This window comes from Loktanella fryxellensis, from assembly GCF_900110065.1.
Taxonomy (GTDB): domain Bacteria; phylum Pseudomonadota; class Alphaproteobacteria; order Rhodobacterales; family Rhodobacteraceae; genus Loktanella; species Loktanella fryxellensis.
In genome coordinates this window covers 1-110,505 of the sequence record NZ_FOCI01000012.1, presented here as the reverse complement: position 1 = coordinate 110,505, position 110,505 = coordinate 1, and the positions used below count along the sequence as shown (strand labels likewise).

Annotated in this window: 116 protein-coding genes, 3 tRNA genes, 1 other RNA gene and 2 pseudogenes (1 of these 122 only partly in view); 62 read left to right on the top strand and 60 right to left on the bottom strand. The window is 66.6% G+C overall.

Features of this window, described 5'->3' with window-relative positions:
* Positions 1–325 carry the 5' portion of a phosphotransferase family protein gene (locus BMX16_RS10825; RefSeq protein WP_089903056.1) on the bottom strand. The gene continues 698 nt to the left of window position 1, outside the view, so the window shows 325 of its 1,023 coding nt (coding positions 1–325); it begins with the start codon at positions 323–325; its stop codon lies beyond the left edge, outside the window.
* 150 nt (positions 326–475) lie between these two features.
* On the opposite strand from BMX16_RS10825, the gene gndA reads away from it, so the two are divergent.
* Positions 476–1,873: an NADP-dependent phosphogluconate dehydrogenase gene (gndA, locus tag BMX16_RS10820; protein WP_089903076.1), complete on the top strand. Its 1,398-nt coding sequence runs from the start codon at positions 476–478 to the stop codon at positions 1,871–1,873.
* Between the two features lie 6 nt (positions 1,874–1,879).
* On the opposite strand, the gene phoU is transcribed toward gndA, so the two are convergent.
* Positions 1,880–2,590: a phosphate signaling complex protein PhoU gene (gene phoU / locus BMX16_RS10815; protein WP_089903054.1), complete on the bottom strand. Its 711-nt coding sequence runs from the start codon at positions 2,588–2,590 to the stop codon at positions 1,880–1,882.
* Between the two features lie 154 nt (positions 2,591–2,744).
* Here phoU and BMX16_RS10810 point away from each other — a divergent pair, with 154 nt between their 5' ends.
* On the top strand, positions 2,745–3,224 hold the full coding sequence (locus BMX16_RS10810) for a DUF4188 domain-containing protein (RefSeq protein WP_089903049.1): 480 nt from the start codon (positions 2,745–2,747) through the stop codon (positions 3,222–3,224).
* Here the strand turns inward: BMX16_RS10810 and BMX16_RS10805 are convergent.
* Genes BMX16_RS10805 through BMX16_RS10785 form a run of 5 tightly spaced genes read right to left on the bottom strand, consistent with a single transcriptional unit; the run spans position 3,221 to position 7,510 of the window.
* Positions 3,221–4,255, bottom strand: coding sequence for a sensor histidine kinase (locus BMX16_RS10805; RefSeq protein ID WP_089903046.1), 1,035 nt, complete (start codon positions 4,253–4,255; stop codon positions 3,221–3,223). The two genes, BMX16_RS10810 and BMX16_RS10805, sit on opposite strands and share 4 nt — an antisense overlap.
* Before the next feature lie 13 nt (positions 4,256–4,268).
* Entirely contained in the window at positions 4,269–5,459 is a 1,191-nt protein-coding gene (locus BMX16_RS10800) for a trans-sulfuration enzyme family protein (protein WP_089903043.1), read from the bottom strand.
* Entirely contained in the window at positions 5,456–5,980 is a 525-nt protein-coding gene (locus BMX16_RS10795; protein ID WP_089903040.1) for a gamma carbonic anhydrase family protein, read from the bottom strand. Before BMX16_RS10795 ends, BMX16_RS10800 begins: the two co-directional genes overlap by 4 nt.
* Positions 5,977–6,618, bottom strand: a complete 642-nt coding sequence (gene gmk, locus BMX16_RS10790) for a guanylate kinase (RefSeq protein ID WP_089903037.1) — start codon at positions 6,616–6,618, stop codon at positions 5,977–5,979. Before gmk ends, BMX16_RS10795 begins: the two co-directional genes overlap by 4 nt.
* A gap of 4 nt (positions 6,619–6,622) precedes the next feature.
* Positions 6,623–7,510 carry a YicC/YloC family endoribonuclease gene (locus BMX16_RS10785; protein WP_089903034.1) on the bottom strand — a complete coding sequence of 296 codons (888 nt, stop codon included), beginning with the start codon at positions 7,508–7,510 and terminating at the stop codon, positions 6,623–6,625.
* A 220-nt stretch (positions 7,511–7,730) separates the two neighbouring features.
* On the opposite strand from BMX16_RS10785, the gene BMX16_RS10780 reads away from it, so the two are divergent.
* The gene (locus BMX16_RS10780; protein WP_089903031.1) at positions 7,731–8,375 is read left to right on the top strand and encodes a PAS domain-containing protein; all 645 of its coding nucleotides are present in this window, start codon (positions 7,731–7,733) and stop codon (positions 8,373–8,375) included.
* Between the two features lie 52 nt (positions 8,376–8,427).
* On the opposite strand, the gene BMX16_RS10775 is transcribed toward BMX16_RS10780, so the two are convergent.
* Positions 8,428–9,798 (bottom strand): class II 3-deoxy-7-phosphoheptulonate synthase, encoded by a 1,371-nt coding sequence (locus tag BMX16_RS10775; protein ID WP_089903028.1) that lies wholly within the window; start codon positions 9,796–9,798, stop codon positions 8,428–8,430.
* Positions 9,799–9,981: 183 nt separating this feature from the next.
* On the opposite strand from BMX16_RS10775, the gene BMX16_RS10770 reads away from it, so the two are divergent.
* The 12 genes from BMX16_RS10770 to BMX16_RS10715 all read left to right on the top strand — a co-directional run bounded on the left by BMX16_RS10770 (position 9,982) and on the right by BMX16_RS10715 (position 19,705).
* Positions 9,982–11,178 (top strand): ABC transporter substrate-binding protein, encoded by a 1,197-nt coding sequence (locus tag BMX16_RS10770; protein ID WP_089903025.1) that lies wholly within the window; start codon positions 9,982–9,984, stop codon positions 11,176–11,178.
* Positions 11,179–11,268: 90 nt separating this feature from the next.
* Positions 11,269–12,054, top strand: a complete 786-nt coding sequence (locus BMX16_RS10765; RefSeq protein WP_089903021.1) for an ABC transporter ATP-binding protein — start codon at positions 11,269–11,271, stop codon at positions 12,052–12,054.
* 117 nt (positions 12,055–12,171) lie between these two features.
* The gene (locus BMX16_RS10760; RefSeq protein ID WP_089903017.1) at positions 12,172–12,999 is read left to right on the top strand and encodes an ABC transporter ATP-binding protein; all 828 of its coding nucleotides are present in this window, start codon (positions 12,172–12,174) and stop codon (positions 12,997–12,999) included.
* Between the two features lie 31 nt (positions 13,000–13,030).
* A complete protein-coding gene (locus BMX16_RS10755; RefSeq protein ID WP_089903015.1) occupies positions 13,031–14,041 on the top strand; it encodes a branched-chain amino acid ABC transporter permease in 1,011 nt (336 codons plus the stop codon).
* Entirely contained in the window at positions 14,038–15,372 is a 1,335-nt protein-coding gene (locus BMX16_RS10750; RefSeq protein ID WP_089903012.1) for a branched-chain amino acid ABC transporter permease, read from the top strand. Before BMX16_RS10755 ends, BMX16_RS10750 begins: the two co-directional genes overlap by 4 nt.
* A gap of 88 nt (positions 15,373–15,460) precedes the next feature.
* A complete protein-coding gene (locus BMX16_RS10745) occupies positions 15,461–16,126 on the top strand; it encodes a phosphatidylserine decarboxylase (protein WP_089903009.1) in 666 nt (221 codons plus the stop codon).
* A gap of 4 nt (positions 16,127–16,130) precedes the next feature.
* On the top strand, positions 16,131–16,865 hold the full coding sequence (locus BMX16_RS10740; protein WP_089903005.1) for a CDP-alcohol phosphatidyltransferase family protein: 735 nt from the start codon (positions 16,131–16,133) through the stop codon (positions 16,863–16,865).
* Between the two features lie 28 nt (positions 16,866–16,893).
* Positions 16,894–17,244: a transfer-messenger RNA gene (gene ssrA, locus BMX16_RS10735) on the top strand.
* A gap of 128 nt (positions 17,245–17,372) precedes the next feature.
* Positions 17,373–17,846: an SspB family protein gene (locus tag BMX16_RS10730; protein WP_089903002.1), complete on the top strand. Its 474-nt coding sequence runs from the start codon at positions 17,373–17,375 to the stop codon at positions 17,844–17,846.
* A 37-nt stretch (positions 17,847–17,883) separates the two neighbouring features.
* Positions 17,884–19,275, top strand: coding sequence for a class II fumarate hydratase (gene fumC / locus BMX16_RS10725; RefSeq protein ID WP_089902998.1), 1,392 nt, complete (start codon positions 17,884–17,886; stop codon positions 19,273–19,275).
* A gap of 10 nt (positions 19,276–19,285) precedes the next feature.
* Positions 19,286–19,468 (top strand): DUF4169 family protein, encoded by a 183-nt coding sequence (locus BMX16_RS10720; protein WP_089902995.1) that lies wholly within the window; start codon positions 19,286–19,288, stop codon positions 19,466–19,468.
* A 6-nt stretch (positions 19,469–19,474) separates the two neighbouring features.
* Positions 19,475–19,705 (top strand): ribbon-helix-helix domain-containing protein, encoded by a 231-nt coding sequence (locus BMX16_RS10715; RefSeq protein ID WP_089902992.1) that lies wholly within the window; start codon positions 19,475–19,477, stop codon positions 19,703–19,705.
* A gap of 247 nt (positions 19,706–19,952) precedes the next feature.
* Here BMX16_RS10715 and BMX16_RS10710 read toward each other — a convergent pair whose 3' ends face one another.
* The 3 genes from BMX16_RS10710 to BMX16_RS10705 are packed head-to-tail and all read right to left on the bottom strand — an operon-like array spanning position 19,953 to position 23,350.
* Complete coding sequence (locus BMX16_RS10710; protein ID WP_245731483.1) at positions 19,953–21,320, bottom strand: cytochrome P450; 1,368 nt, start codon at positions 21,318–21,320, stop codon at positions 19,953–19,955.
* Entirely contained in the window at positions 21,317–22,555 is a 1,239-nt protein-coding gene (locus BMX16_RS17970) for a hypothetical protein (RefSeq protein WP_245731482.1), read from the bottom strand. Before BMX16_RS17970 ends, BMX16_RS10710 begins: the two co-directional genes overlap by 4 nt.
* Before the next feature lie 39 nt (positions 22,556–22,594).
* Positions 22,595–23,350: a cytochrome c biogenesis CcdA family protein gene (locus tag BMX16_RS10705; protein WP_089902984.1), complete on the bottom strand. Its 756-nt coding sequence runs from the start codon at positions 23,348–23,350 to the stop codon at positions 22,595–22,597.
* Between the two features lie 109 nt (positions 23,351–23,459).
* On the opposite strand from BMX16_RS10705, the gene BMX16_RS10700 reads away from it, so the two are divergent.
* The gene (locus BMX16_RS10700) at positions 23,460–23,687 is read left to right on the top strand and encodes a sulfurtransferase TusA family protein (protein ID WP_089902981.1); all 228 of its coding nucleotides are present in this window, start codon (positions 23,460–23,462) and stop codon (positions 23,685–23,687) included.
* Between the two features lie 69 nt (positions 23,688–23,756).
* Here BMX16_RS10700 and BMX16_RS10695 read toward each other — a convergent pair whose 3' ends face one another.
* From BMX16_RS10695 to purC, 6 genes are all read right to left on the bottom strand, one after another.
* Positions 23,757–26,528: an Rne/Rng family ribonuclease gene (locus tag BMX16_RS10695; protein WP_089902978.1), complete on the bottom strand. Its 2,772-nt coding sequence runs from the start codon at positions 26,526–26,528 to the stop codon at positions 23,757–23,759.
* A 415-nt stretch (positions 26,529–26,943) separates the two neighbouring features.
* On the bottom strand, positions 26,944–28,275 hold the full coding sequence (locus BMX16_RS10690; protein WP_089902975.1) for a sigma-54-dependent transcriptional regulator: 1,332 nt from the start codon (positions 28,273–28,275) through the stop codon (positions 26,944–26,946).
* 41 nt (positions 28,276–28,316) lie between these two features.
* On the bottom strand, positions 28,317–30,068 hold the full coding sequence (locus BMX16_RS10685; RefSeq protein WP_089902972.1) for a sensor histidine kinase: 1,752 nt from the start codon (positions 30,066–30,068) through the stop codon (positions 28,317–28,319).
* Between the two features lie 43 nt (positions 30,069–30,111).
* Positions 30,112–30,777 (bottom strand): phosphoribosylformylglycinamidine synthase subunit PurQ, encoded by a 666-nt coding sequence (gene purQ / locus BMX16_RS10680; protein ID WP_089902969.1) that lies wholly within the window; start codon positions 30,775–30,777, stop codon positions 30,112–30,114.
* Entirely contained in the window at positions 30,777–31,007 is a 231-nt protein-coding gene (purS, locus tag BMX16_RS10675) for a phosphoribosylformylglycinamidine synthase subunit PurS (protein ID WP_089902966.1), read from the bottom strand. The genes purQ and purS overlap by 1 nt, the downstream gene beginning before the upstream one ends.
* 13 nt (positions 31,008–31,020) lie before the next feature.
* The gene (gene purC, locus BMX16_RS10670; protein ID WP_089902963.1) at positions 31,021–31,782 is read right to left on the bottom strand and encodes a phosphoribosylaminoimidazolesuccinocarboxamide synthase; all 762 of its coding nucleotides are present in this window, start codon (positions 31,780–31,782) and stop codon (positions 31,021–31,023) included.
* 428 nt (positions 31,783–32,210) lie between these two features.
* Here purC and BMX16_RS18295 point away from each other — a divergent pair.
* Positions 32,211–33,755, top strand: a pseudogene (locus BMX16_RS18295) (phosphatidylglycerol lysyltransferase domain-containing protein); the annotation flags it as partial.
* A gap of 222 nt (positions 33,756–33,977) precedes the next feature.
* Here BMX16_RS18295 and BMX16_RS10660 read toward each other — a convergent pair.
* A complete protein-coding gene (locus BMX16_RS10660) occupies positions 33,978–35,069 on the bottom strand; it encodes a PA0069 family radical SAM protein (RefSeq protein WP_089902957.1) in 1,092 nt (363 codons plus the stop codon).
* Between the two features lie 156 nt (positions 35,070–35,225).
* On the opposite strand from BMX16_RS10660, the gene BMX16_RS17620 reads away from it, so the two are divergent.
* The gene (locus BMX16_RS17620; RefSeq protein WP_177174634.1) at positions 35,226–35,381 is read left to right on the top strand and encodes a hypothetical protein; all 156 of its coding nucleotides are present in this window, start codon (positions 35,226–35,228) and stop codon (positions 35,379–35,381) included.
* A gap of 54 nt (positions 35,382–35,435) precedes the next feature.
* On the opposite strand, the gene BMX16_RS10655 is transcribed toward BMX16_RS17620, so the two are convergent.
* From BMX16_RS10655 to purM, 4 genes are all read right to left on the bottom strand, one after another.
* Positions 35,436–35,846, bottom strand: coding sequence for a SufE family protein (locus tag BMX16_RS10655; RefSeq protein WP_089902954.1), 411 nt, complete (start codon positions 35,844–35,846; stop codon positions 35,436–35,438).
* A gap of 83 nt (positions 35,847–35,929) precedes the next feature.
* Positions 35,930–37,087: a ribonuclease D gene (gene rnd, locus BMX16_RS10650; RefSeq protein ID WP_089902952.1), complete on the bottom strand. Its 1,158-nt coding sequence runs from the start codon at positions 37,085–37,087 to the stop codon at positions 35,930–35,932.
* Positions 37,088–37,113: 26 nt separating this feature from the next.
* Positions 37,114–37,782, bottom strand: a complete 669-nt coding sequence (purN, locus tag BMX16_RS10645; protein WP_089902950.1) for a phosphoribosylglycinamide formyltransferase — start codon at positions 37,780–37,782, stop codon at positions 37,114–37,116.
* Positions 37,779–38,819: a phosphoribosylformylglycinamidine cyclo-ligase gene (gene purM, locus BMX16_RS10640; protein WP_089902947.1), complete on the bottom strand. Its 1,041-nt coding sequence runs from the start codon at positions 38,817–38,819 to the stop codon at positions 37,779–37,781. The genes purN and purM overlap by 4 nt, the downstream gene beginning before the upstream one ends.
* Before the next feature lie 158 nt (positions 38,820–38,977).
* Here purM and BMX16_RS10635 point away from each other — a divergent pair, with 158 nt between their 5' ends.
* The 5 genes from BMX16_RS10635 to BMX16_RS10615 all read left to right on the top strand — a co-directional run bounded on the left by BMX16_RS10635 (position 38,978) and on the right by BMX16_RS10615 (position 41,059).
* Positions 38,978–39,256, top strand: a complete 279-nt coding sequence (locus BMX16_RS10635) for a hypothetical protein (RefSeq protein WP_143058015.1) — start codon at positions 38,978–38,980, stop codon at positions 39,254–39,256.
* 55 nt (positions 39,257–39,311) lie between these two features.
* Positions 39,312–39,387, top strand: a tRNA-Ile gene (locus tag BMX16_RS10630).
* 78 nt (positions 39,388–39,465) lie between these two features.
* Positions 39,466–39,542: transfer RNA gene (locus BMX16_RS10625), tRNA-Arg, on the top strand.
* 381 nt (positions 39,543–39,923) lie between these two features.
* The gene (locus BMX16_RS10620) at positions 39,924–40,481 is read left to right on the top strand and encodes a methyltransferase family protein (protein ID WP_089902941.1); all 558 of its coding nucleotides are present in this window, start codon (positions 39,924–39,926) and stop codon (positions 40,479–40,481) included.
* Complete coding sequence (locus BMX16_RS10615; protein WP_089902939.1) at positions 40,481–41,059, top strand: N-acyl amino acid synthase FeeM domain-containing protein; 579 nt, start codon at positions 40,481–40,483, stop codon at positions 41,057–41,059. Before BMX16_RS10620 ends, BMX16_RS10615 begins: the two co-directional genes overlap by 1 nt.
* Positions 41,060–41,079: 20 nt before the next feature.
* Here the strand turns inward: BMX16_RS10615 and BMX16_RS10610 are convergent, their stop codons facing one another.
* From BMX16_RS10610 to iscR, 10 genes are all read right to left on the bottom strand, one after another.
* Positions 41,080–42,300, bottom strand: a complete 1,221-nt coding sequence (locus tag BMX16_RS10610) for a cysteine desulfurase (protein ID WP_089902936.1) — start codon at positions 42,298–42,300, stop codon at positions 41,080–41,082.
* Positions 42,300–42,866 carry a YIP1 family protein gene (locus BMX16_RS10605; protein ID WP_089902934.1) on the bottom strand — a complete coding sequence of 189 codons (567 nt, stop codon included), beginning with the start codon at positions 42,864–42,866 and terminating at the stop codon, positions 42,300–42,302. The genes BMX16_RS10610 and BMX16_RS10605 overlap by 1 nt, the downstream gene beginning before the upstream one ends.
* Positions 42,863–43,384 carry a YIP1 family protein gene (locus BMX16_RS10600; RefSeq protein WP_342707817.1) on the bottom strand — a complete coding sequence of 174 codons (522 nt, stop codon included), beginning with the start codon at positions 43,382–43,384 and terminating at the stop codon, positions 42,863–42,865. The genes BMX16_RS10605 and BMX16_RS10600 overlap by 4 nt, the downstream gene beginning before the upstream one ends.
* Complete coding sequence (locus tag BMX16_RS10595; RefSeq protein ID WP_089902928.1) at positions 43,360–44,640, bottom strand: SufB/SufD family protein; 1,281 nt, start codon at positions 44,638–44,640, stop codon at positions 43,360–43,362. The genes BMX16_RS10600 and BMX16_RS10595 overlap by 25 nt, the downstream gene beginning before the upstream one ends.
* Positions 44,640–45,395, bottom strand: a complete 756-nt coding sequence (gene sufC / locus BMX16_RS10590; protein WP_089902925.1) for a Fe-S cluster assembly ATPase SufC — start codon at positions 45,393–45,395, stop codon at positions 44,640–44,642. Before sufC ends, BMX16_RS10595 begins: the two co-directional genes overlap by 1 nt.
* A 12-nt stretch (positions 45,396–45,407) precedes the next feature.
* A complete protein-coding gene (locus tag BMX16_RS10585) occupies positions 45,408–45,746 on the bottom strand; it encodes a DMT family protein (RefSeq protein ID WP_281242595.1) in 339 nt (112 codons plus the stop codon).
* Between the two features lie 24 nt (positions 45,747–45,770).
* Positions 45,771–46,040: a bactofilin family protein gene (locus BMX16_RS10580; RefSeq protein ID WP_089902922.1), complete on the bottom strand. Its 270-nt coding sequence runs from the start codon at positions 46,038–46,040 to the stop codon at positions 45,771–45,773.
* The gene (gene sufB, locus BMX16_RS10575; protein WP_089902919.1) at positions 46,037–47,554 is read right to left on the bottom strand and encodes a Fe-S cluster assembly protein SufB; all 1,518 of its coding nucleotides are present in this window, start codon (positions 47,552–47,554) and stop codon (positions 46,037–46,039) included. Before sufB ends, BMX16_RS10580 begins: the two co-directional genes overlap by 4 nt.
* A gap of 23 nt (positions 47,555–47,577) precedes the next feature.
* A complete protein-coding gene (locus BMX16_RS10570; protein ID WP_089902916.1) occupies positions 47,578–48,612 on the bottom strand; it encodes a cysteine desulfurase family protein in 1,035 nt (344 codons plus the stop codon).
* Between the two features lie 90 nt (positions 48,613–48,702).
* Positions 48,703–49,161: a Fe-S cluster assembly transcriptional regulator IscR gene (gene iscR / locus BMX16_RS10565; RefSeq protein ID WP_089902914.1), complete on the bottom strand. Its 459-nt coding sequence runs from the start codon at positions 49,159–49,161 to the stop codon at positions 48,703–48,705.
* A gap of 177 nt (positions 49,162–49,338) precedes the next feature.
* Here iscR and BMX16_RS10560 point away from each other — a divergent pair, with 177 nt between their 5' ends.
* From BMX16_RS10560 to BMX16_RS10520, 9 genes are all read left to right on the top strand, one after another.
* Entirely contained in the window at positions 49,339–49,992 is a 654-nt protein-coding gene (locus BMX16_RS10560) for an alpha/beta hydrolase (RefSeq protein WP_089902911.1), read from the top strand.
* Positions 49,993–49,997: 5 nt separating this feature from the next.
* Positions 49,998–50,213: a hypothetical protein gene (locus BMX16_RS10555; protein WP_089902908.1), complete on the top strand. Its 216-nt coding sequence runs from the start codon at positions 49,998–50,000 to the stop codon at positions 50,211–50,213.
* Positions 50,210–51,364, top strand: coding sequence for an HD domain-containing protein (locus BMX16_RS10550; RefSeq protein ID WP_245731480.1), 1,155 nt, complete (start codon positions 50,210–50,212; stop codon positions 51,362–51,364). The genes BMX16_RS10555 and BMX16_RS10550 overlap by 4 nt, the downstream gene beginning before the upstream one ends.
* A gap of 58 nt (positions 51,365–51,422) precedes the next feature.
* Positions 51,423–52,262, top strand: coding sequence for a CPBP family intramembrane glutamic endopeptidase (locus BMX16_RS10545; RefSeq protein WP_089902905.1), 840 nt, complete (start codon positions 51,423–51,425; stop codon positions 52,260–52,262).
* A gap of 66 nt (positions 52,263–52,328) precedes the next feature.
* Complete coding sequence (locus BMX16_RS10540) at positions 52,329–54,680, top strand: DEAD/DEAH box helicase (protein ID WP_089902903.1); 2,352 nt, start codon at positions 52,329–52,331, stop codon at positions 54,678–54,680.
* Positions 54,681–54,833: 153 nt separating this feature from the next.
* The gene (locus BMX16_RS10535) at positions 54,834–55,013 is read left to right on the top strand and encodes a hypothetical protein (protein WP_089902900.1); all 180 of its coding nucleotides are present in this window, start codon (positions 54,834–54,836) and stop codon (positions 55,011–55,013) included.
* 79 nt (positions 55,014–55,092) lie between these two features.
* Positions 55,093–55,428 (top strand): TfoX/Sxy family protein, encoded by a 336-nt coding sequence (locus BMX16_RS10530; protein WP_089902897.1) that lies wholly within the window; start codon positions 55,093–55,095, stop codon positions 55,426–55,428.
* Between the two features lie 68 nt (positions 55,429–55,496).
* Entirely contained in the window at positions 55,497–55,670 is a 174-nt protein-coding gene (locus tag BMX16_RS10525; RefSeq protein WP_089903067.1) for a YqaE/Pmp3 family membrane protein, read from the top strand.
* Positions 55,670–56,041 carry a DUF4112 domain-containing protein gene (locus tag BMX16_RS10520; protein WP_089902894.1) on the top strand — a complete coding sequence of 124 codons (372 nt, stop codon included), beginning with the start codon at positions 55,670–55,672 and terminating at the stop codon, positions 56,039–56,041. The genes BMX16_RS10525 and BMX16_RS10520 overlap by 1 nt, the downstream gene beginning before the upstream one ends.
* Positions 56,042–56,079: 38 nt before the next feature.
* On the opposite strand, the gene ndk is transcribed toward BMX16_RS10520, so the two are convergent.
* Positions 56,080–56,502, bottom strand: coding sequence for a nucleoside-diphosphate kinase (gene ndk / locus BMX16_RS10515; protein WP_089902890.1), 423 nt, complete (start codon positions 56,500–56,502; stop codon positions 56,080–56,082).
* 159 nt (positions 56,503–56,661) lie between these two features.
* On the opposite strand from ndk, the gene BMX16_RS10510 reads away from it, so the two are divergent.
* From BMX16_RS10510 to BMX16_RS10485, 6 genes are all read left to right on the top strand, one after another.
* Positions 56,662–57,297, top strand: coding sequence for a YceI family protein (locus tag BMX16_RS10510; protein WP_089902888.1), 636 nt, complete (start codon positions 56,662–56,664; stop codon positions 57,295–57,297).
* Between the two features lie 99 nt (positions 57,298–57,396).
* Positions 57,397–58,836: an alanine/glycine:cation symporter family protein gene (locus tag BMX16_RS10505; RefSeq protein WP_089902884.1), complete on the top strand. Its 1,440-nt coding sequence runs from the start codon at positions 57,397–57,399 to the stop codon at positions 58,834–58,836.
* 42 nt (positions 58,837–58,878) lie between these two features.
* Positions 58,879–60,732 (top strand): ABC-F family ATP-binding cassette domain-containing protein, encoded by a 1,854-nt coding sequence (locus BMX16_RS10500; RefSeq protein ID WP_089902881.1) that lies wholly within the window; start codon positions 58,879–58,881, stop codon positions 60,730–60,732.
* Between the two features lie 157 nt (positions 60,733–60,889).
* Complete coding sequence (locus BMX16_RS10495) at positions 60,890–61,519, top strand: MarC family protein (RefSeq protein ID WP_089902878.1); 630 nt, start codon at positions 60,890–60,892, stop codon at positions 61,517–61,519.
* A 34-nt stretch (positions 61,520–61,553) separates the two neighbouring features.
* Positions 61,554–62,114, top strand: a complete 561-nt coding sequence (locus BMX16_RS10490; RefSeq protein WP_245731479.1) for a retropepsin-like aspartic protease family protein — start codon at positions 61,554–61,556, stop codon at positions 62,112–62,114.
* A 5-nt stretch (positions 62,115–62,119) separates the two neighbouring features.
* On the top strand, positions 62,120–62,218 hold the full coding sequence (locus BMX16_RS10485; RefSeq protein ID WP_245731478.1) for a DNA polymerase III subunit chi: 99 nt from the start codon (positions 62,120–62,122) through the stop codon (positions 62,216–62,218).
* Here BMX16_RS10485 and BMX16_RS10480 read toward each other — a convergent pair.
* Both BMX16_RS10480 and BMX16_RS10475 read right to left on the bottom strand, forming a co-directional pair.
* Positions 62,215–62,679 carry a DNA polymerase III subunit chi gene (locus tag BMX16_RS10480; RefSeq protein WP_089902870.1) on the bottom strand — a complete coding sequence of 155 codons (465 nt, stop codon included), beginning with the start codon at positions 62,677–62,679 and terminating at the stop codon, positions 62,215–62,217. The genes BMX16_RS10485 and BMX16_RS10480 overlap by 4 nt on opposite strands.
* Before the next feature lie 6 nt (positions 62,680–62,685).
* Complete coding sequence (locus BMX16_RS10475; protein WP_089902867.1) at positions 62,686–64,152, bottom strand: leucyl aminopeptidase; 1,467 nt, start codon at positions 64,150–64,152, stop codon at positions 62,686–62,688.
* Positions 64,153–64,281: 129 nt separating this feature from the next.
* Here BMX16_RS10475 and lptF point away from each other — a divergent pair, with 129 nt between their 5' ends.
* The 6 genes from lptF to rsmA all read left to right on the top strand — a co-directional run bounded on the left by lptF (position 64,282) and on the right by rsmA (position 71,806).
* On the top strand, positions 64,282–65,412 hold the full coding sequence (lptF, locus tag BMX16_RS10470; protein WP_245731477.1) for an LPS export ABC transporter permease LptF: 1,131 nt from the start codon (positions 64,282–64,284) through the stop codon (positions 65,410–65,412).
* Positions 65,409–66,503 (top strand): LPS export ABC transporter permease LptG, encoded by a 1,095-nt coding sequence (lptG, locus tag BMX16_RS10465; protein ID WP_089902864.1) that lies wholly within the window; start codon positions 65,409–65,411, stop codon positions 66,501–66,503. Before lptF ends, lptG begins: the two co-directional genes overlap by 4 nt.
* On the top strand, positions 66,503–68,620 hold the full coding sequence (locus BMX16_RS10460; RefSeq protein WP_089902860.1) for an LPS-assembly protein LptD: 2,118 nt from the start codon (positions 66,503–66,505) through the stop codon (positions 68,618–68,620). The genes lptG and BMX16_RS10460 overlap by 1 nt, the downstream gene beginning before the upstream one ends.
* Before the next feature lie 63 nt (positions 68,621–68,683).
* The gene (locus BMX16_RS10455) at positions 68,684–69,874 is read left to right on the top strand and encodes a peptidylprolyl isomerase (protein ID WP_089902857.1); all 1,191 of its coding nucleotides are present in this window, start codon (positions 68,684–68,686) and stop codon (positions 69,872–69,874) included.
* Positions 69,875–69,926: 52 nt separating this feature from the next.
* Entirely contained in the window at positions 69,927–70,964 is a 1,038-nt protein-coding gene (gene pdxA / locus BMX16_RS10450; RefSeq protein ID WP_089902853.1) for a 4-hydroxythreonine-4-phosphate dehydrogenase PdxA, read from the top strand.
* The gene (rsmA, locus tag BMX16_RS10445; protein WP_089902850.1) at positions 70,961–71,806 is read left to right on the top strand and encodes a 16S rRNA (adenine(1518)-N(6)/adenine(1519)-N(6))-dimethyltransferase RsmA; all 846 of its coding nucleotides are present in this window, start codon (positions 70,961–70,963) and stop codon (positions 71,804–71,806) included. Before pdxA ends, rsmA begins: the two co-directional genes overlap by 4 nt.
* A 69-nt stretch (positions 71,807–71,875) precedes the next feature.
* Here rsmA and BMX16_RS10440 read toward each other — a convergent pair whose 3' ends face one another.
* The 5 genes from BMX16_RS10440 to BMX16_RS10420 all read right to left on the bottom strand — a co-directional run bounded on the left by BMX16_RS10440 (position 71,876) and on the right by BMX16_RS10420 (position 76,512).
* Positions 71,876–72,688 (bottom strand): DUF4167 domain-containing protein, encoded by an 813-nt coding sequence (locus BMX16_RS10440; RefSeq protein ID WP_089902848.1) that lies wholly within the window; start codon positions 72,686–72,688, stop codon positions 71,876–71,878.
* Between the two features lie 181 nt (positions 72,689–72,869).
* On the bottom strand, positions 72,870–73,733 hold the full coding sequence (gene prmC / locus BMX16_RS10435) for a peptide chain release factor N(5)-glutamine methyltransferase (RefSeq protein WP_089902845.1): 864 nt from the start codon (positions 73,731–73,733) through the stop codon (positions 72,870–72,872).
* A complete protein-coding gene (prfA, locus tag BMX16_RS10430; protein ID WP_089902842.1) occupies positions 73,730–74,785 on the bottom strand; it encodes a peptide chain release factor 1 in 1,056 nt (351 codons plus the stop codon). The genes prmC and prfA overlap by 4 nt, the downstream gene beginning before the upstream one ends.
* A 53-nt stretch (positions 74,786–74,838) precedes the next feature.
* Positions 74,839–75,291: a DUF1499 domain-containing protein gene (locus tag BMX16_RS10425; protein WP_089902839.1), complete on the bottom strand. Its 453-nt coding sequence runs from the start codon at positions 75,289–75,291 to the stop codon at positions 74,839–74,841.
* A gap of 63 nt (positions 75,292–75,354) precedes the next feature.
* Entirely contained in the window at positions 75,355–76,512 is a 1,158-nt protein-coding gene (locus tag BMX16_RS10420; RefSeq protein WP_089902836.1) for a M20 aminoacylase family protein, read from the bottom strand.
* Between the two features lie 71 nt (positions 76,513–76,583).
* Between BMX16_RS10420 and mazG the strand changes: the two genes are divergently transcribed.
* Complete coding sequence (gene mazG, locus BMX16_RS10415; protein WP_089902833.1) at positions 76,584–77,420, top strand: nucleoside triphosphate pyrophosphohydrolase; 837 nt, start codon at positions 76,584–76,586, stop codon at positions 77,418–77,420.
* 66 nt (positions 77,421–77,486) lie between these two features.
* Entirely contained in the window at positions 77,487–78,491 is a 1,005-nt protein-coding gene (locus BMX16_RS10410; RefSeq protein WP_089902830.1) for a Fe(3+) ABC transporter substrate-binding protein, read from the top strand.
* 75 nt (positions 78,492–78,566) lie between these two features.
* Here BMX16_RS10410 and BMX16_RS10405 read toward each other — a convergent pair whose 3' ends face one another.
* The 3 genes from BMX16_RS10405 to BMX16_RS10395 form a co-directional block, all read right to left on the bottom strand.
* Positions 78,567–78,959: a hypothetical protein gene (locus BMX16_RS10405; protein ID WP_089902827.1), complete on the bottom strand. Its 393-nt coding sequence runs from the start codon at positions 78,957–78,959 to the stop codon at positions 78,567–78,569.
* A 78-nt stretch (positions 78,960–79,037) separates the two neighbouring features.
* Positions 79,038–80,849 (bottom strand): ABC-F family ATP-binding cassette domain-containing protein, encoded by a 1,812-nt coding sequence (locus BMX16_RS10400; protein WP_089902823.1) that lies wholly within the window; start codon positions 80,847–80,849, stop codon positions 79,038–79,040.
* 126 nt (positions 80,850–80,975) lie between these two features.
* Entirely contained in the window at positions 80,976–81,713 is a 738-nt protein-coding gene (locus BMX16_RS10395; RefSeq protein WP_089902821.1) for an RNA methyltransferase, read from the bottom strand.
* Positions 81,714–81,837: 124 nt separating this feature from the next.
* Here BMX16_RS10395 and BMX16_RS10390 point away from each other — a divergent pair, with 124 nt between their 5' ends.
* The gene (locus BMX16_RS10390; protein WP_089902819.1) at positions 81,838–82,473 is read left to right on the top strand and encodes a thiamine phosphate synthase; all 636 of its coding nucleotides are present in this window, start codon (positions 81,838–81,840) and stop codon (positions 82,471–82,473) included.
* Between the two features lie 12 nt (positions 82,474–82,485).
* Here the strand turns inward: BMX16_RS10390 and olsA are convergent, their stop codons facing one another.
* The 3 genes from olsA to BMX16_RS10375 form a co-directional block, all read right to left on the bottom strand.
* Positions 82,486–83,301, bottom strand: a complete 816-nt coding sequence (olsA, locus tag BMX16_RS10385; protein WP_089903061.1) for a lyso-ornithine lipid O-acyltransferase — start codon at positions 83,299–83,301, stop codon at positions 82,486–82,488.
* A complete protein-coding gene (locus tag BMX16_RS10380; RefSeq protein ID WP_089902816.1) occupies positions 83,301–84,080 on the bottom strand; it encodes a GNAT family N-acetyltransferase in 780 nt (259 codons plus the stop codon). Before BMX16_RS10380 ends, olsA begins: the two co-directional genes overlap by 1 nt.
* Positions 84,081–84,203: 123 nt before the next feature.
* Positions 84,204–84,389 carry a DUF3553 domain-containing protein gene (locus BMX16_RS10375; RefSeq protein WP_089902813.1) on the bottom strand — a complete coding sequence of 62 codons (186 nt, stop codon included), beginning with the start codon at positions 84,387–84,389 and terminating at the stop codon, positions 84,204–84,206.
* A 33-nt stretch (positions 84,390–84,422) separates the two neighbouring features.
* Between BMX16_RS10375 and BMX16_RS10370 the strand changes: the two genes are divergently transcribed.
* Positions 84,423–85,040 (top strand): histidine phosphotransferase family protein, encoded by a 618-nt coding sequence (locus tag BMX16_RS10370; protein WP_089902811.1) that lies wholly within the window; start codon positions 84,423–84,425, stop codon positions 85,038–85,040.
* Between the two features lie 27 nt (positions 85,041–85,067).
* Here the strand turns inward: BMX16_RS10370 and proB are convergent, their stop codons facing one another.
* From proB to BMX16_RS10335, 7 genes are all read right to left on the bottom strand, one after another.
* On the bottom strand, positions 85,068–86,192 hold the full coding sequence (gene proB, locus BMX16_RS10365; protein ID WP_089902808.1) for a glutamate 5-kinase: 1,125 nt from the start codon (positions 86,190–86,192) through the stop codon (positions 85,068–85,070).
* Positions 86,180–87,226 carry a GTPase ObgE gene (gene obgE, locus BMX16_RS10360; RefSeq protein WP_089902805.1) on the bottom strand — a complete coding sequence of 349 codons (1,047 nt, stop codon included), beginning with the start codon at positions 87,224–87,226 and terminating at the stop codon, positions 86,180–86,182. The genes proB and obgE overlap by 13 nt, the downstream gene beginning before the upstream one ends.
* Positions 87,227–87,247: 21 nt before the next feature.
* The gene (locus BMX16_RS10355; protein ID WP_089902801.1) at positions 87,248–87,778 is read right to left on the bottom strand and encodes a GNAT family N-acetyltransferase; all 531 of its coding nucleotides are present in this window, start codon (positions 87,776–87,778) and stop codon (positions 87,248–87,250) included.
* On the bottom strand, positions 87,771–88,310 hold the full coding sequence (locus BMX16_RS10350) for a GNAT family N-acetyltransferase (RefSeq protein ID WP_143058014.1): 540 nt from the start codon (positions 88,308–88,310) through the stop codon (positions 87,771–87,773). Before BMX16_RS10350 ends, BMX16_RS10355 begins: the two co-directional genes overlap by 8 nt.
* Positions 88,280–88,822: a GNAT family N-acetyltransferase gene (locus tag BMX16_RS10345; protein ID WP_089902795.1), complete on the bottom strand. Its 543-nt coding sequence runs from the start codon at positions 88,820–88,822 to the stop codon at positions 88,280–88,282. Before BMX16_RS10345 ends, BMX16_RS10350 begins: the two co-directional genes overlap by 31 nt.
* 115 nt (positions 88,823–88,937) lie before the next feature.
* A complete protein-coding gene (rpmA, locus tag BMX16_RS10340) occupies positions 88,938–89,207 on the bottom strand; it encodes a 50S ribosomal protein L27 (protein ID WP_089902792.1) in 270 nt (89 codons plus the stop codon).
* Between the two features lie 12 nt (positions 89,208–89,219).
* A complete protein-coding gene (locus BMX16_RS10335) occupies positions 89,220–89,933 on the bottom strand; it encodes a 50S ribosomal protein L21 (RefSeq protein ID WP_089902789.1) in 714 nt (237 codons plus the stop codon).
* Positions 89,934–90,127: 194 nt separating this feature from the next.
* On the opposite strand from BMX16_RS10335, the gene BMX16_RS10330 reads away from it, so the two are divergent.
* Positions 90,128–90,478, top strand: coding sequence for a hypothetical protein (locus BMX16_RS10330; protein WP_089902786.1), 351 nt, complete (start codon positions 90,128–90,130; stop codon positions 90,476–90,478).
* On the opposite strand, the gene BMX16_RS10325 is transcribed toward BMX16_RS10330, so the two are convergent.
* On the bottom strand, positions 90,466–91,353 hold the full coding sequence (locus tag BMX16_RS10325; RefSeq protein WP_245731475.1) for a DUF2059 domain-containing protein: 888 nt from the start codon (positions 91,351–91,353) through the stop codon (positions 90,466–90,468). The two genes, BMX16_RS10330 and BMX16_RS10325, sit on opposite strands and share 13 nt — an antisense overlap.
* Positions 91,354–91,524: 171 nt before the next feature.
* Here BMX16_RS10325 and BMX16_RS10320 point away from each other — a divergent pair.
* Positions 91,525–91,614: transfer RNA gene (locus tag BMX16_RS10320), tRNA-Ser, on the top strand.
* A 95-nt stretch (positions 91,615–91,709) separates the two neighbouring features.
* Here BMX16_RS10320 and rhaI read toward each other — a convergent pair.
* Together rhaI and BMX16_RS10310 are read right to left on the bottom strand one after the other, a co-directional pair.
* A complete protein-coding gene (rhaI, locus tag BMX16_RS10315) occupies positions 91,710–92,984 on the bottom strand; it encodes an L-rhamnose catabolism isomerase (protein WP_089902783.1) in 1,275 nt (424 codons plus the stop codon).
* Positions 92,985–92,996: 12 nt separating this feature from the next.
* Positions 92,997–95,099 (bottom strand): bifunctional rhamnulose-1-phosphate aldolase/short-chain dehydrogenase, encoded by a 2,103-nt coding sequence (locus BMX16_RS10310; protein ID WP_089902780.1) that lies wholly within the window; start codon positions 95,097–95,099, stop codon positions 92,997–92,999.
* Positions 95,100–95,288: 189 nt separating this feature from the next.
* Between BMX16_RS10310 and BMX16_RS10305 the strand changes: the two genes are divergently transcribed.
* From BMX16_RS10305 to BMX16_RS10250, 12 genes are all read left to right on the top strand, one after another.
* Positions 95,289–96,092 (top strand): DeoR/GlpR family DNA-binding transcription regulator, encoded by an 804-nt coding sequence (locus BMX16_RS10305; protein WP_089902777.1) that lies wholly within the window; start codon positions 95,289–95,291, stop codon positions 96,090–96,092.
* 48 nt (positions 96,093–96,140) lie between these two features.
* Entirely contained in the window at positions 96,141–97,136 is a 996-nt protein-coding gene (rhaS, locus tag BMX16_RS10300; RefSeq protein ID WP_089902774.1) for a rhamnose ABC transporter substrate-binding protein, read from the top strand.
* A 64-nt stretch (positions 97,137–97,200) separates the two neighbouring features.
* Positions 97,201–98,718, top strand: coding sequence for a sugar ABC transporter ATP-binding protein (locus BMX16_RS10295; protein ID WP_089902771.1), 1,518 nt, complete (start codon positions 97,201–97,203; stop codon positions 98,716–98,718).
* Entirely contained in the window at positions 98,715–99,692 is a 978-nt protein-coding gene (locus BMX16_RS10290; RefSeq protein ID WP_089902768.1) for an ABC transporter permease, read from the top strand. The genes BMX16_RS10295 and BMX16_RS10290 overlap by 4 nt, the downstream gene beginning before the upstream one ends.
* On the top strand, positions 99,689–100,678 hold the full coding sequence (locus BMX16_RS10285; RefSeq protein ID WP_089902766.1) for an ABC transporter permease: 990 nt from the start codon (positions 99,689–99,691) through the stop codon (positions 100,676–100,678). The genes BMX16_RS10290 and BMX16_RS10285 overlap by 4 nt, the downstream gene beginning before the upstream one ends.
* On the top strand, positions 100,675–100,992 hold the full coding sequence (gene rhaM / locus BMX16_RS10280; RefSeq protein ID WP_089902763.1) for an L-rhamnose mutarotase: 318 nt from the start codon (positions 100,675–100,677) through the stop codon (positions 100,990–100,992). The genes BMX16_RS10285 and rhaM overlap by 4 nt, the downstream gene beginning before the upstream one ends.
* Positions 100,989–102,350, top strand: coding sequence for an FGGY-family carbohydrate kinase (locus tag BMX16_RS10275; RefSeq protein WP_089902761.1), 1,362 nt, complete (start codon positions 100,989–100,991; stop codon positions 102,348–102,350). The genes rhaM and BMX16_RS10275 overlap by 4 nt, the downstream gene beginning before the upstream one ends.
* A gap of 83 nt (positions 102,351–102,433) precedes the next feature.
* Positions 102,434–104,305 carry a sensor histidine kinase gene (locus BMX16_RS10270; RefSeq protein ID WP_089902758.1) on the top strand — a complete coding sequence of 624 codons (1,872 nt, stop codon included), beginning with the start codon at positions 102,434–102,436 and terminating at the stop codon, positions 104,303–104,305.
* Complete coding sequence (locus BMX16_RS10265) at positions 104,302–105,651, top strand: sigma-54-dependent transcriptional regulator (RefSeq protein WP_089902755.1); 1,350 nt, start codon at positions 104,302–104,304, stop codon at positions 105,649–105,651. Before BMX16_RS10270 ends, BMX16_RS10265 begins: the two co-directional genes overlap by 4 nt.
* Positions 105,652–105,864: 213 nt before the next feature.
* Positions 105,865–106,842, top strand: a complete 978-nt coding sequence (locus BMX16_RS10260) for a tripartite tricarboxylate transporter substrate-binding protein (protein WP_089902752.1) — start codon at positions 105,865–105,867, stop codon at positions 106,840–106,842.
* 74 nt (positions 106,843–106,916) lie between these two features.
* Entirely contained in the window at positions 106,917–107,375 is a 459-nt protein-coding gene (locus BMX16_RS10255) for a tripartite tricarboxylate transporter TctB family protein (protein ID WP_089902749.1), read from the top strand.
* 10 nt (positions 107,376–107,385) lie between these two features.
* A complete protein-coding gene (locus BMX16_RS10250; protein ID WP_089902745.1) occupies positions 107,386–108,891 on the top strand; it encodes a tripartite tricarboxylate transporter permease in 1,506 nt (501 codons plus the stop codon).
* A gap of 290 nt (positions 108,892–109,181) precedes the next feature.
* On the opposite strand, the gene BMX16_RS10245 is transcribed toward BMX16_RS10250, so the two are convergent.
* The 4 genes and pseudogenes from BMX16_RS10245 to BMX16_RS10230 form a co-directional block, all read right to left on the bottom strand.
* Positions 109,182–109,499: a type II toxin-antitoxin system RelE/ParE family toxin gene (locus BMX16_RS10245; RefSeq protein WP_089902742.1), complete on the bottom strand. Its 318-nt coding sequence runs from the start codon at positions 109,497–109,499 to the stop codon at positions 109,182–109,184.
* Between the two features lie 4 nt (positions 109,500–109,503).
* Complete coding sequence (locus BMX16_RS10240) at positions 109,504–109,758, bottom strand: ribbon-helix-helix domain-containing protein (RefSeq protein WP_089902739.1); 255 nt, start codon at positions 109,756–109,758, stop codon at positions 109,504–109,506.
* A gap of 99 nt (positions 109,759–109,857) precedes the next feature.
* The gene (locus tag BMX16_RS10235; RefSeq protein WP_177174633.1) at positions 109,858–110,163 is read right to left on the bottom strand and encodes an XRE family transcriptional regulator; all 306 of its coding nucleotides are present in this window, start codon (positions 110,161–110,163) and stop codon (positions 109,858–109,860) included.
* A gap of 70 nt (positions 110,164–110,233) precedes the next feature.
* Positions 110,234–110,505: pseudogene (locus tag BMX16_RS10230) on the bottom strand (IS5/IS1182 family transposase); the annotation flags it as partial.

The window sequence follows — 110,505 nt, the reverse complement described above, 5'->3', positions numbered from 1 at the left end:
TGCGCCCCGCCACGTGATCCATCAGATAGAACGGCGCACCGATGACGCCCGCATCCTCGCACAGCAGATGCATGCGCGGCACGGGCACAACGGTGCCCTGCAGCGCGCGTTGCACGGCGTATTCCCGTTCCACCGCATGCGCGGATTTCAGCAACGTGCCCAACGGCTTGCGCCGCAGAACGTAGTCGCCAGCCTCGGTCTGGATGCGATACGTCGGATTGCTCTGGCCGACCTGAAATCGGTGCAGCCGCACGGGCCCGTCCAGGCCCGGCAGCCGTCCATCCACCCAGGTCGCAATGGCAGCCATGTCGGGGTCGTCGGTCATCGGCCAGCCTCCCTCGCCTACCCGTCATGATGATCGCGTCGGCGCAGGGTCGCAATGACGAAACGCCCGCACACCCCATGTGCGGGCCGACGCACCTGTCGGCCCGCACCATCCGACCTATTTCAGATCAAGATCAACACGGAGCGCATGATGACCACGTCACAGATCGGCCTGCTGGGCCTTGGCACCATGGGGGCGGCACTCGCCCTCAACATCGCCAACAAGGGGTTCCGAATCGCGGTCTTCAACCGCACGACACAAGTCACGCGCGACTTTGCAGTTCAGGCGGGCGATCTGGCCGCGCGCATCACGCCCACCGAGGGTTTGCAGGACTTTGTCGCCGCCCTGTCGCGGCCCCGCGCGATCATCCTGATGGTGCCGGCAGGTCAGGCCGTGGACGACCAGATTGCGGCGCTGACCCCGCTGCTGGATGCTGGCGATCTGATTATCGACGCGGGCAACGCCGATTTCCACGACACCAACCGCCGCGCGGCGGCGGCAGGTGACGTGCGCTTCATGGGCATCGGGGTGTCGGGCGGCGAGGATGGCGCGCGACACGGCCCGTCGATCATGGCCGGTGGCGACCGCGCCGACTGGGACCGGGTCGCGCCGATCCTGACCGCCATCGCGGCCAGCCACGACGGCGTCCCGTGTGCCACATGGATGGGCCCGGCGGGCGCCGGTCATTTCGTCAAGGCCGTGCACAACGGCATCGAATATGCCGACATGCAGATGATCGCCGAGGTCTACGGCATCCTGCGTGACGGCATGGGTCTGGACAACGCGGCGATCGCCAAGACGTTCCGGACATGGAACGACGGCGCGCTTGCGTCATATCTGATCGAGATCTCTGGCCACGTCGCGGCCGCGACCGATACGCTGACCGGGCAACCCCTGCTCGACATCATCACCGATGCGGCGGGCCAGAAGGGCACCGGGCGCTGGACGGCGATCGAGGCGCAGCATCTGGGCGCGCCGGTTCCGGTGATCGAGGCTGCCGTCGCCGCCCGCAACCTGTCGTCGCGGCGCGACGAACGGGCACAGGGTCAGGCGGCGTTCGGTGCAGCCCCGCAAGCCATGGGCGATGCGCTGACCGCCACCGATCTGGAACGCGCGCTGATCGCCGGCAAGATCATCTGCTATGCGCAGGGCTTTGCCATGATCGACGCCGCGGCACGGGCGTTCGACTGGCCCCTGCCCCTGCCCGACATCGCTAAGGTCTGGCGCGCGGGATGCATCATCCGCTCCGTGATGCTGGACGACATGGCGACGGCGCTGGCGCGGTCGGACGCGAACCTGATGCTGTCGGCGCCGTTCACCGACCTGTTGCGCGACACCCATGTCACCTTGCGCAAGGTGGTGGCACAGGCGGCGCTGCACGGCCTGCCGGTACCCGCGCTGTCGTCGGCGCTTGCATATTTCGACACGATGCGCACCCATCGGGGCACCGCCAACCTGTTGCAGGGACAGCGGGATTTCTTCGGTCGGCACGGATTCGAACGGCTCGACCGGGACGGCACCGATTTCCACGGTCCCTGGGCCGACTGATCCCGCTCAATTCAATGTCGTCAGGGTCGATGTCGTGTCGCTCTTGGGGCGCGGATCGTCGGGCATCGTGCCGGTGGACAGATAGATCACCTGTTCGGCCATGTTGGTGGTCAGATCGCCCATCCGCTCGATGTTCTTGGCCATGAAATGCAGGTGCATGCAGGCGGTAATGTTGCGCGGGTCCTCCATCATGTGGGTCAGGAATTCGCGGAACAGCGCGTTGTACATCTGGTCCACGTCCTGATCGTGCTGGCGCACGTCCTCGGCCAGCGCCACGTCGCTGCGGGTATAGGCATCCAGCGTGTCGCGCAGCATGCCCTGCACCTCGCGTGCCATGCGCCGCAGGGACGCCTCGGCGCCCTGGATCGGCGGCATGTCCACCAGCACGGAGGTGCGCTTGGCCATGTTCTTGGCATAGTCGCCGATCCGTTCCAGCGACGCGGCCAACCGCAGCACCGTCAACAGCACCCGCAGGTCGCGACCCACGGGGGCGCGCAGCGCGATGGTGCGGGCCGCCTCTTCGTTGATCTGGAACTCGAGCGCGTCGATGGCCTTGTCGCCTGCGCGGACACGCTCGGCCAGTTCCACGTCGCGCGTCACAAGCCCCTGCGTGGCATGCAGGATCGCCTCTTCGACCAGACCGCCCATTTTCATGATGAGGGTGGTGATCCCGTCCAGATCGCGGTCGTAGGCAGACGAGATGTGCTGATTCGGCATGGGTGTCATCCTTTCGAGACGGGCCTGTCATCATGTTCGATCGTAGGCACCTTGGCTGCAAAGTCCAACAGGACCATGACATGACTAAGGTTGATGCAGACGCGGTGCAGGGCCACCGCTATGATGACGGCGTGCAGTTGCCGAAAGATGCGCCATGGCCCCCATCGACCCGCGCCGCATGACCGCCCGGATCAGCGGCGATTTCGTGGTGTTCCTGCTGGGGATGCGGATCAATGCGTGGTGGCGTCCGGACCTGTGGGTGCCGTCGCTGGCCGCCATGCCGCGGATGCTGCAGGAGCTTGACCGCGCGCCCCGCACACAGACCGGGTTTCTGGGCCACAACGGGATCAGCATGCGCTGCACCGTGCAATACTGGCGCAGCTTCGACGCGTTGGAAGCCTATGCCCGCGCCCCGGACCGGGCGCATTTCCCCGCCTGGGCCGCCTTCAACCGCCGCTTGCGCGACAGCCGCGGCGCGGTCGGCATCTGGCACGAAACCTACCTCATTCCGGCAGGCGGGTTCGAGGCGATCTATTCCGGGATGCCGCCCTACGGTCTGGCGCGCGCGGGCGACGCGGTGCCCATAACCACGCGCGATGCGGCCCGCGACAGGCTGACGCCGGACCGCGGCTAGGGCTGCGCCACCGGTAGAACGACGCTGAAGGTGGTGCCCTGCCCCAGCGTGCTGTGGATCGTCATGCGGCCCCGGTGCCGGTTCACGATATGCTTGACGATGGCCAACCCCAGACCCGTGCCACCCAGCTCGCGGCTGCGGTGGGTGTCGACGCGGTAGAAGCGTTCGGTCAGGCGCGGGATGTGGTGTGCCGCAATCCCCGGTCCGCGGTCGCGCACATGGACGGCCACGCCCAAAGCCCGCAGCGATTGCTGATAGGCTGGCGCGTCAAGATCGACGATCAGGACACCACCGCTGCCGCCGTATTTCACCGCGTTCTCGATCAGGTTGCCGATCACCTGCCGCAGCTGGTTGGCATCGGCCAGCACATGCGCACCCGCACTGTGGTCGGTCAGCGTCACCGCCACGCCGGAGGCGGCGATGACAGGCTCCAGATCCGCGAGGGTGCCCATGACGAGGCTGTTCAGCGCCACGGCACCGGCGGGCCGCATCCGTTCGTTTTCCTCGACCCGGCTCAGCGACAGCAGGTCGTCGACCAGCGTGGTCATGCGCAGGCTTTCACGTTCCATGATGCCCAGAAACCGGTCGCGCGCCACGGGATCGTTGCGGGCCGCGCCGCGCAGCGTCTCGATGAACCCCAGCAGCGCGGTCAGTGGCGTGCGCAACTCGTGGCTGACGTTGGCGACGAAATCGCGGCGCAACTGCCCCACCTCCTCCGCCGCGGTCCGGTCCTCGAAGGTCAGCACGATGGCATCGCGGTCGGGGCTGACGTGGACCAGCCACGTCGTGTCGCGCCCGCCGTCGCGGCCCAGCCAGCGGGTCTGGCACGGGGTGCCCGTGCGCATGGCGCTCTCGATCGCCTCCAGCGTGATGGGCTGGCGCAGGGCGTTGATGTAGTGCCGCCCCACGACGTGATCGCCCAGCACAGCGGCCAGTGACGGGCTGATCGCCGCGACCGTCTGGCCTGCATCGATCAGCATGACCGGAAACGGCAGCGCCGCGACGGCGATGGTGGCACTGTCGCGGTCCATGGGCTGCCCCCTTTCAGTCGCTGGCGGCGGCGACGGCGGCGCCGAATTCCGCGATCAGCAGATCGGCATCCTCGACCCCGACCGAGACGCGGAAGAAGCCTTCGGTGATACCCAGCGCCGCGCGCCCCTCTGGTGTCAGGCCGCGGTGCGACGACGACGGCGGATGCGACAGGGTCGTGCCGATATCGCCCAGCGTGGGGGCAAAGGCGATCTCTGGCGCGGCCCGCGTCAGGCGGTTGGCCGCATCGCGTCCGCCGTGCAGCGCAAACGACAGCATGTTGCCGCCCTGCCCGCCCAGCAGCGCCACGGCGCGGTTGTGGTCGGGGTGATCGCTGCGGGTGGGATAAAGGACCTGCTTTACCCCCGCCATGCCCGCCAGCGCATCGGCCAGACGGCGGGCATTGTCCTGCGCCGCGCGGTGGCGCAGGTGGAACGAATGCAGCCCGCGTTCCGCCAGCCAGCAGTCGAAGGGGCTGGGTGTCAGGCCCCATGTGACGTTGGCGTCGTTGATCTTGCGGCGCAGGTCCGCATCTTGCGTTGCGACATAGCCCAGCGTGGCGTCCGAATGACCCGCCAGCAATTTGGTGACCGAATGGATCACGATGTCCGCACCGGAAAGAAGCGGCTTGTAAGCCACGGGAGTCGTGAAGGTATTATCCACCATCAACAGGATGCCGCGGTCGCGGGCTAGTGCCACGATCCCTTCCATGTCGGCCACGCGGATCGTTGGGTTCGACACCACCTCGACGAGGATCATGCGGGTATTGGGGCGGATCGCGGCGGCCATCGCGGCGGCGTCGGTGGGATCGGCCAGCGACGTCTCGATCCCCAGACGCGGCAGATCCTGCGCCATGAGCCGCAAGCTGCGGCCATAGAGCTGGTCGCCGCCCAGCACATGATCGCCTGCTTTCAGCAGGCCGAGGAACACCGCACCGATGGCCGACATGCCCGACCCGGTGACGATGCCGCCGCCGGAAGCGGGATCAACCCCTTCCAGCATGTCGATCTTTTCGGCCAGCACCTGCGCGTTCGGATGTCCTTCGCGGGCATAGGTGTAGCCGGAGGCATCCGCATACTGCGCATCGAGGGCGTCCGGGTCCGGGCTGGAATACACGACCGAAGGTTGCAGCGGCGTCACAACCGGGCGCGAGACGGAGGTGGGCCAGTCGGTGCGGCGCACGATGCTGGTCAGCGGTTTCTTCATCGGATCACCTTCAGTTCCCGCGCGAACCGCGCGGCGTTTTGCATGTAATGTTCTGCCGACCGGCGCAGGCCAGCGATGGCGGCGTCATCCAGCTGGCGGACCACCTTGCCGGGTGCGCCCATGACGAGCGATCCGGCGGGGATCACCTTGCCTTCGGTCACCAGTGCGCCGGCGCCGATCAGGCAATTTTCGCCGATCACGGCGCCGTTCAGCACCGTGGCACCCATGCCGATCAGGCTGTCAGCACCGATGGTGCAGCCATGCAGGATCGCGGCATGGCCGATGGTGCAGCCCGCCCCGATGCTCAGCGGAAAGCCCATATCCGTGTGCAGCACGCAGTTTTCCTGCACGTTGCTGCCCTCACCCACGCTGATCCAATCGTTGTCACCGCGCAGGGTGGCCCCGAACCACACGCTGGACCCCGCGCCCATCCGCACGCGGCCCATCACATGCGCACCGGGTGCGATCCACGCATCTGCCGCAATCTCGGGGGCTTGGCCGTCGAAGCTGTAGATGCTCATGCGCCCCGGTCCTCGAACTCGCGCTGCAGGGTGCGGACGTGGTCCAACAGGTCGGGTTGCTGGGCGCGGCGCAGCCGTTCGGCACTGATGATGGTGCGCAGACGTTCTTCGGTCTGGTCCAGATCGTCGTTCACCAGCACGTAGTCGTAGCCGTCCCAGTGACTGATCTCGTCCCAGCTCTTGCGCATCCGGCCCGCGATGGTGTCGGCGTCGTCCTGACCGCGTTCCACGAGGCGGCGGTGCAGTTCGGTGATCGAGGGCGGCAGGATGAAGATCGACAGCACCGCGTCGCGCAGGTCGGAATTGGCGATCTGCTGCGCGCCCTGCCAGTCCACGTCGAAGAGCACGTCGCGGCCTGCGTCGATGGCCTGCTGCACCGGCGCCTTGGGGCTGCCGTAGTAGTTGCCGAAGACGCGGGCGTGTTCCAGCATGTCGCGGTCATCCACCAGCTTGCGGAAGTGCGCCTCGTCCACGAAGTGATAGTCGGTCCCGTCCACCTCGCCCGCGCGCGGGCTGCGCGTGGTGGCCGAGACGGAGAACCGCAGCGACGCATCCCACACCATCAGACGCTTCGCCAAGGTCGATTTGCCCGCGCCCGAGGGCGACGACAGGATGATGAGAAGTCCGCGACGGGCCAAGGGCTTACTCCACGTTCTGGATCTGTTCGCGCAGCTGGTCGATGACCAGCTTCAGCGCCAGCCCCACCTGCGTCAGGTCGCTGTCCTGCGATTTCGCGCACAGGGTATTAGCCTCGCGCATGAATTCCTGGCTCAGGAAATCGAGGCGGCGTCCGGCGGGGGCGTCGTCCTCGATGATGTCCCAGGCGGCGGCGACATGGGCGTCGAGGCGGTCGAGCTCCTCGGTCACGTCCTGCCGGGTGGTCAGGATTGCGAGTTCCTGCACGAGGCGTGCATCGTCGGCTGCGGTGACTTCCATGATCCGGGCATAGGCGTCGCGCAGGGATTGGCGCAGGCGTGGCTGGCGGGCCGTAGCGGCGGCGCGGGCGTCGGCGGTCAGTACCTTGATCCGGTCCAGCTGGTCGGCGACGATGTGCTGCAACGCGGCCCCTTCGTGCGCCCGCATGGCGGTGAAATCCGACAGCAGCGGCCCGATGTCGGTGCACAGTGCGGCGAACAGGCCCGTGTCGTCGTCCTGATCGCCCGCCCCGCCGATCACGCCACGGGTCGCCAGCACGTCGGCGGCGGTGGGCTGCGCCAGCGTGACCCCGGCGGCATAGGCGCGTTCCTGCACCCGGTCGAGGGCACGCAGCACCCGGTCCAGCTGTGCCTCGTCCAGGGCCAGATCGGCATCCTGCGCCGACCGTGTCAGGCGCAGAGTCACCGTCACGCTGCCCCGGTGCAGCGCCTTGCCCAATGCGGTGCGCAGCGTCTGGTCCAGCCGGTCCATGCCGTCCGGCAGCCGCGTGCGGATATCGAGGCCGCGCCCGTTCAGACCACGCAAGTCCCAGTGCCAGCTGGCACCGTCCATCTGTCCGGTCCGGCTGGCAAAGGCCGTCATCGCATGGGTCATCGCCGCTTCCTTCCGCATCGCCCCCGCACCTAAGGGATTTCCCGCCGCAGGGGCAAGGGGGGGCATGGGCTGCGACCGCATCCCGCCGTTAACCCGTTAGGACTTTCGCAGGGGATTTCGCCGGTGGTGCGGGTTAATATTCCCTTAACGGCCGCGACGACGGCGGCCCGGACACCTCATCGTCATCAAAGACCCTGTTGGCAGTTGAAAGCGTATCATCATGTTCGAGACGACCGATCCAACCCGCGCGCCGGCCATGCCGGGCACAGCCTCTTGCCTGTCGCCCGATGAACAGGCGATCCTTCACCTGCTGGAAACCGATTGGCGTCAGATGTGCAGCGGGCAGGTCGTGCCGGATCATGCGCAACTCGACCCCCATGCGCTGCATGACGCCCTGCCCCACGCGTTCCTGTTGCACCGCACCGCGCCCGGTGCGGTCCGTGTGCGGGTGGCGGGGCAGCGGCTGCACGACATGCTGCGGATGGACCCGCGCGGCATGAGTTTTGGCGCGTTCTTTGCCGCAGGCAGCCGCGACGCCGCCCTGCGCATCGTCGAGAGCGCCTTCGACGGCCCTGCCGTGGTGAACCTGCCGCTGACGGCGGCGCGCGGGCTGGGGCGACGTGCTCTACGGGCGGAGTTGCTGCTGCTGCCGATGCAGGATGCGCTGGGTCAGGTCACGCGCATGATGGGCGCGCTGGTCGCGGCCGGCCCGCCGGGCCAGCGCGGCTACCGCTTTGACATCGCCAACGACGGACCGTTGCGCCACGATACGCTGGGCCTGCCGTTCCCGGATCGGCGCACGGTGCGCAGCCAGCCGGTCGCACGGGCGCGAACGCCGTTGCGACTGGTGGTGAACAACGGCTGAGACGAAGAAGGCGCCCTGCGGAGCGCCTTCTTCACGGTCTGTGCGGATGGTGTCAGCTGGCCTTGGCCTGTTCCATCTTGGTGCGCCGGGCCCCCAGCGCCTCGGCCACCAGAAACGCCAGTTCCAGCGACTGGCTGGCGTTCAGGCGCGGATCGCAGGCGGTGTGATACCGGCTCGACAGATCCTCGTCGGTGACGGCGCGGACGCCGCCGGTGCATTCGGTCACGTCCTTGCCGGTCATCTCGACATGCACGCCGCCGGGGATGGTGCCTTCGGCGTTGTGGATGTAGAAGAACTCGCGCACCTCGCGCAGCACGGAATCGAAGGGTCGCGTCTTGTAGCCGGACGACGACTTGATCGTGTTGCCGTGCATCGGATCACAGGACCAGACGACGTTCGCGCCTTCCTCTTGCACGGCGCGGATCAGGCGCGGCAGGTTGTCACCCACCTGCCCCGCCCCGAACCGCGCGATCAGCGTCAGACGGCCCGGCACGTTGTCCGGGTTCAGCGCCGCCATCAGCGCCTTCAGGTGGCCGCTCGTCATGGAGGGGCCACATTTCAGACCGATCGGGTTCAGCACGCCCTTGCAGTATTCCACATGCGCGCCGTCGGGCTGACGGGTGCGGTCGCCGATCCAGATCATGTGACCGGAGCCTGCCAGCCACTTGCCGGAGGTCGAATCGACGCGGGTCAGCGCCTCTTCATACTCCAGCAAGAGCGCCTCGTGAGAGGTGTAGAACTCCACCGTCTGCAGCTCGTGGTTGGTCTCGGTGCTCAGCCCCGCGGCTTCCATAAAGTCGAGGGTGTCGCTGATCCGGTTCGCCAGATCGCGGTATTTCTCGGCCTCGGGCTTGTCGGTGAACCCCAGCGTCCAGGCGTGAACCTTGTGCACGTCGGCGTAACCGCCCGTGGAAAAGGCGCGCAGCAGGTTCAGAGACGCCGCCGCCTGCAGATAGGCCTGTTCCATCCGCGCAGGATCTGGAATCCGGCTCTCTGGCGTGAAGTCGAAGCCATTGATGATGTCGCCGCGATAGCTGGGCAGTTCCACGCCGCCGACGACCTCGGTCGGGGTGGAGCGCGGCTTGGCCATCTGGCCCGCCATGCGGCCCAATTTCACCACGGGCACCTTGGCACCATAGGTCAGGACCATCGCCATTTGCAGCATCACCTTGAAGGTGTCGCGGATCGTGTCGGCACTGAATTCTGCAAAGCTTTCGGCGCAGTCGCCGCCCTGCAGCAGGAACGCCTCGCCACGGCTGACCTTGCCCAGATGCTGGGTCAGGCGGCGCGCCTCGCCGGCGAAGACCAGCGGCGGATAGCTTGACAGCTTGGCCTCGACGGTCTGCAACGCCGCCGCATCGGTATAGTCGGGCATCTGCACGCGCGGCTTTGCGCGCCAGTCCGATTTCTTCCATTCGCCCATCTGAACTCTCCCGCTGTCCGGTCCGTATCATTCGAGGGGCGCTTATATCGCCAAGGCCGGGCCGGGCCAATGGTCAATCGGCCCGAAAGACTGTCCTGAAACAGGGTGCACAAGACCGCTTCACAATCCGGACTTCGCTGTTAGTCTCTCCGACAGAATAAAAAACCAACCGGGAGTTTCGACATGAACAAACTGATGCTGGCCACGGCCACCACCGCCCTGATGACGGGCGCCGCCTGGGCGCAGGACCCGATCACCGAAGTGAAGATCGGGATCGAACTAGGCTTTACCGGCCCGCTGGAATCCATCGTGCCCGCCATGGCCGCAGGGGCCGAACTGGCCATCGCCGAGGTGAACACCGCCGGCACGCTGCTGGGCGGGGCCACCGTGACCACCGCGCGCGCCGATTCGACCTGCACCGATGCGGGTGCCGCCAGTGCGGCTGCCGAAGGCCTTGTGACCGGCGAGATGGTCGACGCGATCATGGGGGCCGACTGTTCCGGCGTGACCAGCGCCATCCTGCAGAACGTCGCCCGTCCAAACGGCATCGTCATGATCTCGCCCTCCGCGACCTCTCCGGCGCTGTCGGACGCCGAGGATGACGGCCTGTTCTTTCGCACCGCACCGTCGGATGCCCGTCAGGGCGTCGTGATGACCGATGTCCTGATGGACCGCGAGATCACCAATGTTGCGCTGACCTATACCAACAACGACTATGGCAAGGGTCTGGCCGATGCGTTCCAGGCCGCGTTCGAGGCCGCTGGCGGCACCGTGACGATCTCTGCCGCGCACGAGGACGGCAAGGGCGACTATTCGTCCGAAGTGGCCGCACTGGCGGCGGCTGGTGGCGACGTGCTGGTCGTGGCGGGCTACACCGATCAGGGCGGCAAGGGCATCATCCAGAACGCGCTGGACACCGGTGCGTTCGACACCTTTGTGCTGCCCGACGGCATGGTCGGCCAGCAGCTGGTCGACGACATCGGCGAAGGCCTGACCGGGTCGTTCGGCCAGTTCCCCGGCACCGACAGCGCCGGCGCAGAAACGTTCCAGGCGATGGCGACCGAGGCGGGCTTCGACGGCACGGGTGCCTTCGCTGGCGAATCCTACGATGCAGCGGCCCTCATCATGCTGGCGATGGAAGCGGCGGGATCGAACGAGTCCGCCGTGTTCAAGGATCACGTCATGGACGTGGCCAACGCACCGGGCACCGAGATCTTTCCGGGCGAGCTGGCGAAGGCGATCGAGCTGCTGAAGGCCGGCGAGGACATCGACTATGTCGGTGCGACCGCGGTCGAGCTGATCGGCAACGGCGAATCCGCCGGCAACTATCGCGAGATCGAAATCCGCGACGGCGCGATCGAAACGGTCGGCTACCGTTAAGTCAGCCTGACGCAGACCGGCGCGGGGGCTTGCCCTCGCGCCGGTTTCATTGCAAAGGCCCGCGCCAGACGGGCCGACCGGGGATGCAACATGATTGTGGTTGAGAACATGGTGAAGGCCTTTGGTGGCTTTCACGCCGTGGATGGCGCGAGCCTGACCATCACCGAAGGGTCGATCACCGGCCTGATCGGTCCCAATGGTGCAGGAAAGACCACGCTGTTCAACGTGATCGCCGGAGTCCTTCAACCGACCAGCGGCACCGTGACGATGCAGGGACAGGACATCACAGGCCTGCCGCCGCATGCGTTGTTCCACCGCGGCCTGCTGCGCACATTCCAGATCGCGCACGAGTTTCCGTCGATGACCTGCCGCGAGAACCTGATGATGGTGCCAGGCAGCCAATCGGGCGAGAGCCTGTGGAACACGTGGTTCGGCCGCAAGCGCATCGCCGACGAGGAACGCGCCCTGCGCGCCCGCGCCGATGAGGTGCTGGATTTCCTGACCGTGAGCCATCTGGCCGACCACAAGGCGGGCCAGATCAGCGGCGGGCAGAAGAAGCTGCTGGAACTGGGGCGCACCATGATGGTGGACGCCAAGATCGTGTTTCTGGACGAGGTGGGCGCAGGGGTGAACCGCACGCTGCTCAACACCATCGGCGACGCGATCATCCGGCTGAACAAGGAACGCGGCTATACCTTCGTCGTGATCGAGCACGACATGGATTTCATCGGCCGTTTGTGCGACCCGGTCATCTGCATGGCCGAGGGGCGCGTGCTGGCGCAAGGCACGCTGGCCGAGATCAAGGCCAACGAGCAGGTGATCGAGGCCTATCTCGGCACCGGTTTGAAGAACAAGGATCAGGTGGCGGGCGCATGACCGCGGCATTGTGTTGGGGTGAGGCGTGGTCAGGGGGCTGTCTGCCCCCTCTGCGCTGGCGCGCATTCACCCCCGAGGATATTTTCGACCAGAAGAAGCCCAAGGAGGGCCGCGGCCATGTCTGACAGCCCCTATCAGGACGACCGCGGCAACAAGGACCGGTCCATCACCCGGGCGGGTGGCGGCGGCACGTCGCAGCACAAGCCGAGCGGCGGCACCGCGCGCCCTGCACCCGGCACGCCGTTCCTGATCGGCGAGGCGATGACGGGCGGCTACGGCAAGGGTCCGGACATCCTGCATGCCTGCACCATCGCGGTGGAACCGGGTGAGATCGCCGTAATCGTCGGCCCCAACGGGGCGGGCAAGTCGACCGCGATGAAGGCGATGTTCGGCATGCTGGACGTGAGGTCCGGTCGCGTCATGCTGGACGGCGAGGACATCACAGCGCTTTCGCCGCAGGACCGTGTCGTGAAGGGCATGGGCTTCGTGCCACAGACGCACAACATCTTTGCCACCATGACGGTGGAGGAAAATCTGGAGATGGGCGCGTTCATCCGGCGCGACGATTTCCACGATACGATGACGCAGGTCTATGACCTGTTCCCGATCCTGAAGGAAAAGCGCCTGCAGCCCGCAGGGCAGTTGTCCGGTGGCCAGCGCCAGCAGGTCGCCGTAGGCCGTGCGCTGATGACGAAACCCAAGGTGCTGATGCTGGACGAACCCACGGCGGGCGTCAGCCCCATCGTCATGGACGAGCTGTTCGACCGCATCATCGAGGTTGCACGCACCGGCATCCCGATCCTCATGGTCGAACAGAACGCCCGCCAAGCCCTTGAGATCGCTGACAAGGCCTATGTCCTGGTGCAGGGCGCCAATGCGCATACGGGCACCGGCCGCGAACTGCTGGCGGACCCGGATGTGCGCCGCAGTTTCCTGGGGGGATGATGATGACACACGCCGACGCAGGGGCACGCCCATGGAATTTCTGAACGGCCTCGTCTTTCTGACGAACTTTGTTGTGGTGCCCGCACTCGCCTATGGCGCGCAGCTGGCGATCGGTGCGCTGGGGGTCACGCTGGTCTATGCGATCCTGCGGTTCTCGAACTTTGCGCATGGCGACACCATGGCCTTCGGCACCGCCGTTACGATCAAGGTGACGGCGCTGCTGGTCGCCCTCGGCATCACGCTGGGGCCGCTGCCGACCGCGCTTCTTGCGCTGCCTGTGGGCATCGCCGCGACGATGCTGCTGGTGCTGGGCACCGACTGGCTGGTCTACAAGTTCTACCGCGTGCAGCGGGCGAAGCCCGTGATCCTCGTCATCGTCAGCCTTGGCGTGATGTTCGTGCTGAACGGTGTGACGCGCGTGTTCATCGGCGTGGGCGACATCCAGTTCGCGGACGGCGCACGCTTCGTGCTGACCGTGCAGCAGTTCAAGGACGCGACCGGTCTGGACGAGGGTCTGGCGATCCGTACCACGCAGGCAATCACGCTGGTGACCGCGGCGGTCACCGTGGCGGCGCTGTTCTGGTTCCTGAACCGGACCCGCACCGGCAAGTCGATGCGGGCGTTTTCCGACAACGAGGATCTGGCGCTGTTGTCAGGCATCGACCCCAACCGGGTCGTCCGGGTGACGTGGCTGATCGTGGCGGCGTTGGCGACCATCGCTGGCGTGCTCTACGGCCTTGACAAGTCGTTCAAGGCATTCACGTATTTCCAGCTGCTGCTGCCGATCTTTGCCGCCGCCATCGTCGGTGGGATCGGCAACCCGGTGGGTGCGATCGCAGGCGGCTTCCTGATCGCCTTCGCCGAAGTCACCGTGACCTATCCGCTGAAGAAAGTGCTGACCTACTGGCTACCCGACAGCATGGCGCCCGACGGCCTCGTGCAGCTGTTGTCGGGTGACTACAAGTTCGCCGTCAGCTTCATGATCCTGCTGATCGTGCTGCTGTTCCGACCCACAGGCCTGTTCAAGGGGCAATCCATATGACCGACAGTCTGCGCACCGGCCTGTTCGCCGCCTTCGTGGCAGGGCTCATCATCGCGACGGGTGCCCTCGACAACTGGAACCTCGCGCTGGTGATCCTGAACTACGGCCTGATCAGTGCGATCATGGCGCTGGGGGTGAACCTGCAATGGGGCCTCGCGGGTCTGTTCAACGTCGGCATCATGGGCTTCGTGGCGCTGGGCGGGCTGGCGTCTGTCCTGATCTCGATGCCGCCGGTCGCCGCCGCTTGGACCGCTGGCGGGTTGCGCACGCTGGCAGGGCTGGCCATCGGGGCAGTCGCCATCGTGGCGTTGACGGCGGTCTATCGGCGCATGGCTGCGGGCAAGGCCCGCACCATTGTCATGCTGGCGCTGACGGTGGCGGGGTTCTTTGCCTTCCGTACCGTGTTCGACGGCGGCGTGGCGGCGATCGAGGCGGTGAACCCGTCGCTGACGGGCTACCTTGGCGGTGCGAACTTTGGCGGCGACGCGGGCCGCGACTGGTGGTGGATGCCGATCATCGCATGGCCCGTGGGTGGCCTGCTGGCCGCCGGGGCCGCATGGGCCATCGGCAAGGTGGCACTGGGCCTGCGGTCGGATTACCTCGCCATCGCGACACTGGGCATCGCCGAGATCATCATCGCGGTCATCAAGAACGAGAACTGGCTGTCGCGCGGCGTGCTGAACGTGACCGGCCTGCCCCGCCCTGTGCCGTACGAGACGGACCTGCAAGCCGACCCCGCCTTCGTCGCGCGGGCGGCGGATCTGGGGTTCGACGCCACGCTCGCATCCACCCTGTGGGTCAAGCTGCTGTATGCGGGTCTGTTCGCCACCTTCCTGATCGTGCTGCTTTTTTTGGCGCAACGTGCGCTGCACAGCCCGTGGGGCCGGATGATGCGCGCGATCCGCGACAACGAGGTGGCCGCCGAGGCGATGGGCAAGGACGTGACCCGCCGCCATCTGCAGGTCTTCGTCATCGGATCGGCGATCTGCGGGCTGGCTGGCGCGATGATGACCACGCTGGACGGGCAGATGACGCCTGCGGGCTATCAGCCGCTGCGGTTCACCTTCCTCGTCTGGGTCATGGTCATCGTGGGCGGGTCCGGCAACAACTTCGGCGCGGTGCTGGGTGGGTTGCTGATCTGGTGGCTTTGGGTCGCGGTGGGCGAATACGGTCCCGACCTGATGATCTGGGTCACCTCTGCGCTCAGCGAGGACAGCACCCTGCGTGCAGGTCTGGTCGATAGCGCGCCGCAGATGCGCTATATCGTGATGGGCACGGTGCTGCTGATGATCCTGCGGTTCAGTCCGCGCGGGATATTGCCAGAGCGTTGATCGAAAGATTGCCCGCGCTGGCCCGGAACCGCTTGCGTTCCGGGCCAGCGGCGCACAGATGCGGGGTCACATCAGCGGAGCCGATCACATGAACATGGCCAGCACCTTCATCAAGCCGATGCACCCCGAGGGGCGCCGGTTCGTCGCGATCTTTGCGGCGGTGACAGTGGTGCTGTTCGTGATCTGGGACCCGCTCGGGTGGCTCGGCGTGGGTGCAACCGTCTGGTGCTATTACTTCTTCCGCGATCCGGAACGGGTCACACCGCAGCGTACCAGCCTGATCGTCAGCCCCGCCGACGGGATCGTGTCGCTGATCGAACCTGCCGTGCCGCCGGTCGAGCTCGGGATGGCAGATGTGCCCCTGACGCGGGTCAGCGTGTTCATGAACGTGTTCAACTGCCATGTGAACCGCGCGCCCGTCGCGGGCACTGTGACCGCCATCGCCTATCGCCCCGGCAAGTTCCTGAACGCCTCGCTGGACAAGGCGAGCGTGGACAACGAGCGCAATTCGCTGCGCCTGACCATGGCGGACGGGCGCGACATCGCCGTGGTGCAGATCGCGGGGCTGGTCGCGCGCCGCATCGTGTGCTTCGTCGCACCGCAGGCGCGGCTGGCGGTGGGCGAGCGGTTCGGCCTGATCCGCTTCGGCTCGCGGCTTGACGTGTATCTGCCGGAGGGCGTCGTGCCGGACGTGGCCATCGGTCAGACCATGGTGGCCGGCGAGACGATCATCGCCCGTCTGACGGACGCCTGAGCCGGTGGCACGCCTGCCCCGCCGCGACGTGCCGTTGCTGCACCTGCTGCCCAACGTGCTGACCATTGCCGCGATCGCCGCGGGGCTGTCGGCGATCCGTGAAGCGGTGGATCGGGATTTCAGCACTGCCGTCTTGCTGCTGATGGCGGCTGCCGTGCTCGACGGTGTGGACGGTCGGCTTGCGCGCCTGCTGGGCAGTCATTCGCCCATCGGGGCGGAGCTGGACAGCCTTGCGGATTTCGTGAACTTCGGCGTGGCGGCACCGCTATTGGTGTATTTCTGGGCGCTGCACGACCTGCCGAAGCTGGGCTGGACCGCGGTCCTGATCTTTGCCGTGTGCTGCGTGTTGCGGCTGGCGCGGTTCAACGTGGCGGCCAAGACGGCGGTGCCGGACGCGGCTGGCGACCATTTCGTGGGCATCCCCTCGCCCGCGGGCGCGATGCTGCTGCTGCTGCCGCTGTTCCTGAGCTTTGCGACGGACGATGCGGTGCGGGTGCCGGATGCGGCGATCGCCGGGTGGACGGCCGCCGTGGGAATAGCGATGATCAGCACCCTGCGCGTGGCGGCGTTCAAAGAGCCGAAGATCGCGACGGGCCACGTCCGCTATGCTTTGCTGGCCGTTGCGGTGGTGATGGCGGCCCTGCTGTCCTATCCGTGGGCCACGCTGGTCGCGGCCTGCGTGGCGTATATCGCCTTCGTCGCCCTGACCTGCAGGCAGGCCGCGCCGGAACGGCCCTGACGGGCCGCGCGGACATCCGCCGCACTGATCCCTTGCAACGCGCGCACAGCGCGCCTATGTCTGGCATGTCTTTCGGGACTATGGACATAAACGCGCTCGTAATAAGCGGATCGGACCCGGGGGCGGTACCCGGCGTCTCCACCAATACTCTGGTCATTTGCCAGCGATGGGGACGAAACAGGATCGACGAACGTCTAAAGGGGTATTGCTTTGTCCCGGTGAGTTACCACCGTTATCGGTACGCAAAAGCTAGTTGCAAATGACAACAAAGCACCGATGGCCCTCGCAGCGTAAGCTGTGCGGAAAATCGAAACCTAAGCCCTAGCGTTTTGCGACGTTAGGCGGGGTCCGCAGGTACCTGGCAACAGAAACCTGCACCTTCCCCCTCATGCGTTCGGACCCGCCGATCCCTTCCCGGTCATTTCCTGTGGACGCGGGACCCGACCTCTCTTTCATCCGCCTGCGATTTGGCTATTGTGACGCCCAACGCAGCCGAGGAAGAGCCACATGTCGCGCACCATCGACTATGGAAACCTGATGCACCGTGCCATGCGCGGCGTGATCCAGAACGTGTTGTCCGACATCCAGAAGGCCGGACAACTGCCCGGCACGCATCACTTCTTCATCGCATTCGACACCCAGCATCCGGACGTCGAGATTGCCGACTGGCTGTCGGACCGGTATCCGGGCGAAATGACCATCGTGATCCAGCATTGGTTCGCCGACCTCGAAGTCACCGATGACGGTTTTTCCATCACGCTGAACTTCGGCAATGCGCCAGAGCCCCTCTATATTCCCTACGACGCGATCAAGACCTTCGTGGACCCATCGGTCGAGTTCGGCCTGCGGTTCGAGACGCAGCCCCACGCCGATGATGATGGCGACGAGGCCGAGGCGCCGATGGACGAGATGGTCGAACCAGTCGAGGATGCACCGCGCAAGCCCGCCGAGGTCGTGAGCCTCGACAAGTTCCGCAAGTAGGCGGACCCTTTTCCAGACCCAACACCGGGACAGCTCCATGACCGACCACCGCTCCGAATCCGACAGCTTCGGCCCCATCGACGTGCCTGCGGACCGCCTGTGGGGCGCGCAGACGCAGCGCAGCCTGCTGAATTTTCCCATCGGCTGGGAAAAGCAGCCCGTCGCCATCGTCCGCGCCCTGGGCGTCATCAAGCAGGCCTGTGCGTCCGCCAACATGGCGCGCGGCAAGCTCGACACGACGATGGGCGATGCCATCGTGGCCGCCGCCGGTGAGGTGGTCGCCGGACAGTGGGACGACCATTTCCCGTTGGTCGTGTGGCAAACCGGGTCCGGCACCCAGTCCAACATGAACGCCAACGAGGTGATTTCCAATCGGGCGATCCAGATGCTGGGCGGCACCATCGGGTCCAAGGACCCGGTGCACCCCAACGACCACGTCAACATGGGGCAGTCGTCCAACGACACCTTTCCGACCGCGATGCACATCGCGGTGGCACGCACCGCCCATGACGTGACCCTGCCGGGGTTGGAGCATCTGCACGCGGCACTGCAGGCCAAGGTCGACGACTTTGCCGACATCATCAAGATCGGCCGCACGCACACGATGGACGCCACGCCGCTGACGTTGGGGCAAGAGTTTTCGGGCTATACCCATCAGGTCGCCATGGGCCTGCGCCGCATCCGCGCCGCCCTGCCCGCGATCTACGAACTGGCGCAGGGCGGCACCGCCGTGGGCACGGGATTGAGCACGCCGAAAGGCTGGGGCGAGACGGTCGCCGCCGAGATCGCGCAGATCACCGGCCTGCCGTTCGTCACAGCACCCAACAAGTTCGAGGCGCTGGCGGCGCATGACGCGCTGGTCGAGATCTCGGGCGCACTGCGGGTCGTGGCGGGATCGCTCTACAAGATCGCCTGCGACATCCGCATGCTGGGCTCTGGCCCCCGCTGCGGGCTGGGCGAGTTGATCCTGCCCGAGAACGAGCCGGGATCGTCGATCATGCCGGGCAAGGTGAACCCCACGCAGGTCGAGGCGCTGACGCAGGTCTGCGCACACATCATGGGCAACGACGCCGCCGTGGGGTTCGCAGGCAGTCAGGGTCATTTCGAGCTGAACGTGATGAAGCCGATGATGGCCTACAACGTGCTGCAGTCGCTGCAACTGCTAGGCGACGCGGCGGTGGCGTTCACCGACAACTGTGTGGTGGGCATCAAGGCCGACCGCGTGCGGATCGAAAAGCTGATGCGCGAATCGCTGATGCTGGTGACGGCGCTGGCGCCGACCATCGGTTACGACAATGCCACGACCGTCGCCAAGACCGCGCACAAGAACGGCACGACGCTGAAGGACGAGGCGATCGCGCTGGGGTTCGTGGATGCGGAAACGTTCGACCGCGTGGTGCGCCCCGAAGACATGATCGGTCCGAAGTGAGGCCCGCCGCATGACCGACGACGCGCCGATCAACCTGAACCGCGCGCGCAAGGCCCGCGACCGCGCCGCCGAGAAGTCGCAAGCAGATGCGAATGCGGTCAAGTTCGGCCGTACCAAGGCCGAACGCCTGCTGGATGCGGCCCGCGTCGACAAGGCGCGCCGCGCCCTCGACCAGTCGCGGTTCGAGGAATAGCCAGCCATGTCCGCGCGGCCCGTCAAGCATTCGCTGACCCTGCGCGGACACCGCACATCCGTCAGTCTGGAGGATGCGTTCTGGCAAGCGTTCCGCGCGATGGCCGCCCGTGACGGTCGGACGATCAATGCCCTCGCGGCCGAAATCGACGCGGCCCGTGGCGATGTGGGCCTCGCCTCTGCGATCCGCGTGCAGGTGCTGAGCGATCTGCAGCAGCGCTGTCAGGACACCGGATAACGCAGGCGATTCGCCGCACTGGTCGGACGGCGCCGCCCCGCGCGCTGCACGTTTGACCGGGGCGCCGTGACGACCGCCCCGCGATACAGCGGCTCCGGATCGTAGGGGTCCATCGCTCGCGGCCTCACCCGCTCCGACAACCACAGACCAGCGCGGCGGACCGCTGTGCGCAAAATTCCGATCTGCATCTGTCGACCCTCGTCATGTTTCACTGCATGACGTTGAACCGATTCTCCTGAACACCTGGTTAAGGCGTCTGCGGTGGATGCCGCGGCGTGATCCGCAACCACATGCCGTGGGCGGTGCGCACCGTCAGATGCGCCACGGGCACGGGGGGCCGGTCGGGCACCAGTTCGAAACGGTAGGCGGCCATCATCTGCGCCAGCAGCACCACGCCTTCGATCATCGCGAACCCGGCGCCGGTACAGACCCGTGGCCCCGCCGAGAACGGGATATAGGCGGTGCGCTGGCCGGTCTTGCCATTGTCGGTCTGCCAGCGGCCGGGATCGAAGGCATCGGGGTTGTCCCAGATCCGCTCCTGCCGGTGCAGATGCCAAGGCGACAGAACGACTTGCGCGCCGACCTTCACACTGCGCTTGCGAAAAATCTCAGGCTTTTGCGTCTCGCGCACCATCATCGGCACGGGGGGATAGAGGCGCAGGCTTTCGCGGAACACGTCGCGGGTGGCGCGCAAGGTGGACAGGCCGGCAAACTGCCCGTCCCATGCCGCAGCCTCGGTCGCCAGCCGGTCCTGCCAGTCGGGATGCAGCGCCAGCAGATACAGCGTCCACGCCAGCGCCGCCGCACTCGTCTCGTGCCCCGCAAGGAAGAAGATTGCGACCTGATCGACCATCTCCTCGACCCCGAAGGTCTGGCCGGTGACGGGATCGGCGGTGGTCATGATCTTGGTCGCCAGATCGTCGGGCGCGGTGCCGCCGGCGATCTGTGCCAGCCGTGCTGTGGTCAGTTGCGTGATCAGGCGCCGGATCAGCCGCGCCGTCGCCCGCGTGTCGCGGCGAAAGAAACGCGGCATCCAGGATGGGCCGGGGATTAAGGCCGCGAGGTTCAGGATCGGCTGCGTGCGCTGATAGGTGCGGAAGGCGTCGAAGACGTCTGCGGCCAACCGGTCCTCGATCGGCAGGGAAAACAGCGTGCGAAAGATCACATCGGCGGCGGCGTGGCTCGTCTCCGGCTCGATGTCGCGGGGGGTGCCGTCGGCCAGTGGCGCCATGCGCGCGACCGCCGCCACCCCTGCCGCGTGGATCGCAGGATAGGTGTCGCGCAGGCGGCCACCGGCGAAGGCGGGGTCGATGATGCGGCGCTGCCGCTTCCAGACCTCTCCGTTGGTGAGGAATACGGAATTGCCCAACAGCGGGCGGAGCCCTGCACCGATCCGGTCGGATTTGGGGAAATCGTCTGGGCGGTCTTGCAGCACCAGCCGTACCAGTTCGGGGTCGTTGATCATGTAACTGCGAAAGAACGGCGTGCGGAATTCGGCCATCCACGCGCGGTAGAGGCGCGCGGGCTGCGCCGACAGGATATCCGCACGGAACAGCCGCAGATACTGCAGCAGCGACACCTTGTCGGGCCGCGCAGGCGGTTTCGCAGGGATCACGCGCCCATGTCCACATGACCCGAGGTGGGTGTTGCGATGCGCGAGGCGGAAGGCGCGCGGTCGCGGTAGCGATAGCCCAAGGTCAGCGGCCCGGCGGTGACGCGGAAATAGTCGTAGTCGCGGGGGCGGTCGAAGGCGCAGAGATACTGGAAATGCAAACGGAGGAACTTCCATCGCAGCGCCGTCCACCGTTCGGGCGAGAGGGTCTGCGTGAAGGCCGCGGAAATCACCAGCGGCCAGCGGGCGTCGGGGGGTGCGACACCGGATACCGCGACGGGATCGCAGAGCGCGAAGGCGCAGCCGTCGCCAGGGGCGGTGATGTCGACCCACGCCATGTCGGTGGTGGAAAGCGCATGAAGATCGCGGCGCAACCGCTTGGCGTCGGGCAGAAAAGACATCATCGGCACCACCTGTCCCAGTGACAGGAAGGACAGCTGCGGCCCCTGTTGCGGCACGCGTCCCGCCCTGTGCAGATCGGCCAGGATCGAAACGCCCAGATGCGCGCCGGACGAATGGCCGACCACCAGCACCTCGTCCACGTCGCTGGCAAGGGCGGCGGCGATGCGGTCGCCGAACGCGGTCATCCGCGCCTCCAGCGCCGGGGGATTGGCGCCGTTCCAGCGGGCGGAAAAGGCGTAGTCGTGCATCAGGTAATGGGCGTAGAGCTTGCCGTCGCGGCGCTTGAACCAGCGCAGGACGGCCACCGCCACAGCGACACCCGCGCCCCAGCCCGCCGCGGCGACGGCCGATGCCAGCGCGCCAGCGACAGGGATCAGCCCGGCAAGCGTCACCACCAGCAGGCCCAGCAGGACCGCCGCCACAAGCTGTGCCAGCAGCATCCCCACAGGATAAAGCGCCGCGATCACCGGCCCCTTGCGCAGTCGCATCAGCCGCAGCAGCGCACCGCTGCCGATATAGGTCCATGCGGTGCGCAGCAGTTGCGCATAGGTGGCGGGGATCGACCGGGACATGCTGTCGCGCACGATGTCGGACCAGACCAGCACGTCGACATCCGCCTGCACCGCCTGCCCTTCGATCACCGCGTCCACCAGCCAGCCATAGGTCTTGCCGCGCGGCTTGGGTTTCAGCGCGAGGCTGAAACCGCTGATCGCGGCCTGTGCGGTACCTTCGGTGCGATAGAGTTCGCGGTAGCGGCGCGGATGGAACGGGTCGTAGCCGGGGATGTAGAACACCCGTCTGCGCCGCACCACCACCGTGTCATCGCCTGCATCCATGCGCCAACCCTGTCACGGCATGGCGGCGAAATTAAGCCCCTAGCCGATCGCGCCGAAGGCAGGGAAGCGTTCCAGCAACCAAAAGCTGAAACTGGTGAACTGCCCGGTCACCATCATCAGCCCCACCGTCCACAGCAGCAGGCCGGAGGTCCGCTCGATCCGGGCCATGTGCCGTTTCATCCACGCCATGGGCCCCTTGAGCCGGGGAAAGAAGGCCGCGACGGCAAGGAACGGCAGCCCCAGCCCCAGCGCATAGACGGCAAGCAGCAGGGTGCCGCGTCCCACGTCGCCTTCGGTCGCTGCAAGGCCGAGAATGGTACCGAGGATGGGGCCGAGGCAGGGGGTCCAGCCAAACGCGAAGGCGAGGCCCAGCACATAGGCGCCGAACGCCCCGCCGCCGGTGTCGCCCGCGTCCAGACGCGCCTCGCGGTCGAGGAACCCCAACCGGAACACGCCGACGAAATGCGCACCGAAGATCATCACGACGACCCCCGCGATGGGCACGAACCAACCCTGCCATTGCAGCAGCGCCCGGCCCAGCGTCGAAAAGGCGAGCCCGAGCAGCAGGAACACCGTGGACAGACCCAGCACGAACATCAGCGCGGCCAGCATGACGCGGCGGCGCGCGGCGGCGGTCGTGTCCATGTCGCTGACGCTGACGCCGCCCATGTAGGCCAGATAGGGCGGCACGATGGGCAGCACGCAGGGCGACAGGAACGACAGCAGCCCCGCCAGAAGGGCGATGGCCATGGCGGGCAGCAGGCTGGCATCCAGCAGGGACATGGTTTCGAACATGGGCGCTCCGGTCTGGTCGCATACCACTAGGCCATCGGGGGGGCCGGGTCACGGGGGCATGCGTCACGAGGGCGTTTACAAAGCGTCGCAGCCTGCCTAGCCATGCCGCATGGATCATGATGCCGAGATCGACGTGACGGGCCTGCTGTGCCCCCTGCCCGTGCTGAAGGCGCGCAAGCGGCTGCAGGCGTTGCAGAGCGGTCAGGTGCTGCGGGTCCGGGCGGACGATCCCGCCGCGATCGTCGATCTGCCGCATTTCTGCGCGCAGGCGGGTCATGCCCTGCTGGCGATGGACGTCGATGGTCCGGCGCAGGTCTATGTCATCCGCAAGGGCTGACGAACCCCGCATCGGAAACGCAAAAGGGCGGACCCGAAAGTCCGCCCTTTGTGACGTGAGTTGCGGCTCTTAGCGACCGAGCGACCACCAACCACGCTTCTTGGGCTTGTCACCCGTGTCGTCCGCAACCGCCACATCGGCCGCCGTGGCCGACTTGACCTCCGGTGCGGCTGCAACGCGCGCGGCCGCTGTCGGTGCCGCGATCGGGTCAGCGGTCGGCGCGTCGGCCTTGGCATCCACCGTTTCTGTCGCGGACGGCAGGATCGCTGCCACCGCACCACTCACGGCCTCCACGGCACTTTCAACCGCGTCCGTCACGACTTCGGTCGCTGGTTTGCGGGTGCGGGTCCGGCGGGCCTTGGGGGCCGGCGCATCGACGGCCGCGGTGTCTGCGTCGTCCGTCAGCGCCTCCGCTGCGGCAGGCTTGCGCCGGGTCCGGGTGCGCGGCTTGGGTGCAGCATCTGGGTCGGCGGTTTCGGCAGCGACATCCGCCGGTGCGGCATCGGCCGTCACCGCCGTTGCATCGCCTTTGGGCGTGCGGCTGCGCGACCGGGTCCGGCGGGGCTTTTCGACCGGGGCCGCATCGTCCACGATCGGCGCGGCAACGACCGCGTCATCCACGGGCGCGTCGGCATCGTCTGCCTGATCATCGGAATGATCGTCATCCTGATCGTCGCCCTGCGCTTCGGTCTGGTCCAGCTGATCGCCGCCCTGACCGCCTTTCCGCCGCCGCCGGCGACGCCGCTTCTTGCGCGGCTGGTCGTCGGCTTCTGCACCTTCGGCTGCCACGCGGGCCCGCGGTGCGGCCGCGGGCGCTGCCTCCTCCGCCACATCGTCTTCCGGCGCATCCTCGACGTCGATCTCGATCTCGTCGAACACGTCCTCGTCGGCCAGATCGCGCGGGTCCATCGGCGGGGCCAAGAACGGCTGCGCATCGGGCACCACGCGGGTCGCGGTCTTGAACTTGTCGATGGCAAAGTCCGGCGACACCAGCGTCACGTCGCATTCGACGCGCACGGACATGCCGTAGCGCACTTCGATCCCGGCGATGTGCTCACGCTTGCCGTTCATCAGGACGTTGGCGATGCCCACGGGGGCGCGGACCAGCACCTCCTTGGACCGGGCACGGACGCCCTCTTCCTCGATCTGGCGCAGGATGTTGAGCACCACGTTGTCGTCAGACCGCAACAGGCCCGTGCCATGGCAATGCGGGCAAGGCTGCGTCGTCGCCTCGAGCATGCCGGGGCGCAGACGCTGGCGCGACATCTCGAGCAGGCCGAAGCCGCTGATCCGGCCCACCTGGATGCGGGCACGGTCAAAGCGCAGCGCGTCCTTGAACCGCTTTTCCACCGCCACGTTGTTGCGGCGTTCGTCCATGTCGATGAAGTCGATCACGATCAACCCTGCCAGGTCACGCAGACGCGCCTGACGCGCCACCTCGTCGGCGGCCTCCAGGTTGGTCTTGAGCGCGGTCTGTTCGATCGAGCCTTCCTTGGTGGCCCGACCGGAGTTCACGTCGATGGCGACAAGCGCCTCGGTCACGTTGATGACGATGTACCCGCCGGACGGCAGCTGCACCGTCGGGTTGAACATGCCCGCAAGATAGCTTTCGACCTGATAGCGCGCAAAGAGCGGCATCTGTTCGGCGTACTGCTTTACCAGTTTGGCATGCGACGGCATGATCATCCGCATGAAGTCCTTGGCGTTGCGGAACCCGTCCGCACCGGCCACGATCACTTCGTCAATCTCCTTGGAATAGAGGTCGCGGATCGTCCGTTTGATCAGGTCGCCTTCCTCGTAGATCTTGGCGGGGGCGATGGATTTCAGCGTTGTCTCACGGATCGTCTCCCACATGCGCTGCAGGTATTCGTAGTCGCGCTTGATCTCGCCCTTCGTGCGCTGAGAACCTGCGGTGCGCACGATCAGACCGGCACCTTCGGGCACCAGCATCTCGTTCGCGATCTCCTTCAGCTTCTTGCGGTCGGCGGCGTTGGTGATCTTGCGGCTGATGCCGCCACCACGGGCCGTGTTCGGCATCAGCACGCAATAGCGGCCCGCCAGCGACAGGTAGGTGGTCAGAGCGGCACCCTTGTTGCCACGCTCTTCCTTGACGACCTGCACCAGCATGATCTGGCGGACCTTCACGACCTCCTGGATCTTGTAGCGCTTGGGACGCGGCTTGCGCGCGGGGCGCACGTCGTCGCTGTCGTCGGCGCTGTCCACGCGCTCGATCTCGTCGTCGCGGTCGGCGGCGTCGCGGTCGCCCGCATCGGCGGCCTCGTCCTGCACCGTATCAGCGTCGCGGTCGTGCAGGATCGGCGTGTGATCCAGAACCTCCGGTGCGTCTGCATCGTCGTCCGCGTCCTCGTCGTCGAGGTCGATGGTCTCCATCCCCGCCACGTCGCGGGCGGTGACCGGATCGGCGCTGCGGGCTTCGGCGGCGGTGCGGCTGCTGCGCCGGGTGCGGCGCACGCGCGGCTTGCCGTCGCGGCCAGAGGCACCGTCCTCCGCGTCACCGTCTTCGTCCTCGTCATCGGCGCGCTGGCTGGCCGCATAGGCCTTTTCCTCGGCGATCAGGGCCTGACGGTCGGCGATGGGGATCTGGTAATAATCGGGGTGGATTTCGGCAAACGCGAGGAACCCGTGGCGGTTGCCACCGTAGTCCACGAACGCCGCCTGCAGCGACGGCTCGACCCGCGTCACCTTCGCGAGATAGATGTTCCCGGCCAGCTGGCGCTTGAACTGGCTCTCGAAGTCGAAGTCTTCAACCTTGTTTCCGTCCACCACGACGACGCGGGTTTCTTCCGCATGGGTGGCGTCGATCAGCATTTTCTTTGTCATTGTATCCATTCGCATGACGCGGGCGACAGTCCCCGGGGGGTGCTGTCGTGCGGCTGTCATGTCTGATCAGGGCAAGCGGCGCGCGGGCCACGACGACACCCCTGGGGGCGTCCATCGTCAGGCCATGTGGTTGCGCGCGCTGCATCGCGGTCCTTGTCTGACCCGTGCGGACACGGGCCTGTTCATGTGCCCGGTCACGATGTTGCACGTATCGACCAAGGGCGTCCTCAGGATCGTTGCCGATCCACTCAGCCGCGTGGCACCGACGGCGGTTGGCCGCGGGTGGTCCGACGCAGAGAATCTCACCGGGCCTTTGCGCATATCGTCATACCAACCGCCCGTACCCCCTACATAGGGTGTAACGTCGTGCGGTGACAATCACAAACTGTGCAAGGTCCACCCCCTGTGGGGTCCGTTACAGATAGTCGGACCGGCTGAGGGTGTATTTCGCCATCTTTTCGTTCAGCGTCCGGCGCGGCAGGCACAACTCCTCCATCACGGCGGTGATGCTGCCCTTGTGGCGCCGCATGGTGTTGTCGATCAACATGCGCTCGAACGCCTCGACAAACTCCTTCAGCGGCTTGCCTTCGGTGGTCATCGCAGGGCGGCTGTCGTCGTTGTCGGCCATCAGCAGCGATGCGATGGACCCGGTGCCGCGCCGGTTCTGCAGCACGGCGCGTTCGGCCACGTTGATCAGTTGCCGCACATTGCCGGGCCACGGTGCCTGCAGCAGTTGCGCGGCCTCTTGTGCGCTGACCTGCGGCGCGTCGCAGCCGTATTCGTCGGCGAACTGATCGGACAGGCGGGTAAACAGGGTCAGGATGTCTTCGCCGCGTTGACGCAGTGGTGGAACGACGATCCGCAAGGCACTGATCCGGTAATACAAATCCGGTCTCAGCACGCTTTCGCAGGTCTTGTCCTGTTCCTGCAGGTTGCAGATGGCCACGATCCGTGTTTCCGCCGGTGTGCCCTGATCGTTGATCGCCGTCAGCAGACGGGCCTGCAGGGTCTGTGACAGGCTTTCGATATCCTCCAGCACCAGCGTGCCGCCGCGCGCCTCCTCCATCGCGGGGATCGGCTCGTCCTCGTCGGCGGGGCCGAACAGGCGGCGGGTCAGCGTCGCCTCGTCATAGGCGGAACACGAGATCAGGACGAACTTCTTGGTCGCGCGCGCCCCCACCGCATGCAGTGCATGGGCCACCAGCGTCTTGCCGGTGCCCGTCTCACCCTCGATCAGCACGTGACCATCGGCCTGCCCCAGATCGAGGATATCCTCCTTCAGCCGCTCCATCGGGACGCTCTGCCCCATCAGCTTCTGGATCAGCGCCGATCCGTCCGACAGCTCGCGGCGCAGCGCGCGGTTATCGAGCGTCAGCCTGCGGGCGTGGCAGGCCTTCTTCGCCAATTCCGTCATGCGGTCAGGATTGAATGGCTTTTCCAGAAAGTCGAACGCCCCGATCCGCATCGCCTCGACGGCCATCGGCACGTCGCCATGGCCGGTGATCATGATGACGGGCAGCGCCGAATCGACGCCGCGCAGCTTTTTCAGGAACTGCATCCCGTCCATGCCGGGCATCCTGATGTCGCTGACGACGATGCCCGCGAAATCCGGTCCCACGATCCGCAGCGCTTCTTCGGCGCTGGCAAAGGCCTCGGTCTCGAACCCGGAGAGCGCCAGCCACTGGCTGATCGACTGCCGCATGTCCTTCTCGTCGTCGACGATCGCGATCTTCATGGCTTTTGTCATCGTGGTCTGTCCTTCTTCTGCAGCTTTCGCTGCGCAATGCCTTATTCCGCGGCCTGTGCCGCGGATCTGAGATGCGGAAGCTGCACCTCGAAGACGGCGCCACCCTCGGCGCCATTGCGGGCGGTCATGCGGCCCCCCAGATCATTCACGATTCCAGAGGAGATCGCCAGACCCAGGCCCACGCCATCACCGGGTTGTTTGGTGGTGTAGAACGGCTCGAACAACTGGTCGAGGTCGTCGATCCCGTCGCCGTTGTCGCGCACGGTCAGGGTCACCGTGTCGCCCACGGCGAGGATGATGTCGATCCGGGGTTCCGTCACGGTCTTGGTCGCGTCGATGGCGTTGCGCAGCAGGTTGATGATGACCTGCTCCAGCCGCAGCCGGTCGCCATAGATCAGCGCAGGCTCGCCCGGCAGCGTGCGGCTGATCTCGACGTGACGCGTCTTGAGCTGCGGTTCCATCATGGCCAGCGCCGACGACACGGCCGCACGGGTATCGACCGTCTCGAAGGCCTCGGTCCCCTTGCGGGCATAACTCTTGAGCTGGCGCGTGATCGCACCCATCCGGTCGATCAGGTCATCGATGCGCTGGAACGACGACAGGGTCTCTTCCGGCCGCTTGCGCTGCAGCAACAGGCGCGCGCCGGCCAGATAGGTCTTCATCGCCGCCAGCGGCTGGTTGAGCTCGTGGCTGACAGCCGCCGACATCTCTCCCAGCGCCGCCAGCTTGGAGGTTTGCGCCATGGTCTGTTCCGCGACCTGGAGGTTGCGCTCCACCTGCTTGCGCGCCGCAATCTCGCGTTGCAGGGCGGCGTTCAGGGCGCGCAGTTCGACCGACTCGCGTGTCAGGACGGCCATGCGCGTGGTTGCGGTGCGCGATGCGACCCAGAACATCAACGCCAGGAGAATGGCGAATCCCATCACCTCGAGCGCCAGCACGCCGTTCACCTGTTCGCGCACCGACGAATAGGCGGTGAAACTGACCATCTTCCAGCCCTGGAACGGGACGCGGGCCTCGCGGCGCAGGACCGCCTCGCCGCGCAGATAGGCGTCGATGGGCAGGGCGGCCCAGTCCTGCGTCGCCCGCAACGCCATCTCGATCGCGGTCGGCGGTGTCTGCACGCGCAGCGCCTCCGCCTCCGGCAGACCCCGCCACCGGGGCTCGGTGCTCAGGATGATGGTGCCTTCGCTGTTGGTGACATAGACCGCGTCCGACACCCCGGCCCAGCCGCGCTCCAGCTTGGCCAGATCCACGGCGACATAGATGACGCCCTGCGGCGTGCCGTTGATGTCGATCCGCCGGGAATAGACGAATCCCGATCCGCCCTGTTCGGTCAGGCTTTGGGTAAACACGGTCCTGTTGCTGCGCAGCGCCTCGACAAAGGCCGCATCGGCGCGGTGCGCTTCGCCCAGACGGGTCCGGTCGGTCGCGCCGACGACGCGCCCGTCGCGGTCCAGCAACATCAGCGAGGCCGCACCGATTTCGTCGACGAAGGACAGCAGACGCTGCGTGGACAATGCGAAGTTGTCGGTGGCGAGCGCGTCGGCCAGTTCCGGATCGCGCGCCAGCAGTTGCGGCACGATGGAATTGCGCTGCAATTCGCTCATCAGGTTGGCGACGTAAAGGGTCAGGCGCACTTCGGCGCGGTTGCGCGTCGTCTCGGTGAACCGCTCTGTCAGCAGCAGGTTCGTCACATAGATCGTGGCGGCAGCCAGCAGCAGCACGACGATGACGCCAAACCGCAGCCACCACCGTCCCTGTCCGCGCCGTGCCCTGATCCGTGCCGCCTTCATTCCCACCAGATAAGGCGGCCGTCCCGTTCCGGCAAGCAATGGCTCAAGCGTCGGCGAGTTGCCGCACGAGGCCCTGGAACAGCGCGACACCCGCCGTGCTGCCGGTCGCCGCATCGACGGCCCGTTCCGGGTGGGGCATCATGCCAAGGACGCGGCGGTTCTCCGACAGGACACCGGCGATATCGGCGCGGCTGCCGTTGAAGTTGCTGCCATAGGTAAAGGCGATCAGGTCGGTGTCGCGCAGATGCGCCAGCGTGGCATCGTCGGCGGTATAGGCCCCGTCGTGATGGGCCACAGGCAGGGCGATGCTCTCGCCCGCGGCATAGCCCCGGGTAAAGGCGCTGTCCGCCGTGGCCACCGTCAGGGCTACGCTGCGACACACGAACTTTAGCCCCGCGTTGCGCATCAAGGCACCGGGCAGCAGGCCGGTTTCGGTCAGCACCTGAAAGCCGTTGCAGACACCCAGCGCATAGCCGCCCCGGTCCACATGCCGTCGCAAGGCACCGCAGACCGGCGACTGCGCGGCGATCGCCCCGCAGCGCAGGTAGTCGCCAAAGGAAAAGCCACCGGGCACCGCCACCAGATCGACATTCCCGATCTCGGCGTCCTTGTGCCAGACCATCGTGACATCGGCGCCAGCGGCGCGCAGCGCCACGGCCATGTCGCGGTCGCAGTTCGATCCCGGAAAGACGATGACCGCCGCGCGCATCAGAGCACCTCGATCCGGTAGCTTTCGATCACGGTGTTGGCCAACAGGCCTTCGCACATGGCGCGGATCTGGTCCTCGCTGGTGCCGTCCGCCAGATCGAGGGCGATGACCTTGCCCTGACGCACGCCGTTGACGCCCGTGTGCCCCATCGACCCCAAGGCGTGGCGGATCGCCTCGCCCTGCGGATCAAGCACGCCATCCTTCAGCATCACATGAACATTGGCCTTCATGGCGGGATACCTCTCAGTTGATCAGCGTGGGCTTGGGCCGGTGGGTGACGTTGCTCGGCAGGACGCCCAGGCGGCGCGCGACCTCTGTATAGGCATCCGACAGGCTGCCCAGATCCTGACGGAACACGTCCTTGTCCAGCTTCTGGCCCGTCTCGACGTCCCACAGGCGGCAGCAGTCGGGGCTGATCTCGTCGGCGACGACGAGGCGCGGGAACTCGTTGTCCCAGATGCGGCCGATCTCGATCTTGAAATCCACCAGCTTGATGCCGACGCCGTACATGGTGCCTGACAGGAAATCGTTCACCCGCAGCGCCATGCTGACGATATCGTCCATGTCCTGCTGGCTCGCCCAGCCGAAGGCGATGATGTATTCCTCGGGCACCAACGGGTCGCCCAGCTTGTCGTCCTTGTAGGAGAACTCGACGATCGGACGCGGCAGGGTCGCGCCCTCCTCCATGCCCAGGCGCTTGGCCATGGACCCGGCGGCAAAGTTGCGCACGATCACTTCCAGCGGGATGATCTCGACCTGGCGGATCAGCTGTTCGCGCATGTTGAGGCGACGGATGAAATGCGTGGGGATGCCGATGTTGCCGAGGCCCACCATGAAGAACTCGGACATGCGGTTGTTCAGCACGCCCTTGCCTTCGATCACGTCCTTCTTGGCGCCGTTGCCAGCGGTGGCGTCATCCTTGAAATACTGGACATACGTTCCCGGCTCAGGCCCTTCGTACAGGATCTTCGCCTTGCCTTCGTAGATCAGTTTCCGGCGTGCCATCGGTTGCCTCGCGTCTGGGGGGCGGCCCGTGGGCAGGCCGCCGCGTGCTGCCTCTTACGCCAAGCCCCACGGGCGGGCAAGCGGTGGAGTCCGGCAGGCGCGCCCTACGCGTCGCCTGTGGCAGGGCGTCCGGCCCGCGTCGCGCGTACGGTCATGGCGCGGAGCGTCATTGGGACCGCACCGCCGCTTACGTCCCTTTCATGCGACATGCCATAGGCATGGCCGCGATGACCCCCGAGGGAGCCGCCATGTCGCAGCGTGCGAAAGCCGGCTCTGACGCCGCCTAGCGATCCAGTGTGGCACGGGCGACCTTGGGATTGACATGGCCGCACGCGGCGCGTCCCGCGCGGCGGCGCATCCGACCGTTTGCGCCGCCGCGCGGGCCTGGTGGCGGTCTGTGCGGGAACGGGGGTACTGATCTGGGGCGCATGGTCGCTGCCGCCCGACGCAGGCCTCACCGCCCCGCGCGGCCAGAGCGGGATCGCTGTCTGTCGCTGGATTTGTGCCACCCTGCTGCTGGCGGGCGCCGTGATGGCCGCAGGACATGCCGAACGAGCATGCCGGCAGCTGTCGCACATCGAGATCCCCGCGCATATCGCGCGCAGGACGGGGCGCGTGGCGCTGGTGCTCGGGCAGAGCTGCGGCGCACCGACCCTCTTGTCGCCGGTGTGGTGCGGTGGCGGATGCTGCACGGCGCGTGCGGCGCGCAGGATGTCGCCCGCCTGACGGCGCTGTCCGCGTCGGGAATAGCCGTGGTCTGGACACTGATCGCATGCCCGGCGGTGCGGTGGATCGCACAGAGCGGACAGGTCCCGACGGACCTGCCATCCGTCTGCGCCGCAGCACGGATCGCGGTCACGGGCGGCATGGCCGTCGCGGCGGGCCGCCGCCTGCCGCGCTGCGGACATGTCGTGCGCAGCGGTGGTCCAGCCATGGGATGGTCGGCGATGGACCGCGTGTGCACGGCAGGCGTCTTTGTCGTGCTGGCACCGGCTGACCTGCCGACTGGACTGGTGCTGGCGGTTGCGGTGCTGGCACGGGGTGCGGGGGCGGCCAGCCACATGCCGATGGGGGGGGCCTTCGACGTGGTCGTGCTGTCGGGACTGCCGGCCCCCGCAGAGGTGCTCTTGCCCGCGCAGCTGGCGTTCCGCCTGATCACCGCGATCCTGCCCGGTGCGGTGGCCTTGCACAGCGTTGTGCTGGCGCGGCCGCTGCCCGCGCGCCATACGCCGGGGCCGATGCGGGCCACCCCGGCGCTGTTGGCGCTGCAACGTCAGGCCGCCAGCGTTCGGCACGACGGTGACAGTGACGCCCTCGTGGGTCGTGCGCTGTCCAGCCGCGTGATCATCGGGGCCGTGATCGGACAGGTGCCGCCACCGCTGGCGCGGGTGGCGCGCTGCAAATGCGACGCAAGGTCCGTTGCCGCCCCGCGGCGGATCGACCGGTCGGTGGTGCACGTCGCCACGGGCGCCACCTTCGACCCCGTCACATGGCGCTGGGACACGCCCGCCTGCGCAGGCCTGTGGCGCAAGGCGCGACAGGCCGCCGCCGCCGGTGTCCATATCGCACCGATCTGCAACGGCGAACACGCCCGCGACATGGCCCTGATCGCCGGCGCACGGGCGCGCGCGCACGGCCGCGCGCGGGGCTTTTCGATGGGCCGCGCGGTGCCCGGTGCGATGGACGATCAGGCCGTCTTCAGCATCTACTCCGACGGCGTCTTGCGGGGTTACGTCGGCGTCATGACCGGGCAACAGGACCGGTGCCAAGACCTGATCCGTTACGACGACCGCCTGCCGGCGGGCGAGGTGCAGGCAGCCGTTGCCGCGGCCATCGCTGTCGCAGCGCAGGCGGGCATCCGGCGGATGGACCTGGCCGCCACGGTGGCCACGACCGGACCCTGCGGCGGGGTCGGTCGCCGCCACGACGGATTGCAGCAGTTCAAGCGCGGTTTCGATCCGACATGGCAACCGATCTACCTTGCGGCCCCTGACCCGCTTGCGCTGATCTGGTCGGCATTGGCGATCCTGTGGGCAGTGCAGCGGCCCGTGGCGCGGCTGTTCGACCGGATCAGCGCACGGGTATCGGTACTGGCCGGTTGCGTGGTCCGTGCGGCAATAACGGGCACGCCGCCGGGCACGCACGGACCCGCTGACAGCATGGTGACGGTGCAACCGCAGTCGCTGCTTGGCCCGTCAGAACAACGGCAGCTGATCCCCCGCGCGCGGCGGCACCGCGAACAGATCCGTGCGCAGGGGCACCAGGCGGCGGTCGAGCCCGAGGCGGCGTGCAGCCAGTCGGAACCGCTGCTGGAGCAGACCGGCCCAGACCCCCTGCCCGGTCATCCGCTGACCGAACGCCGGGTCGTAGTCACGACCGCCGTGCAACTCTCTCACCCGGCCCATGATCCGCGCCGCCCGGTCGGGATAGGCAGCGCTCAGCCAGTCGCGGAACAGCCCCGCCACCTCGCGCGGCAGGCGCAGCACGGTGCAGGAGGCGGCGACCGCGCCTGCGGCGGCGGCGGCGTCGAGGATCGCCTCCAGCTCGTGGTCGGTGAGCGCCGGCACGACGGGGGCCACCATGACCCGCACGGGGATGCCTGCGTCGCTGAGCTGACGCATCGTGCGCAGACGGGCCGCCGGTAGCGGCACACGCGGCTCCATCGCCCGCGACGTGGCAGGATCGAGTGTCGTCAGCGAGATGCCGACGCGCACCAGCCCCTGTGCTGCCATCGGGGCGAGCAGGTCGATGTCGCGGGCGATCAACGCGCCCTTGGTGATGATCGCGACCGGATGGTGGTGGTCCGACAGCACCTGCAGCAGCCCGCGCATGATCCGCCGCTCCCGCTCGATCGGTTGATAGGGATCGGTGTTGGTGCCGATGGCGATGGTCGCCGGCACGTAACCGCGCGCGCCCAGTTCCTGCGCCAGCACCGCCGGCGCGTCAGGCCGCGCGATCAACTGCGTCTCGAAGTCGAGGCCCGGCGACAGACCCAGATACGCGTGGCTGGGCCGGGCATAGCAATAGATGCAGCCATGTTCGCACCCGCGATAGGGATTGACCGACCGGTCGAACGACAGATCCGGCGAGGTGTTGCGCGTGATGACCGTGCGCGGCACCTCTTCGCGGACCTGCGTCCGCAGGACCGGCAGATCGGTCAGGTCCGCGTCCGGCTGCGACCAGCCGTCGTCCTCAAACCGGCGGGCCAGCCGGTCGAAGCGGATGTCCGGGTTGCCGACCGCCCCGCGGCCGGGCGTGCGAAAGGAGGGTGGGGCCTTGTCCGTCATCCCGGCATGATGGAACAAAGCGGAAACATGCACAACCCACGGTCGCCACGCCAAAAGCGCTGGCCGCATGCTGATCTGGTTTGACGAAACCCGAATCGATACTGGACAGGATGTGGCTGCGGGTCTTAGTCAGGTCTGGGGTAAAGGAGGAACAGCATGCGGATCGGACCTTTCCTGTGCCTGATCGGCGCGATCATCGTGCTGTCAGGTGCCACCGTCTGGCTGGCGCAGCAGTCCGGCGCGCTGGCGCTGTTGCCTGCGCTGAGCGCGGTCCTGCTGATCCTGACCGTCCTGATCCGGCAGGTCCGCTGACGCCGCGACATCCGCGCGCATGGGCTTTCCTGAAACCAGGCCCGGCGCCGCACATCACCCCTGAACGGCGGCGACGGTCCTGATCCGGTCGACCATGGCGCGCACGCCGTTCGAGCGTTGCGCCGACAGATGGTCGCTCAACCCAAGGCGCGCCAGCTCCGCATGCGCGTCGATGCGCGCCACGTCGGTCACCGGTACGCCGTCGTAAAGGGCGGCGAGGATCGCGACCAACCCCTTGACGATCATCGCATCGCTGTCGCCACGGACGTGGAACACGTCGTCATCCGGCCCTGCCACCAGCCAGACCTGGCTTGCGCAGCCATCCACGCGGGTCGCATCCACCTTGAAGGCGTCGTCAAGCGGCGGCATCGTCTTGCCCATCTCGATCACGTGACGATATCGATCCTCCCAGTCGTCGAGGAAGTCGAACGTTTCGGCGATCTCTTCGAATGCTGCGGTTGCCATGGCGTGCCCTCCACCGGGTTATGTCCCGCATCTAGGGGCGCTGGCCGCCGGTGTCCACCGGCGGGGTCTGCGGCATGTGCCCGCTAGCGCGGTACCGTCACGACGCGCTGTCCATCGACGGCGAGCGCCACCTTGCCCTGCGTCAGCAGCACGGCGTCGCGACCGAAGACCTCGTGCCGCCAGCCCCTGAGGGCGGGGATGTCGCGCTGGCCGGCCGCGAGCAGGTCCAGATCGGCGGCGGAGGCGATCAGCTTCTGCGCCACATCCTCCTGATCGGCCTTGGCCTTGAGCAGGACGCGCAGCATGTCCGCGATCGCCGGGTTCACCTGCAGCTTCTCGCGGCTGAGATCGGGTTTCGGCAGCCTGTCGTTGGGCAGCGCGAGACCGTCCTTCACCGCCTTGAGGATGCCTTCGGCGATGTCGCCGCGCCGCGCCTCGCGCAGCAGCAGGCGCGACTGGTTCAGATCCGCCTCCGTGGCGGGTTTCGTGCTGGCGAGTTCCACAAGTGCATCGTCCTTGAACACGCGGCTGCGCGGCACATCGTGGCGCTGGGCGTATTCCTCGCGAAAGCGCGCAAGCTCCTGAACGATGCCAAGGAAGCGGGAAGAATTCGTCCGCGTGCGCACCTTTTCCCACGCCGTATCGGGATCGGTCTGATAGGTGGCGGGATCGTTCAGGACGGCCATCTCCTCCAGCACCCACTTCTCGCGCTTGCTGCTGCGCAACCGGTCGCGCAGGTATTCGTAGATGTCGCGCAGATAGGTCACGTCGCCCACCGCATAAACCTTCTGCGCCTCGGTCAGAGGGCGGCGCGACCAGTCGGTGAAACGGCTGGACTTGTCCACCTCGGCCTTGCAGATCTTGCGCACCAGCGTCTCGTAGCCGGCCTGATCGCCGAACCCGCAGACCATCGCCGCGACCTGCGTGTCGAACAGGGGACTGGGGATCAGCTGCGCGTCGACCCAGAAGATCTCCAGATCCTGCCGCGCTGCGTGGAACACCTTGATGACGCCGGGATCGCGGAACAGCGCGTACAGCGGCTCGAGAGAGATGCCATCCGCCAGCGGATCGACGACGACCGCATCGCTCGTGCCCGCGTCCTGCCACGCCAGTTGCACCAGGCAAAGCTTGGCGTAATAGGTCCGCTCGCGCAGGAACTCTGTGTCCACTGTGACATAGGGCTTGGTGGCCGCCTCTGTGCAGAAGGCGGCCAGCGCCTCTGTCGTGGTAATGGTCTGCATGAGGGGCCTGTCTGCTCGGGGTCTGGTCACGTCGCGGGATCGCGCAAGGTTCGTGATAGGCCATCCGCATCCCCTTGAAAACCCGCGGCGGGGATCGGGTCCGTGGCATCGAGCATCACCGGTGTCCGGTCGCCGGACAGATACCGCCGCAGCACCAGCGGATAAAGGCGATGTTCCAGCGGCAGCAGGCGGTCGGCCAGCGTCTGTGCGGTGTCGCCGGGGTGCACCGTCATGCGCGCCTGCCCCAGGATCGGCCCGTCGTCCAGATCGGCGGTCACCGCGTGCACGGTGCAGCCATGCACCGTGTTGCCGGCGTCCAGCGCACGCTGGTGGGTGTGCAGGCCCTTGTATTTCGGCAAAAGCGACGGGTGGATGTTCAGCATCCGGCCTTCCCAGCGGGCGGTGAAGGCGGGCGTCAGGATGCGCATGAACCCGGCCAGCGCCACCACCTCGATCCGCGCCTCGTCCAGCAGCACCTGCAGCGCATCTTCGAACCCCGCGCGATCCTTGGGGTGGTCGCGGTGATCGACGACGGCCGTGGGGATGCGCAGGGCGTTCGCCTTCAGCAGGCCACCGGCGCCGGGATCGTTGGCGATCACCAGTTTTGCCCGCCCCGGATGATCGCCTGTCATATCACGGGCGAGGGTCACCATGTTCGATCCGCCGCCGGAAATCAGGATGCCGACGCGGATCACGCAAGCGTGCCGGTGTAACGGACCCCTGCCTCCGGTGCCACGCGCCCGACCTGGTAAACCGTCTCGCCCGACGCCGTCAGATCGGCGGCCAGATCGTCGGCCCGGTCGGCGGCCACTACCAGCACCATGCCGATACCGGCGTTGAAGGTCTTGAGCATTTCCGGCGCCGCGATCTGGCCCACCTGCGACATCCACGCAAACACGGGCGGCAGTGGCCATGCGCCAAGGTCGATTTCACAGCCCAGATCATCGGGCAGCACGCGGGGCAGGTTTTCCGTCAGACCGCCGCCGGTGATATGCGCCAGCGCATGCACGCCACCGGAGCGCACGGCGGCCAGCGCCGGTTTCACATAGAGCCGCGTCGGCGTCAGCAGTGCCGCCCCCAGCGGGCCGTCGGCGAAGGGCGCGGGATCGGTCCACGAAAGACCCGCAGCCTCCACGATGCGGCGCACCAGCGAATAGCCGTTGGAATGCACGCCGTCGCTGGCCAGCCCCAGCAGCACGTCGCCAGCAACCACGCCCTGCGGCAGGTCGGCGCCACGTTCCATCGCGCCCACGGCAAAGCCCGCAAGGTCGAAGTCGCCGCCGTGATACATGCCAGGCATCTCGGCCGTCTCGCCGCCGATCAACGCACAGCCGGAGGCAGCACAACCTGCGGCGATGCCTTCGATGATGCGGGTCGCGGCGTCCAGTTCCAGCTTGCCGGTGGCAAAGTAGTCGAGGAAGAACAGCGGCTCGGCCCCTTGGCACACCAGATCGTTCACGCACATCGCCACGAGGTCGATGCCGATCGTGTCCACATGCCCCGTGTCGATGGCGATGCGCAGCTTGGTGCCCACACCATCGGTCGCGGCGACGAGGATCGGATCGGTATAGCCCGCCGCCTTGAGATCAAAAAGCGCGCCGAAGCCGCCGAGGCCTGCCATCGTGCCGGCTCGCTGGGTGCGCCTCGCCGCGGGCTTGATCCGCTCGACCAGGGCGTTGCCCGCATCGATGTCGACGCCTGCGGCGGCATAGGTCAGTCCGTTGGCTGTCATCTGAAAAGTCCCCTGTGCGGCGCCATTTGCGTGATCGCGCGATACCCCAAGCGCTTCCTTGGTGCAACGGCGCAACATGTCGAACCCATGCGCGATCTTCCGCCCAACAGGATGCAACCTTTCAGGGCGGCGCGCGTTAGACTGGCATGATGAAACGCGTGATCGCCCCCCTCCTTTTGCTGCTTCCGATCTGCGCCACGGCACAGACCGGGCACATGGCTTTGACGACACCCGACGTCGTGCTTGACGGGGACTGGATGCAGGTGCCGGACGACGTGCAGGTCAGCAACGGCGCAATGGTGCCGGGCCCGCCCAGTCACGCGGACATCGTCGCCATGGCCGACCTCGACGGGAACCCCGACATCATCACCGCGCAGGAGCGTGAGATGATCGCCGTCCTGAACCAGCTCCTCGGCGGTCAACCGATCACGTGGTGACACCCGCGCAAGGGGCTTGACCGCAGCCCCGCCTGCGGTATCCCGTCAACAGCGTGGGCCTGTAGCTCAACGGTTAGAGCAGGGCGCTCATAACGCCTTGGTTGCGGGTTCAAATCCTGCCGGGCCTACCACGCCATGCGTCATCTGACGGTCGAACGTCCGTTTAGCCGTTGCGGGGCGATGGTCGCCCGGATATAGACCGCGACACGGCACCCGTAGCTCAGCTGGATAGAGCGCTGCCCTCCGAAGGCAGAGGTCACTGGTTCGAATCCAGTCGGGTGCACCAAACTCCCTCATCATCGGATCATGCGGCCGGCGACATGATCGACAGGCCGCGTGGTCGATCTGCGATACTGATTTCATGGCCCAACTGGGGGTCGCGCATGCACCTGTTCGTACCCGGTGACGTTTCAATTTGCTGACTGCATAATTCCGTCGCAGCACCGCCCGAAAAACAGGCGTTCACGTTGTGCGCGAGAGAATGGAGCATCATCGGACGGCGCGCACGATTGTTGCTTGATAGGCCGAAAAACCAGCCCTAAGGTTGAATTATCGACAATTGCGACAAGACACACGAAACCGTGTACCGGTCGCACGAAACCAACGACCAAACGCGCGCCATCGCCTGCAGGACAATCAGAGAATCGTCCAGAAAGAGCTCCTTGCTGTGACCACAGTATTCGCCTTCGTCGCCGGCATCGCCGGGTTCGCCTATTTCGTGATGATCGCCGCAGCAACCAAACAACATTTTGCACCGGGCAAGTATCCGGTCGGCATGATGATGATTTCGGTGCTGTCGCTGATCGGAATCTCCGCATTCATGGCATTCGCCTTTTTGTGGACCCTGCAATACCTGCCGTTGGTCCTCATCTTGATCGCCGCCGCCTTCGCCCTGTTTCTCTGGGCCGCGCGTCACAGTCGGAATCGCAAACTGTCGCTGGCCTTCGCTAACGAATTGCAAATCGACGGCATCGTAAAGTCGGGTCCGTGGCAATACGTGCGTCACCCGTTCTATGTGTCCTACATCCTGTTCTGGATGGCCTGTGCGATCGGCACCATGCATCTGGTATCGGTCATCGTGTTTGCCACGCTTCTGTTCGTCTATATCTACTCGGCGATCCGCGAGGAGAAGTCCCTGATGACGAGCCGCCATGGTGACGATTACGTCAGCTATCGCAACCACACCGGCTTTCTGTTTCCGAAACTTTCGACGCGGGTATCCTGATGTTGACGCGCCGTTTCAACGTCGGCCGCGCCGTAACTGCAGACGATTTGCACGATGTCGGCGCATTCCGCTATCGCTGCTATTTGGCGGATGGCCTGATCGCACCGCGCCCGGACAATTGTTTTCTGGACGAATACGACCATCATGCGAATGCACAGGTCCACCGGGTCCGGTATGATGACCGGACCGTGGGCACGATACGTTTGCATATCCTCGACGACAGTCATCATGCCTCTGCGACGATGGCCGCGTTTGCCGACATCCTGATGCCCAAGATCGCCTCTGGGTTGAAGCTGATCGACGGGGCGCGGTTCGCCGTGGCGCCGGATCTGGGGCCGATGCGACTGGCCGTCGCGCGGCAGACGCTGCGGATCTATGCCAACCACGCCAAGGCGAACGATGTCCATTACAGCGTCGCCGCAGTCTCTCTGGACCGCATCCCGTTCTACGAACGCCTCTACGGATTTCACCGAATTTCCGAACCGCGCGCCTATGGCGGCCTCAGCAAGCCGCTGGTGCTGATGGGGTCCGACCTGCGCAAGTCGCGGTTCAGCCAGCGCCACGTGACGATCGACTGATCGTCACCACGCCTTCGCCATCAGCTGAAAAGCTCGTGGCACAGGTCCAGCGCGTCGATCAGGGAATCGACCTCGGCCTTAGTGTTGTAGGCGGCAAAGGACGCGCGGCAGGTCGCCGTCAGCCCCAGATGATCCATCAGGGGCATGGCGCAATGGGACCCGGCGCGAACGGCCACGCCCTTCTTGTCCAGCACGGTGCTGATGTCGTGGGCATGGGCGGGCCCGTCGAGGGTGAAGCTGAAGATCGCGCCCTTGCCCGGCGCGTTGCCCTGCACCTGCAACCAGTTCAGGCCCGCCAGACGACCCTGCGCATAATCGCGCAAACCCGCTTCATGCGCCGCGATGTTGTCCATCCCGACGCCCATCATCCAGTCCAGCGCCACGCCAAGGCCCACGGTCTGCACGATGCCGGGGGTGCCCGCCTCGAACTTCATCGGTGCGTCGTTATAGGTGACGGCGTCGCGGGTCACGTCGCGGATCATGTCGCCGCCGCCCAGAAAGGGGCGCATCTCGCTCATGCGGTCGGGATGGACATAGATCGCGCCGGACCCGCTGGGACCATAGAGCTTATGGCCCGTCACCGCATAGAAATCGCAGCCGATGTCCTGCACATCGACGGCCATGTGGACGGCCGCCTGACTGCCGTCGACAAGCACGGGCACGCCCTTTGCGCGCGCCACGGCACAGATCGCCTTCACATCGACCAGCGTGCCCAGCACGTTGGACATGTGCGTGACCGCCACCAGCTTCGTGCGTGGCCCGATCGCGTCGATCATCGCCTGCGGATCAAGGCTGCCGTCAGCGGCGCAGTCGACCCATTTCAGCACAACACCCTGCCGTTCGCGCAGGAAATGCCACGGCACGATGTTGGCGTGATGCTCAAGAATGCTCAGCACGATCTCGTCACCCGCCTGCAGCCGCGGCGCGGCCCAGCCGTAGCTGACCATGTTGATGCCTTCGGTCGTGCCGGAGTTCAGGATGATGTCATCCTCGGAGCCTGCATTCACAAAGCGGGCAACCTTGCCGCGCACGCCCTCATAATGGTCGGTCGCGACATTCGAAAGGTAGTGCAAGCCACGGTGCACGTTGGCATATTCGTGCTCGTACATCTGCGTCATGGCGTCGATCACCACGCGCGGCTTTTGGGCGGAGGCGCCATTGTCCAGATAGACCAGTGGCTTGCCGTTCACCTGACGGTGCAGGATCGGGAACTGCGCGCGGATCGCTTCGACATCGAACATCAGACGACTCCTCCGACACTGACGCCGATCAGCGCCAGCAGCAGGCCAAGACCAAGGGATACGGTGAACACGCCGATGATGACGGTGCCCAACGCCTTCCATAACGAATTGAAGGCGTGAAGCACGTTGACAAGGTGAAGCAGGGCGAACACCAGCCAGACCAGACCGGCGATGGCCGCCAGCGACGATAGCACGGGCAGGATCAGCAGCAGCACGGTCTGGATCACCTGAATGACCAGCGCCATCGCCTGCCACCATACGATCAGCAGCACCGCCTGTTCGATGCGCCCCGACCCGCCAAGCAGACGGCCCCCCAGATGCACGGCGAGGACCAACATGATGAGCGATCCACCGAGCAGGATCGTCAGCGAGAACGGCGAGGCCACGAACATCGCGGCCTCTGCCGGCGACAGCCAGACACCCGCCATGAGGATCAGCACCGACAGGATCGTGATGAGCGCCATCAGGCTGAGGATCGTGCCACGGTCGAGGGCCAGCCCCCGCAGATAGGCCGCAGCACCCGCAGGGTCGCGCAGCGATCCGGTGATGAATGTCCCGATGGTCATGATTCCGCCTCTCTCAGCGATTGGAGCCAGAGATAGCCGAACACGCCAACCCACAGACCGCCGGTCAGATGCGTACCCGCCACCGGGCCAAGGAAGCCCGCCATCAAGCCATAGATCAGCAGCAGCGGCACACTGGCCAGCAGGGACCAGAACAGCGCGAGGCGCGCGCCGAAGAACGTGCCGCGACCCCGGAACAGCTTGGCCACCAGATGACTGATGCCGGCCAGCCCATAGAGCAGCAGCGGCCACACCATGAACCAGGCGAAAACCTCGTAGGTCATGGTCTGGAACAGGTCGCGCACCTCTGCCCCCGGTGCCACGTCGAAACCGGCCGCCTGTCGTGCCAGTCGAGGCCATTGCGCGACGAACACCAGCAGGCAAAACACCGCCAGATAGCCCAGTGCGCGATCCTCGCGCGGGCCGTCGTCCAGCATGTCGCGCATGACGCGGCGCGGGTTGCGCCACGTGCGCAGGATGTCGGTCGTGACCGCCATCAGTGCGCGTGGCGGTCCAGCCAACCCGCCAGCCGGTCGCGCAGATCGTCGGCCAACGCCTCGTCCGCGATTTCCTGCAGGGCTTCGGCGAGGAACGACAGGGTCAGCAGCGTGGTCGCCGTGCGGTGCGGCACGCCGCGGGACCGCAGGTAGAACAGCGCATCCTCGTCGATGGCACCGGAGGTGGACCCGTGCGAGCAGGCCACGTCGTCGGCATAGATCTCCAGCTCAGGCTTGGCCAGAAACTGGCTGTCGCCATCCAGCAGCAGCGACTGGCTGATCTGGTAGCCGTCGGTCTTCTGCGCGCCGTGCTTGACGAGGATCTTGCCCTGAAAGACGCCGACGGCGCCGTTGCGCAGCACCTTCTTGAACACCTGACGGGATTCGCAGCCGACCGCGTCGTGGGTGATGAAGATGGTGTCGTCGTGATGAAACGCGTCGCCATCGCCGACGGAGGCGCCAGCCACATGGGCGGTGGCGTGATCGCCCATGATTTCCATGATGCAGTCGTTGCGGGTCAGTGCGCCGTTCACCGACAGGGTGAAGGATTTGAACGTCGCATCAGCCCCGATCCTGGTGAAGGTGTGGGTGTTCATCCGGCGACCATGATCGCGGCCCTGCGCGCGGACATGGTGAAACGTGGCACCGTCGGCCACATCGACTTCCATGTTGCTGGCGAAGCGCGCCGCGCCCGCGCCGCTTTCCAGCAGGGTGAGGGTGGTGCCTGCCTCAAGCTTCACCACATGGTGCAGCGCCACATCGGCAGCCGCATCGCGGCGGTCATAGCGCAGATGGATCGCACGACCCGCCTGCCCCGTCACGTGGATCAGCACGCCGTCCGCAGCCATCGCCGTGGTCAGGGCAGCCAGCGGGCGCGCAACCGGTGTCTGGCCCCGCGCCTCGAGCTGGCCGAGCAGGCCATCGGCCCATGCCGCATCCTGTGCGTCGGCCAATCGCGTGACCGTCGCGCCGGCCAGCTTTGGGTCGTCGGACTGCGTCGCATCGAAGACGCCATCGACGAACACCAGACACACCGCGTCGATGCCTGAGAACTCAGGATCATCACCGACCGCCAGCAGGTCGGCAGGCACCGCGTCCCTGGCCACGAGCGTCGTGGGATCGGTATAGCGCCAGTATTCGTCGCGCCGCACCGGCAGACCCATGGCCGCAACCCGGTCCGCCGCCGCCTGACGCGCCGTGGTCAGCCACGCGGGACCGGCGGGAAGGCTGGCGGCCAGCCGGGCGTCGGTCGCCACGGTCCTGCGCTGGTCCAGCGCCATCACGCCTCCTCCGCCAGCAGGTCGGCGTAACCGTTGTTCTCGACCTCCAGCGCCAGTTCCGGCCCGCCGGACTTGATGATGCGGCCATGCGCCATGATGTGCACGACGTCGGGTTTGATATGGTCCAGAAGCCGCTGATAATGCGTGATGACCAGGAACGACCGACCTTCGCTGCGCAGGGCGTTCACGCCGTCGGCCACCAGTTTCATCGCGTCGACGTCCAGACCCGAGTCCGTCTCATCCAAAATGCACATCTTGGGTTCCAGCATCGCCATCTGCAGGATCTCGTTGCGCTTCTTCTCGCCGCCGGAAAAGCCGACGTTCACGGGCCGCTTGAGCATGTCCGCGTCGATCTGCAGGTCCTTGGCCTTGGCCCGCACCGATTTCAGGAAATCGCCGGCAGAGAGTTCATCCTCGCCGCGCGCCTTGCGCTGTGCGTTCACGGCTGTGCGCAGAAAGGTCATGTTGCCCACACCTGGGATCTCGACCGGATACTGGAACGCAAGGAAGAGGCCCGCCGCCGCGCGCTCTTCCGGCTCCATCTCCAGCAGGTCGATGCCGTTCAGTGTCGCAGTGCCGCCGGTGACCGCGTAGCCGTCCTTGCCGGACAGCACATAGGACAGCGTCGATTTGCCGGACCCGTTCGGGCCCATGATCGCGTGCACCTCACCGGCGGGAACGGTCAGGTCCACACCCTTCAGGATCGACTTGTCCTCGTCCTGCAGATCGACCGTCAGGCCTTTGATTTCCAACATGATCTCTTCCTTCTATCCTCGAAACACCAGTGCAGCCCCACACGCCATCAGCGCAAAGCCCGCCAGTGTCATCCAACTCACACCCTCTTTCAGCCAGAAGACCGAAAAGAGCACGAAGACCACCAGCGTGATGACCTCCTGTATCGTCTTCAGCTGCGCCGCCGAATACACCTGATGGCCCATCCGGTTCGCCGGAACCGCCAGCCAGTACTCGAAAAACGCGATCCCCCAGCTGATCATGACCACGACCCACAGGGCCTGACCGGGAAACTTGAGATGCCCATACCACGCGAACGTCATGAAGACATTCGAGGCGATCAGCAACAGCACCGGCACGACGTAAGGCGTCACTGACCGTCCCCCATGGCCGCGCCCTCAGGACGCGGGAGGCCCCTGCACGTCGTGATGCATGCCGACGCCCGTGACGCGACCACCGTCGTTGTGGATCTCTCCGACAATCCTGCCGTTCACGGTCACATCTGCCCCGCGGCCCACCTGCAAAGAGCCTGCCACCACCCCGTCGATCACGACGCGCATACCGGCGGCGACGGTCACGTTGCCCTCGATCGTCACCTCGCGCATGACGCGGGCGTCGTCGTCCACACGCAGGTCACCGTCGAAATGCCCCGAAATGTCTCGCATCATCCCACGGAGCCTTCCAATGAGATGGCGACCAGCGCCTGCGCTTCCATGGCGAATTCCATCGGCAGCGCCTGCAGCACTTCCTTGCAGAAGCCGTTCACGACCAGTGCGACCGCCTCTTCCTCGTCCATGCCGCGCGAGCGGCAGTAGAACAGCTGTTCGTCGTCAACCTTGGACGTGGTCGCCTCATGCTCCACCCTGCTCGAATTGTTCTTGACCTCAATGTAAGGCACCGTGTGCGCCCCGCAGTCGGAGCCGATCAACAGGCTGTCACACTGGGTATAGTTGCGCGATTCCTTCGCGCGCGGGTGCATGGACACGAGCCCGCGGTAGGTGTTCTGCGCGCGGCCCGCCGAAATCCCCTTGCTGACGATCCGCGACTTCGTGCGCTTGCCCAGGTGCACCATCTTGGTGCCCGTGTCGGCCTGCTGCATGTTGTTGGCGATGGCGATGGAATAGAACTCGCCCTGTGAATCGTCGCCGCGCAGGATGCAGCTGGGGTATTTCCACGTCACGGCAGACCCGGTTTCGACCTGCGTCCACATCACCTTGGACCGCGCACCGCGACAGTCGGCGCGCTTGGTGACGAAATTGTAGATGCCGCCGCGGCCTTCCGCATCGCCCGGATACCAGTTCTGCACGGTAGAATATTTCACCTCCGCGTCTTCCTCGATGATGATCTCGACCACCGCCGCGTGCAACTGCGCCACGTCGCGCTTGGGCGCTGTGCAGCCTTCGAGGTAGGAGACGTAGGACCCCTTGTCCGCGATGATCAGCGTCCGCTCGAACTGGCCGGTGTTTTCGGCGTTGATGCGGAAATAGGTCGACAGCTCCATCGGGCAGCGCACGCCGGGCGGGATGTAGACGAACGACCCGTCCGAGAACACGGCGGAGTTCAGGGTGGCATAGAAGTTGTCGGTCGGCGGCACGACGGTGCCCAGATACTTCTTCACCAGTTCGGGGTGTTCGCGGATCGCCTCGGAGATCGAGCAGAAGATCACGCCGGCCTTCGCCAGTTCCTTCTGGAACGTGGTGCCGACGGAGACCGAATCGAACACCGCATCGACGGCGACCTTGCGCCCTTCGTCGGGCACGGCGCCTTCGACGCCCGCCAGAATGGCCTGCTCGCTCAACGGGATGCCCAGTTTCTTGTAAGTCGCCAGCAGCTTGGGATCGACCTCGTCCAGGGACTTGGGCCGCACTTCCATGCTTTTCGGGCGCGCGTAGTAGTAGAGGTCCTGGAAATCGATGTCCGCCAGCTTGAGCATGGCCCAGTTCGGGACCGCCATGCCCTCCCACCGATCGAACGCGCTCAGACGCCAGTCGGTCATCCACTGCGGCTCTTCGTTCTTGCCGGAGATCAGTCGCACGATGTCGGGATTCACGCCCTTGGGGGCGTAATCCATCTCGATTTCGTCGTCGTTCCAGCCGTATTTGTAGGCACCCGAGAGTTGCGCCACCGCATCCACGGTGTCCTGATCGACACCGTCCTTGACGTCCACATCCAGTGCAGCCATGTCGCTCGTCCTTTTCTGCGGCCTCACGCCGCTCTCATCCGTTGGGCCTTCGCGCTCCAGCTTGCAGCAAAGCGCAGGACCTCGTCTTCCGTCGTCTCCGGTCCCAGCGACACGCGCAGCGCGCAGCGGGACATCTCGTCGTCGTAACCCAGTGCCCGCAACACGGGCGAGGCACGGACCTTGCCGCTCGAACAGGCCGATCCGGCCGAAACGGCGAACCCCGCAAGGTCCATCGCCATCACCTGCGTCTCGCCACGCCAGCCGGGGGCAATCATGCAGGTGGTGTTCGGCAACCGCTCCATGTCATTCCCGACGAAAATAGTTCCCGGGACGGCGGCTGCAACCGCCTCTTCTAGAATATTTCTAAGTTGCGCAACCCCGTCCCAGTGTCCGGCAGCAAGAGCGGCCTGCGCGGCGGTCGCCGCAGCAGCGAAACCCGCGATCGCGATCAGGTTCTCGGTGCCGGCCCGCCGCCCCATCTCCTGCCCGCCGCCACGCAGCTGTGCGGCAACCTCCGCGCCCTGCGGCACGACGATGGCACCCACACCCTTGGGACCGCCGCACTTGTGCGCCGACAGAAAGACCGCATCGACGCCGGACCACGCATGGGAAAACGCAATCCGGCCAAAGCCTTGCGTCACGTCGCTGACCGCGAGGCCCACGGGCAGCGCCTGAACGATACCCGTCTCTGAATTGGCCAGCTGCACCACGGCCCGACTAGGATCGTCCACCACCACGCGCCCTGCCACGACCGGCAGGTCGCACGCGACCCAGGCGCGGACCGCCTCGTGCTCCAGATCCGACCCGCGCAGGCCGCGCCCGGCCAGCAGCAACGCCGCCGCCTCGGTCGCGCCGGACACGAAGACGACATCCGCCACACCCGCCCCCAGCGCCTCGGCCACATCTCGGCGACAACGCTCCAGAAGCGCCTTGGCGGCGCGTCCTTCGGCGTGGACAGCGCTCGGGTTGCCGACGACATCCATCGCCGCGATCATCGCCGCCCGCGCCGCGGGATGCAGCGGTGCCGTCGCGTTGTGATCCAGATAGACGCGGCTCATGCGCCAGCCTCTTCGCTTTTTACGCAAATACTCCGGGGGAGGCCCCCTCGGGCCGGGGGCAGCGCCCCCAGCGGCGCCGGACCCGCGCGCTCACTCATCCACCACCTCAAACAGCGCCGGCACCGCAGGGCACGGCACCATCGCGTTGCCGACCACGTCGCTCAGCCGGGTCTGGTGCAGGAACACATAGACATGCGCGCTCAGCCCTTCCCACAAGCGGTTGGTCAGCGACTGGGCGCGGCTGCCGGACGCGCCACCGGACGCACCGGCGCCCTTGTGCATCGCACTGACCGTCTCGTCCACGGCGCCCAGGATCTCCGACACACGGATGTCGGACGCAGCCCGCGCAAGGCGGTACCCGCCGCCGGGTCCGCGGGCGGATTCGACCAGACCGTCGCGGCGCAGCTTAACGAAGAGTTGCTCCAGATAGGGCAGGCTGATGTCCTGCCGCTTGGCGATCTCGGTCAGGCTGACCAGCGTCCCGGGTGGCTGCAGGGCCAGATCCGCAAGGGCGACCATCGCATAACGGCCCTTTGTGCTCAGCTTCACGGCGGTCCTCCCGGCAGGGCGTGCCCTGCATATAGATTGACGATGGCCCGCGACACCACTAGGTCAGGCCGACGACGATGCGCGGACCCGGTCCGCGCAAACTTAGAATACTTCTAAGGTGACACCGGTCGTCCGTCAAGGTTGCCCGGTGCCACCCCCAAGCCAGATGGAACGCGCATGCCCGAAGTCATCTTCCCCGGTCCCGAAGGCCGCCTCGAAGGCCGCTACCACCCGCAGAAGGACCGCGACGCGCCCATTGCCATCGTGCTGCACCCGCATCCGCAGTTCGGTGGCACGATGAACAACCGTGTCGTCTACAACCTGCATTACGCGTTCTACAACATGGGCTTCACGGTGCTGCGGTTCAACTTCCGCGGCGTCGGACGCAGCCAGGGTGAATACGACCAAGGCATCGGAGAGCTGTCTGACGCGGCCTCGGCCCTCGATTACCTGCAGTCGATGAACAACAACGCCAAGCATTGCTGGGTCGCTGGGTTCTCTTTCGGGGCGTGGATCGGCATGCAGCTTCTGATGCGCAGGCCAGAGATCACGGGCTTCATCTCGGTCAGCCCGCCCGCCAACATGTACGACTTCAGTTTCCTCGCCCCCTGCCCGGCGTCGGGTCTGGTGATTAATGGCGCCGCCGACCGCGTGGCCCCGCCCGCCGACACAGTCAATCTGGTGAACAAGCTGCACGACCAGAAAGGCATCATCGTCACGCACGAGGAAGTGCCCGGCGCGGGCCACTTCTTCGAGGATCCGCACATGGACCCGATGATCGCGTCGGTGAAATCCTATGTCCGCCGCCGCCTGACCGAAAACACGCGGTAGGCGTCATGTCCCACGTCGATGATGTCGCCCTCGACCTCGCCCGCCTTGCGCTGGCCGATGCCACGCACAGCGGCGACGCGGGCATCGTGGATCAGGTGGGCGAGATCCTCGGCATGTCGTCTCAGACCCTGCAGGAAAGCTATCTGACATCCATCCGCGTCCTGCGGGCAGAGGCGCGGGCGCGCGCGCTGCTTGATGCGCGGCGGTCGAAGGCACCGTGACAGGCGTCGCGGGGGACCGACTGTCGCACCAGCTTGCGTTCCTGCGCGCGGCTGACGGCCTGAAATCCGTGACCCGCGCCAACGCCCTGATGGACGGCACCCGGCGCGAGAACACGGCAGAACATTCCTGGCATCTGGCCCTGTGGGCGCTGGTGTGGGGCGCCCCTGACCCCGCCATCCCCATGGCCCTGCTGCACGATCTGATCGAAGTCCATGCAGGCGATCATCCGATCCACCTGCCGCAGGATTACGCGGCTATCGCGATGCTGGAACGGGCCGCCGCCGACAGGCTCTATCCGCTGCTGCCCGACGATCAGGGGCAGGCCTTTCGCGCCCTGTGGGAGTCGTTCGAGGCTGCGACGACACCTGTCGCACGCACCGTCCGGACGCTCGACAGTGCGCAGCCCCTGATGCAGGAACTGGGCAACGTGGCCCAGACCGACGTGGACCGCGACATCGCCCGCGCGCTGCTGACGACGGGCCGCACGGCATCGCTGGCGAACGACTGGCCCGCCCTCTATGCCTATTCAATTGGGCTGCTCGACCGCACATGCCCCACCCTCGACCCCGACACGGCGGCGCGTCTGCGCTTTCTCGCAGAGGCCGACCGGCTGAAGACGGTGTTGCGCGCGACCACCCTGTTCGACGGATCGCGGCGCGAAAACAGTGCCGAGCACAGCTGGCATCTGGCGCTGTACGCGCTGACGCTGGCTGAACATGCGGCGCGCCCGGTGGATACGGCCCGCGTCATCGCCATGCTGCTGATCCATGATCTGGTGGAAATCGACGCGGGCGACGTACCGGTGCATGCGGCAGGCCGCGATCACGCCGCCCATGCCCTGATCGAGGCGCGCGCGGCGCACCGCATCTTTGGCCTGCTGCCCGCGGCACAGGGCGCGGCACTGCTGGCGCTGTGGCAGGAATTCGAGGCGGCGACGAGCGACGACGCGATTTTCGCCAAGGCGCTCGACCGGGTGCAGCCGGTGATGGCGAACCTTGCGACGGGCGGCGGCACGTGGCCTGCCTACCGCGTGACGCGCGCGCAGTTGCAGACCCGCGTGGGTGCGCAGGTGCTGCGCGGCGCACCCGCCGTGTGGCAGGCGCTGGAACCCGCCATCGACGCATGGTTCGCCGCATCTGCGCAATCGTGACTGGTCAGGCGGCCCGCACCGCCCATCTGTGAGGCGACCCACACCGACAGGATCACCGATGCGCCCCTTTTCGACCATCGCCGCCCGCCACCCGTTCACCGTCGCACTGGCCGTCCTTGCGCTGTTCGTCGTGTGGTTCACGCTGCCGCTGGTGCTGGCGGGTCCCGTCGATGTGACGGGCGGCACCGGCGCCATCGCGATGGACGACCTTGGCCCCTATATCGTGACCGAAGGCATCGTCGCCACGGCGCTTCTCGTGCTGATCGCGGTGCTGGGCTGGTTGCGCACAACCGGGCTGCGCGGTCCGTCGGACCCCGCGGGGTGGCGGATGAGCGGCTGGTTCATCGGCCCCGCGACGATCGCGGTCGGCCTGTCATGGGGCGCGCTGGTGGCACTGGGCAGCAGTACGCCGCTGCTGCGTCCGCTGGTGCAGATCGTCGCCCTCGCCCTGTTGATCGGGCTCTTTGAAGAGGGCCTGTTCCGCGGCGTCCTGCTGCACGGGTTGCGGTCACGGATCAGCACCGGTTGGGCCATCGTTGCCTCGTCCGTGCTGTTCGGGCTGTTCCATGTGGTCAACGCCTTCGTCGGGCAGGACATCGGGCTGACCATCATCCAGATCGCAAGCTCCACCGGGCTGGGCCTGCTGTTCGGCGCGCTGACGGTGCAGGCGGGCAGCGTCTGGCCCGCGGTGATCCTGCATGCCCTGTGGAACGGGTTCGCCCTGTCGGCGCAGATGGCGTTCCGCCTGTCGCCGGGGTCCGACGCGATGGCACCCCCAACCCCCGGTTTGGCCGCCCTTGTCCTGCCCGCGCTGCTGGCGGTTGCGGCCTACGTCGTCCACCGCCGCTGGACGCGACGCATGACGACAGCGGGAACCCGCCCTGTTCGCATGATTTGACACTGGACAGACCGGGTATGTAGCCTTAGGGCGCATGACTTACCTTTATGTCCGGACCCCTGCCCCATGATCGACACACTCGCCCGCGCCCTCGCTGCCAAGGGCTACGACGCCCTCACCCCGGTGCAGGAGGCGGTGACGGATGCGGCCCTGGATGGTCAGGACCTGCTGGTCAGTGCGCAGACCGGGTCCGGCAAGACCGTGGGCTTCGGCCTTGCCATCGGCAAGACCATTCTGGCCGAAGACGGCACGTTCGGCCCCGCAGGCCGCCCTTTGGCGCTGATCGTGGCACCGACACGGGAACTGGCATTGCAGGTGAAACGCGAATTGATGTGGCTTTACGGCGGCACGGGCGCCGTGCTTGCGTCCTGCGTGGGCGGCATGGATGTGCGCGAAGAACGGCGCACGCTGGACCGCGGCGCGCATATCGTCGTGGCCACGCCGGGCCGTCTGGTCGACCACATCAACCGCCAGAACATCGACCTGTCCGACATCCGCGCCATCGTGCTGGACGAAGCGGACGAGATGCTCGATCTGGGGTTCAAGGACGATCTGGAGTTCATTCTGGGCGAAGCCCCGCCCGAGCGTCGCACCCTGATGTTCAGCGCGACCGTGCCGCCGACCATCGTGAAGCTGGCGAAATCCTATCAGAAGGACGCCGTGCGCGTCGCCACCACGACGAAGGAAGGCCAGCACGCCGACATCGAATACCGCGCGCTGAGCGTGGCGCAGCATGACGCCGACAACGCGATCATCAACGTGCTGCGGTTCTACGATGCGCCGAACGCCATCGTGTTCGCCAACACCCGCGCGATGGTCACGCGTCTGACCACGCGGCTCAGCAACCGGGGCTTTTCCGTCGTGGCCCTGTCCGGCGAATTGTCCCAGCAGGAACGCACCCATGCGCTGCAGGCGATGCGCGACGGGCGGGCCAAGGTCTGCGTCGCCACCGACGTGGCCGCGCGCGGCATCGATTTGCCGAACCTCGAACTGGTGATCCACGCGGAACTGCCGACCAACGCGGAAATCCTGCTGCACCGGTCCGGTCGCACGGGCCGTGCGGGGCGCAAGGGCATATCCGCCATGATCGTGACGCCCAAGATGCGCCGCCGGGCGGAAAACCTCCTGACATGGGGCAAGCTGCAGGCGACGTGGGCGATGCCGCCGTCCGCCGATGAGATCCTGCGTAAGGACGAAGAACGCCTGCTGGGCGACGAGATCTGGTCCGCGACCTTCACCGAGGACGAGACCGCCTTTGCGGCGCGCCTGCTGGCCCAATACGACGCCAGCCAGATCGCCGCCGCCTATCTGCGCCTGTATCAGGGCAAGCAATCCGCGCCAGAGGATCTGACCGCCTACGACGCCCCCGCCCCGCGCGAGGGCCGCGAGACGGCGCCGAAGGAGCGCAAGGCGGCCTTCGGTCCGTCCAAGTGGTTCCGCGTCGACGTGGGCCGCGACCAGAAGGCCGAGGCCCGCTGGCTGTTGCCGATGCTGTGCAAGGCCGGCGACATCACCAAGACCGAGATCGGCGCGATCCGCATTCAGGCGGACGAAACCTTTGTCGAGATCGCCGAAGGTGCCGCCGCAGGATTCCTGCGCGCCGTCGGTCCCGAGATGAAGCTGGAAAACCAGGCGCAACTGTCCGAAGTGGACGGCGTGCCGCAGATTTCCGACCGAGGCGCGCGCCCTGACAAGAAGGCCTATGCCAAGCGCGACGACGACGCACCCCGCGAGTACAAGCCGCGTGAATACAAGCCCCGCGACAGCACGCCGCCACCGCCGAGCCGTCAGGACGACGTGGCTGCCATCGCACCGCAGGGCGACACCTTCGAGAAGCCGCGCAAGCCCCGCGCCGACAAGGCGAAGCCGTTCGCCAAGCCGGAACGCCGCGACCACGGCGATGCGGTCGTCGATCTGAACAAGCCACGCCCGGCCGCCCCCCGTGCAAAGCCCGTGTGGAACAACAAGGGCGACGACGCCCAACCGGCCCGCGCGCCCTACCGCGCCGATGGCGACGCGAAGCCCGCGTGGAAGGGCAAGTCCGAGGGGGGCGACAAGCCTGCCTACAAGGGCAAGATCGGCTATCAGGGCCGCGCCGATGCCGCCGCGGGTGCCAAACCCGCGTGGAAAGGCAAGTCCGACACCGCCCCCGGTGCGAAACCCGCATGGAAGGGCAAGTCCGAGGGTGCAGGCGGCGACAAGCCCGCGTGGAAGGGCAAGTCCGACGGCAAACCCGCGGGCAAGCCGTTCGGCAAGCCCGGCGGCAAGCCGGCCTTTGCCAAGGCGGATGGCGCGCCCGCGCGTCCCAAGGCCAACCCCGGCGACACCTCCAAGCGATTCGTGCCGCCCGGTGCGGCTGGCAAGGCGGGTCCCCGCAAGCCGGTCGGCAAGGGTCCGCTCAAGCGTGGGCCGAAGTGAAATCGGGTCGGGTCATGGCAGCAGAATTGCCCTAATCGCGCCACAGTCGTGTCACTTGCGCGACAGCGAAGCAGTTCACACTTGTCCACAAGCCCTCTGACGGGCCAAGGATTGCAGACCAGACCCACCGACGGCCATTCATCAGGACCCAAAATGCCCAGCCAACACAACGCCTCTCAAATGGCGGACGACCAGCAACAGCAGGGTGACGTCACCCCGCAGCAGCAGCAGACAGGCACGACATTCGTGACGGATCAGCAGACCCAAAGCGGCGCCGAGCAGCGTCAGCAGGGTCAGCCACTCCCTCTCTTTCGGGATTTCGCCAGCATCTGATGGCACCCGACCCGCATCGCCGCCGTGACGTGGCGATGCGGACTCCCTATGGTTGGCGCAGACCCCGCGAGGTGCGCCCTTGACCGCCATTTCCAGCATCCGCAACCTCGGCCCAGCGATGGAGGCCGCTTTGACCGCCGCAGGCGTACCGGATGCGGAAACGCTGCGCGCCCTTGGCGCCGACGCCGCCTATGCCCGCCTGCTGGCCAACGGTTTCGCCCCCCACTTCATCAGCTATTACGTCCTGCACATGGCGCTGCAGGGGCGTCCGTGGAACGACTGCAAGGGCGCAGAGAAGGACGCAATGCGTGTGCAGTTCGACGCGTTGAAGGCCAGCCACGCGGACCCGGTCCGTACGGAGCTGGAGGCGTTTCTGGACCGGATCGGCGTCACCGACCGCCACCTGCGCAAGTGATCCGATGGAACCGCGCAGGTCCGACTGCGTTGGGGGCCTGAAAACGCATCATGAAAGGCGTCCTGCACATGGACCTCATCCGTATCATCCTGTCCGTCATCATCCCGCCGCTGGGCGTGTTCCTGCAGGTCGGCCTTGGCAAGCATTTCTGGATCAACGTCGTGTTGACGATTCTGGGCTACTTCCCGGGTCTGGTCCACGCGATCTGGGTCATCGCCCGCACCGGCCCGCGGCACGCCTGATGGACACGGCTGCCCGTCTGGCCCGCCTCGAGGGGTTGGCGCATCGCATGGACACGCTGTTCCGCATTCCGGTGATCGGGCTGCGGGTCGGATACGACGCGATCGTCGGTCTGGTGCCTGTGGTCGGCGATCTGCTGACGCTGGTGCCGTCGCTGTTCATCATCAACGAGGCGCGCCGCATGGGTGCACCGTCGCACCTGGTGGGCCGGATGATGGCGAACACGCTGACCGAAGGGCTGATCGGCATGGTGCCCGTCCTTGGCGATCTGTTCGACGCCAAGTTCAAGGCGAACCGCCGCAACGTGGCGATGCTGCGGTCGCATCTGGAACGCAAAGGGGCCGTCCCGGTCGGACAGCCCCAGTTCGCATGACAAGGTGAAGGCGGGCTGATGGCCCGCCTTCTTCGTCTTCAGCCGACCAGTTCGAGGCCCGAGAAGAAGAATGCGATCTCTTCCTTGGCGGCTTCGGGCGAATCGGACCCGTGGACCGAGTTCTCGCCGATCGAGAGTGCGAATTCCTTGCGGATGGTGCCGTCAGCCGCGTCGGCGGGGTTCGTCGCACCCATCACGTCTCGGTTCTTCTGGATGGCGTTCTCGCCTTCCAGCACCTGCACGACGACCGGCTCGGAGATCATGAATTCGCACAGCTCGCCGAAGAAGCCGCGCTCGGAATGTGCGCCGTAGAACGACTGCGCCTGTGCCAGCGTCATGTGGATGCGCTTGGACGCGACGACGCGCAGGCCGGCATCCTCGAACTTGGCGACGATCTTGCCGGTCAGGTTGCGCTTGGTGGCGTCGGGCTTGATGATCGAAAACGTGCGCTGGATGGCCATGGGTGCCTCTTTCGGGTTGGTGCCGCGCTGCGGCGCTGATTGCTGGCGGTGCCCTAGCATGGGGGGGATGCGGTGAAAAGGGCGCGGGCGCGGTCTGCCGTGCTTGACGCAGGACATCGCCCGGCGCTCTGTGGGGGTGAGCCAAACGGAGATACCGCCATGCGCCTGCCCCTCCTCATCGCCCTCTTGTGCGCCACGCAACTGTCAGCGCAGGACGCTCTGCCGCCAGCCCAGACCTTCGCCCTCGATCCGTCGCACACCAGTCTGACGTTCTCGGTCAACCATATCGGGATGTCCAATTACACCGCAGGCTTCGACACGCTGGAAGGAACGCTGCAACTCGACCCCGCGGACCAGGCCAGCGCGCAACTGTCGGTAACGGTCAATGTCGCCTCCCTCGATCTTCCGACGCCGCCGCTGGGGTTCCGCGAAGAATTGCTCGGCCCCAATTTCTTCGATGCCGACCAGTTTCCGCAGATCAGCTATGTCAGCACCGGCGTCACGCCGACCGGCGACACGACCGCCGACATCAGCGGCGATCTGACCCTGCACGGTATGACGCAGCCCGTCATCCTGCAGGCGACGTTCAACGGCAACTCGCTGGCCGGTCAGTTCGAGCCGCATGCCCGCATCGGGTTTTCCGCAACCGGCGCGTTCAGCCGCACCGCGTTCGGGATGGGCTACGGCGTGCCCGCCGAAGGCAGCACGATGGGCGTCGGCGATCTGGTGACGGTGCGGATCGAGACGGAATGGACCGGCGATCAGACGGTCGAGGCAGCACCGGTGGAGCAATGACCGACACGCCCCGCGCGTCCAAAATGGTGAACGGCACATTGTCGCGGCCGCGCCAAGCGTTACACTCCGTTCACTTTCCGTTGTAAAAAGGGCCGCGCCGTGAATGCCATCGTCGATTTCCTGAACACTGTGCTGTGGAACTACGTGCTGGTTTACGGCCTGCTCGGCACGGGGCTGTTCTTCACCCTGCGCCTCGGCTTCATCCAGTTCAGACACTTTCCCGAGTATTTTCGCGTCATCACGGGATCACGCGCCACGTCCGCCAACGGCATCACGCCGATGCAGGCCCTGACCGTAAGCCTCGCCAGCCGGGTCGGCACCGGCAACCTCGCCGGGGTTGCTGTGGCGATCTATCTGGGCGGGCCGGGGGCGATCTTTTGGATGTGGATCGTGGCGCTGCTGGGCATGGCCACCGCCTATGCGGAATCGACGCTGGCGCAGCTGTACAAGGTGCGCAACGGCGAAGGGCAGTACCGCGGCGGGCCGGCGTTCTACATGGCAAACGGCGTGGGCAGCCGCACGATGGGCTATGTCTTTTCCGTCTGCCTGATCCTGAGCTTCGGCCTGATCTTTTCAGCGGTGCAAAGCAATTCGATTTCCGAATCCATGGCCGGGGCGTTCGGCATTCCCGGCTGGATGACCGGACTGGGCGTGGCGGCGGTTGCGGGCATCGTGATCTTTGGCGGCATCCGGTCGATCGCCAAGGTCGCCGAACGGATCGTGCCGGCGATGGCCGGGATCTATCTGCTGGTCGCCCTCTACGTCATCATCATCGATATCGACGAAGTGCCGGCGATGCTGGCGCTGATCGTAAAATCCGCCTTCGGGTTCGAGGCGGCGGCGGGCGGGTTCACCGGCGGCATCCTCGCGGCCCTGCTGAACGGCGTGAAGCGCGGGTTGTTCAGCAACGAGGCGGGGATGGGATCCGCCCCCAACATCGCGGCCACCGCCGTCCCCGACCCGCATCATCCGTCCAGCCAGGGGCTGGTGCAGGGGCTTGGCGTGTTCATCGACACCATCGTGATCTGCACGGCCACGGCGTTGATGATCCTTCTGTCAGGCGCGGTGGACTACGGTCCCGATGGCGCGCAGGGCATGGTGCTGACGCAGAACGCATTGTCGGAACATATCGGCACCGCCGGTCCGATCTTCATTGCCATCGCGATCCTGTTCTTCGCCTTCACCTCGATCATCGGCAACTACTCCTATGCCGAATCCGCGATGGAGTTCCTAGGGCTGGGCAAGACGGTGCCACTGCTGGTGCTGAAGGCGGCGGTCATGGGGATGGTGTTCTGGGGTGCGGTGCAGCCCGTCAGCGCGGTGTTCAACCTGGCCGACGCCAGCATGGCGGTCATGGCGACCATCAACATCACCGCCATCCTGATCCTGTCAAAGACCGTCGCACGCCTGACTCGCGACTACTTCGACCAGAAGGCGCAGGGCCGCGTGCCGCTCTTTCGGTTCAAGGATCACCCGGACCTGAACCGCGGCATCGACCCCACGATCTGGAACCGCGACGTGGAGGCGGAACGCCGCTAAAGCCTGCTTTCCCATGGCCGCCGCACCTGCTATGCGGCGGCCATGCTCAAAATCTCAGACATCACATATTCCGTCGAAGGCCGCACGCTGCTGGAACACACCAGCGTCACCATCCCCACGGGTCACAAGGTCGGCCTCGTTGGCCGCAACGGCACCGGCAAGACCACACTCTTCCGCATCATCCGCGGCGAGATGGTGCTGGACACCGGCACGATCAGCCTGCCCCGCGGCTGGAAGATCGGCGGCGTCAGCCAGGAGGTGCCCGGCAACGAGGTCAGCCTGATCGATACGGTCCTGCGCGCGGACGCAGAGCGCGAGGCGCTGCTGGCCGAGGCCGATACCGCCACCGATCCGATGCGCATCGCAGAGGTGCAGACCCGCCTCGCCGACATCGACGCGTGGAGCGCAGAAGGCCGGGCGTCGACCATCCTCAAGGGTCTTGGCTTCACCGACGAGGAACAGCGCATGCCCTGTTCCGCCTTCTCCGGTGGCTGGCGGATGCGCGTGGCCCTCGCCGCGGTGCTCTTCTCCGAACCCGACCTGCTGCTGCTGGACGAGCCGACCAACTACCTCGACCTCGAAGGGGCGCTGTGGCTGGAGGCGTATATCGCCAAGTATCCCCACACGGTCCTGATCGTCAGCCACGACCGCGAGCTGTTGAACCGGTCCGTCGGCGGCATCCTGCACCTCGAGAACAAGGGGCTGATCTACTACACCGGCACCTACGACCAGTTCGCCCGCCAGCGCAGCGAAAAGATCGCGCTGCTGACATCCGCCGCAAAAAAGCAGGACGCCAAGCGCGAGCACCTGCAGAAATTCGTGGACCGCTTCAAGGCGAAGGCGTCCAAGGCCAAGCAGGCGCAATCCCGCGTGAAGGCCTTGGAAAAGATGGAAACGATCCGTGTGCCCGCAGATGCGGCGCGCACGGTCTTCACCTTTCCGGAGCCGGAGGAGCTGTCGCCCCCCATCATCAGCGTCGAAGGCGGCGCCGTGGGCTATGGCAACACCATCGTGCTGCACGACCTGAACCTGCGCATCGACCAGGACGACCGCATCGCCCTACTGGGTCGCAACGGAGAGGGCAAATCAACACTGTCCAAGATGCTGTCGAACCGACTTGAGTTGGCGCGTGGCACGATGGTCACGTCGAACAAGCTGCGGATCGGCTTCTTCGCCCAGCATCAGGTGGACGAGCTCAGGATCGAGGAGACGCCGCTGGAACACCTGCTGCGCGAACGCGCGGAGGAAGGTCAGGCGAAACTGCGCGCGCGCCTGGCCGGCTTCGGCCTCGGCGCCGATCAGGCCGACACCGCCGTGGGTCGCCTGTCTGGCGGTCAGAAGGCGCGTCTTTCCCTGCTGCTGGCCACCCTGCCCGCGCCGCACCTGCTGATCCTCGACGAGCCGACCAACCACCTCGACATCGAGTCCCGCGAGGCGCTGGTGGAGGCGCTGACCGCCTATTCCGGCGCCGTCATCCTTGTCAGCCACGACATGCACCTACTGAGCATGGTCGCGGACCGATTGTGGCTGGTGAAGGGCGGGCATGTGAAGCCCTTTGACGACGACCTCGACAGCTACCGCCGGATGCTGTTGACGCCCGAAAAGCCCGCCAACACGAACAAACCCGCCGCCCCCAAGGTGGTCAAACCCACCCGCGACGAAATCCTCGCCCTGCGCGCCGATGCCCGCAAGAACGAGGAACGCGTGGCCAAGATCAACGACATGCGCGACAAGCTGGCCAAGAAGCTGGCCGACCCCGCGCTGTACGAGGATGCCCGCATCGGCGAGCTGGCGACGTGGAACAAGAAATACGCCGAGGTCATGGACGGCCTGTCGCGCGCGGAGTCCATGTGGATGGCCTCGCTCGAAAAGCTGGAGAAGGCGGAAAAGGCGTGACCCGCCTCCTCGCTTTTTGTCAAATACTCCCCCCGGAGGGTCCGGGGGCAGCCGCATGAACCGCGCCCTGCATCCCATTCAACTGACAAGATAAACGCCCGCCGCAGTAGTTTGGCGGAGCCAAGTTCACCCGAGAGGCATCCAGAGGCCCGCACCCATGACCGACCTGCCCGCCCTGATCGCCGCCTTCACGGCCATGTTCATCGTCATCGATCCCATCGGTCTGGCGCCGCTATTCATCGCCATGACGCAGGGCATGACGTCCGCGCAGCGCCGCGCCATCGCCATCCGGGCGTGTCTGGTGTCCATCGGCCTGCTGTTGCTGTTCGCCTTCTTCGGAGAAGCGCTGCTGGCCTTCATCGGCATCTCGATGCCCGCGTTCCAGATCGCTGGCGGTGTGCTGCTGTTCATCACCGCACTCGACATGCTGTTCGAGCGGCGTCAGGCGCGGCGTCAGGACAACGCGGACGAGGCGCATGACGACCCTGGCCACGACCCCTCGATCTTCCCCCTTGCCATTCCCCTGATCGCGGGACCGGGGGCGATCGCCACGATCATCCTGCTGACGGGTCAGGCGGACAGCGCGCTGGGCGTCGGTGCCGTGCTGGGCGTCATGGTCATCGTCATCGGCATCGTGTTCGCGCTGTTCATGGCGGCGGGGATGCTGGAACGCCTGCTGGGCAAGACCGGGATCAACGTGGTGACGCGTCTGCTGGGGATGCTGCTGGCAGCGTTGTCGGTACAGTTCATCCTTGATGGGTTGCGGGGTTTCGATCTGACGTTCTGATCCCTATATCGGGGCCATGAACACGGATCAGATCATGCAGGTCGCCTATCTGTCGCTGCTCGTCGCGGTGATCGCCGGCAGTTATCTGTTGTCGCATCGTCGCAACATGGGCCGCGTCGCGCAGCAGGCGGGCATCTGGGGCCTGATCTTTGTCGGCGTGATCGCTGCGGTCGGTCTGTGGGGCGACATCCGCAACAGCGTCGCATCGCAGCAAAGCGTGGGCACGGACGGCCAGATCGTGCTGCCGCTGCAGGCGGACGGCCATTACTATGCCCGCGCCACCGTGAACGGCATGCCGCTGACCTTCATGGTGGATACGGGTGCCAGCCAGATGGTGCTGAGCCGCGACGACGCGGCAGCCTTGGGGATCGACGTGGACGGGCTGCGCTACCTCGGGCAGGCCAGCACGGCCAATGGCGTGGTGGGGACGGCACAGGTGACGCTGGACAGCGTGAGCCTCGGTGATCTGACCGATACCGGCGTTCAGGCCATCGTGAACGAAGGGCAGATGGACGGCTCGCTTTTGGGCATGAGCTATCTGCGCAATTTCTCCAACATCCAGATCAGCGGTGATGCGCTGATCCTGACCCGGTGAGTGCCATGAAAACCCTGATGATCCTGACCCTGCTGGTTACCCTCGCCGCCTGTGCGACAACGCCTGTCCTGCCGGAGGATTTCGACAGCAGCTTCGCCTTCTAAGGCGTTGGCGTCTCAGCCTTCTTGACCCAGGCGCCATTCTCCTGCGCCCAGTATTGGGCCAGGATCGCGTTGGCGGTCATCGCCTTCCACTGGACGCGCGCGCGGGCCACGGCGTCGCCGTCCTGACCGTCGAACAGGATGCAGGTCCGTTCCAGCGCAGCCGCCTCGGCGCTCGTCACCTCGGCCCCGTCGACGGCCATCATGCAGGCAAAGCCGTCCGCAGGCACGTCCGCCCCCAGCAGGATCGGCTGATCCGCATCATGCGGCCCGCCCGCCAGACCGTGCGGGCGAAAGCCGTCCTCGGTCCCGTCCCACAGCGCCTGATCGAGACGGTCTAAGAGCGCCGCACCGCGCCCGCGCACCAGCACGCGCCAGCCCTGCCCGCGCGCACGGTCCAGCAGCATGGGCAGGACCGCCTCAAGCGGGCTGTCGGTCAGGTGATAGAAATACACCGCACCCACGGCACCCTACCCCTCGAAGCGGTCGGCGATCAGGCGGTTCAGCGCCATGACGCCCCAGCCCGTCGCACCCTTGGGTGCCAGCGGCGTGTCGTGTTTCACCGACGCCATGCCAGCTATGTCCAGATGGCACCACGGCACGTCGTCCTTGACGAAGCGTTTCAGGAACTGCGCCGCCGTGATCGACCCCGCGGTGCGGCCGCCGGTATTCTTCATGTCGGCGATGCCGCTGTCGATCAGCCGGTCATAGGCGGGCGTCAGCGGCAGGCGCCACGCGCCCTCGCCCTCGGCCTTGGCCGCCGCAAGGAACGCATCGGCCAGTGCATCGTCATTGCTGAACACGCCCGCATGTTCGTGCCCGAGCGCGATCAGGATGGCCCCCGTCAGGGTGGCAAGGTTGATCATGCCCACCGGCTTGAACCGGTCTTGGGCATACCAGAGCACGTCCGCCAGCACGAGGCGGCCTTCCGCATCGGTGTTGATGACCTCGATCGTGTCGCCCTTCATCGAGGTCAGCACGTCGCCGGGGCGGTATGCGGTGCCGGAGGGCATGTTTTCCACGAGACCCACCAGACCCACGACGTTCGCGCGGGCCTTGCGCAGCGCCAGCGTGCGCATCACGCCCGCGACGACAGCGGCGCCGCCCATGTCCATGGTCATGTCTTCCATGCCCGCGCCGGGCTTGAGGCTGATACCGCCGGTGTCGAACACGACGCCCTTGCCCACCAGCGCAAAGGGGGCCGCATCGCCCGCCCCGCGCCACTGCATGACCACCACCTTGGAGGGGCTGGCAGATCCCTGCCCCACGGCCAGCAGCGCGCCCATGCCAAGCGCCTTCAACTCCGCCTCTTCGAGGATCTCGACCTCCAGCCCCAGATCCTGCATCGCGGCAAGTCTGGCTGCGAAATCGTCGGTGGTCAGGACGTTGGCGGGTTCATTCGTCAGATCGCGGGTAAAGAACACACCTTCCGCGACAGCCATGCCGGTGTGGGCGGCCTTCGCCACGCCTTCGGGGTCCGCCACCATCAGCGTGATAGCGCCCGGTGCCAGCCCCTTGTCGGTCTTGTAGTCCGTGAACGCATAGCCCCGCAGCGCCAGACCGAGGGCCACGTCCTGCGCCAGCGCGGCCTTGCCCAGCACCACGCACAGCGGCAGTCCGCCCTGTAGCCGCGCCAGGTTGGCACCGATGCGGCGGGCCAGCGTCTGGTCGGGCTTGCCATCAGACTTCACCACCAGCACCGCATCCGCGATCAGTCCCGCCGGATGGCCGAGGCGGAACACGTCGCCTGTCTTGGCCCGCCCAAAGGCATCGGTATCCGCCAGCCGGGACAGCGCCTTGCGCGTCAGGCCGTTGATCTTGCGCGCGCCTGCGTCCATGCGCCCGTCGGCGGCCACCAGCACCGCGATCAGGCCGGGCGTCGCCGCCAGCGCGTCGAGGTCGGTGTCGAGAAAGCGGATGTCGGCGATCTGGGTCATGGCGGGCCTTTCGCGGCTGTGATCTGGTTGCCCCTTGCCTAGCGGGGCGGCGCCGCATTGACCAGTTTGCAGTTTCCGAACATGCCCGCTTCGGCTAACTTGCCGCAACATCACCGAAGGTTGCCCGCGTTGCCCCGTTTCGACCGTTACATGCTGGGCCAGCTGATGGTCGTGTTCGGGTTCTTCAGCCTCGTTCTCGTGCTGATCTACTGGATCAATGCCGCCGTGCGGCTGTTCGATCAGCTGATCGCCGACGGTCAGGGCGCGGCCACCATCGTCGAGCTGATCCTGCTGTCGCTGCCCGGGGTCATCCGTCTGGCGCTGCCGATCTCGGCCTTTGCGGCCAGCGTCTATGTCACGAATCGCATGACGCAGGACAGCGAGCTTGTGGTGATGCAGGCGACAGGCTTTGGCCCGTGGCGGATGGCGCGTCCGGTGCTGTACTTCGGTCTGGTCGTGGCGGTGCTGATGTCGGCACTGACGCATCTGCTGGTGCCGCTGTCGACCACCGCGCTGAACGTGCGGCAGGCCGAGATCGCGCAGAACATCACCGCCCGCATCCTGACGGCGGGGCAGTTCATCGAACCGACCGACGGCATCACCCTTTATATCCGGGCGATCACGCCGGAGGGCGAGATGCAGGACGTGTTCCTGTCGGACCTGCGCGACCCCGGGACAGAGGTGACCTATACCGCGCGCCGTGCCTATCTGGTGCGCGACGGTGGCGACACGCAACTGGTGATGCTCGATGGCATGGCGCAAAGCCTGCGGGTCGCCGACACGCGCCTGTTCGTGACGGAGTTCGCGGATTTTTCGTACAACATCGGGGGATTGTTGCAGATCACGCCGCGCACCGACCGCACATCGCGCGAGGTGATGACAATCGACCTGCTGCGCCCCACCGCAGCGCTGGAGGCCGAGACGGGCCGCACGGCGGCAGAGCTGGTGGCCGAGGGGCACGACCGCATCGGTCAGGCGTTGCTGGGCACTGTGGCGGCGCTGCTGGGATTTGCCGCGCTGATCACCGGCAGCTTCAGCCGCTTTGGCCTGTGGCCGCGTATCGTGGGGGCGGTCGTGCTGATCATCGCCGTCAAGGCGCTGGAGACAGTCGGCATGAACGCCGCCCGCACCACGCCGCAGATGTGGTTCGCGGCCTATCTGGCGGTGGCAGCGGGATTTGCCGTGGTGACCGTGCTGCTGATGGTTGCAGGCCGCCCGTATCTGTTCCATCGCAAGCCTGCTGCGGGGGTCGTCGCATGATCCTCGATCGGTATTTTGCGCGCCGCTTTGCGCTGTCCTTCACCAGCGTTTTCGTCATCTTCCTCGTGATGCTGACGTTTCTGGGTCTGGCCGAGAATCTGCGCCGCTACGGCGACGATGCGGCGGGGTTCGGTGCCATCCTGAAGCTGTCGGTGCTGGATGCGCCGCGCGGCATCTATGAAATCCTGCCCCTCATCACCATCATCGCCAGCGTCACGATGTTCCTGTCGCTGGCCCGGTCGTCGGAACTGGTGGTCGTGCGCGCGGCGGGGCGGTCCGGGCTGCGGCTGCTGCTGGCGCCTGCGCTGACATCGGTGCTGATCGGGGTTCTGGCCGTGGCGGTGCTGAACCCCGTCGTCGCCGCGACCAGCCGCGCCTTCGATGCCGAAGTGGCCGACCTGCAGGGTCCTCGGTCGGTGCTGGGGCTGGTGTCCTCTGGCCTGTGGCTGCGGCAGGGCGACGCGGCGGGCCAGACGGTGATCCGCGCGGCCCGCACCAACCTGTCCGGCACCACGCTGACCGACGCCACGTTTCTGACCTATGACCCGGACGGCGCACCGCTGGCGCGGATCAAGGCGGACACCGCCGTGCTGTCCGACGGCGCATGGCAGCTGGACGGGGTCAAGACCTGGCCCCTGGACATCGACGGCACGCCGGAGGCCATGGCGACGCAGGCGGCCACCGCCACGATCCCCTCGGCCCTGACGCCGGACCAGATCCGCAACACGTTCGGCGTCCCCAGTTCGATCGGCATCTGGGATCTGCCCGCCTTCATCGCCCGATTGCAGGCGGCGGGATTTTCCGCGCAGCGCCATATCGTCTGGTTTCAGATGGAGCTGTCGTCGCCGCTGTTCCTGACCGCGATGCTGCTGATCGGGGCCGCCTTCACCATGCGGGTGCAGCGCGGGGGGCGTGTCGGTCTGAACGTGATGGCGGCGATCATGCTGGCGTTCACGATCTACTTCATCCGCAATTTCGCCCAGATCATGGGCGAGAACGGGGCCGTGCCTGCGGCCCTCGCCGCATGGGCCCCGCCGCTGGCCGCCGCAGGACTGGCCCTTGGCATCCTGTTACAACGCGAGGATGGCTGATGCGCGCCCTGAACCTGATCCTGCTGTTGTGCGCCGCGATCCTGATGTCGCCCGCGACGGGCCACGCCCAGCAGGCCGCGACGCTGGTGGCCGACGAGGTCTTCGTGACCGGCGGCACGACCCTGACCGCCAGCGGCAATATCGAGGTGCTCTATGACGGCAGCCGCCTGCAGGCGGCCCGCGTCATCTATGACGAACCCACCGACCGTTTGCGGATCGAGGGACCGATCCTGCTGACTGGCCCCGACGGAGAGATCCTGACGGCGGTGCAGGCCGACCTCGATCCGCAACTGGAAAACGGCGTCCTGCTGGGCGCGCGGCTGGTCCTGAACCAGCAGCTGCAACTGGCCGCCAACCAGATCGACCGGGTGGATGGCCGCTACAGCCAGCTTTACAAGACCGCCGTCACCTCTTGTCAGGTCTGCAGCGGTACGGCGCCCCTGTGGGAAATCCGCGCCGAAAAGGTGATATACGACGAAGTGGCGCAGCAGATCTACTTCGAGAATGCACGCTTCCGGGTCAAAGGCGTGCCGATCCTCGCCTTTCCTTCGCTGCGGCTGCCTGCCCCCGACAATGCCCGCGCCACGGGTGTGCTGATCCCCAGCATCCAGACCGGCGACCGATTGGGATTCGGGCTGCAGGTGCCCTATTACGTCACACTCGGCGACAGTCGCGACGTGCTGCTGACGCCGTTTTTGGCCGGCAACACCCGCACGCTGGAAGGACGCTACCGTCAGGCGTTCCGCAACGGCGACGTGACCGTCGACGGGGCGGTATCGAGCGACGATCTGGATCGCCGGGACGGGTTGCGCGGCTATCTCTTTGCCGAAGGCAGCTTTGCCATGGCGGATGGCCTGCAGCTGGCGTTCGACATCCAGCAGGCTTCGGACCGCGCCTATCTGTCGGACTACAACATCAGTGACACCGACCGGCTGGCCAGTGTCGTGGCGCTGACGCGGGTGACGGACGATGCCGCCGCCTCGGCCAGCCTGTCCTATTACCAGACCCTGCGCGAGAACGAGGTGACGGCCAGCCTGCCCCCCGTCGTGGGGGCGGCCGGTCTGGTGCGACGCCTGTATCCCGCAGCCGGTGGGACGGTGACCGTCACCGCCAGCGCCGACACGCTGGTGCGCTATGGCGCCGACGAGGTGCCTACGGGGCGCGACGTGACCCGCACCGGGGCCAGCGCCGCATGGGCGCAGGACGGCGTCACGGGCGGCGGCGTGGTCTGGACGGTGACCAGCGCGCTGACCGCGGATGTCTACCAGCTGACGGACACGACGCGGTTCCACGCCACGCTGTCGCGTGTTGTCCCCTACGGTCAGGTCCTGCTGCGCTATCCTCTGGTGCGCCAGAACGGACGGACCCGGCACGTGCTGGAACCCGTCGCGGCCCTGACGTGGTCGCAGCCCTACGGCGACACCCCCCCGAACGAGGACAGCACCCGCACCGAACTCGACGCGGGCAACCTGCTGGCGCTGGCGCAGGCCCCCGGTCAGGACGTGGCCGAGGATGGGATGCGGCTCGGCCTTGGCGTGACGTGGACGCGGGCCGGGTCGGAGGGCGTGAAATCGAGCCTCGGCTTTGGCCGCATCCTGCGCAGCGAGGCCGACCCCGCCTTCACCCCGACATCGGGGCAGAGCAAGGCGGCGTCGGACTGGCTGGTCGCAGGTCAGATCCGCCTGCCGCGCGGGCTGACCTTCGACGGACGTGCGCTGCTGCAGGACGATGCGGACACGACGCTGGCGACCGCGCGCGTGTTCTGGAACCGGCCCGACGTGCAATTGGCCGGCGGCTATATCTGGCAGGCCGCCGATCCGGCGACGGGGCGCACCGACACGGTGTCGGAATACAGCTTCGACGGGGCGGTGCAGGTGACGCAGGCGTGGAACGTCGGTTTCGACACCCGCTACGACATCGCCCGCGATGCGCCCGCGCGCGCCGGGATCGAGGTCGGCTGGCAGAACGAATGCGTGCGCGTCTCGCTTTCGGCCTCGCGCCGCTATGTGGTTTCGACTACGGTGCAGCCAACGACCGACTATGGGCTATCGGTGGCATTGCGGGGCTTTTCCGCCCGTGGCGTGCGGAAGATCACGCCCCGCGACTGCCAAAGCTGAACCGACCGCCGCACCCCGTTCCTGCGGCCTCCCGTGCCGAACCGACGATAGGACCATCGCCCCATGCGCCCGACCCATCTGCTGAAAGCCCTGTTGACCGCCGCCCTGCTGCCCCTGTCGATGGGTGCGGCGCAGGCCCAGTTCTCGCCGGTCATCACCGTGAACGACAGTGCGATCACGGGCTACGAGCTGGACCAGCGGGCGCGGCTGCTGACCCTGTTCAACACGCCCGGCGATGTCCAGACGATCGCGCGCGAGCAACTGATCGAGGAACGCCTGAAGCAGGAAGAGCTCGACCGGCGCGGCGTCAGCCTGGCGCCGGAAGGTCTGGCGATCGAGATCGACGCTTTCGCCACCCGCGCAAACCTGACCGGCGAGCAGTTCGTGCAACTGCTGGCCCAGAACGGCGTGGCGCAAGGCACGCTCGAGGCGTTCATCGAGATCGGCGTGACGTGGCGCGACTACATCCGCCAGCGCTATGCCGGTCAGGCGCAGGTGACCGACGCGGATCTGGCGCAGGCCGGCGGTCAGCCCGTGCCCGGTGCCGACGCGCTGGAACTGCTGCTGACCGAGATCATCATCGCCGCACCGCCGCCGCAGGCGGCGGAGGCGAATGCCATCGCCGCCCAGATCGCACAGGTCACGTCGCAGGCGGCGTTCGAGGCGGCAGCCCGGCAATATTCGGCGCTGCCCAGCCGCGATGTCGGTGGCCGTCTGGAATGGCTGCCGCTAAGCAACTTTCCCGCCGGATTGCAGGGTCTGCTGGCCGGTCTTGCGGTGAACGAGGTGACGGCACCGATCCCGATCCCCAACGGCGTCGCCTTGTTCCAGCTGCGCGGCATCCGTGAGGTGCCACAGGCGCAGGCCGCGCCCACTGCGATCGACTATGCCACCTATGCGGTCGGCGGCGACCGGGCCGCAGCGCAGGGTGTGGCGAACCGCATCGACACCTGCGACGACCTTTACGGCGTGGCACGCGGACAACCTGCGGCCGTGCTGGCCCGCGAAACCGTGGCCCCCGACCAGATCCCGCAGGACATCGCGCTGGAACTGGCCAAGCTGGACGCGAATGAGACCTCTGTCGGGATCAGCCGTGGCAACACCACGCTGCTGGTGATGATGTGTGCGCGCACCTATGGCGACGCCGCCGCCGACCCGGAGGCGCTGCGGACGCAGTTGCAGGCGCAGCGGTTGTCGGGCTTTGCTGATGCACTGCTGGCGGACCTGCGCGCACAGGCGACGATCCGCCCGTGAGTGGCCGCCCGTGAGTAATCGCCCGTGAGTAACCGCCCGTGAGGTACCGCCCGTGACCCGGCCGCCCGGCCGCGACGCGCCCATCGTCATCAGCTGCGGCGAACCGTCCGGCATCGGGCCGGAGGTCGCCGTCGCCGCATGGCGCGCGCTGGGTGCGGACATGGCGCTGCTGTGGATCGGCGATCCCGCGCATTTGCCAGCCGGCACACCGGTGCGCGTGATCGGCGATGTCAAGGACGCACACGGACCCTGCCCCGACGCATTGCCGGTGCTGGCCCGCGATTTCGGCGGCGCAACCGTGCCGGGTCGTCCCGACACCCGCCATGCCCAAGGCGTCATCGACGCCATCGCCGACGGTGTGGCGCTGGTGACCTCGGGGCATGCGCGCGCGATCTGCACTGCCCCGATCCACAAGGCGGCACTACAGAATGGCGCGGGCTTTGCCCATCCGGGGCATACGGAATATCTGGCCACCCTCGCGGGGGGCGTGCCCGTGGTGATGATGCTGGCCTGCGACGCCCTGCGCGTCGTGCCCGCGACGATCCACATTCCCCTGTCCGCCGTGCCGTCGGCACTGACGGCGCAGGGGCTGCGCGACACGCTGCGGATCACCCATGCGGCGTTGATCCGCGATTTCGGGATCGCAGGCCCGCGCATCGCGGTGGCGGGTCTGAACCCCCATGCGGGCGAGGACGGCAAGATGGGGTCCGAGGAGCGCGATCTGATCGCCCCCGTGCTGGCCGCGCTGCGGGCGGAGGGGATGGACCTGACCGGCCCGCTGCCCGCCGACACGATGTTTCATGCGAGCGCGCGGGCGCGCTATGACGTCGCCGTGTGCATGTACCACGATCAGGCCCTGATCCCGATCAAGACCATCGACTTCGCCGGTGGCGTGAACGTGACGCTGGGCCTGCCTTTCGTGAGGACGTCGCCGGATCACGGTACCGCATTCGATATCGCCGGACGCGGCGTGGCGGATGCGACGTCGATGATCGCGGCGCTGCGGATGGCGGCGCGGATGGCGGACGCCCGTGACGCAAGAAGCATCGGAGCCTCCGACGCGCGTATTTCAGACAAGATGATACGATGAGCCGCATCGATTCCCTGCCCCCCCTGCGCGCGGTGATCGCGACGCATGGGATTGCCGCCCAGAAATCGCTGGGACAGAACTTCCTGCTGGACCTGAATCTGACCGCCAAGATCGCGCGGATGGCAGGCGATCTGGTGGGGTCCGACATCCTCGAGATCGGTCCCGGACCGGGTGGACTGACCCGCGGCCTGCTGGCCGAAGGCGCGCGGCGTGTCCTGGCGGTGGAGAAGGATCCCCGCTGCATCCCCGCACTGGAGGAGATCGCCGCCGCCTATCCGGGACGGCTGGATGTCGTGCTGGGCGATGCGCTGGATGTTGACGTCGCGGGGCGGCTGACGGCACCGATCCGCATCGCGGCCAACCTGCCCTACAACATCGGGACGGAGTTGCTGGTGCGCTGGCTGTCGCCGCCGACCTGGCCGCCGTTCTGGGACAGCCTGACCCTGATGTTCCAGCGCGAGGTGGCGCAGCGCATAGTGGCGAAGCCCGGCGACAATGCCTATGGCCGCCTCGCCTTGTTGGTGCATTGGCGCACCGATGCCCGGATCGTCATGGATCTGCCGCCGGAGGCGTTCACACCGCCGCCCAAGGTCAGCTCCGCTGTCGTACACCTGACTGCGCTGCCCGCGCCACGCTATCCGGCGGATGCGGCGATGCTGAACCGGGTGGTGGCGACGGCGTTCAACCAGCGGCGCAAGATGCTGCGGTCGGCGCTGAAGCCACTGGGCCCGGGGATCGAGGATCACCTGACAGCGGTCGGTATCCCACCCACCGCGCGGGCGGAGGAAATCGGGCTGGAACAGTTCTGCGCCCTGACCCGCAGCCTGACGCCGCAGATCTGACATTGCAGACATGAAAAGGCCCCCGGCGATCATCGCCGAGGGCCATTTCATGCGTCGCATCGGGCAGGCTCAGTCGTCGGTGCCGGTGGCCGCACCGGGTGCATCCGATGCCTCGCGCGGCTTGCGCGGGGCGCGGGGCTTGCGGGGTTTCGGGGCTGGCGCATCGGTGCGGGCCTCTGGCGTGTCGACCAGACCGCTGTCGCCCTGAATCGCGGGCTGGCCATCGGTCTGCCCCGTGCGCTGGCGCGGCTGGCGCGTCCGTCGTGCCGGAGACTGCCCCTCGCCATCGCGGCTGTCGGCCACCGGTGCATCGCCGCCACGTGCTGCGTCGGGAACACGTGGCTGATCACTCTGCCGGGGTTGATCCACGAATCGCGGTTGCTGGTCTGCACGCGGCTGCTGGTCCTGACGCGGCTGCTGGTCCTGACGCGGCTGCTGCTCTGCGCGCGGCTGCTGGTCGTCGCGCGCACCACCGGCCTGTTCCTGCGCGCGCAGGCGCTCGTTGCGCTCCCGGTCACGCTCGGCCTGACGCTGACGGTTCAGCTCTTCCTGCTCGGTGCGTTCGCGGTCGCGTTCGGCCTGACGGGCGCGGTTTTGCTCTTCCTGCTCATCGCGTTGGCGATCCACCTCGCGCTGCGCCTCGGCGAGCATCCGCAGGTAGTGTTCGGCGTGCTGGGCGAAATTTTCGGCGTTCACGCGGTCGTTGGACAGCTGCGCGTCACGGTGCAGCTGGTTGTACTTCTCGATGATCTGCTGCGGCGTGCCGCGCACCTTGCCATCGGGACCAGAGCTGTCGAAGACCCGGTTGATGATGTTGCCGCCAGTGGGACGGCTGGTGTTGCGGTTCTTGTTCCCGCGCGACCGTGACTTCGATGATCTCATGAATGAACTTGCCTCAAGCCGTTGGCTTCGTTGGGCATGGTGCCTTGATGCGGTGCAAAGGGCACGACGGGCGACCAAGCTGTGTCTGGCGACAACCGGGGGGAATGCGTGATCACTCGCCGCGCCGATGGGATCGAAATGGCATGTGAAAAGCGGTCTGGCAAGCGAAATTCGGGGGGTTTCAGCGCTTTTGCGGGGTGCTGCGCGGCTTTTGTCCTGTCACGACGCGATCGCGTCCGTCGAGGTCCTGCAGCACGGTGACCACCGTCAGGCCTGCCGCCGTGAACAGGTCCGCCACGGCCTTCCCCTGCGCAGGCCCGATCTCGACCAACAGCCAGCCGCCCTGCACGAGATGCGCGGGAGCGCTGCGCGCGATCCGGCGGTAGGCACCGAGGCCGTCGGCGCCGTCGGTCAGGGCAAGGCGCGGCTCGTACAGGCCCACGTCGGGCGCCAGCGTCGCGAAATCGTCGAGGCTGATGTAGGGTGGGTTCGAGACGATCAGATCGAAGGCGGCGGTGCCCGCGGGCAGCGCGTCCAGCCAGTCACCCGCATGGAACTGCACCCGGTCGCCCAGCCGCAGGTCAGCTGCGTTGCGCATCGCCACCGACAGCGCCGCGCGCGACAGATCGGTGCCGATGCCGAACGTGGTCGCCCCGCGTTCAGCCAGCAATGTCAACAGGATGCAGCCCGATCCTGTCCCAAGATCGAGCATCCGCTGCCATGGACGGGCAAGGGCGGCCTCGATCAGCGTCTCCGTCTCGGGTCGCGGGTCGAGGACATCGGGGGTCACGGTGAAGACGCGGCCATAGAACTGGCGGCTGCCGGTCAGGTGCGACACTGGCACGCGGCGGGACCGCTGGGCGATCAACCCGTCATAGAGCTGCGCCAGACCAGGGCCGACCGCGTCCTGGGCCACCAGCGTAATCCGGGCAGGTTCCACCCCCAGCACGTGCGCGGCAAGTCTGCGCGCATCGCGCGCGGCATCGGGCACGCCCGCCGCCGTCAGGGTCTGCGCCCCCTGCCGCAGCAGGTCGGCCCAGATCACGTGCCCATCTCGGCCAGCAGACGCGCCTGCGCATCCGCCTGCAGCGCGTCGATGATCGTGTCGAGGTCACCCTGCAGGATCTGGTTCAGCGCATAGAGCGTCAGGTTGATCCGGTGGTCGGTCAGGCGGCCTTGGGGAAAGTTGTAGGTGCGGATGCGCTCGGACCGGTCGCCGGTGCCGATCTGCGCCTTGCGGTCGGCAGAGCGTGCGCCGTCGATGCGCTGGCGTTCCAGATCGAACAGCCGCGTCCTCAGCACGTTCATGGCAATCTCGCGGTTGCGGTGCTGCGATTTCTCGGCGCTGACGACGATGATACCGGTGGGCAGGTGGGTGATCCGCACCGCCGAATCGGTGGTATTCACGTGCTGTCCGCCCGCACCGCTGGCGCGCATCGTGTCGATGCGGATGTCGCTGGCGGCGATCTGCACGTCGACCTCCTCCGCCTCCGGCAGGACAGCGACCGTCGCGGCAGAGGTATGGATGCGCCCGCCGCTTTCGGTTTCGGGCACGCGCTGGACCCGGTGCACGCCGGATTCGTATTTCAGCCGTGCGAACACGCCGTCGCCCGCGATGCGGACGGTGACCTCCTTGATCCCGCCCAGTTCCGTGTCCGACTGATCGAGCACCTCGAAGGTCCAGCGGCGGCCTTCGGCATAGCGCTGATACATCCGCAGCAGATCGGCGGCGAAGAGAGACGCCTCATCCCCACCGGTGCCGGGGCGGATTTCCAGCAGCGCGGGGCGGGCATCGGCGGCGTCGCGCGGCAGCAGGGCCAGTTGCACGGCGGTTTCCGATGCAGCGAGCCGTGCGCGCAGGTCGGGCAGCTCTTCTTCCGCCATGCGGCGCATCTCGGGGTCGGACAGCAGGTCTTCGGTGTCGGTGATCTGCTGCGACAGGTCGATGTAGGCCTGCAGCGTGGCCACCACCGGCGTCAGGTCGCTGTATTCGCGGGCGAGGGCCGCGATGTCGCCGCCTGCCACGTCGCCCGCCATCTTCGCCTCCAGAAACTGGAAGCGGTCGATGATCTGGGCCATGCGGTCTGCGGGTATCATGGATGTCAGGTGTCAGTCGGCGCGCGGCCCGTCAAGGGGGCCACCCGCGTCGGTCAGCCCAGAGGCACGACCAGCGGCCCGAGACGGGCCAGCCATTCCTCGACCCGCGCACGGTTCACGCCCAGGTCGCTTTGGCCGAAACGGGACTGTGCGAGAATGACCAGCAGCGGCCCGTCGGGGCCGTCCATGACGGTGACTGTGGTATAATCGGGATACCCCATCAGCGCCGACCGCGTCTGATAGGTCACGAGGCCTTCACCGATGCTGCCCGCGACCGCGTATGTCCGCTGGGTGGACGTGGCCACCGTATCGACGGCACGCAGCACGTCGGCGGCAGGTGCCGTGATCTGGCGGGCCGCCTGAAAGCTGTGCGAACCGCCCACGTCGCCCGCGACCGTGGCCACCGGGGCCACGTGAAACGTCGAGATGTCGCTGGGCGACAGCCGGACATAGACGGCACCGACAAGGGCGACGACACCCGCGCCGATCAGGATCTTCTTCAGCATGACATGCTCCTTCGTGAGTGTGACATATGGCGCGGATGCGGCGTCACGCAAGGCGGCACCCCGTCAGCTCCGCAGCGGCAACGCCCTCTCGATCAGCCGCACAAAGAAGGACGCCCCGTATGGTGCTGTTTCATCGTTGAAATCATACTTCGGGTGATGCAGGCCAGCAGAGTCGCCGTTGCCGATGAAGAGGTAGGCACCGGGCCGCGCCTCCAGCATGTAGGAGAAATCCTCGGCCCCCATCTCTCGCAGGGCGGATGCGTCGCAGGACGAGATTTCGGCCGCCACGGCGGCGGCGAAGGCGGTGCAGTCGGGATCGTTGATCGTCGCCGGATCGCCGTTGCCATACTCCAGTCGCGCGGTGACGCCGAAACTGGCCGCCTGACCATCCGTGATCTGGCCCAGACGGTCGATCACCATCTGCCGCACGGCGGGATCAAAGGTGCGGACGGTGCCGTTGATCATCGCCGTGTCGGGGATCACGTTGAAGACCGACCCCGCGTGGATCTGCGTCACCGAGATCACCAGATCGTCCAGCGCGTAGTGGTTGCGGCTGACGATGGTCTGGATCGCCTGCACCATGCTGACGGCGGCGCTGATCGGGTCGATGGTCGCGTGCGGGGTCGCCCCATGACCGCCGCGGCCGTCGATGTGGATCGTGAACTCGTCCACCGCCGCCATGATCGGCCCCGGCGTGGTATAGAACTGGCCCACGGGCGTCCCGGGCGCATTGTGCAGGGCATAGACCTGCGCGATGTCGAAGGTGTCGAAGATGCCCTCGCGGCGCATCCGTTCCGCACCGGCGCCACCTTCTTCCGCCGGTTGAAAGATCAGGGCGACACGACCCGCGAAGTTGCGGGTGTCGGCCAGATGGCGCGCGGCCCCCAGCAGCATGGTGGTATGGCCATCGTGACCGCAGGCATGCATCGCACCGGGCGTGGCGCTGGCATAGGGCAGACCCGTCGTCTCGGCCATCGGCAGTGCATCCATGTCGGCACGCAAGCCAATGGTGCGACCTGGTTTTTCGCCATTGATGATCGCAACGATCCCGTTCTCGGCAATGCCCTGGTGCACTTCGTCCACGCCGAAAGCGCGCAATTGTTCGGCCACGAAGGCCGCTGTGCGGCGGGTGTCGTAGCCGACCTCCGGCATGGTGTGAAGGTGCTGGCGCCAGGCGGTCATCTGTGGCGCCAGATTAACGATGGCATTGGTTACTGGCATGGGGTCACGGGCATGGCTGGCACTCCGACTGGGGCAGGCCTAATGTGTGCCAGACCGACCGGAGCGCCGCAATGACCGACACCCCCCGTAGCCACGATCGCCTGATCTTCGACCCTCACGGCGGGATGCCGCGCCTGCTGGCGATCATGTCGGCGCTGCGCGATCAGCAGACGGGCTGTCCGTGGGACATCGCGCAGGATTTCGCGACCATAGCACCGTATACGATCGAGGAAGCCTATGAAGTCGCCGACGCCATTGCGCGGGGCAATCACGACGACCTGCGGGGCGAATTGGGCGACCTGCTGCTTCAGTCGGTCTACCACACGCAGATGGCGACGGAGGCGGGACTGTTCACCTTCGACGACGTGGTGCGCGACATCGCCAACAAGATGGTCGCCCGCCACCCACATGTCTTCGGCGACCAGAACCGCGACAAGACCCCGGATCAGCAGACCGCCGACTGGGAGGCGATCAAGGCGCAGGAACGTGCCGCCCGTGCGGAAGGCCGCACGCTCGACGGCGTGGCGATCGGCCTGCCCGCCCTGATGCGCGCGGTCAAACTGCAGAAACGCGCGGCGCGCGTGGGTTTCGACTGGCCCGACGTGGCCCTCGTCGTGGACAAGATCGCAGAAGAAGCAGCAGAGCTGGTCGAGGCCCGCGACACGATGTCTCTCGCCGAAGTGGCCGAGGAATACGGCGACCTGCTGTTCGTCATGGCGAACCTCGGCCGGCATCTGGGCGTGGACCCGGAAGAGGCGCTGCGCGCTGCCAACGCCAAGTTCTCGCGCCGTTTCAACGCGGTGGAAGACGCCCTTGCCGCAATGGGGCGCCGCCCCGCCGACAGCGATCTGGCAGAAATGGATGCCCTGTGGGACGCCGCCAAGGCGCACGAGCGGATGACCGACTGAAATATTCAGGTATTGACCAAACAGAAATAGTCGGGTTTACGGTCACCATATCACTGGAGGACCAACATGACCCTGCGTACCCTGCTTCTTGCCACCGCCGCCGGCACTGTCGCCATGCCCGCCCTTGCGGACGTGAACATCTACACCACCCGCCAACCCGAACTGATCCAGCCGGTGATGGATGCCTTCACCGCCGAGACCGGGATCGCCGTGAACCTCGACTTCGTGAACGATGCGCTGATCGAGCGTCTGACCGCCGAAGGCGACCGCAGCCCGGCCGATCTCGTGATGACGGTCGACATCGCCAACATGCAGCGCGTCGTGGACAGCGGCACCGTGCAGCCCGTCGACAGCGCCGTGCTGAAGGAGGCGATCCCCGCCAACCTGCGCAGCACCGACGACACGTGGTTCGGCCTGACCACCCGTGCGCGCATCGTCTATGCCAGCACCGACCGCGTCGCCGACGGCGAGATCACGACCTACGAAGACCTCGCCGATCCCAAGTGGCAGGGCCGCATCTGCACCCGCTCTGGCCTCAACGACTACAACCTCGCGCTGCTGTCCGCCTATATCGCCCACCATGGCGAGGAAGAAGCCCGCGTCTGGGCCGAGGCGCTGAAGGCCAACCTCGCGAAAAAGCCCGATGGCAACGACCGCGCGCAGGTCAAGTCGATCTGGGCCGGCGAATGCGACATCAGCCTCGGCAACACCTACTACATGGGTCAGATGCTGGCCGACCCCGAGCAGGTCGAATGGGCGAATGCCGTCACCATCCGCTTTCCGACGTTTCAAGACGGCGGCACCCACATGAACATCTCTGGCATCGCCATGACAAAGAGTGCGCCGAACCGCGACGAGGCACTGCAATTGATGGAATTCCTCGTCTCGCCAGCCGCACAGACCGTCTATGCCGAGGTGAACAACGAATATCCCGTGCTCGCCGAGGCCACGCCGTCAGAGTTGGTCGCAGGCTGGGGCACCTTTACACCCGATGACATCGACCTGACCGAGGTCGCAAGCCACCGTGCCGCCGCTCTGCGCATCATGGAAGAAGTGAACTTCGACGGCTGAGCCAAGGCAGTGCAATAAAAAACCCGGCCCTGCAGTGCGGGGCCGGGTTCACTGTCGCGGTCAGGCAGACCGGCGTCAGTCGTTCATGACGGGCAGACCGCCGACGTCGGTGCCATCGGCCAGCACAAGGGCGCTGCCATCGAACGTCACCGCGGTCAGCGGCACAAGACGCTCGTCGTCATCGCCGGACACGGCATCGTCATCGAAATCCACCAGAATCGCATCGGGCGTCATCACGTCGGGGCCATAGACGCCTTCGACATCGCCGATCTTGTCGCCAGCAGTATTGCGCAGGTCGAGGTCGTCGATCAGGTCGGCATTGATGCCGAAGCTGCCGACAGCCGTCGCATCGACGATTTCGACCACGACCATCGGATCGGTTGGCGTTGGTTCGGCCACGACCGCCTCGGTCTGGGCAAGGGCGGTGGTGGCCATCAGGCTGGCCGTCAGGGCAAGTGCGATACGCATGTTCAATCTCCGTTTCTGCTTCGCCATGCTAACGCAAGCTTGCGGCAGACGTTCCATGCAAAATCGCAGCAAGCCGACTTATTGCGCCGCTTTCTCTTCCAGCATCAGCCATTCGGCCTCTGCATCCTGCAGTTTGGCGTGCCGGTCGGTCAGGGCATCCGTCGCCTTCTCGAACTTCACCGGGTTCTGCGTAAATAGGTCCGGGTCCATCATCAGCGTCTCCAGCTTGGCGATCTCGGCCTCCAGCCGCGCGATCACGCCGGGCAGCTCGTCCAGGCGGTGCTTTTCGGTGAACGACAGGCCGGTCTTGCGCGCGACCGCCTGCGGCTGCTTGCCCTTGGTCGACAGTTGCTTGCCCACCGAACTTGCGGCCTTGGCACGTGTGCCGCGCTGCGACTGATAGTCGGACCAGCCGCCGGCATAGACCGTCGCCTGCCCATCGCCTTCCATCGCCACGGTCGTGGTCGCCGTCCGGTCGAGGAAGTCGCGGTCGTGGCTGACCAAGAGCACGGTGCCGTCGTAATCGCCCAGCAGATCCTGCAACAGATCCAGCGTCTCGATGTCCAGATCGTTGGTCGGCTCGTCGAGGATCAGCAGGTTGCTGGGCTTCGCCATCAGGCGCGCCAGCAGCAGACGCGCCTTTTCGCCGCCCGACAGGGCGCGGACGGGGGCGCGGGCCTGCGCCTCGTCGAACAGAAATTCCTTGAGATAGCCGATCACGTGCTTGGGCACGCCGCGCACCATGATCTGGTCGGCCTTGCCGCTGACGCCCATCTCGGGATCGTTCACGAGGTTGTCCCACAGCGTCATGTCCGGGTCGAGCTGCGCGCGGGTCTGGTCGAACAGCGCAATCTCCAAGTTGGTGCCCAGTTTCACCTCGCCCTGATCCGGGGCCACCTGCCCCAGCAGCATCTTGATCAGCGTGGTCTTGCCGACGCCATTGGGGCCGACAAAGGCGATCCGGTCGCCGCGCTGCACCGTCAGGTCAAGGCCCTGCACGATGGGCTTGTCGCCGAACGCCTTGAACAGGCCGAACGCCTCGACCACCTTCTTGCCAGAGGTCGCACCCCCTTCGAACGCCATCGCCGCGGCACCCTGCCGCTGGATCTGCCCCGCACGCTCCGCGCGCAGGTCGGCCAGTGCACGCACCCGCCCCTGATTGCGCTTGCGCCGGGCCGAGATGCCTTCGACGGCCCAACGGGCCTCGGCCTTGATCTTGCGGTTCAGCTTGTGGCGCTGCTGGTCTTCCTCTTCCCACAAACGATCCCGCCACGCCTCGAAGCCGTCGAAGCCTTCTTCGGCACGCCGGACCTCGCCCCGGTCGATCCACAGGGTCGCGCGCGTCAGGTTGCGCAGGAACGCCCGGTCGTGGGAAATCAGGACGTAGCCCGCCTTGGTGGACTTCAGCTCCGCCTCCAGCCAGGCGATCGCCTCGATGTCCAGATGGTTCGTGGGCTCGTCCAGCAGCATCAGCTCCGGTGCCTCGGCCATCAGCTTGGCCAGTGCCGCGCGCCGCTTCTCGCCGCCCGATGCAGTGGCGACCAGCCCCGCCGGATTGAACTTCAACCCTTCGGCGACCATGTCCACGCGGTAGGCCTCGTCGGGGTCCATGCCAGAGGCCGCATAGGCGCCCAGCGTCTCGAACCCCTCCATCGTCGGGTCCTGTTCCATGTAGCCGACGCTGACGCCCGGCGCCGCCGTGCGCTGGCCCCGGTCCGCCTCGACCAGACCGGCCATCACCTTCATCAGGGTGGATTTGCCGGACCCGTTGCGGCCGACAAGGGCCACCCGGTCACCCGGCTGGACCACCAGCGAGAGGTTGTCGAAAATGGGATCACCGCCGAAGGTCAGCGAGATCTCGGAGAGTTGGAGAAGGGGTGCGCGTGCCATGACCGCCTGCTACGAAGGCAGACCGCAAAACGCAAGGCCCTGCCTGCGCCTGTCGCCGACAAGGCGCCGCAGCCGGGCTCGCTTTTTACGAAATACTCTCGCCGAAGGCTTGGCCCCCGGGGCCAATCAGTCCCTGTCCCGCCAGCGGACCATCTGCCGCATCATCCCGTGCAGCATCCGTACGTCGTGACTGGTCAGGGGCATCCGGCTCCACAGGTTGCGCAGGTTCAGCTTCATGCTGTCGGCCTTGTGGTCGGGAAAGAAGAACCCCGCCTGCCCCAGCGTCTCCTCGTAATGCTCGGCCAGCTTCTGCACTTCGATCGTCTCGGCCATGTCGGGCTGCACGAAGGCGTCGCGCAACGCCGACCCCTGCTGGCGCTGCCATTCATAGGCGGTCAGCAGCACGCATTGACCCAGGTTCAGCGACGCGAACTGCGGGTTCACCGGGACCGAAATGATGGCGTTCGCCTGTGCGATGTCGTCGTTCTCCAACCCTGCCCGTTCCGGACCGAACATCACGGCCACCCGCTGACCCGCGGCGATGCGCGCGGCGGCGTCCTGCATCGCCTCCTCGGGCGTCAGCACGGGTTTCGTGAGCTCGCGCGGGCGCGCCGTAGTGGCATAGGTATAATGGCAGTCCGCCAGTGCCGCCGCCGTCGTGTCGCAGATCATCGCATCGTCCAGAAGACGCCCCGCGCCCGAGGCCATGGCGACCGCCCGGCTGTTGGGCCAGCCGTCGCGTGGTGCCGTGATCCGCATCCGGTCGAGGCCGAAGTTCCACATGGCCCGCGCCGCCGCCCCGATGTTCTCGCCCATCTGGGGCCGGATCAGGACGAAAGCGGGCTGGGTCGGCGGTCTGGTCATGGCATCGGTCCCTCTGGGCTGGGCGCGTGATACGGGCCGCGCTGCGTCCTGACAAGCGGACCATGCGTAGCCAAGCCGCACGATCCACGCTAGAACGCCGCAACCCTTACGCCGGATTGATCCCATGACCGCCGACACGACACCCGACGCCGACCTGCCGCAGATCTATCTCATCACCCCGACCGAGGTCGACCTTAACAGCTATCCGGACCGCCTTGCGGCCTGTCTGGACGCCGAACAGGTCGCCTGCGTGCGCCTGTCGCTGGCCACGCGGGACGAGGACCGGATCGGCCGTACCGCCGACGCGATCCGCGCGGTGACGTCAGAGCGTGACGTGGCGCTGGTGATCGAACGGCACGTGGCGCTGGTGGCGCGGCACGGTCTGGACGGCGTACACCTGCTGGACGGCGCGCGGTCCGTGCGCGCCGTGCGCAAGGATCTGGGCGAGGATGCGATCATCGGCACCTTCTGCGGGCAGTCCCGCCATGACGGCATGACGGCGGGAGAGTTGAACGCAGACTACGTCAGCTTCGGCCCGGTGGGTGAAACCGCGCTCGACGACGGCAGCCGTGCGACGCTCGATCTCTTCGACTGGTGGAGCCAGATGATCGAAGTTCCCGTGGTCGCCGAAGGCGCCCTCGACGTTGAGCTCATCCGCGTCGTCAGCCCGCACGTGGATTTCTTCGCCTTGGGCGACGAGATCTGGCGCAACGACGATCCCGCCGCCGCCCTGCGCCTGCTGATGGCGGCGATGTCCTGATAAATCATCAGCTTACAGGGCGGACTTGACGTCCTGCATCAAGTGGTGGGCCAGATCCTTGCGGTCGTCGCCCGGTGTCGTGGGTCGCGGCGCATGGTATGTGACGGTCACGGTCCCCTGCCTGCGATGCGCCAGCGTCGCCAGCAGATGCGGCCCCAGATCCATGTCGCCCCACCAGCCATAGATTCGTGGATCGGCCCCGGCGGGCGCGCGATAGGTCAGCGTCACTGCCTGCACCGGCAGGCCCGCGGCGATCAGGGGTGCCAGCAGCGTCGGCTTGAACGGCAGCACCCGCAGACCGTCGGTCGAGGTGCCTTCGGGAAAGAACATCAGCACCTGACCCTGCGCCAGCCTTGAGCGCAGCCGGGCCACGTCGGCGGCAGCGGCCCGCCTGTCGCGGGTGACGAACACGGTGCCCGTCGCCCGCGCCAGCCAGCCGATGCCCGGCCACCGCGCGACTTCGGCCTTGGACACGAAGACGACGCGTCCGCCCGCGTTCAGCACGAGGATGTCGAGCCAGCTCACGTGGTTCGCCACCCAGGCGCCGCCAGACTGCAGCGGCGTGCCGCGGCGGTCCTGCTTCAACCCCAGCAATCGCAGGGCCACGCGACACACGCCGACCGTCAGACCGGCGGTCCAGGGGCGGCCATCCCCATGACGCAGCCGTTCGAGCGGCCGCAGCAGCAGCGCTGCGATCAGCCCGCCAAAGATCACCGCCACCATCGGCACCGCCCGGCGCAGCACGCGGACCCTTGCGCGCAGACTCAGACGCGGGGGGGGCGGCGGTGGCGCGCCCGACCACGTCACCGGCGGCACAGATACCGGCATCACGACGATCCGCGTGGCGGCCACAGACGGGCCCGCTGATCCGCCGTCATCATGGCCGCATCCAGCATCATGCACACGTCGGTGGTGTTGAAGCCCGGATCGACGCAGGCTCCGTCGCCCACGACGCTGCCAAGGCGCAGATATGCCTTGATCAGCGGTGGAATCGCCCGCAGCGCGGCCTTGCGATCGGCAGGTGCTGCAACGGGCATCGGGATCGCATGGGGGCCAATCGCATGGGGCCGCAGACCGGGCGGCGCCAGATGGTCGCTGTGCAACAGCGCCAGCGGAGCGGTCAGACGCGCCGTATCGGTACCATGGAACGACGCGACACCGAACAGCAGCGTGTCGGGCTGTGCCGCTACGTGCTGCGCCACGCCCGCGAACAGGTGCATCATCGCAGGCCCGCCGCGATAGGCCGGCAGCAGGCACGACCGCCCCAGTTCCAGCAGCGGCCGCCCGCTGGCGAGAAGCGGCGTCAGATCGAACTCGTGTGCAGAAGAAAACCGTCCTGCCGCAATCGCTTGCGACCTGTTCATCATGCGATACACGCCAACGACCGTACCGTCGTCGCGTGCCAGGTCCTCCAGCAGCAGATGGTCGGCGTGCGGATCGAACGCGTCCGCCTCCTGCCCGGGCAGATGCGCATGGCAGGCACCGCCCGCGCCGAGTTCGCGCACGAAGACCTCGTATCGCAGGGCCTGTGCCGCAGCGACATCGCCCGGGCCGTCCGCAAGTCGGGTTCGCAACCGCACTTGGCCTGCGTGCTGCAGCGGAGTCATGGCACGGACCCGTCATTGCCCGTGCATGCGGATGCCGGCATTAAGGATTTGGCAACCAATTGCAGGCACGCTGTGCTGGCGCCGGTTGACTCGTTTGCACGTGTTGCTAGCGTCACTTGGCGATCACGCATCTAGGACCGGAACCAGCATGACCCGCGACCCGTCGATCACGACCTTGCCCTGTTCGCGAAAATTGACGGTCACGCGACCGTCGATGTTCGATTGCACCTGGCCCGTGCCCCAGTCGGGCGCGTCGGGGTGCCGCACCAGCATCCCGGGCTCCAGCATGGCATTGAAATCGTCGGTCATGGCGGCGGTCCTTTGCGCGAACGGGGGTGCGGCGTGACCAACGATCTGGCAACGCTGGTGGGATCTCGCATCTGTCACGACCTTATCAGTCCGATCGGCGCGATCGGCAACGGGGTCGAACTGATGTCCCTGTCGCAGCCGGGCGACTGTGACGCGGAAATGGCGCTGATCGCGACCTCGGCCGCGCATGCCTCCGCGCGGATCCGCTTTTTCCGCGTGGCCTTCGGTGCGGCCAGCCCCGGCCAGTCCATCGCCACGCGTGACGTGCTGCGGCTGCTGTCGGACCACGCCCGCGGCAGTCGCATCACCTATGACTGGCAACCCGCAGGCGACCTGACGCGGGACGAGGTGCGGATCGCCTTCCTGCTGATGATGTGCCTCGAACAGGCGATGGCGCAGGGCGGCAAGATCACCGTATCGCGCACCAGCGGCCACTGGACCGTGGGCGGCCATGCGCCGCGCCTGCGGCTCGACGTGGCCTTGTGGGATGCGCTGGCGCGACCGGGCACCATGGTCGACGTGACGGCGGCGCAGGTGCAATTCGCCCTGCTGTCGCAGATCACGGCACAATCCGACACGGCGTTGCAGGTACTGCTGGCGGACAACACCGTCGTGGTCCGCTTTGGTCATCGGGCCGCCCTGGTCGCCTGAGCGACCGCACATCGCCGGCTGTGCCGCTCAGGCCGATCCGCCATCCTGCAGCACCATGTCGTCCCGGTGGATCAGGGCGGTCCGCCCCTTGTAGCCCAGCAGGGCGGCCGCATCGGCGCTGCGACGGCCCATGATCTGGCCCGCCTCGACGCTGCTGTAGTTGGTCAGACCCAGACCCAGCGGCGCCCCGTGCGCCGTCACGATCGCGACAGGGTCGCCGCGCTCGAATGTGCCATCGACGCGGGCGACTCCCGCAGGCAGCAGGCTCTTGCCGTCGTGCAGGGCCGCATCGGCCCCCGCGTCGACCGTGAACGTGCCACGCGGCTTCATCGCGGCGATCCAGCGCTTGCGTGCGGCCTGCGGCGTCGTCTGTGCCGTGAACCACGTGGCGCGCGCGCCATCTTGCAACGCCGTCAACGGGTTGTGGGGTGATCCCAATGTGATGCACAAGGCACAGCCCGCCTCCGTCGCGACGCGGGCCGCCATGACCTTGGTCTTCATCCCGCCCTTGGACAGGCCCGACACCGCATCCCCCGCCATGGCGAGGATCGCGGGCGTCAGGTGCGGCACGACCGGCAGATGCCGCGCGTCCGCATCCGTATGGGGGTTCGCGGTATAGAGGCCGTCGACATCCGAAAGCAGCACGACCTGATCCGCCCCCACGGTGACGGCGACCTGTGCCGCCAGCCGGTCGTTGTCGCCGTAACGGATCTCGTCCGTGGCGATGGTGTCGTTCTCGTTCACGATCGGCACGACGCCCAACCCCAGCAATGTCTCCATCGTGGCGCGAGAGTTGAGGTAGCGCCGGCGGTCGGTCGAATCGTCCAGCGTCACCAGCACCTGTGCAGTGACGATCCCCAGCGGATCGAGGACTTGCTGATAGGCGCGTGCCAGTTGGATCTGCCCCACGGCTGCGGCTGCCTGCGACTGCTCCAGCGGCAATTCGCCCCGCCCGAGCCCCAGCACGCCGCGCCCCAGCGCGATAGATCCGGACGACACAAGGATCACGTCCGTCCCGCGCGCCCTGATCCGCGCCACGTCCTGCGCGAGACTGGCAAGCCAGTCGGCCCGTAACGCACCCGAATCGCGGTCCACCAGCAAGGCGGAGCCGATCTTGACGACCAGCCGCCGGGCGTCGGTCAGGGCCGCCATGCGTCATCCTCGACGGGCTCTTCCGCTGCGATGCGCGCGCGCAGGCGGCCTTCGTCGATCTGGCCGCGCAGCGCGCGCAGCACATCGGTCACGCCTTCGCCGGTGACGCCGGACATCAGCATGACGGGGGTGCCGACCGCCTCTTCCATCTCTTCGCGCAGGAACACGCGTTCCTCGGCGTCGAGCGCGTCGATCTTGTTCAGCACGGTGATGCGCGGCTTGTCCGCCAGATCACCGCCATAAGCCTCGAGTTCGGTGATGATGGTCTGCCAGTCCTGCATCGGATCGCCGGAGGTGCCGTCGACCAGATGCAGCAGCACGTTGCAGCGTTCCACGTGTCCGAGGAACAGATCGCCCAGACCGCGCCCCTCGCTCGCGCCTTCGATCAGGCCGGGGATGTCGGCCACGACGAATTCGACGTTGTCCACGCCCACGACCCCCAAATTGGGGACCAGCGTGGTGAACGGATAATCCGCGATCTTGGGCCGTGCGTTCGACGTTGCAGCGAGGAAGGTCGATTTCCCCGCATTTGGCATCCCCAACAGGCCCGCATCGGCAATGAGCTTCAGCCGCAGCCAGATCGTGCGTTCGATCCCCTCCTGCCCCGGATTGGCGCGGCGCGGGGCCTGATTGGTCGCGGATTTGAAATGCAGGTTGCCCCAGCCGCCATTGCCGCCACGGGCCAGTACGACCTCCTGCCCGACCTCGGTCAGGTCGGCGATGACCGTCTCTTCGTCCTCGTCGATGATCTCGGTGCCGACGGGCAGGCGCAGGATGATGTCGTCGCCGGATTTGCCGGTCATGCCCTGCCCCATGCCGTGCTGGCCGGAGTGGGCGAAGAAGTGCTGCTGATAGCGGAAATCGATCAGCGTGTTCAGACCGTCCACGGCGACCGCGATCACGGACCCGCCGTTGCCGCCGTCACCACCGTTGGGGCCGCCATATTCGATGAACTTCTCGCGCCGGAACGACACGCAGCCCGCACCACCGCCGCCGGAGCGGATATAGACTTTGCACAGATCGAGGAACTTCATGGGCGGCGGCCTTTGGGGTTGTTAAGCGGTCGCCTTACGGCAATCGTCCGCATTTCTCAAGCGGTCGTGCGTGGCGCGGGTCAGGCGATAGTGGTGGCTGGCGACGGGAAAGCCGCGGGCGATGGCCTGCTCGAACCGGGTCTGCCAGTGCACGAACCCGAGCTTGCGCAGCACGGCGGCCGAGGCCGCATTGTCGGCCCATGCGCTGGCGTCGATCCGCGTCAGCGGCAAGGTGGCAAAGGCGTGATCGACCGCAAGACCGACCCACCGCGTGCCAAGGCCCTGGCCACTGACCTGCGGGTGCAGCATGTAGCCCAACTCTCCACGGGTGACGGCCACGGTGCCGACGATGCGCCCGCCCCGGTCCAGCCCCCAGACGAAGCCGTCCCCCGCATAGGGCCTGCACCGGGTCGCGGTGAAATCGCGGCGCGGCGGCCACGGCCAGCCGCCCATTTGCCGCACCACGGACCGCTCTGACCCGATGGCGTGCAGATCGTCCAGATCCGCAGGCCCCAGATTGCGGGCGGTGATGCCCGTCGCCGGATCATGCATGGCGCGCCTGCCAGTCCTGCGGGGTCAGCACCATGCGCTGCACATCGACCGCGCCGCCGGTGGCACGGTGCGCGACCGAGGCGATGGCGGTATCGCGGAACCCGAGCTTGCGCAGCACCGCCCGCGACGGCCCGTTGTCCAGCAGATGGCCCGACACAAGGGGGGCAGAGTTGACGGCGAAGATCGCCGCGATGACGGCGCGGGCCGCCTCGCTCATGTAGCCCTGCCCGTGCGCCCGCGACGACAGCCAATAGCCCAGATCGGGCTTGACCGAGATCACGCCGATCAATCCTGCGCCCGCATCCAGCGCCCAGTGCGGATGCGCCGGAACGCCCGCGATCACGCGCCGGAAATGAGCGGCGTCGACTGGCGTGAAGGGCCACGGCACCGCCGTCAGCCAGCGCACCACCTGCCAGTCCGCCAGTGCCGCGACGACGGCCGCATCGTCGGCGGGCACCAGCAGGCGCAGCGTCAGGCGGGACGTCGCGATCGTGGCGGGGATCAGTGCTGCATCTTCAGCATGTAGGTCCATGTGGGCACCAGGGCATTGCGGGCGACCGAGAACGCCTCGGCATCGCCGAGGTAGTCGAAGCCACAGTTGGTGAGCACGCGGGCCGACCCGGGATTGTCCTGGAACGCCTCTGCGAAATACTGCGCGGCGTCGTGCGGATTGTGGGCCAGCAGGGTGCGGACAGCCTCGGTCGCGAAACCCACGTGCCAGAAGGCGGGTGCTACCCAATAGAACAGTTCCGACTGCGCCCGGTCCATATGCGCCAGCGACACCAGCCCCAGCACTTCCGCATGACCGTCGTCCGATCCGTCCATGACCCAGACGTCCTCGGTGCGTCCGGGTTGAGATGCGCGGGCGATCATCGCTTCCATCGCGCCGGGTGGCAGGGGGTGCGGGATCGACCGGGTGGCACGGGCCAACGCCGGATCGGATGCGAACATCGTGATCAGTCCCACGTCGGACGTGCGCAGGGGGCGCAAGGTGAAACGGTCGGCGACATAGGTCGCCTGCACCGCTGCAATATCAAGGCTCATGGGTTTCGCTCCTCCTCAAAACCAATGGTGCATCCGCTGCATGACGGATGCGTAAACGACGAAGGGGGGACCGGCCTGCGCCGGTCCCCCCTTCGCCAGATCTTAGCGTCCGGGTTTACTCGGCGGCCTCTGCCATCGGCAGCACGGAAATGAAGGTGCGACCCTTCAGACCCTTGTGGAATTTCACCTGACCTTCGACGACCGCAAAGATCGTGTGGTCGGTGCCCATGCCCACGCCGTTGCCCGGCCACATCTTGGTGCCGCGCTGACGCATGATGATGTTGCCCGGAATGACGACTTCGCCACCGAACTTCTTGACGCCCAGACGGCGTCCCGCGCTGTCGCGCCCGTTACGGGATGAACCGCCTGCCTTTTTGTGTGCCATGTGTCGGTCTCCTTACTTGCTCAGGTCTTTGGACTGCTGGATCCAGCCTTCACGCTCGATCCGGCCCTTGAAGTTCAGCTTTTCGTCGAATGCGGCGACGTCTTCGTCGGTCCATGCGGCGATCTGCGCGAAGGAGGTTACACCTGCCTCGTGCAGTTTCTTCTCCAGCGCGGGTCCGACGCCGGACAGCACCTTCAGGTCGTCGCCGTCGGTGGTGGCGTCGGCCGTGGCGGCTTTCGCCTTGGGCGCCTTGTCGGCTGCGGGCTTGGTCGCAGCCTTGGTCGTCTTGGCGGGGGCGTCGTCACCCTTGTTCGCAGCGGCATAGGCGGCATATGCACCGGCTGCAGCCATCGCCACGGCGCCGGTCGCGAATGCGATGCCACGGCCCGTCAGGGCGGCGCGCACGCCGGACGTGTCGGCACCCGATTCCAGGATGTCGCCGATCCGCACCAGCGTCAGCTGCTGACGGTGGCCCTTCTTGCGCTGCGATCCGTGCTTGCGACGGCGCTTGACGAAGTTGATCGTCTTGGGGCCCTTGATCTGGTCGATCACGGTCGCCTTGACGCCAGCGCCTGCGACCAGCGGTGCGCCGATCGTGTCGCCGACCATCAGCACGTCGTTGAACTGGATTTCGTCGCCCGCCTGTGCGTCGAGCTTTTCGACACGCAGCACGTCGCCCGACTGGACGCGGTATTGCTTGCCGCCGGTCTTGAGAACCGCAAACATAGGTCTTTCCTTTTGTCTTTCGCGTCGTTCAGGTTCCCCGTGGGGCATTTGCGGCGCGATGCCACCCGTCAACTGCGCGCCCGTAGGCGAATTCATGTCAATCACCGGACAAGGCTCTTGCCCGGATGGCGGCTTATCTGCCCTATGCCCCAACGAGTCAAGCCCCGCCTGCCCCCCTGAACAAAGGTCCCGCCATGCGATCCGTCCTGTCCCTGCTGACCCTGTCGACCGTCGTGCTGACCGCCTGTGCGCCCGGCGGCAGCGTACAGAACCCGTTCACCGGCGTCACATCCGCCCTGCAGGCCCCCGACAGCCAGCGCGGCGCGGTCGAACTGGCCGTCAAGTCCGAGTTTCCCGCGATCATGGCCCAGATCGACGCGGGCGGTGGTCCGGCGCTGACAGCGGCATTTGACGCGGCGGGCGTGCCCCTCGAGGATCGGCCCGCCCGCCTGATCCAGTTGCGCAACGAAGCCGATCTCTATGCCGGCAATCCCGGCGCGCTGACGCAGGCGTTGCTGGTCTGGGGCGGGCGTCAGATGTCCTGACCGGCCATCGCCATCGCCGAGGCGCGCCCGAGTTCCCGGCTGATGGTGACGAACATCTGGTCGAAGGCGTCGAACATCGCCGCATTCAGCGCGCGACCCGCAGCACTGTCGGAAAATGCGATGTAGGATTGCAAATCCTCATCGGACAGCGGCTGATAGGCCAGCATCAGGAAGCCGTACACCCAGTCGGTCGTGGTCGCGCGGATCTCGGGCTCCTGCGCATAGACGTCCGACAGGATCTGATCCTCGGTCAGGTCGTTGCCGAACGCGCCGCCGTCCTGCAACCCCATGTAGAACGCGTAGTTGGCGTTCATCGCACCCACGACGTTCGTCTCGATCAGGTCGTTGGTGGCGATGTAGTCGCCCACCAGATCCGCGCGCGCCGTCTGTTCGGCCCGCGCCAGGGCGCCCGCGTCCTTGGCGGCCTGATCGACCACCTCGTCCAGCAGGGCGCGACGGGCCGAGGTTTCCAGACCGACGATCTCGACCCCGAGGTCGGAGGTGAAGAAGGCGAGCATCGCATCCACGTCCGCCCCGTCGAGGGACGCGGTCAATGCGGCGGCGACCCCGCCGCGCATCCGGTCCACGTCATAGATGCCGGTCACCGTCGCGTCCCAGTCGGCCCCGCCGGACCCGCCCAGCAGGTCCGCCGCGATCTCGTCCCCGTAGGCGATGCCTTCGTCGCGCATGATCTCCAGCATCTCGGGCAGGCCGAGTGCCGCAAAGAGGGCGGCCTGTGCATCGCCGTCGGGCTGCGCAGTTTCGGGCACGGGCGTCGGCATCTGACCGGGCGTCTGCGACTGGGCCAGCGACGGCCCTGCCAACGCCATGCCAAACAAGGCGGCGATCAGAAACGGGGTACGCGCATGGGGCATGACAGATCCTCGGTAGACGTTTTCAACCTGATAAGCGCGAACGACCGACAATCCAAGCATCACGACCCCGCCCCACGACAACGTCACCGCGGCGGAGCACCGACCTGTCGCGTTTCGGGGCTTGCGGTTCTGCGGCGCTCGTTCTAAATCCGCAACAGACGGCCCCCGCGCGGAGAGGTGACGGAGTGGTCGAACGTGGCGGTCTCGAAAACCGTTGAGCCTGCAAGGGTTCCCAGGGTTCGAATCCCTGTCTCTCCGCCACTTCCCTGTTTATATCTTTTGCGGGGTCGGCCCGGTGCCACCGGGCTGACTGGTTGTGCTGCGGCGGCGCGCCGGATGGCTGCCGCCGCGCGCGCTCAGACGATCCCGCTGCTGCCGGCCGCGACGGCCGGGCGCTTGCCTGCCACCTTCGCGCGGTAGCCTGCGGCGCGGTAGGTCGCGATGGGGTCGATGGCGCAGCCCTTGTCCCGTCGCGCCATCGCGAGGATCGGTTCCACGTCGGTGCGGAAGGCTGCCTTCAGCATCCCCTGTGCCGCCAGCGCATCGTTGGCGTCCTGTGCCGCGGACAGCCCCGCACGGTCCACCAGCAGGGCCATGGCATAGGCGCGCTGCACCTCCATCGCCGACGACATCAGGCTCTCGATGGGGTCGGTGACATTGTGGCTCTGGTCCAGCATGTGCATGGGGTCGAACCCGGGGGCGTCTGCCGCATCCACCAGCTCGTTGAAGACCAGAAACAGGCGGTAGGGGTCGATGCTGCCCGTATCCAGATCGTCGTCGCCATACTTGCTGTCGTTGAAGTGGAAGCCGCCGAGCTTGCCCGCGTGAATGAGACGCGACACGATCATCTCGATGTTCACGTTGGGGGCGTGGTGGCCAAGGTCCACAAGGCAGAACGCCTGCGGCCCGAGGTGTTGCGCGATCATCAGGTTGGTGCCCCAGTCCTGCACGACGGTGGAGTAGAAGGCGGGCTCGTACATCTTGTGTTCGGTGAACAGCCGCCAGTCGGCGGGCAGGCCTGCATACACTTGAGCGGTGGCGTCCAGATACCGCTCGAACTGGCGACCGAAGTGGACCTGCCCGGGAAAGTTCGACCCGTCGCCGACCCAGATCGTCAGCGCCTTGGACCCAAGCGCCGTGCCGATCTCGATGCAGTCCAGATTGTGCTCCACCGCCTGCTGGCGCGTGGCCGCATCCGCTTGGGACAGGGACCCGAACTTGTAGCTGTGGGTCTGCCCCGGCTGATCCTGGAACGTGTTGGAGTTCATCGCGTCAAAGGTGAGCCCCACCTCTTCCGCCTTGGCGCGCAGGTCGGCGGGGTCGGCCTTGTCCCAGGGCAGGTGCAGCGACACGGCGGGCGTCGCACCCGTCAGCTGGTGGATGACGCCGCAATCGTCGAGCTTGTCGAAGATGCCCCGCGGCTCGCCCCCGCCCGGAAAGCGGGCGAAGCGCGTCCCGCCGGTGCCGACGCCCCAGCTGGGCACGGCGACGCCGTAGGCCGCGACCTTGGCCTTGATCGCGTCGATGCCGATGCCGCGCCGGTCGAGGCGTTCGCCCAATGTCTCGTAGTCGCGCGCGAGGTCGGCGTCGGCGTGTGCGTTGCCCGCCGCGATGGTGTCCTTGTCGATCATGTCCCTGCCCCTTTAGCGCGTGAATGCCTGGACGTTGCCGGCGTCCACGTTGATGATGTTGCCCGTCGATTTCGCCGACAGGTCGGAGGCGAGGAAATAGGCGGCCTCGGCGATATCCTCCGGCAGCACGCTGCGCTTCAACAAGGAGCGTTGGCGATACATCTCCTCCAGCCCGCCCTTGTCGGTGCCGTAGGTGCTGGCGCGCTGGTCGAGCCAGTCGCCGGACCAGATCTTGGACCCGCGCAGCACCGCGTCGGGGTTCACCACGTTCACGCGGATGCCCGCCTCTGCCCCCTCCAGCGCCAGACACCGGGCGAGGTGGATTTCCGACGCCTTGGCCGTGCAGTAGGCGGCGGCGTTGGGTGACGCGGCAAGACCGTTCTTGGACGCGACGAAGACCAGGGCGCCGCCCATGTCCTGCACACGCATCACCTTGAACGCTTCGCGACTGACGAGGAAATAGCCGGTGGACAGGATCGCCATGTTCCGGTTCCACATGTCCAGCGACGTCTCCTCGACCGGGGCTGACGATGCGATCCCGGCGTTGCTGACGAGGATGTCGACACCGCCGAAGGCCACGGCCATGTCTGCATAGGCGCGCGCCACCGCCTGTTCGTCGGTGACGTTCATCACGACGCTGCGCACCACGTCCGCGCCGAACTGTTTGGACAGGCCCGCGACCGTGTCTGCCAAGGCGGCTTCGTCGATGTCCGCCAGCATGACGCAGGCGCCTTCGGTCAGATACCGCGCCGCTGTTGCCGACCCGATGCCGCCTGCCCCGCCGGTGACCAGCGCCACACGGCCCGCGAGTGATTTGGGCTTGGGCATGCGGGACAGCTTCGCTTCCTCCAGCAGCCAGTATTCGATGTCGAACGCTTCCTGTTCCGGCAAACCGCGATAGGTGTCCACGCCGTCCGCACCGCGCATGACGTTGATGGCGTTGACATAGAACTCCGCCGAAATGCGGGCCGTGGCGCGGTCCTTGGCAAAGGTGATCATGCCGACACCGGGCACCAGATAGACGACGGCGTTGGGGTCGCGCAACGCCGGGCTGTCGGCGTGTTTGCAGCGGTCGTAATAGGCGGCGTAATCATCGCGGTAGGCGGCGACGGCGGCGGGCAGGCCCGCGAGGGTGGCCTCCACGTCAGGCTGCGCGGGATCGAAATCGACCACCAGGGGGCGGATTTTCGTGCGCAGGAAATGGTCCGGGCAGGACGTGCCCAGCGCCGCGAGGCGTTCCATGTCGGCGGCGTTCACGAACTCCAGCACCGCAGCGCTGTCGTCGAAGTGGCCGACCATATGCTGCTGCCCCGACACCATGCCGCGGATCGCGGGCATCAGGCGGGCGGCGGCGGCGTGGCGCTGGTCGGCGGGCAGGCTTTCATGTTTCGCGCCGCCGAAGGCGGGCTTGTCCGCCAGTTCCGCCGCAAACCAATCGGTGGCCTTCTGGATGATCTCCAGCGTCAGCAGATAGCAGGCCTTGGCATCGTCGTCCCATGTGAACAAGCCATGGCTTTCCAGCACGACACCCTTGGCGTCAGGGTTCTTGGCACAGAAGTCGGACAGCCACAGGCCCAGCTCGAACCCCGGTTTCTTCCACGGCAGCCAGCCGATGGTGTCACCGAAGATCTGTTGGGTCAGCGCGCGGCTGTTGGCACTCGCCGCGATGGCAATGATCGCATCGGGGTGCATGTGATCGACGTGCTTGCGCGGCACATAGGCGTGCAGCGGCGTGTCGATGCTGGCGGCGCGGGTGTTCAGGTTGAACGTCGCGTGCGGCAGGTAGCCCACCATCTCGTCCTCGAACGCGACCCCGCGATAAAGCCCCCTCAGCGCCTCCAGCTTGTCCATGTAGAGCGTGGCGAAGCCGTCCATCCTGATCGACCCCACGTCGCCGCCGGACCCCTTGACCCACAGCACCTCGACCATCTGACCCGTCAGGGGATCACGCTCCATCACCTTGGCCGACGTGTTGCCACCGCCATAGTTGGTGATTCGCTTGTCGGACCCGAGCAGGTTGGACCGGTAGAGCAGAAGTTCGGGCTGGGTCATGCCGGCAGCTGCGGCGTCGTCCCATTTGTTTTCAAGGCGCGTCGGCGCGGCGGTCGCAGTCATGGTCGGTGTCCCCCTCGGGCGTTGGCATGATGGTCTTTGCATCCCGGAACCTGCGTCACCTGCGGCAGCCTGTCAATCAATACCAATCACGTTCGATCATGCTGCACCGCAGAATGATCGATTATGAAAAATAATGATTGACGTAACGGTCGGTCTGATCGCAGTCTGTAGGCGAGAAAAGGGGTCATCATGCACGAGAAAGAGCGTCACCGCATCATCCTGTCGTCCGTTCAGGACCGGCCCGTGATGACCGTGATCGACCTGTGTGCCCTGACCGGCGCATCCGAGGCGACGGTACGCCGCGACATCGCCACCCTGCACATGCAGAAAAAGCTGCGCCGGGTGCGCGGCGGGGCAGAGGCGATGACGCCGCAGACCTTTACCGGGCTGGCGGGACGTCCGTTCGCGCTGAACGAGACGCGCAACATCGCGGCCAAGCAGGCGATCGCGCGCGCCGCCGTCGATCTGTGCGACGACGGCGACGCGATCATCATCAACGGTGGCACGACCACGTTCCAGATGGTGCATCCGCTGGCCAGCAAACGCATGCAGGTCTTCACCAACAGCTTTCCCATCGCGGAACACCTGCTCAAGCACAGCCGCAACACGATCATGCTGTCCGGCGGGGCCATCTACCGCGAACAGAACATCATCCTGTCCCCGTTCGAGAACGACGTGACACGCAACTTCTATGCGCGGCGCATGTTCATGGGCGCGCAGGGTCTGGGGCCGCTGGGTCTGATGGAGGCGGACCCGCTGCTTATCCAGGCCGAGACCAAGCTGATCGGTCAGGCGGACGAGCTGATCGTGCTGGTGGACAGCAGCAAGTTCGCCGCCCGGTCGTCGCTGTTGCTGTGTCCGCTGACACGCATCGACACGGTCATCACCGACGACCGCATCACGGACCGCGCCGCCGCCATGCTGGAGGCGGCGGAGGTCACGCTGATCGTCACGACACCGGGGGCTGCATCCGTGCAGGCCACGGCCACCTGAGGAACCGGGGCACCCCGCCCCACCAACCGTAATATCTGGGAGGATACGATGCGCGTTACCATGAAACTCATCTCTGCCACGGCGATGGCCGCGGCCTTGCTGGCAAACCCCGCCATGGCGCAGGACGACGTGCGGATCGCACTTGTCGTCAAGGCGCTGGGCATCGGCTTCTTTGACGCCGCCGCCAAGGGGGCAGAGGAGGCTGCCGCCGAGCTGGGCAATGTCGAGCTGATCTATACCGGCCCGACCGACACCACCGCCGAGGGTCAGATCGAGGTCATCAACAGCCTGATCGCCCAGCAGGTCGACGCCATCGCGATTTCATCCAACGACACCGATGCGCTGGTGCCCGCCCTGCAAAAGGCGATGGAGCGTGGCATCACGGTCATCAGCTGGGACAGCGGCGTGGCGCCCGCTGGCCGTCAGATGCACCTGAACCCGTCGTCGAACCCGCTGATCGGCAACATGATCGTGAAGCTGGCCGCCGACCACCTGCCCGACGGCGGCGACGTGGCGGTGCTGTCGGCCACCTCCACCTCGACCAACCAGAACATCTGGATCGAGGAGATGACCAAGGTGCTGCCGGAGTATCCGGGGATCAACGTAGTCGGCACCGTCTATGGCGACGATCTGGCCGACAAGTCCTACCGCGAGGCGACGGGTCTGATGCAGACCTATCCCGACCTCAAGGCGATCATCGCGCCGACCTCCGTTGGCATCGTGGCGGCGGCGCAGGCCGTGGTCGATGCGGGCAAGGTCGGTCAGGTGAACGTCACCGGCCTTGGCCTGCCGTCCGAAATGGCGGGTGCCATCGAATCCGGTGCATCCCAGTCCTTCGCGATCTGGAACCCGATCGATCTGGGCTATTCCGCGACGATGCTGGCCTATGAGCTGAGCCAAAACGGGGCCGTGGCCGAGGCGGGCGCAGAGATCCCGATGGGCCGCATGGGCACGCTGACGCTGGACGAGAACATGGAAGGCGCCATGGCCGACCCCTTCGTCTACGACGCCAGCAACATCGAAGAGTTCAAGTCGATCTTCTGATGCGGCCCCGGCCCCGGCGCCTGCCGCCGGGGCCACCCTTTCCTTCCGACGAAAGCCCCCCATCATGACCGACGTGCCCGTCCTCGCCCTGCGTGGCGTGACCAAGACCTTTCCGGGTGTCACCGCACTGGACGGCGTGCACCTGTCGCTGTTCGCGGGTCAGGTCACCGCGCTGATCGGCGAGAATGGTGCCGGCAAATCCACACTGGTCAAGACGCTGACCGGCATCTACCGCCCGGATGGCGGCAGCATCGAAATCGACGGCGTGCCCGTCCGCTTTGCCACCGCACAGGATGCAGGTGCCGCCGGGATCACCGCGATCCATCAGGAAACCGTGCTGTTCGACGAGCTGACGGTCGCCGAAAACATCTACATCGGCCACGCGCCGCGCACCCGGTTCGGCCTGATCGACACCGCGCGGATGATGCGCGAGGCCCGCAGCCTGCTTGCCAGCATCGGGGCCACGCTGGACCCTGCCACGCGCCTGCGCGATCTGGGCATCGCGTCCAAGCACCTCGTGGCCATTGCCCGTGCCTTGTCCATCGACGCCCGCGTGGTCATCATGGACGAACCGACCGCGGCGCTGAGCCAGAAGGAGATCGAGGAGCTCTATGCACTCGTCGCCACGCTGAAGGCGCAAGGCAAGGCGATCCTGTTCATCAGCCACAAGTTCGACGAAATCTTCCGTATCGCGGACCGTTACACCGTGTTCCGCGACGGGCAGTTCGTGGGCGACGGATTGATGGCCGACGTGGATCAGGACCAGTTGGTGCAGATGATGGTCGGGCGCAGCGTGGACCGCGTCTTTCCGCCCCGCACCCACAGCCCTGGGGCGGAGTTGTTGAAGGTCGTCGGCTATTGCCACCCGACGGAATTCGCCGACATCACCTTTACCCTGCGGCAGGGCGAGATTCTGGGGTTCTATGGTTTGATCGGCGCCGGGCGGTCGGAGTTGATGCAGGCGCTGTTCGGCATCACGAAACCCAGCAAGGGCGTGTGCCGGATCGACGACCGCATCAGCGTGATCCGGTCCCCCGCCGACGCCATCGCCGCGGGCATCGTCTATGTGCCGGAGGATCGTGGACGTCAGGGGGCGATCACGGCGCTGCCGATCTTTCAGAACGTCACGCTGCCGTCCCTGCGCCGCACGTCACGCCACGGGTTCCTGCGCATGGCAGAGGAATTCACGCTCGCCCGCACCTATACCGAACGGCTGGACCTGCGGGCGGCCAGCCTCGATCAGGATGTGGGCAACCTGTCGGGGGGTAACCAGCAGAAGGTGGTGATCGCCAAGTGGCTGGCGACGCAGCCCCGCGTCATCATCCTGGACGAGCCGACGAAGGGCATCGACATCGGGTCGAAGGCCGCCGTCCACGCCTTCATGGCGGAACTGGCGGCAGCGGGGCTGAGCGTCATCATGGTGAGCAGCGAGATCCCCGAGGTGATGGGGATGTCCGACCGCGTCATCGTCATGCGCGAAGGGCGCATGGTCGCCGAACTGGCGGGCGCGGCGCTGACGCCGCAGGCGCTGGTCCGCCACGCGGCGGGCATCGGCGCGGACAAGACAAAGGTGGCGGCATGACGTTCCTGCGGTCGCGCGAAGCGGTCCTGACGGGCGCGCTGCTGGTGCTGCTGGCGCTGATCGCCACGCGGTTTCCGGGGTTCATAGCCCCCGCCAATCTGGCGGCGGTGTTCAACGACACGGCCCCGCTGATCATCCTCGCCCTCGGGCAGATGGTCGTGATCCTGACGCGCTGCATCGACCTGTCGGTGGCCGCGAACCTGGCACTGTGCGGGATGGTCGCGGCATTGCTGAACGTGGCGTTTCCGGGCCTGCCGGTCGTCGTCATTGTGGCGGCTGTGACGGCGCTTGGTGCGGCGCTTGGTGCGGTGAACGGCCTGCTTGTGTGGAAGGTCGGCATCCCGCCCATCGTAGTCACGCTGGGCACATTGACGATCTTTCGCGGGGTGATCTTCCTCATCTCTGACGGCGCGTGGGTGAACGCGCACCAGATGACCGATCCGTTCAAGGCGCTGCCGCGCAGCGCCCTGCTGGGCCTGCCGGTCATGTCATGGTGCGCCATTGCGGTCATCGTCGGCACGGCGGTGCTGGTCTGGCGCACCGCGCTGGGGCGGTCGTTCTATGCGGTGGGCGGCAATCCCCATGCGGCGGTCTACACGGGCATCGACGTGGGCCGCACGCAGTTCACGGCGTTCGTCCTGTCGGGCGCGCTGGCGGGGCTGACCGGATACCTCTGGGTCGCGCGCTATGCGGTGGCCTATGTCGACATCGCGGCGGGGTTCGAGCTTGACGTGATCGCCGCCTGTGTGATCGGCGGCATCGGCATCGCGGGCGGCATCGGGTCCGTGGGCGGTGCCGTGCTGGGGGCGCTGTTCCTCGGCGTCATCAAGAATGCGCTGCCGGTCGTGGACATCTCGCCCTTCTGGCAGATGGCGATTTCCGGCGCCGCGATCATCACCGCCGTCATCCTTAATTCCCGCACGCGCCGCGCCAAGGGTCGCCTGATCCTGCGCCAGACCGAAGGCCACGCATGACCGACACATCCCTGCACCGCCGCCTGCCCGACCGGTTGACCACACGCACCCAGCGCCTGCTGCGCAGCTGGGAGGTGCTGTTGCTGGCCGTCGCCGTCGCGATCTTTACCTTCAACGCGCTGGCGTCGCCCTATTTCCTGAACGTCTGGAACCTGTCCGACGCCACCTTCAACTTTACCGAAAAGGCGATGATCGCCTTTGCCATGGCGCTGCTGATCATCGCGGGCGAGATCGATCTGTCGGTCGCGGCCATCGTGGCGCTGGCGTCCACGGCGATGGGATACGCGTTGCAGTTCGGCGTCGGCACGCCGGGGCTGGTCGCCATCGGGCTGGGCACGGGGCTGGCCTGCGGGGCGTTCAACGGGTTCCTTGTCACGCGGCTTGGCCTTGCGTCCATCGTCGTGACCATCGGCACCATGAGCCTGTTTCGCGGCATCAGCTCCATCGTGCTGGGGGACGGCGCATTCAACGGCTATCCCGCCAGCTTTGCCGTGTTCGGCCAAGGCTACGTCTGGTGGGTGATCACGGTGGAACTGGCGATCTTCGCCGTCCTCGCGGTCGTGTTCGGCGTGCTCCTGCACCGCACGAACTTCGGCCGCGCGGTCTATGCCATCGGCAACAACCCCACCGCGGCGCTGTTCAGCGGCGTCCGGGTGGACCGGGTGCGGTTCATCCTGTTTTTGCTGACGGGCCTGATGGCGGGCCTCGCCGCCGTGTGCCTGACCTCGCGCCTGGGCTCCACCCGCCCCAGCATCGCCATGGGGATGGAGCTGGAGGTGGTCACGATGGTCGTCCTCGGCGGGGTCAACATCCTTGGCGGGTCCGGCACCATCCCCGGCGTCGTGATCGCGGCCTTCGTGATGGGCCTCGTGACCTTCGGGCTGGGCCTGCTGAACGTACCGGGGATCGTCATGTCGATCTTCGTGGGCGCACTGCTGATCGGCGTGATCGCCCTGCCCCGCCTGATCGGAAAGCTGCGCGCATGAGCGAGAAACACGCCTTCACCATGCAGCTGAAGCCCGGCTGCGCCGAAGCCTACCGCGCCCGTCACGATGCGATCTGGCCCGAGCTTGTCACGCTGCTGCGTGAGGCTGGCGTCAGCGACTATTCCATCCACCTTGACCCCGCGACGGGCGTGCTGTTCGGCGTGCTGTGGCGGACCGACGATCACCGCATGGACGCCCTGCCGCAGACCGCGGTGATGCAGCGCTGGTGGGCGCATATGGCCGACCTGATGGCGGTCCACCCGGACAATTCACCCGTGGTGACGCCCCTGCACACGATGTTCCACCTGCCATGAAGCACGTCGCCGTCATCGATATCGGCAAGACCAACGTGAAACTGGCGTTGGTCGATCTGGTCACCGGGGCCGAGGTCGCTGTCGTGACCCGTCCGAACGCGGTGCGGGTCGCGCCCCCCTATCCGCATTTCGATGTGGAGGGATATTGGGATTTCCTGCTGGACGCGCTGGCGACGTTCCATGCGACGCACGGTGTCGATGGCATCTCCGTCACCACCCACGGCGCGTGTGCAGCGCTGCTGGATGCGGGCGGCGCGTTGGCCACGCCGGTGCTGGATTACGAGCATGACGGGCCGGATGCGGTGGCGACAGCCTATGACGCGATCAGGCCCGCCTTCGCGTCGACCGGATCGCCGCGGCTGCCGGGGGGGCTGAACGTGGGCGCGCAGCTGCACTGGCTGTTCGGGCGCGATCCGGGGTTGCTGGCGCGCACGGCACATGTGGTGACATGGCCGCAGTACTGGGGGTTTCGCCTGACCGGTCAGCTGGCCACCGACGTGACCTCGCTGGGGTGTCACACCGATCTGTGGTGCCCGGATGCGGGGACGTTCTCGACCCTCGTCGATACACTTGGCGTACGCGACAAGATCGCGGCCCCGCGCAGGCCGGACGAGGTGTTGGGGACGCTGACCGCCGCCGTCGCGGCGCGGACGGGCTTGCCCGCACAGACGCCCGTGACCGTGGGCATCCACGATTCCAACGCCTCCCTGCTGCCGCATCTGATGCGCCGCACGGCACCGTTCACCGTCGTGTCCACCGGGACATGGGTGATCGCCCTTGCCGTGGGCGGAGAGGAAGTCGCACTGGACCCTGCCCGCGACACGCTGGTGAACGTGGCAGCCGATGGCCGCCCGGTGCGGTCCGCGCGCTTTATGGGCGGGCGGACGTTCGACATGCTGACCGCCGGTCGTGCGGTGACGCCGACGCCAGCGGACGAGGCCGCGGTGCTGGCAGAGGGCATCATGCTGCTGCCGTCGGTCGTCGCAGGCTCCGGCCCGTTTCCGCAGCGCGCGCCCGCCTGGACAGGCGCCGCGCCCGCGACGGGCAGCGGCCCCCATGCCGCCGCCACCGCGTTCCATCTGGCGCTGATGACCGCCACCTGCCTGTCGCTGATCGGTGCGCAGGGCCCCACCATCGTCGAAGGCGCCTTCGCCCGCAACGCAACCTACCTGCGGATGCTGGCCGCAGCGACCGGGCGCAGCGTGATCGCCGCACCGTCCAGCACCGGCACCAGTCTGGGTGCGGCCCTGCTGATGGGCGACACGGCGACACCGCCCGCCGCCGATGCGGTCATCACCACCCCCGGCCCGGACTGGGCCGCATACGCCACCCGCTGGCGCGTCGCGGTCGCGGGCTGACACGGCCGCCACGTGCCGCACCACTATACCTCGCCCGCGTTCTGGCTCAAGGTAACGCGGGAGCGCGAGGGGGGGGTGTAGACATGGCCATGAACGACACGCCGCTGTCGCGACACCGTCACGCGGCGTGGCGCGACCTGCCATGGGTGCCTGTGGCAGGCCTCGTGGCAGCGTTCGTACTGGTGGCATGGGCCGTGTCGGGCAGCGTCCTTGGCTATTATCTGGCCGCCGACCGCACCCGCGCACAGGCGACGCTGCAACTGACGCATCAGGTTCTGGAAGGGCATCTGCGCCGGTTCCAGACGGTGCCGGACCTGCTGGCGGACGATGGCGACCTGCGGGCGCTGCTGGACGCGCCCGGTGCCGCAGACAGCCGCGATGCGGCCGCAATCAGCGCGTGGCTCGCCACCCGCAACGCGCTGCTGGACAGTTCTGTGATCTACGTGATGGGTGACGACGGCATCACCATCGCATCGTCGAACCACGACCAGCCTGACAGCTTCGTCGGGCAGGATTTTGCATTCAGGCCTTATTTCACCGCCGCCATCGCGGGCGGGCGCGGACGCTATTTCGCGCTTGGCACCACATCGGGGGTGCGCGGTTACTATTTCGCCGCACCCGTCCGCAACACGGCGGGGGCCATCGCCGGGGTGATCGCGGTCAAGGTCGATCTGGACATGATCGAGGCGGACTGGCGCCGTCAGACGGATGCGATCATCGTGACCGATGCGGAAGGTGTCGTGTTCCTGTCCACACAGGCCGACTGGCTGTATCAGGGATTTTTGCCGCTGACCGCCGACCGGGTGGCGCGGACCGTGCAGGCGCGGCGCTATGCGGACCAGCCGGTCGGGGTGTTGCCCGTTTCGCGGTCGCAGATGCAGGGCCTGCCGGTGATCGCGATGACGCCCGGCACCGCGCAGCGCACCTATCTGGAGGTCAGCGCGCCCATGCCGTTGGCCGACTGGACGGTGCATGTGCTGCGCGACACCAGCGATGCGCGCGCACAGGCGCGGCTGGCGGTGGCGGCGATCCTGCTGGGTCTGTGCATCGTGGCGGGTCTTGGCATCGTGTGGTGGCAGCGCCGCGACCGGCTGGCGGCGCGGCTGGCGGCACAGGACGCGGCCAAGGTCGAACTGGAACGCCGCGTGGCGGAACGCACCGCCGATCTGGCGCGGATGAACGCCCAGATCCGCGACGAGATCGCGGAGCGGCGCGCGACGGAAGCGGCCCTGCGGCGCACGCAGGCGGATCTGGTGCAGGCGGGCAAGCTGGCGGCACTGGGGCAGATGTCGGCGGCGCTGAGCCACGAGATCAACCAGCCGCTGGCGGCGGCCCGCAACTATGCCGACAGTGCGGCGATCCTGATGAGCCGTGGCGATCTGGACCGCGCGCAGGCCAACGTGGGCCAGATCGTGATGCTGATCGACCGCATGGCGGCCATCGCGCGGCACCTGCGCCACGTCGCGCGCAAACCCGACACGCCGCTCAAGGTCCTCGATCTGGGGGCGGAGGTGGACGGCGCGCTGGCGTTGCTGGCGAACCGGCTGGGCGACGTCACCGTGATTCGCGACATCGCCCCCCGCCTGCCGCGCGTGCGCGCAGGCAGCGTGCGGTTGCAGCAGGTGCTGTCCAACGTGCTGGCCAATGCCGTCGATGCGCTGGAGGATGCACCGCTGCGCCGGATCGAGATCGCGGCGCAGCACGACGGCGACTTCGTATTGCTGACGATCCGCGACCACGGACCGGGTGTGGCTGGGGCCATCGCCGACCGGATCTTCGATCCGTTCTTCACCACCAAACGGGTGGGGTCCGGTCTGGGGCTGGGGCTGTCGATCTCTTACAACATCCTCAAGGATTTCGGTGGCGATCTGCGGGTGGGCACCCATCCCGCTGGCGGGGCCGTGTTCACGATTGCGCTGCAGGCGGTCGCCACCGACCGGATGGCGGCGGAATGACCCTGCCCCGCGTCCTGCTGATCGACGACGACGTGGCGATGCGCCAGTCCACGGAACAGGCCCTTGATCTGGCGGGGTTCACCGTGACCGCCTTTTCCACGGCAGAGGAGGCGCTGACCCATGCGGGACCTGGGTTCAACGGCGTCGTGGTCAGCGACATCCGCATGCCCGGCATGGACGGCATGACCCTGCTGCAGCGGCTGGGCGAGATCGACCGCGATCTGCCCGTGATCCTGATCACCGGCCACGCCGACGTGGAGCTGGCGGTCGAGGCGATGCGGCGCGGGGCCTACGACTTCATCGCCAAGCCGTTCGCGATCCCGTCGCTGGCCACCGTGCTGCGCCGCGCCGCCGACCACCGCGCGCTGGTGATGGACAATCGCCGTCTGCGGGCGGCCGCAGGGCAACAGGACGATCTGGAGGTGCGCCTGCCCGGCCGGTCCGCCCCGATGATCGACCTGCGCCGCCGCTTGCGCACCATCGGCGCCAGCGAGGCGGACGTGCTGGTGACGGGTCCGACCGGCGCAGGGAAAGAGGTCGTCGCACGCGCGCTGCACGATCTGTCCGCCCGCGCGGCACGCCCCTTCGTCGTGGTGAACTGCGCCGCGCTGTCCGCCACCCTGATCGAAAGCGAGCTCTTCGGTCACGAGGCGGGCGCCTTTGCCGGGGCCTTGCGCGCGCGCTATGGCCGGTTCGAGCATGCCCGCGGCGGCACGGTGCTGCTCGACGACATCGACACCATGCCGCTCGATCTGCAGGCCAAGCTGCTGCGGGTGCTGCAAGACCGGGTCATCACCCGGCTGGGATCGAACGACCCCATCGCACTCGACGTGCGGTTCATCGCCACCAGCCGCGTGGCCCTGCCTGCGCAGGTCGCGCGGGGGGCGTTCCGCGAGGATCTGTATTTCCGCCTTGCGGTCACGACGCTGGCGGTCCCGCCGCTGACCGCGCGGCGCGAGGACATCTCCTTGCTGTTCCTGCATCTGCTGCGCGAGGCGGCGGCGCGACATGGCGCCGAGGACCGCAGCCCCGCGCCGGAGGTGCTGGCCGACCTGACCGCCCGCGACTGGCCCGGCAACGTGCGCGAATTGCGCAATCTGGCGGACCGGCACGTGCTGGGGCTGGACTGGATGCCGGGGGCGGATGGGGCGCCCCTGCCCCGTCTGGCCACCCGCGTGGCCGAGTTCGAGCGCAGCGTGATCGCCGCCGCGATCGCGGCCCACGGCGGTCGGCTGCGCGGCGTCTACGAGGACCTCGGGATCTCGCGCAAGACGCTGTACGAGAAGATGCAGAAGCACGGTCTGGACCGGCGGCTGATTACCGACGGCGACGCAACCGAGGACTAGTCCGCCCCGCCGATGTGTCGGTTTCCACCCATCCTGTGGGTGGCATGTTACCGTTTCCACCCATCGCCATGGCCGTCAGCGCACTAATCTTGCCGTGCCGGTGGCAAGCCTCTGGCGTCCGCCTCGCGGACCCTGCCAGATGCAGCGGCACGTCGCCCCCTTGGGAGAGAAGCGGGACGACGGATCGCATGCCTACGTTCGAGGAGGAACCCCATGGCACTTCACCGCATCCTGACCGGCGCCCTTGCCGGTACCATCCTGTCTTCCGGCGCCCTGATGGCGCAGGACTATCCAGAACGCTCGATCACGATGGTCGTGCCCTTTGCCGCCGGTGGCCCGACCGACACGGTCGCCCGTCTGGTCGCCGAAAAGATGTCCACCGATCTGGGCCAGCAGGTCATCGTCGAAAACGTCGGCGGTGCCGGCGGCACGCTGGGTGCAGGTCAGGTCGCCACGGCCGAGGCCGATGGCTATACCGTCCTGCTGCACCACATCGGGATGGCCACGGCCGCCACGCTGTACCGCAACCTGGCCTATGACACGTTGGCCGCCTTCGACTATGTGGGTCTCGTGACGGAAGTACCGATGACCCTCGTTGGCCGTTCCGACCTCGAGCCTGCGGACCTTGCGTCGCTGGTGACCTACGTCAAGGAAAACGCCGACACGCTGACCATGGCCAATGCCGGGATCGGTGCGGCCAGCCACCTGTGCGGGATGCTGTTCCAGCAGGCGCTGAACGTGTCGCTGGTGACCGTCCCCTATCAGGGCACCGGCCCCGCGATGACCGACCTTCTGGGCGGTCAGGTCGATCTGATGTGCGACCAGACCACCAACACGTCCGAACAGATCCGCGGCGGCACGATCAAGGGCTACGGCGTCACCACGCCCGCGCGGCTGGAGATCTTTCCGGACATGCCCACCGTCGCCGAAGCCGGCCTTGCCGGCATGGAAGTGTCGATCTGGCACGGCATCTACGCCCCCAAGGGCACGCCGGCCGAGGCCGTCGAGCGTCTGAGCGCCTCGCTGCAGACCGTGCTGGCCGATCCGACGCTGGCCGCGAGCCTGGCTGAACTGGGCACCGCACCGTCGCCCGCGACGGACGGCACCCCCGCAGCACTGCAGGCAAAGCTGGAAAGTGAGATCGCCCGTTGGGAACCGGTCATCGCCGACGCCGGCGTCTACGCCGACTGATCGTTGCACATGGGGGCTCCGGCGCGCTGCGCCGGGGCCCTTTTCTATCACTGGATTCCGGGGAGGGGATCGGGATGGCAAGACCCATCAACAAGACGGACGCCGCAGCAGGCGGCCTGTTCATCGCAGTCGGTGTGCTGTTCGCCGTGCAATCCATGGGCATGGAGATCGGGACCGCCCTGCGCATGGGCCCCGGATACTTTCCGCTGGTCCTGTCCGGTGTCATGATCCTGCTGGGCGCGGCCATCGTGTTCACCGCGTTCTCGAGCGAGGACGAACCCGTCGGCACCCTCGCGTGGCGGGGCATGATGTTCATCCTGCCGGCGCCCATCTTCTTCGGGTTGACCGTGCGGGGCCTCGGCTTCGTGCCGTCGATCTTCTTCACCACGCTGATCGCCGCGCGTGCGGCGCTGAAGATGAGCTGGCTCGCGTCGTTGATCCTGTCGGTCGCCGTGATGATCTTCTGCACGCTGGTGTTCAGCGTGGGTCTGGGGTTGCCGTTCCGGCGCTTCGGTCCGTGGCTGCCGGTCTGAGGAGGCTTTGATGGACCTGATATCCAACCTCGGCCTCGGCTTTGCCACCGCAGGCTCGCCCACCAACCTGCTGTTCTGCCTGATCGGCGTCATCCTCGGCACGCTGATCGGCGTGCTGCCGGGCATCGGGGCGACGGCAACCATCGCCATGCTGCTGCCGATCACGTTCCAGCTGGAACCGGTCAGCTCTCTCATCATGCTCGCAGGCATCTACTACGGCGCGCAGTATGGGGGATCGACCACCGCGATCCTGATCAACATGCCGGGCGAATCGTCGTCCGCCGTGACCGCCATCGACGGCTACCAACTGGCCCGCAAAGGCAAGGCGGGCACGGCGCTGGCCGTGGCGGCGCTGGGGTCGTTCTTTGCAGGCTCGGTCGCGACGCTGCTGGTGGCGATCCTTGCACCGCTGCTGACCATCGTGGCGTTGAAGTTCGGTGCGGCGGAATATTTCAGCCTCATGCTGCTCGGTCTCGTCGCGGCCATCGCGCTGGCGCACGGATCCATCCTCAAGGCGCTGGCGATGACGGTGCTGGGGCTGCTCTTGGGCGTAGTCGGGACCGACATCTACACGGGCACGCCGCGGTTCACCTTCGGCATCACCGCCTATGCGGACGGGCTGAACTTCGTGGCGCTGGCCGTGGGGGTGTTCGGCATCGCGGAAATCCTGCGCAATCTGGAAGGCGAACAGGACCGCACCGTGCTGACCACGAAACTGGGCAGCCTGTGGCCCAGCCGCGCCGACCTGAAGGCGATGATCGCCCCCATGCTGCGCGGCACGCTGCTGGGATCGGCACTGGGCATCCTGCCGGGGGGCGGCGCGATCCTCGCCTCCTTTGCGTCCTACACGGTGGAAAAGCGGATCTCCAAGACACCGGAAGAGTTTGGCAAGGGGTCCATCGCCGGTGTCGCCGGCCCTGAATCCGCCAACAACGCAGGTGCGCAGACCAGCTTCATCCCGCTCTTGACCCTCGGCATTCCCGCCAACCCGGTGATGGCGCTGATGGTGGGTGCGATGATCATTCAGGGCGTCGTGCCCGGCCCGAACGTCGCCGCCGAACAGCCGGCACTGTTCTGGGGCATCATCGCCAGCATGTGGATCGGCAACCTGATGCTGATCGTGCTGAACCTGCCGCTGATCGGGCTGTGGGTGAAGCTGCTGACCGTTCCTTACCACGTGCTGTTTCCCATCATCATGGCGTTCTGTTCCATCGGTGTCTATTCGGTGAACTCGAACGTCTACGACCTCTATGCGGTCGCGGGGTTCGGCCTGATGGGCTATGTACTGATGAAGCTGCGCTGCGAACCGGCCCCCTTGCTGCTCGGCTTCGTCCTTGGCCCGCTGCTGGAGGAGAACCTGCGCCGGGCGATGATCCTCGGGCGCGGCGATCCGACCACGTTCGTGACGCGACCGATCAGTGCAACGCTGCTGGGTCTGACGGTGATCGTGCTGATCGTGATGCTGCTGCCGCAAGTCAGCAAGAAGCGCGCGGAAGTGTTCAGCGAAGCCGAGTGATATCCCGCTTGGGTCTCACAAAAGCGCTGCCCGCTGACGCGGGCGGCGCTTTTGCGTTGCGGGGACCGTGCAGCAGCCTGCGTTGAATCCGGTCGGATACCGGGCATGGCGACGCGATGCATTCGCCAGCAACAATGCCGACGCCTGGGGGCACAAAAGCTTCAAAAATCCAAATGAGTCTGGCGGAGGGAATGACACATGCAACGAACTCTCTCTCGTGCCAGCGTCGGACCCCGAGGGACCCACGCGAAACCCTGCGCAAATCTGACGCTCTTTGGAAAACCAGCCGATCAGTCTAAACCGAAGTCATCCCGGAACCGGTCGATCTGATGCATTCGCTCGTGCAGGATGGTCACAATCCCGATGTCGCCATTCGAGAGATGTCGCCAGTAGACGAAATGGCGTTCGTAGCGAAAGAAAAACCCGTTGAGGCCGAACTCGGCCGGGATGGGCTTTGATGCAACGCCATGGTCAGCGATCTTGTCGAAGGCGGCGAACAGGCCGGTGATGTATTTCTCGGCCCGATCATCTCCCCACCTGTCACGGGTGTAGCGGTAGATGTCATCGAGGCGATGCGACGCCCCTTCCTGGATGCGAATGGCGGGCATCGGATCAGGCCCTGTTCCGCGCAATCACCTCGGCTGCGGTCAGCGGTTGATACGACTCCTCCGGGGCTGCGAACGCGTGGGTCAGCTCGCCCTTCAGCCGGTTGAAGGCTTCCTGCTCCGCCCTCTCCTTGTCACGCCGGATCAGGTCGCGGATGTACTCGCTGACGTTCTCATAGGACCCGTCATCGCCTACGTTGGCCGACACGAAGTCGCTCAGGGCCCCACCAAGGCGGACAGTCATCGTTGTCGTTCGGGACATGGCGCAGCACCTCTCATCTCGCGTGTATTCAATATAACCAAAAACGCACACAAAACAAGAGTGAGCTGCGCCCTACTCCTGCCGATCATCGTTCGCCCCTCAATCGTCTGCCTCCTCGACAATGTGGCGGCCCGCAAGTGCAAGAACAACGTAGAGCACGGCATCCGAATGCCGCGCGAGGGCGATCAGATGGTCGCCGCTCGGCCCCCGCTCGCCCGAGAACCAGTACTTCACAGTGCGTTCGCTGGCACCCGTCCAGCGCATGGCCGTTTTGATTGCCCTGTGTGTGTCGTCCAACTCTTCGTGCAGAGCCATCGCTATGGCGGTTCGATAATCGGTTGGTTCTTCGACCAGGTGCACAAATGTGCCCATCTTCGGCACAACTGTGCCCATCTTCACGCGCATTTTCACGTCCTTCTTCGACTCTGTTGCGCAAATCAGCTGACGGACGGTTTTCCCCTTACCCCAGACGGATTTATGCCACTGCCTTTGTGACGGGGATGCCAAGGGCGGTGTAGCCATTCAGGATAGCGATGCGCACCTGGACCTCTGCGACCTGGCGGTCGAAGTCCCGAGCCATCAGCCGCTGGCCCAGCAGCTTTACACAATGCATCTTTGTCTCGACGCGGCTCCGGCGGTGGTATCCGCTCCAGTTCCGCCAGAGCGCCCGACCCAGACACTTCGATGCGCGGAGCGCATCATTCCTGGCTATGGCACCGGCGGTGGTTGGTTCCCATGGTTGGGCAT

What these genes read in the sequence shown, in the direction of transcription:
- gndA (WP_089903076.1), top strand. Translation starts at nt 476, where the DNA reads ATGACCACGTCACAGATCGGCCTGCTGGGCCTTGGCACCATGGGGGCG.
- phoU (WP_089903054.1), bottom strand. Translation starts at nt 2,590, where the DNA reads ATGCCGAATCAGCACATCTCGTCTGCCTACGACCGCGATCTGGACGGG.
- BMX16_RS10810 (WP_089903049.1), top strand. Translation starts at nt 2,745, where the DNA reads ATGGCCCCCATCGACCCGCGCCGCATGACCGCCCGGATCAGCGGCGAT.
- BMX16_RS10805 (WP_089903046.1), bottom strand. Translation starts at nt 4,255, where the DNA reads ATGGACCGCGACAGTGCCACCATCGCCGTCGCGGCGCTGCCGTTTCCG.
- BMX16_RS10800 (WP_089903043.1), bottom strand. Translation starts at nt 5,459, where the DNA reads ATGAAGAAACCGCTGACCAGCATCGTGCGCCGCACCGACTGGCCCACC.
- BMX16_RS10795 (WP_089903040.1), bottom strand. Translation starts at nt 5,980, where the DNA reads ATGAGCATCTACAGCTTCGACGGCCAAGCCCCCGAGATTGCGGCAGAT.
- BMX16_RS10785 (WP_089903034.1), bottom strand. Translation starts at nt 7,510, where the DNA reads ATGACCCATGCGATGACGGCCTTTGCCAGCCGGACCGGACAGATGGAC.
- BMX16_RS10780 (WP_089903031.1), top strand. Translation starts at nt 7,731, where the DNA reads ATGTTCGAGACGACCGATCCAACCCGCGCGCCGGCCATGCCGGGCACA.
- BMX16_RS10775 (WP_089903028.1), bottom strand. Translation starts at nt 9,798, where the DNA reads ATGGGCGAATGGAAGAAATCGGACTGGCGCGCAAAGCCGCGCGTGCAG.
- BMX16_RS10770 (WP_089903025.1), top strand. Translation starts at nt 9,982, where the DNA reads ATGAACAAACTGATGCTGGCCACGGCCACCACCGCCCTGATGACGGGC.
- BMX16_RS10765 (WP_089903021.1), top strand. Translation starts at nt 11,269, where the DNA reads ATGATTGTGGTTGAGAACATGGTGAAGGCCTTTGGTGGCTTTCACGCC.
- BMX16_RS10760 (WP_089903017.1), top strand. Translation starts at nt 12,172, where the DNA reads ATGTCTGACAGCCCCTATCAGGACGACCGCGGCAACAAGGACCGGTCC.
- BMX16_RS10755 (WP_089903015.1), top strand. Translation starts at nt 13,031, where the DNA reads ATGGAATTTCTGAACGGCCTCGTCTTTCTGACGAACTTTGTTGTGGTG.
- BMX16_RS10750 (WP_089903012.1), top strand. Translation starts at nt 14,038, where the DNA reads ATGACCGACAGTCTGCGCACCGGCCTGTTCGCCGCCTTCGTGGCAGGG.
- BMX16_RS10745 (WP_089903009.1), top strand. Translation starts at nt 15,461, where the DNA reads ATGAACATGGCCAGCACCTTCATCAAGCCGATGCACCCCGAGGGGCGC.
- BMX16_RS10730 (WP_089903002.1), top strand. Translation starts at nt 17,373, where the DNA reads ATGTCGCGCACCATCGACTATGGAAACCTGATGCACCGTGCCATGCGC.
- fumC (WP_089902998.1), top strand. Translation starts at nt 17,884, where the DNA reads ATGACCGACCACCGCTCCGAATCCGACAGCTTCGGCCCCATCGACGTG.
- BMX16_RS10720 (WP_089902995.1), top strand. Translation starts at nt 19,286, where the DNA reads ATGACCGACGACGCGCCGATCAACCTGAACCGCGCGCGCAAGGCCCGC.
- BMX16_RS10715 (WP_089902992.1), top strand. Translation starts at nt 19,475, where the DNA reads ATGTCCGCGCGGCCCGTCAAGCATTCGCTGACCCTGCGCGGACACCGC.
- BMX16_RS17970 (WP_245731482.1), bottom strand. Translation starts at nt 22,555, where the DNA reads ATGGATGCAGGCGATGACACGGTGGTGGTGCGGCGCAGACGGGTGTTC.
- BMX16_RS10705 (WP_089902984.1), bottom strand. Translation starts at nt 23,350, where the DNA reads ATGTTCGAAACCATGTCCCTGCTGGATGCCAGCCTGCTGCCCGCCATG.
- BMX16_RS10700 (WP_089902981.1), top strand. Translation starts at nt 23,460, where the DNA reads ATGGATCATGATGCCGAGATCGACGTGACGGGCCTGCTGTGCCCCCTG.
- BMX16_RS10695 (WP_089902978.1), bottom strand. Translation starts at nt 26,528, where the DNA reads ATGACAAAGAAAATGCTGATCGACGCCACCCATGCGGAAGAAACCCGC.
- BMX16_RS10690 (WP_089902975.1), bottom strand. Translation starts at nt 28,275, where the DNA reads ATGACAAAAGCCATGAAGATCGCGATCGTCGACGACGAGAAGGACATG.
- BMX16_RS10685 (WP_089902972.1), bottom strand. Translation starts at nt 30,068, where the DNA reads ATGAAGGCGGCACGGATCAGGGCACGGCGCGGACAGGGACGGTGGTGG.
- purQ (WP_089902969.1), bottom strand. Translation starts at nt 30,777, where the DNA reads ATGCGCGCGGCGGTCATCGTCTTTCCGGGATCGAACTGCGACCGCGAC.
- purS (WP_089902966.1), bottom strand. Translation starts at nt 31,007, where the DNA reads ATGAAGGCCAATGTTCATGTGATGCTGAAGGATGGCGTGCTTGATCCG.
- purC (WP_089902963.1), bottom strand. Translation starts at nt 31,782, where the DNA reads ATGGCACGCCGGAAACTGATCTACGAAGGCAAGGCGAAGATCCTGTAC.
- BMX16_RS10660 (WP_089902957.1), bottom strand. Translation starts at nt 35,069, where the DNA reads ATGACGGACAAGGCCCCACCCTCCTTTCGCACGCCCGGCCGCGGGGCG.
- BMX16_RS17620 (WP_177174634.1), top strand. Translation starts at nt 35,226, where the DNA reads ATGCGGATCGGACCTTTCCTGTGCCTGATCGGCGCGATCATCGTGCTG.
- BMX16_RS10655 (WP_089902954.1), bottom strand. Translation starts at nt 35,846, where the DNA reads ATGGCAACCGCAGCATTCGAAGAGATCGCCGAAACGTTCGACTTCCTC.
- rnd (WP_089902952.1), bottom strand. Translation starts at nt 37,087, where the DNA reads ATGCAGACCATTACCACGACAGAGGCGCTGGCCGCCTTCTGCACAGAG.
- purM (WP_089902947.1), bottom strand. Translation starts at nt 38,819, where the DNA reads ATGACAGCCAACGGACTGACCTATGCCGCCGCAGGCGTCGACATCGAT.
- BMX16_RS10615 (WP_089902939.1), top strand. Translation starts at nt 40,481, where the DNA reads ATGTTGACGCGCCGTTTCAACGTCGGCCGCGCCGTAACTGCAGACGAT.
- BMX16_RS10610 (WP_089902936.1), bottom strand. Translation starts at nt 42,300, where the DNA reads ATGTTCGATGTCGAAGCGATCCGCGCGCAGTTCCCGATCCTGCACCGT.
- BMX16_RS10605 (WP_089902934.1), bottom strand. Translation starts at nt 42,866, where the DNA reads ATGACCATCGGGACATTCATCACCGGATCGCTGCGCGACCCTGCGGGT.
- BMX16_RS10595 (WP_089902928.1), bottom strand. Translation starts at nt 44,640, where the DNA reads ATGGCGCTGGACCAGCGCAGGACCGTGGCGACCGACGCCCGGCTGGCC.
- sufC (WP_089902925.1), bottom strand. Translation starts at nt 45,395, where the DNA reads ATGTTGGAAATCAAAGGCCTGACGGTCGATCTGCAGGACGAGGACAAG.
- BMX16_RS10580 (WP_089902922.1), bottom strand. Translation starts at nt 46,040, where the DNA reads ATGATGCGAGACATTTCGGGGCATTTCGACGGTGACCTGCGTGTGGAC.
- sufB (WP_089902919.1), bottom strand. Translation starts at nt 47,554, where the DNA reads ATGGCTGCACTGGATGTGGACGTCAAGGACGGTGTCGATCAGGACACC.
- BMX16_RS10570 (WP_089902916.1), bottom strand. Translation starts at nt 48,612, where the DNA reads ATGAGCCGCGTCTATCTGGATCACAACGCGACGGCACCGCTGCATCCC.
- BMX16_RS10560 (WP_089902911.1), top strand. Translation starts at nt 49,339, where the DNA reads ATGCCCGAAGTCATCTTCCCCGGTCCCGAAGGCCGCCTCGAAGGCCGC.
- BMX16_RS10555 (WP_089902908.1), top strand. Translation starts at nt 49,998, where the DNA reads ATGTCCCACGTCGATGATGTCGCCCTCGACCTCGCCCGCCTTGCGCTG.
- BMX16_RS10545 (WP_089902905.1), top strand. Translation starts at nt 51,423, where the DNA reads ATGCGCCCCTTTTCGACCATCGCCGCCCGCCACCCGTTCACCGTCGCA.
- BMX16_RS10540 (WP_089902903.1), top strand. Translation starts at nt 52,329, where the DNA reads ATGATCGACACACTCGCCCGCGCCCTCGCTGCCAAGGGCTACGACGCC.
- BMX16_RS10535 (WP_089902900.1), top strand. Translation starts at nt 54,834, where the DNA reads ATGCCCAGCCAACACAACGCCTCTCAAATGGCGGACGACCAGCAACAG.
- BMX16_RS10525 (WP_089903067.1), top strand. Translation starts at nt 55,497, where the DNA reads ATGGACCTCATCCGTATCATCCTGTCCGTCATCATCCCGCCGCTGGGC.
- BMX16_RS10520 (WP_089902894.1), top strand. Translation starts at nt 55,670, where the DNA reads ATGGACACGGCTGCCCGTCTGGCCCGCCTCGAGGGGTTGGCGCATCGC.
- ndk (WP_089902890.1), bottom strand. Translation starts at nt 56,502, where the DNA reads ATGGCCATCCAGCGCACGTTTTCGATCATCAAGCCCGACGCCACCAAG.
- BMX16_RS10510 (WP_089902888.1), top strand. Translation starts at nt 56,662, where the DNA reads ATGCGCCTGCCCCTCCTCATCGCCCTCTTGTGCGCCACGCAACTGTCA.
- BMX16_RS10500 (WP_089902881.1), top strand. Translation starts at nt 58,879, where the DNA reads ATGCTCAAAATCTCAGACATCACATATTCCGTCGAAGGCCGCACGCTG.
- BMX16_RS10495 (WP_089902878.1), top strand. Translation starts at nt 60,890, where the DNA reads ATGACCGACCTGCCCGCCCTGATCGCCGCCTTCACGGCCATGTTCATC.
- BMX16_RS10490 (WP_245731479.1), top strand. Translation starts at nt 61,554, where the DNA reads ATGCAGGTCGCCTATCTGTCGCTGCTCGTCGCGGTGATCGCCGGCAGT.
- BMX16_RS10485 (WP_245731478.1), top strand. Translation starts at nt 62,120, where the DNA reads ATGAAAACCCTGATGATCCTGACCCTGCTGGTTACCCTCGCCGCCTGT.
- BMX16_RS10475 (WP_089902867.1), bottom strand. Translation starts at nt 64,152, where the DNA reads ATGACCCAGATCGCCGACATCCGCTTTCTCGACACCGACCTCGACGCG.
- lptG (WP_089902864.1), top strand. Translation starts at nt 65,409, where the DNA reads ATGATCCTCGATCGGTATTTTGCGCGCCGCTTTGCGCTGTCCTTCACC.
- BMX16_RS10460 (WP_089902860.1), top strand. Translation starts at nt 66,503, where the DNA reads ATGCGCGCCCTGAACCTGATCCTGCTGTTGTGCGCCGCGATCCTGATG.
- BMX16_RS10455 (WP_089902857.1), top strand. Translation starts at nt 68,684, where the DNA reads ATGCGCCCGACCCATCTGCTGAAAGCCCTGTTGACCGCCGCCCTGCTG.
- rsmA (WP_089902850.1), top strand. Translation starts at nt 70,961, where the DNA reads ATGAGCCGCATCGATTCCCTGCCCCCCCTGCGCGCGGTGATCGCGACG.
- BMX16_RS10440 (WP_089902848.1), bottom strand. Translation starts at nt 72,688, where the DNA reads ATGAGATCATCGAAGTCACGGTCGCGCGGGAACAAGAACCGCAACACC.
- prfA (WP_089902842.1), bottom strand. Translation starts at nt 74,785, where the DNA reads ATGATACCCGCAGACCGCATGGCCCAGATCATCGACCGCTTCCAGTTT.
- BMX16_RS10425 (WP_089902839.1), bottom strand. Translation starts at nt 75,291, where the DNA reads ATGCTGAAGAAGATCCTGATCGGCGCGGGTGTCGTCGCCCTTGTCGGT.
- BMX16_RS10420 (WP_089902836.1), bottom strand. Translation starts at nt 76,512, where the DNA reads ATGCCAGTAACCAATGCCATCGTTAATCTGGCGCCACAGATGACCGCC.
- mazG (WP_089902833.1), top strand. Translation starts at nt 76,584, where the DNA reads ATGACCGACACCCCCCGTAGCCACGATCGCCTGATCTTCGACCCTCAC.
- BMX16_RS10410 (WP_089902830.1), top strand. Translation starts at nt 77,487, where the DNA reads ATGACCCTGCGTACCCTGCTTCTTGCCACCGCCGCCGGCACTGTCGCC.
- BMX16_RS10405 (WP_089902827.1), bottom strand. Translation starts at nt 78,959, where the DNA reads ATGCGTATCGCACTTGCCCTGACGGCCAGCCTGATGGCCACCACCGCC.
- BMX16_RS10400 (WP_089902823.1), bottom strand. Translation starts at nt 80,849, where the DNA reads ATGGCACGCGCACCCCTTCTCCAACTCTCCGAGATCTCGCTGACCTTC.
- BMX16_RS10395 (WP_089902821.1), bottom strand. Translation starts at nt 81,713, where the DNA reads ATGACCAGACCGCCGACCCAGCCCGCTTTCGTCCTGATCCGGCCCCAG.
- BMX16_RS10390 (WP_089902819.1), top strand. Translation starts at nt 81,838, where the DNA reads ATGACCGCCGACACGACACCCGACGCCGACCTGCCGCAGATCTATCTC.
- olsA (WP_089903061.1), bottom strand. Translation starts at nt 83,301, where the DNA reads ATGCCGGTATCTGTGCCGCCGGTGACGTGGTCGGGCGCGCCACCGCCG.
- BMX16_RS10380 (WP_089902816.1), bottom strand. Translation starts at nt 84,080, where the DNA reads ATGACTCCGCTGCAGCACGCAGGCCAAGTGCGGTTGCGAACCCGACTT.
- BMX16_RS10375 (WP_089902813.1), bottom strand. Translation starts at nt 84,389, where the DNA reads ATGACCGACGATTTCAATGCCATGCTGGAGCCCGGGATGCTGGTGCGG.
- proB (WP_089902808.1), bottom strand. Translation starts at nt 86,192, where the DNA reads ATGGCGGCCCTGACCGACGCCCGGCGGCTGGTCGTCAAGATCGGCTCC.
- obgE (WP_089902805.1), bottom strand. Translation starts at nt 87,226, where the DNA reads ATGAAGTTCCTCGATCTGTGCAAAGTCTATATCCGCTCCGGCGGCGGT.
- BMX16_RS10355 (WP_089902801.1), bottom strand. Translation starts at nt 87,778, where the DNA reads ATGCATGATCCGGCGACGGGCATCACCGCCCGCAATCTGGGGCCTGCG.
- BMX16_RS10350 (WP_143058014.1), bottom strand. Translation starts at nt 88,310, where the DNA reads ATGGACCTACATGCTGAAGATGCAGCACTGATCCCCGCCACGATCGCG.
- BMX16_RS10345 (WP_089902795.1), bottom strand. Translation starts at nt 88,822, where the DNA reads ATGAGCCTTGATATTGCAGCGGTGCAGGCGACCTATGTCGCCGACCGT.
- rpmA (WP_089902792.1), bottom strand. Translation starts at nt 89,207, where the DNA reads ATGGCACACAAAAAGGCAGGCGGTTCATCCCGTAACGGGCGCGACAGC.
- BMX16_RS10335 (WP_089902789.1), bottom strand. Translation starts at nt 89,933, where the DNA reads ATGTTTGCGGTTCTCAAGACCGGCGGCAAGCAATACCGCGTCCAGTCG.
- BMX16_RS10330 (WP_089902786.1), top strand. Translation starts at nt 90,128, where the DNA reads ATGCGATCCGTCCTGTCCCTGCTGACCCTGTCGACCGTCGTGCTGACC.
- BMX16_RS10325 (WP_245731475.1), bottom strand. Translation starts at nt 91,353, where the DNA reads ATGCCCCATGCGCGTACCCCGTTTCTGATCGCCGCCTTGTTTGGCATG.
- rhaI (WP_089902783.1), bottom strand. Translation starts at nt 92,984, where the DNA reads ATGATCGACAAGGACACCATCGCGGCGGGCAACGCACACGCCGACGCC.
- BMX16_RS10310 (WP_089902780.1), bottom strand. Translation starts at nt 95,099, where the DNA reads ATGACTGCGACCGCCGCGCCGACGCGCCTTGAAAACAAATGGGACGAC.
- BMX16_RS10305 (WP_089902777.1), top strand. Translation starts at nt 95,289, where the DNA reads ATGCACGAGAAAGAGCGTCACCGCATCATCCTGTCGTCCGTTCAGGAC.
- rhaS (WP_089902774.1), top strand. Translation starts at nt 96,141, where the DNA reads ATGCGCGTTACCATGAAACTCATCTCTGCCACGGCGATGGCCGCGGCC.
- BMX16_RS10295 (WP_089902771.1), top strand. Translation starts at nt 97,201, where the DNA reads ATGACCGACGTGCCCGTCCTCGCCCTGCGTGGCGTGACCAAGACCTTT.
- BMX16_RS10290 (WP_089902768.1), top strand. Translation starts at nt 98,715, where the DNA reads ATGACGTTCCTGCGGTCGCGCGAAGCGGTCCTGACGGGCGCGCTGCTG.
- BMX16_RS10285 (WP_089902766.1), top strand. Translation starts at nt 99,689, where the DNA reads ATGACCGACACATCCCTGCACCGCCGCCTGCCCGACCGGTTGACCACA.
- rhaM (WP_089902763.1), top strand. Translation starts at nt 100,675, where the DNA reads ATGAGCGAGAAACACGCCTTCACCATGCAGCTGAAGCCCGGCTGCGCC.
- BMX16_RS10275 (WP_089902761.1), top strand. Translation starts at nt 100,989, where the DNA reads ATGAAGCACGTCGCCGTCATCGATATCGGCAAGACCAACGTGAAACTG.
- BMX16_RS10270 (WP_089902758.1), top strand. Translation starts at nt 102,434, where the DNA reads ATGGCCATGAACGACACGCCGCTGTCGCGACACCGTCACGCGGCGTGG.
- BMX16_RS10265 (WP_089902755.1), top strand. Translation starts at nt 104,302, where the DNA reads ATGACCCTGCCCCGCGTCCTGCTGATCGACGACGACGTGGCGATGCGC.
- BMX16_RS10260 (WP_089902752.1), top strand. Translation starts at nt 105,865, where the DNA reads ATGGCACTTCACCGCATCCTGACCGGCGCCCTTGCCGGTACCATCCTG.
- BMX16_RS10255 (WP_089902749.1), top strand. Translation starts at nt 106,917, where the DNA reads ATGGCAAGACCCATCAACAAGACGGACGCCGCAGCAGGCGGCCTGTTC.
- BMX16_RS10250 (WP_089902745.1), top strand. Translation starts at nt 107,386, where the DNA reads ATGGACCTGATATCCAACCTCGGCCTCGGCTTTGCCACCGCAGGCTCG.
- BMX16_RS10245 (WP_089902742.1), bottom strand. Translation starts at nt 109,499, where the DNA reads ATGCCCGCCATTCGCATCCAGGAAGGGGCGTCGCATCGCCTCGATGAC.
- BMX16_RS10240 (WP_089902739.1), bottom strand. Translation starts at nt 109,758, where the DNA reads ATGTCCCGAACGACAACGATGACTGTCCGCCTTGGTGGGGCCCTGAGC.
- BMX16_RS10235 (WP_177174633.1), bottom strand. Translation starts at nt 110,163, where the DNA reads ATGCGCGTGAAGATGGGCACAGTTGTGCCGAAGATGGGCACATTTGTG.